Annotated in this window: 100 protein-coding genes, 1 tRNA gene, 10 pseudogenes and 1 riboswitch; of the genes and pseudogenes, 49 read left to right on the plus strand and 62 right to left on the minus strand. The window is 52.9% G+C overall.

All coding sequences use genetic code 11. The annotated features are described in order from the left end of the window. A pseudogene (gene yeaG, locus P3C52_RS10445) lies at positions 1-708 on the plus strand (protein kinase YeaG); the annotation flags it as partial. 95 nt (positions 709-803) lie between these two features. Next, positions 804-2,084: a YeaH/YhbH family protein gene (locus P3C52_RS10450; protein ID WP_275554940.1), complete on the plus strand. Its 1,281-nt coding sequence runs from the start codon at positions 804-806 to the stop codon at positions 2,082-2,084. Between the two features lie 166 nt (positions 2,085-2,250). Here the strand turns inward: P3C52_RS10450 and P3C52_RS10455 are convergent, their stop codons facing one another. Beyond that, positions 2,251-2,961, minus strand: a complete 711-nt coding sequence (locus P3C52_RS10455) for a phage antirepressor KilAC domain-containing protein (protein WP_275554941.1) — start codon at positions 2,959-2,961, stop codon at positions 2,251-2,253. Positions 2,962-3,208: 247 nt separating this feature from the next. On the opposite strand from P3C52_RS10455, the gene P3C52_RS10460 reads away from it, so the two are divergent. The 3 genes from P3C52_RS10460 (at position 3,209) to P3C52_RS10470 (ending at position 6,552) form a co-directional block, all read left to right on the plus strand. Next, a complete protein-coding gene (locus P3C52_RS10460) occupies positions 3,209-4,936 on the plus strand; it encodes a potassium/proton antiporter (RefSeq protein WP_275554942.1) in 1,728 nt (575 codons plus the stop codon). A gap of 78 nt (positions 4,937-5,014) precedes the next feature. Continuing rightward, positions 5,015-5,248, plus strand: coding sequence for a DUF1480 family protein (locus tag P3C52_RS10465; RefSeq protein ID WP_275554943.1), 234 nt, complete (start codon positions 5,015-5,017; stop codon positions 5,246-5,248). A gap of 113 nt (positions 5,249-5,361) precedes the next feature. Next, a complete protein-coding gene (locus tag P3C52_RS10470) occupies positions 5,362-6,552 on the plus strand; it encodes a multidrug effflux MFS transporter (protein WP_275554944.1) in 1,191 nt (396 codons plus the stop codon). A gap of 1 nt (position 6,553) precedes the next feature. Here P3C52_RS10470 and dadX read toward each other — a convergent pair whose 3' ends face one another. Beyond that, positions 6,554-7,624, minus strand: coding sequence for a catabolic alanine racemase DadX (gene dadX / locus P3C52_RS10475; RefSeq protein WP_275554945.1), 1,071 nt, complete (start codon positions 7,622-7,624; stop codon positions 6,554-6,556). Between the two features lie 19 nt (positions 7,625-7,643). After that, positions 7,644-8,948, minus strand: coding sequence for a D-amino acid dehydrogenase (locus P3C52_RS10480; RefSeq protein WP_275554946.1), 1,305 nt, complete (start codon positions 8,946-8,948; stop codon positions 7,644-7,646). 509 nt (positions 8,949-9,457) lie between these two features. Here P3C52_RS10480 and P3C52_RS10485 point away from each other — a divergent pair. Next, on the plus strand, positions 9,458-10,993 hold the full coding sequence (locus P3C52_RS10485; protein ID WP_275554947.1) for a SpoVR family protein: 1,536 nt from the start codon (positions 9,458-9,460) through the stop codon (positions 10,991-10,993). A gap of 128 nt (positions 10,994-11,121) precedes the next feature. Here P3C52_RS10485 and fadR read toward each other — a convergent pair whose 3' ends face one another. Beyond that, the gene (gene fadR / locus P3C52_RS10490) at positions 11,122-11,835 is read right to left on the minus strand and encodes a fatty acid metabolism transcriptional regulator FadR (RefSeq protein WP_275554948.1); all 714 of its coding nucleotides are present in this window, start codon (positions 11,833-11,835) and stop codon (positions 11,122-11,124) included. A 219-nt stretch (positions 11,836-12,054) separates the two neighbouring features. On the opposite strand from fadR, the gene nhaB reads away from it, so the two are divergent. Continuing rightward, positions 12,055-13,599, plus strand: coding sequence for a sodium/proton antiporter NhaB (gene nhaB / locus P3C52_RS10495; RefSeq protein WP_275554949.1), 1,545 nt, complete (start codon positions 12,055-12,057; stop codon positions 13,597-13,599). 119 nt (positions 13,600-13,718) lie between these two features. Further along, positions 13,719-14,249: a disulfide bond formation protein DsbB gene (gene dsbB / locus P3C52_RS10500; RefSeq protein WP_275554950.1), complete on the plus strand. Its 531-nt coding sequence runs from the start codon at positions 13,719-13,721 to the stop codon at positions 14,247-14,249. Positions 14,250-14,265: 16 nt separating this feature from the next. Here the strand turns inward: dsbB and P3C52_RS10505 are convergent, their stop codons facing one another. From P3C52_RS10505 to P3C52_RS10520, 4 genes are all read right to left on the minus strand, one after another. Beyond that, the gene (locus P3C52_RS10505; protein ID WP_275554951.1) at positions 14,266-14,712 is read right to left on the minus strand and encodes a YcgN family cysteine cluster protein; all 447 of its coding nucleotides are present in this window, start codon (positions 14,710-14,712) and stop codon (positions 14,266-14,268) included. Between the two features lie 60 nt (positions 14,713-14,772). Continuing rightward, positions 14,773-15,432 carry a fumarylacetoacetate hydrolase family protein gene (locus P3C52_RS10510; protein WP_275554952.1) on the minus strand — a complete coding sequence of 220 codons (660 nt, stop codon included), beginning with the start codon at positions 15,430-15,432 and terminating at the stop codon, positions 14,773-14,775. A 47-nt stretch (positions 15,433-15,479) separates the two neighbouring features. Beyond that, positions 15,480-16,568, minus strand: coding sequence for a lytic murein transglycosylase (locus P3C52_RS10515; protein ID WP_275554953.1), 1,089 nt, complete (start codon positions 16,566-16,568; stop codon positions 15,480-15,482). A gap of 85 nt (positions 16,569-16,653) precedes the next feature. Continuing rightward, positions 16,654-16,929 (minus strand): YcgL domain-containing protein, encoded by a 276-nt coding sequence (locus tag P3C52_RS10520; RefSeq protein WP_275554954.1) that lies wholly within the window; start codon positions 16,927-16,929, stop codon positions 16,654-16,656. Between the two features lie 160 nt (positions 16,930-17,089). Here P3C52_RS10520 and minC point away from each other — a divergent pair, with 160 nt between their 5' ends. From minC to minE, 3 genes are read left to right on the plus strand one after another with little or no spacing between them, the layout of a single operon-like run. Beyond that, positions 17,090-17,779: a septum site-determining protein MinC gene (gene minC, locus P3C52_RS10525; RefSeq protein WP_275554955.1), complete on the plus strand. Its 690-nt coding sequence runs from the start codon at positions 17,090-17,092 to the stop codon at positions 17,777-17,779. 31 nt (positions 17,780-17,810) lie between these two features. Then, positions 17,811-18,623, plus strand: a complete 813-nt coding sequence (gene minD, locus P3C52_RS10530; protein WP_275554956.1) for a septum site-determining protein MinD — start codon at positions 17,811-17,813, stop codon at positions 18,621-18,623. A 3-nt stretch (positions 18,624-18,626) separates the two neighbouring features. Beyond that, positions 18,627-18,896, plus strand: coding sequence for a cell division topological specificity factor MinE (gene minE / locus P3C52_RS10535; RefSeq protein ID WP_038625795.1), 270 nt, complete (start codon positions 18,627-18,629; stop codon positions 18,894-18,896). 57 nt (positions 18,897-18,953) lie between these two features. Here minE and rnd read toward each other — a convergent pair whose 3' ends face one another. From rnd to P3C52_RS10560, 5 genes and pseudogenes are all read right to left on the minus strand, one after another. Beyond that, positions 18,954-20,081: a ribonuclease D gene (gene rnd / locus P3C52_RS10540; RefSeq protein ID WP_275554957.1), complete on the minus strand. Its 1,128-nt coding sequence runs from the start codon at positions 20,079-20,081 to the stop codon at positions 18,954-18,956. A gap of 105 nt (positions 20,082-20,186) precedes the next feature. Beyond that, positions 20,187-21,864 (minus strand): annotated as a pseudogene (gene fadD, locus P3C52_RS10545) (long-chain-fatty-acid--CoA ligase FadD). A gap of 202 nt (positions 21,865-22,066) precedes the next feature. Next, the gene (locus tag P3C52_RS10550) at positions 22,067-22,657 is read right to left on the minus strand and encodes a Slp family lipoprotein (protein WP_275554958.1); all 591 of its coding nucleotides are present in this window, start codon (positions 22,655-22,657) and stop codon (positions 22,067-22,069) included. Between the two features lie 60 nt (positions 22,658-22,717). Beyond that, the gene (gene tsaB, locus P3C52_RS10555; protein ID WP_275554959.1) at positions 22,718-23,419 is read right to left on the minus strand and encodes a tRNA (adenosine(37)-N6)-threonylcarbamoyltransferase complex dimerization subunit type 1 TsaB; all 702 of its coding nucleotides are present in this window, start codon (positions 23,417-23,419) and stop codon (positions 22,718-22,720) included. A 56-nt stretch (positions 23,420-23,475) separates the two neighbouring features. Continuing rightward, positions 23,476-25,386: an ATP-dependent DNA helicase gene (locus P3C52_RS10560; RefSeq protein ID WP_275554960.1), complete on the minus strand. Its 1,911-nt coding sequence runs from the start codon at positions 25,384-25,386 to the stop codon at positions 23,476-23,478. 162 nt (positions 25,387-25,548) lie between these two features. Between P3C52_RS10560 and P3C52_RS10565 the strand changes: the two genes are divergently transcribed. Continuing rightward, entirely contained in the window at positions 25,549-25,902 is a 354-nt protein-coding gene (locus tag P3C52_RS10565) for a RidA family protein (protein ID WP_275554961.1), read from the plus strand. Here P3C52_RS10565 and P3C52_RS10570 read toward each other — a convergent pair whose 3' ends face one another. Then, entirely contained in the window at positions 25,903-26,091 is a 189-nt protein-coding gene (locus P3C52_RS10570) for a YoaH family protein (protein WP_275554962.1), read from the minus strand. It lies immediately after the preceding gene. 118 nt (positions 26,092-26,209) lie between these two features. Between P3C52_RS10570 and pabB the strand changes: the two genes are divergently transcribed. The 4 genes from pabB (at position 26,210) to P3C52_RS10590 (ending at position 31,681) form a co-directional block, all read left to right on the plus strand. Continuing rightward, positions 26,210-27,589 carry an aminodeoxychorismate synthase component 1 gene (pabB, locus tag P3C52_RS10575; protein ID WP_275555046.1) on the plus strand — a complete coding sequence of 460 codons (1,380 nt, stop codon included), beginning with the start codon at positions 26,210-26,212 and terminating at the stop codon, positions 27,587-27,589. Beyond that, positions 27,567-28,154 carry a CoA pyrophosphatase gene (locus tag P3C52_RS10580; protein ID WP_275554963.1) on the plus strand — a complete coding sequence of 196 codons (588 nt, stop codon included), beginning with the start codon at positions 27,567-27,569 and terminating at the stop codon, positions 28,152-28,154. Before pabB ends, P3C52_RS10580 begins: the two co-directional genes overlap by 23 nt. Before the next feature lie 332 nt (positions 28,155-28,486). Next, positions 28,487-29,851, plus strand: coding sequence for an L-serine ammonia-lyase (sdaA, locus tag P3C52_RS10585; RefSeq protein ID WP_275554964.1), 1,365 nt, complete (start codon positions 28,487-28,489; stop codon positions 29,849-29,851). A gap of 267 nt (positions 29,852-30,118) precedes the next feature. Then, on the plus strand, positions 30,119-31,681 hold the full coding sequence (locus P3C52_RS10590; RefSeq protein ID WP_275554965.1) for a cyclic diguanylate phosphodiesterase: 1,563 nt from the start codon (positions 30,119-30,121) through the stop codon (positions 31,679-31,681). 27 nt (positions 31,682-31,708) lie between these two features. Here P3C52_RS10590 and P3C52_RS10595 read toward each other — a convergent pair whose 3' ends face one another. Next, positions 31,709-33,274: a TerC family protein gene (locus P3C52_RS10595; protein ID WP_275554966.1), complete on the minus strand. Its 1,566-nt coding sequence runs from the start codon at positions 33,272-33,274 to the stop codon at positions 31,709-31,711. 523 nt (positions 33,275-33,797) lie between these two features. On the opposite strand from P3C52_RS10595, the gene manX reads away from it, so the two are divergent. The 5 genes and pseudogenes from manX to mntP all read left to right on the plus strand — a co-directional run bounded on the left by manX (position 33,798) and on the right by mntP (position 37,990). Next, entirely contained in the window at positions 33,798-34,760 is a 963-nt protein-coding gene (gene manX / locus P3C52_RS10600) for a PTS mannose transporter subunit IIAB (protein WP_275554967.1), read from the plus strand. Positions 34,761-34,831: 71 nt separating this feature from the next. Further along, entirely contained in the window at positions 34,832-35,638 is an 807-nt protein-coding gene (locus P3C52_RS10605; protein ID WP_275554968.1) for a PTS mannose/fructose/sorbose transporter subunit IIC, read from the plus strand. A gap of 11 nt (positions 35,639-35,649) precedes the next feature. Continuing rightward, positions 35,650-36,498, plus strand: a complete 849-nt coding sequence (locus tag P3C52_RS10610; RefSeq protein ID WP_275554969.1) for a PTS mannose transporter subunit IID — start codon at positions 35,650-35,652, stop codon at positions 36,496-36,498. A gap of 89 nt (positions 36,499-36,587) precedes the next feature. Continuing rightward, a pseudogene (locus P3C52_RS10615) lies at positions 36,588-37,045 on the plus strand (DUF986 family protein). A gap of 197 nt (positions 37,046-37,242) precedes the next feature. Beyond that, positions 37,243-37,413, plus strand: a riboswitch (yybP-ykoY riboswitch). Positions 37,414-37,423: 10 nt separating this feature from the next. Beyond that, positions 37,424-37,990 carry a manganese efflux pump MntP gene (gene mntP / locus P3C52_RS10620; protein WP_275554970.1) on the plus strand — a complete coding sequence of 189 codons (567 nt, stop codon included), beginning with the start codon at positions 37,424-37,426 and terminating at the stop codon, positions 37,988-37,990. 132 nt (positions 37,991-38,122) lie between these two features. On the opposite strand, the gene rlmA is transcribed toward mntP, so the two are convergent. The 5 genes from rlmA to P3C52_RS10645 all read right to left on the minus strand — a co-directional run bounded on the left by rlmA (position 38,123) and on the right by P3C52_RS10645 (position 41,272). Then, positions 38,123-38,929 carry a 23S rRNA (guanine(745)-N(1))-methyltransferase gene (gene rlmA / locus P3C52_RS10625; protein WP_275554971.1) on the minus strand — a complete coding sequence of 269 codons (807 nt, stop codon included), beginning with the start codon at positions 38,927-38,929 and terminating at the stop codon, positions 38,123-38,125. A 154-nt stretch (positions 38,930-39,083) separates the two neighbouring features. Beyond that, on the minus strand, positions 39,084-39,293 hold the full coding sequence (cspE, locus tag P3C52_RS10630) for a transcription antiterminator/RNA stability regulator CspE (protein ID WP_004386688.1): 210 nt from the start codon (positions 39,291-39,293) through the stop codon (positions 39,084-39,086). Between the two features lie 3 nt (positions 39,294-39,296). Next, entirely contained in the window at positions 39,297-39,446 is a 150-nt protein-coding gene (locus P3C52_RS10635) for a DUF2627 domain-containing protein (RefSeq protein WP_275554972.1), read from the minus strand. A 543-nt stretch (positions 39,447-39,989) separates the two neighbouring features. Continuing rightward, positions 39,990-40,988 carry an MBL fold metallo-hydrolase gene (locus P3C52_RS10640; RefSeq protein ID WP_275554973.1) on the minus strand — a complete coding sequence of 333 codons (999 nt, stop codon included), beginning with the start codon at positions 40,986-40,988 and terminating at the stop codon, positions 39,990-39,992. Positions 40,989-41,011: 23 nt separating this feature from the next. Next, a complete protein-coding gene (locus P3C52_RS10645; protein WP_275554974.1) occupies positions 41,012-41,272 on the minus strand; it encodes a YebO family protein in 261 nt (86 codons plus the stop codon). Between the two features lie 172 nt (positions 41,273-41,444). Between P3C52_RS10645 and P3C52_RS10650 the strand changes: the two genes are divergently transcribed. After that, positions 41,445-41,687 (plus strand): YobH family protein, encoded by a 243-nt coding sequence (locus P3C52_RS10650; protein WP_275554975.1) that lies wholly within the window; start codon positions 41,445-41,447, stop codon positions 41,685-41,687. A 39-nt stretch (positions 41,688-41,726) separates the two neighbouring features. On the opposite strand, the gene kdgR is transcribed toward P3C52_RS10650, so the two are convergent. Then, a complete protein-coding gene (gene kdgR, locus P3C52_RS10655) occupies positions 41,727-42,518 on the minus strand; it encodes a DNA-binding transcriptional regulator KdgR (RefSeq protein WP_275554976.1) in 792 nt (263 codons plus the stop codon). A 191-nt stretch (positions 42,519-42,709) separates the two neighbouring features. Here kdgR and P3C52_RS10660 point away from each other — a divergent pair, with 191 nt between their 5' ends. Then, positions 42,710-44,080, plus strand: coding sequence for an MFS transporter (locus P3C52_RS10660; protein ID WP_275554977.1), 1,371 nt, complete (start codon positions 42,710-42,712; stop codon positions 44,078-44,080). A 56-nt stretch (positions 44,081-44,136) separates the two neighbouring features. Here P3C52_RS10660 and htpX read toward each other — a convergent pair whose 3' ends face one another. The 4 genes from htpX to P3C52_RS10680 all read right to left on the minus strand — a co-directional run bounded on the left by htpX (position 44,137) and on the right by P3C52_RS10680 (position 48,612). Beyond that, a complete protein-coding gene (gene htpX / locus P3C52_RS10665; protein WP_275554978.1) occupies positions 44,137-45,018 on the minus strand; it encodes a protease HtpX in 882 nt (293 codons plus the stop codon). 236 nt (positions 45,019-45,254) lie between these two features. Then, complete coding sequence (gene prc, locus P3C52_RS10670; RefSeq protein WP_275554979.1) at positions 45,255-47,300, minus strand: carboxy terminal-processing peptidase; 2,046 nt, start codon at positions 47,298-47,300, stop codon at positions 45,255-45,257. A 19-nt stretch (positions 47,301-47,319) separates the two neighbouring features. Continuing rightward, positions 47,320-48,015, minus strand: a complete 696-nt coding sequence (gene proQ / locus P3C52_RS10675) for an RNA chaperone ProQ (RefSeq protein WP_275554980.1) — start codon at positions 48,013-48,015, stop codon at positions 47,320-47,322. Positions 48,016-48,111: 96 nt separating this feature from the next. Then, complete coding sequence (locus P3C52_RS10680; protein ID WP_275554981.1) at positions 48,112-48,612, minus strand: GAF domain-containing protein; 501 nt, start codon at positions 48,610-48,612, stop codon at positions 48,112-48,114. A 219-nt stretch (positions 48,613-48,831) separates the two neighbouring features. Here P3C52_RS10680 and yebS point away from each other — a divergent pair, with 219 nt between their 5' ends. The 3 genes and pseudogenes from yebS (at position 48,832) to rsmF (ending at position 54,213) form a co-directional block, all read left to right on the plus strand. Further along, the gene (gene yebS, locus P3C52_RS10685) at positions 48,832-50,073 is read left to right on the plus strand and encodes a membrane integrity lipid transport subunit YebS (protein WP_275554982.1); all 1,242 of its coding nucleotides are present in this window, start codon (positions 48,832-48,834) and stop codon (positions 50,071-50,073) included. Then, a pseudogene (locus P3C52_RS10690) lies at positions 50,039-52,673 on the plus strand (MlaD family protein). The gene yebS and the pseudogene P3C52_RS10690 overlap by 35 nt, the downstream one beginning before the upstream one ends. A gap of 79 nt (positions 52,674-52,752) precedes the next feature. Next, positions 52,753-54,213 (plus strand): 16S rRNA (cytosine(1407)-C(5))-methyltransferase RsmF, encoded by a 1,461-nt coding sequence (gene rsmF / locus P3C52_RS10695; protein ID WP_275554983.1) that lies wholly within the window; start codon positions 52,753-52,755, stop codon positions 54,211-54,213. A gap of 170 nt (positions 54,214-54,383) precedes the next feature. Here the strand turns inward: rsmF and P3C52_RS10700 are convergent, their stop codons facing one another. Next, on the minus strand, positions 54,384-55,031 hold the full coding sequence (locus P3C52_RS10700) for a metallophosphoesterase (protein ID WP_275554984.1): 648 nt from the start codon (positions 55,029-55,031) through the stop codon (positions 54,384-54,386). Between the two features lie 233 nt (positions 55,032-55,264). Continuing rightward, positions 55,265-56,161, minus strand: a complete 897-nt coding sequence (locus P3C52_RS10705; RefSeq protein WP_275554985.1) for an alpha/beta hydrolase — start codon at positions 56,159-56,161, stop codon at positions 55,265-55,267. A 144-nt stretch (positions 56,162-56,305) separates the two neighbouring features. Between P3C52_RS10705 and aroD the strand changes: the two genes are divergently transcribed. Beyond that, entirely contained in the window at positions 56,306-57,196 is an 891-nt protein-coding gene (gene aroD, locus P3C52_RS10710) for a type I 3-dehydroquinate dehydratase (protein ID WP_275554986.1), read from the plus strand. A gap of 68 nt (positions 57,197-57,264) precedes the next feature. On the opposite strand, the pseudogene P3C52_RS10715 reads toward aroD, so the two are convergent. The 4 genes and pseudogenes from P3C52_RS10715 to P3C52_RS10735 form a co-directional block, all read right to left on the minus strand. Further along, positions 57,265-58,373: pseudogene (locus tag P3C52_RS10715) on the minus strand (acyltransferase). Positions 58,374-59,051: 678 nt separating this feature from the next. After that, entirely contained in the window at positions 59,052-59,327 is a 276-nt protein-coding gene (locus tag P3C52_RS10725; RefSeq protein WP_275554989.1) for a hypothetical protein, read from the minus strand. 115 nt (positions 59,328-59,442) lie between these two features. Next, the gene (locus P3C52_RS10730; protein WP_275554990.1) at positions 59,443-59,694 is read right to left on the minus strand and encodes a hypothetical protein; all 252 of its coding nucleotides are present in this window, start codon (positions 59,692-59,694) and stop codon (positions 59,443-59,445) included. Positions 59,695-59,807: 113 nt separating this feature from the next. Next, positions 59,808-60,179 carry a hypothetical protein gene (locus P3C52_RS10735; protein WP_275554991.1) on the minus strand — a complete coding sequence of 124 codons (372 nt, stop codon included), beginning with the start codon at positions 60,177-60,179 and terminating at the stop codon, positions 59,808-59,810. 175 nt (positions 60,180-60,354) lie between these two features. Here P3C52_RS10735 and P3C52_RS10740 point away from each other — a divergent pair. Next, positions 60,355-60,573: pseudogene (locus P3C52_RS10740) on the plus strand (integrase); the annotation flags it as partial. Positions 60,574-60,586: 13 nt separating this feature from the next. On the opposite strand, the gene P3C52_RS10745 reads toward P3C52_RS10740, so the two are convergent. Next, positions 60,587-60,659, minus strand: a tRNA-Lys gene (locus P3C52_RS10745). Positions 60,660-61,044: 385 nt separating this feature from the next. On the opposite strand from P3C52_RS10745, the gene P3C52_RS10750 reads away from it, so the two are divergent. Further along, positions 61,045-61,842 (plus strand): glycosyltransferase family 25 protein, encoded by a 798-nt coding sequence (locus P3C52_RS10750; RefSeq protein ID WP_275554992.1) that lies wholly within the window; start codon positions 61,045-61,047, stop codon positions 61,840-61,842. A gap of 293 nt (positions 61,843-62,135) precedes the next feature. After that, the gene (locus P3C52_RS10755) at positions 62,136-62,384 is read left to right on the plus strand and encodes a CsbD family protein (protein ID WP_275554993.1); all 249 of its coding nucleotides are present in this window, start codon (positions 62,136-62,138) and stop codon (positions 62,382-62,384) included. Positions 62,385-62,581: 197 nt separating this feature from the next. On the opposite strand, the gene P3C52_RS10760 is transcribed toward P3C52_RS10755, so the two are convergent. Next, positions 62,582-62,764 (minus strand): DUF1869 domain-containing protein, encoded by a 183-nt coding sequence (locus tag P3C52_RS10760; RefSeq protein WP_275554994.1) that lies wholly within the window; start codon positions 62,762-62,764, stop codon positions 62,582-62,584. 10 nt (positions 62,765-62,774) lie between these two features. After that, positions 62,775-63,134 carry a DUF1971 domain-containing protein gene (locus P3C52_RS10765; RefSeq protein ID WP_275554995.1) on the minus strand — a complete coding sequence of 120 codons (360 nt, stop codon included), beginning with the start codon at positions 63,132-63,134 and terminating at the stop codon, positions 62,775-62,777. A 335-nt stretch (positions 63,135-63,469) separates the two neighbouring features. Here P3C52_RS10765 and P3C52_RS10770 point away from each other — a divergent pair, with 335 nt between their 5' ends. The 3 genes from P3C52_RS10770 (at position 63,470) to P3C52_RS10780 (ending at position 66,197) form a co-directional block, all read left to right on the plus strand. Beyond that, positions 63,470-64,678 (plus strand): diguanylate phosphodiesterase, encoded by a 1,209-nt coding sequence (locus P3C52_RS10770; protein ID WP_275554996.1) that lies wholly within the window; start codon positions 63,470-63,472, stop codon positions 64,676-64,678. Positions 64,679-65,022: 344 nt separating this feature from the next. After that, positions 65,023-65,790 carry an SDR family oxidoreductase gene (locus tag P3C52_RS10775; RefSeq protein ID WP_275554997.1) on the plus strand — a complete coding sequence of 256 codons (768 nt, stop codon included), beginning with the start codon at positions 65,023-65,025 and terminating at the stop codon, positions 65,788-65,790. Positions 65,791-66,008: 218 nt separating this feature from the next. Further along, a complete protein-coding gene (locus P3C52_RS10780) occupies positions 66,009-66,197 on the plus strand; it encodes a hypothetical protein (protein WP_275554998.1) in 189 nt (62 codons plus the stop codon). A gap of 487 nt (positions 66,198-66,684) precedes the next feature. Here P3C52_RS10780 and P3C52_RS10785 read toward each other — a convergent pair whose 3' ends face one another. Then, the gene (locus tag P3C52_RS10785) at positions 66,685-67,686 is read right to left on the minus strand and encodes a helix-turn-helix domain-containing protein (RefSeq protein ID WP_275554999.1); all 1,002 of its coding nucleotides are present in this window, start codon (positions 67,684-67,686) and stop codon (positions 66,685-66,687) included. Between P3C52_RS10785 and P3C52_RS10790 the strand changes: the two genes are divergently transcribed. Next, positions 67,606-68,303 (plus strand): IS1 family transposase gene (locus tag P3C52_RS10790; RefSeq protein WP_094106546.1). Its coding sequence is split into 2 segments (ribosomal slippage): positions 67,606-67,855 and positions 67,855-68,303, totalling 699 coding nucleotides; the frame shifts between segments, so codons are not numbered across the junction. The genes P3C52_RS10785 and P3C52_RS10790 overlap by 81 nt on opposite strands. A gap of 12 nt (positions 68,304-68,315) precedes the next feature. Here the strand turns inward: P3C52_RS10790 and P3C52_RS10795 are convergent. From P3C52_RS10795 to yobA, 5 genes and pseudogenes are all read right to left on the minus strand, one after another. Then, a pseudogene (locus tag P3C52_RS10795) lies at positions 68,316-68,411 on the minus strand (GlxA family transcriptional regulator); the annotation flags it as partial. A 25-nt stretch (positions 68,412-68,436) separates the two neighbouring features. Then, positions 68,437-69,213 (minus strand): MBL fold metallo-hydrolase, encoded by a 777-nt coding sequence (locus tag P3C52_RS10800; protein WP_275555000.1) that lies wholly within the window; start codon positions 69,211-69,213, stop codon positions 68,437-68,439. A gap of 727 nt (positions 69,214-69,940) precedes the next feature. Continuing rightward, positions 69,941-70,282: a YebY family protein gene (locus P3C52_RS10805; protein WP_275555001.1), complete on the minus strand. Its 342-nt coding sequence runs from the start codon at positions 70,280-70,282 to the stop codon at positions 69,941-69,943. A gap of 33 nt (positions 70,283-70,315) precedes the next feature. After that, entirely contained in the window at positions 70,316-71,191 is an 876-nt protein-coding gene (copD, locus tag P3C52_RS10810) for a copper homeostasis membrane protein CopD (protein ID WP_275555002.1), read from the minus strand. A gap of 2 nt (positions 71,192-71,193) precedes the next feature. Next, the gene (yobA, locus tag P3C52_RS10815) at positions 71,194-71,523 is read right to left on the minus strand and encodes a CopC domain-containing protein YobA (protein ID WP_275555003.1); all 330 of its coding nucleotides are present in this window, start codon (positions 71,521-71,523) and stop codon (positions 71,194-71,196) included. 174 nt (positions 71,524-71,697) lie between these two features. Between yobA and P3C52_RS10820 the strand changes: the two genes are divergently transcribed. Next, the gene (locus P3C52_RS10820; RefSeq protein ID WP_275555004.1) at positions 71,698-71,925 is read left to right on the plus strand and encodes a DNA polymerase III subunit theta; all 228 of its coding nucleotides are present in this window, start codon (positions 71,698-71,700) and stop codon (positions 71,923-71,925) included. A 27-nt stretch (positions 71,926-71,952) separates the two neighbouring features. Beyond that, a complete protein-coding gene (gene exoX, locus P3C52_RS10825) occupies positions 71,953-72,618 on the plus strand; it encodes an exodeoxyribonuclease X (RefSeq protein WP_275555005.1) in 666 nt (221 codons plus the stop codon). Here the strand turns inward: exoX and P3C52_RS10830 are convergent. The 3 genes and pseudogenes from P3C52_RS10830 to P3C52_RS10840 form a co-directional block, all read right to left on the minus strand. Further along, positions 72,615-74,678, minus strand: coding sequence for a prolyl oligopeptidase family serine peptidase (locus P3C52_RS10830; RefSeq protein WP_275555006.1), 2,064 nt, complete (start codon positions 74,676-74,678; stop codon positions 72,615-72,617). The two genes, exoX and P3C52_RS10830, sit on opposite strands and share 4 nt — an antisense overlap. A 152-nt stretch (positions 74,679-74,830) precedes the next feature. Then, positions 74,831-75,484 (minus strand): annotated as a pseudogene (locus tag P3C52_RS10835) (tellurite resistance TerB family protein); the annotation flags it as partial. A gap of 222 nt (positions 75,485-75,706) precedes the next feature. After that, positions 75,707-76,036, minus strand: a complete 330-nt coding sequence (locus P3C52_RS10840; protein WP_275555007.1) for a YebG family protein — start codon at positions 76,034-76,036, stop codon at positions 75,707-75,709. Between the two features lie 137 nt (positions 76,037-76,173). Between P3C52_RS10840 and purT the strand changes: the two genes are divergently transcribed. Then, positions 76,174-77,352, plus strand: a complete 1,179-nt coding sequence (purT, locus tag P3C52_RS10845) for a formate-dependent phosphoribosylglycinamide formyltransferase (protein WP_275555008.1) — start codon at positions 76,174-76,176, stop codon at positions 77,350-77,352. Between the two features lie 129 nt (positions 77,353-77,481). Here the strand turns inward: purT and P3C52_RS10850 are convergent, their stop codons facing one another. Together P3C52_RS10850 and zwf are read right to left on the minus strand one after the other, a co-directional pair. Then, on the minus strand, positions 77,482-78,120 hold the full coding sequence (locus tag P3C52_RS10850; protein ID WP_275555010.1) for a bifunctional 4-hydroxy-2-oxoglutarate aldolase/2-dehydro-3-deoxy-phosphogluconate aldolase: 639 nt from the start codon (positions 78,118-78,120) through the stop codon (positions 77,482-77,484). A gap of 210 nt (positions 78,121-78,330) precedes the next feature. Beyond that, positions 78,331-79,806, minus strand: a complete 1,476-nt coding sequence (zwf, locus tag P3C52_RS10855) for a glucose-6-phosphate dehydrogenase (protein ID WP_275555011.1) — start codon at positions 79,804-79,806, stop codon at positions 78,331-78,333. A gap of 358 nt (positions 79,807-80,164) precedes the next feature. On the opposite strand from zwf, the gene P3C52_RS10860 reads away from it, so the two are divergent. Further along, positions 80,165-81,037 (plus strand): MurR/RpiR family transcriptional regulator, encoded by an 873-nt coding sequence (locus tag P3C52_RS10860; protein WP_275555047.1) that lies wholly within the window; start codon positions 80,165-80,167, stop codon positions 81,035-81,037. A gap of 1,123 nt (positions 81,038-82,160) precedes the next feature. Continuing rightward, the gene (locus P3C52_RS10865; protein ID WP_275555012.1) at positions 82,161-83,714 is read left to right on the plus strand and encodes an RNA-directed DNA polymerase; all 1,554 of its coding nucleotides are present in this window, start codon (positions 82,161-82,163) and stop codon (positions 83,712-83,714) included. A 224-nt stretch (positions 83,715-83,938) separates the two neighbouring features. Here the strand turns inward: P3C52_RS10865 and P3C52_RS10870 are convergent, their stop codons facing one another. The 4 genes from P3C52_RS10870 to P3C52_RS10885 form a co-directional block, all read right to left on the minus strand. Further along, positions 83,939-84,604, minus strand: a complete 666-nt coding sequence (locus P3C52_RS10870; protein WP_275555013.1) for a BRO family protein — start codon at positions 84,602-84,604, stop codon at positions 83,939-83,941. A 907-nt stretch (positions 84,605-85,511) separates the two neighbouring features. Beyond that, positions 85,512-86,036, minus strand: a complete 525-nt coding sequence (locus P3C52_RS10875; protein WP_275555014.1) for a BRO family protein — start codon at positions 86,034-86,036, stop codon at positions 85,512-85,514. Between the two features lie 71 nt (positions 86,037-86,107). Beyond that, entirely contained in the window at positions 86,108-86,239 is a 132-nt protein-coding gene (locus P3C52_RS10880; RefSeq protein ID WP_275555015.1) for a hypothetical protein, read from the minus strand. Between the two features lie 7 nt (positions 86,240-86,246). After that, positions 86,247-87,602 carry a tyrosine-type recombinase/integrase gene (locus tag P3C52_RS10885; protein ID WP_275555016.1) on the minus strand — a complete coding sequence of 452 codons (1,356 nt, stop codon included), beginning with the start codon at positions 87,600-87,602 and terminating at the stop codon, positions 86,247-86,249. 333 nt (positions 87,603-87,935) lie between these two features. Here P3C52_RS10885 and pyk point away from each other — a divergent pair, with 333 nt between their 5' ends. From pyk to P3C52_RS10910, 5 genes are all read left to right on the plus strand, one after another. After that, a complete protein-coding gene (pyk, locus tag P3C52_RS10890; protein WP_275555017.1) occupies positions 87,936-89,378 on the plus strand; it encodes a pyruvate kinase in 1,443 nt (480 codons plus the stop codon). A 542-nt stretch (positions 89,379-89,920) separates the two neighbouring features. Continuing rightward, on the plus strand, positions 89,921-91,477 hold the full coding sequence (locus P3C52_RS10895; protein WP_275555018.1) for an aspartate aminotransferase family protein: 1,557 nt from the start codon (positions 89,921-89,923) through the stop codon (positions 91,475-91,477). A gap of 10 nt (positions 91,478-91,487) precedes the next feature. Continuing rightward, positions 91,488-92,780, plus strand: a complete 1,293-nt coding sequence (locus P3C52_RS10900; protein WP_275555019.1) for a lysine N(6)-hydroxylase/L-ornithine N(5)-oxygenase family protein — start codon at positions 91,488-91,490, stop codon at positions 92,778-92,780. Position 92,781: 1 nt separating this feature from the next. Continuing rightward, a complete protein-coding gene (locus P3C52_RS10905; protein WP_275555020.1) occupies positions 92,782-95,139 on the plus strand; it encodes a GNAT family N-acetyltransferase in 2,358 nt (785 codons plus the stop codon). Positions 95,140-95,221: 82 nt separating this feature from the next. After that, positions 95,222-96,454, plus strand: coding sequence for an MFS transporter (locus P3C52_RS10910; RefSeq protein WP_275555021.1), 1,233 nt, complete (start codon positions 95,222-95,224; stop codon positions 96,452-96,454). A gap of 208 nt (positions 96,455-96,662) precedes the next feature. On the opposite strand, the gene lpxM is transcribed toward P3C52_RS10910, so the two are convergent. The 3 genes from lpxM to znuA form a co-directional block, all read right to left on the minus strand. Further along, entirely contained in the window at positions 96,663-97,637 is a 975-nt protein-coding gene (gene lpxM, locus P3C52_RS10915) for a lauroyl-Kdo(2)-lipid IV(A) myristoyltransferase (RefSeq protein ID WP_275555022.1), read from the minus strand. A gap of 183 nt (positions 97,638-97,820) precedes the next feature. Then, positions 97,821-99,140: a murein DD-endopeptidase MepM gene (gene mepM / locus P3C52_RS10920; protein ID WP_275555023.1), complete on the minus strand. Its 1,320-nt coding sequence runs from the start codon at positions 99,138-99,140 to the stop codon at positions 97,821-97,823. 13 nt (positions 99,141-99,153) lie between these two features. Continuing rightward, positions 99,154-100,080: a zinc ABC transporter substrate-binding protein ZnuA gene (gene znuA, locus P3C52_RS10925; RefSeq protein WP_275555024.1), complete on the minus strand. Its 927-nt coding sequence runs from the start codon at positions 100,078-100,080 to the stop codon at positions 99,154-99,156. Between the two features lie 77 nt (positions 100,081-100,157). Here znuA and znuC point away from each other — a divergent pair, with 77 nt between their 5' ends. Together znuC and znuB are read left to right on the plus strand one after the other, a co-directional pair. Further along, entirely contained in the window at positions 100,158-100,910 is a 753-nt protein-coding gene (gene znuC / locus P3C52_RS10930; protein WP_275555025.1) for a zinc ABC transporter ATP-binding protein ZnuC, read from the plus strand. Next, positions 100,910-101,695, plus strand: coding sequence for a zinc ABC transporter permease subunit ZnuB (znuB, locus tag P3C52_RS10935; RefSeq protein WP_275555026.1), 786 nt, complete (start codon positions 100,910-100,912; stop codon positions 101,693-101,695). Before znuC ends, znuB begins: the two co-directional genes overlap by 1 nt. Before the next feature lie 300 nt (positions 101,696-101,995). Here the strand turns inward: znuB and ruvB are convergent, their stop codons facing one another. The 6 genes and pseudogenes from ruvB to aspS all read right to left on the minus strand — a co-directional run bounded on the left by ruvB (position 101,996) and on the right by aspS (position 107,405). Continuing rightward, positions 101,996-103,000, minus strand: a complete 1,005-nt coding sequence (gene ruvB, locus P3C52_RS10940) for a Holliday junction branch migration DNA helicase RuvB (protein WP_275555027.1) — start codon at positions 102,998-103,000, stop codon at positions 101,996-101,998. An 8-nt stretch (positions 103,001-103,008) separates the two neighbouring features. Next, positions 103,009-103,623 carry a Holliday junction branch migration protein RuvA gene (gene ruvA / locus P3C52_RS10945; protein ID WP_275555028.1) on the minus strand — a complete coding sequence of 205 codons (615 nt, stop codon included), beginning with the start codon at positions 103,621-103,623 and terminating at the stop codon, positions 103,009-103,011. Positions 103,624-103,708: 85 nt separating this feature from the next. After that, positions 103,709-104,226: pseudogene (ruvC, locus tag P3C52_RS10950) on the minus strand (crossover junction endodeoxyribonuclease RuvC). Positions 104,227-104,263: 37 nt separating this feature from the next. Beyond that, the gene (locus P3C52_RS10955; protein ID WP_275555029.1) at positions 104,264-105,007 is read right to left on the minus strand and encodes a YebC/PmpR family DNA-binding transcriptional regulator; all 744 of its coding nucleotides are present in this window, start codon (positions 105,005-105,007) and stop codon (positions 104,264-104,266) included. A gap of 183 nt (positions 105,008-105,190) precedes the next feature. Further along, entirely contained in the window at positions 105,191-105,625 is a 435-nt protein-coding gene (nudB, locus tag P3C52_RS10960) for a dihydroneopterin triphosphate diphosphatase (RefSeq protein WP_275555030.1), read from the minus strand. A gap of 1 nt (position 105,626) precedes the next feature. Continuing rightward, on the minus strand, positions 105,627-107,405 hold the full coding sequence (gene aspS, locus P3C52_RS10965) for an aspartate--tRNA ligase (protein WP_275555031.1): 1,779 nt from the start codon (positions 107,403-107,405) through the stop codon (positions 105,627-105,629). Between the two features lie 314 nt (positions 107,406-107,719). Between aspS and P3C52_RS10970 the strand changes: the two genes are divergently transcribed. The 3 genes and pseudogenes from P3C52_RS10970 to P3C52_RS10980 all read left to right on the plus strand — a co-directional run bounded on the left by P3C52_RS10970 (position 107,720) and on the right by P3C52_RS10980 (position 110,652). Continuing rightward, positions 107,720-108,283, plus strand: coding sequence for a hydrolase (locus P3C52_RS10970; RefSeq protein WP_275555032.1), 564 nt, complete (start codon positions 107,720-107,722; stop codon positions 108,281-108,283). A gap of 208 nt (positions 108,284-108,491) precedes the next feature. Beyond that, positions 108,492-108,977 (plus strand): annotated as a pseudogene (locus P3C52_RS10975) (DUF72 domain-containing protein); the annotation flags it as partial. Positions 108,978-109,032: 55 nt separating this feature from the next. Continuing rightward, positions 109,033-110,652, plus strand: coding sequence for a recombinase family protein (locus P3C52_RS10980; RefSeq protein ID WP_275555033.1), 1,620 nt, complete (start codon positions 109,033-109,035; stop codon positions 110,650-110,652). A 101-nt stretch (positions 110,653-110,753) separates the two neighbouring features. Here P3C52_RS10980 and P3C52_RS10985 read toward each other — a convergent pair whose 3' ends face one another. The 4 genes from P3C52_RS10985 to P3C52_RS11000 form a co-directional block, all read right to left on the minus strand. Beyond that, the gene (locus P3C52_RS10985; protein WP_275555034.1) at positions 110,754-111,332 is read right to left on the minus strand and encodes a GNAT family N-acetyltransferase; all 579 of its coding nucleotides are present in this window, start codon (positions 111,330-111,332) and stop codon (positions 110,754-110,756) included. 352 nt (positions 111,333-111,684) lie between these two features. Further along, complete coding sequence (locus P3C52_RS10990) at positions 111,685-113,904, minus strand: tape measure protein (protein WP_275555035.1); 2,220 nt, start codon at positions 113,902-113,904, stop codon at positions 111,685-111,687. A gap of 303 nt (positions 113,905-114,207) precedes the next feature. Then, on the minus strand, positions 114,208-115,053 hold the full coding sequence (locus tag P3C52_RS10995; RefSeq protein WP_275555036.1) for a hypothetical protein: 846 nt from the start codon (positions 115,051-115,053) through the stop codon (positions 114,208-114,210). Next, positions 115,053-115,337, minus strand: a complete 285-nt coding sequence (locus P3C52_RS11000; RefSeq protein ID WP_275555037.1) for a hypothetical protein — start codon at positions 115,335-115,337, stop codon at positions 115,053-115,055. Before P3C52_RS11000 ends, P3C52_RS10995 begins: the two co-directional genes overlap by 1 nt. Positions 115,338-115,343: the final 6 nt, after the last annotated feature.

A 115,343-nucleotide genomic window follows, 5' to 3' on the forward strand; every position in this document is an offset into this window, starting at 1 on the left:
GCCGGTGTGGATGAAGGGATGAACGGCCTGTCTACGCGTTTTGCGTTTAAGATCCTCTCCCGCGTCTTTAACTTCGATCACACTGAAGTGGCGGCAAACCCGGTGCATCTGTTCTATGTGCTGGAACAGCAAATCGAGCGCGAACAGTTCCCGCAGGAGCTGGCGGAAAAATATCTGGAGTTCCTCAAAGGCTATCTGATCCCTAAATATGCCGAGTTTATTGGTAAAGAGATTCAGACCGCCTATCTGGAATCCTACTCCGAATATGGTCAGAACATTTTCGACCGCTATGTGACCTACGCCGACTTCTGGATTCAGGATCAGGAGTATCGCGATCCCGATACCGGACAGCTGTTCGATCGCGAAGCGCTGAATGCGGAACTGGAGAAAATTGAAAAGCCGGCTGGCATCAGCAATCCCAAAGATTTCCGCAACGAAATCGTCAACTTTGTGCTGCGTGCCCGTGCGCAGAATAATGGACGCAATCCTAACTGGACCAGCTATGAGAAGCTGCGCACGGTCATTGAGAAGAAAATGTTCTCCAATACCGAAGAGCTGCTGCCGGTTATCTCCTTTAATGCGAAAACATCCACCGATGAGCAGAAGAAACACGATGATTTTGTCGATCGTATGATGGAAAAAGGCTATACCCGCAAGCAGGTGCGCCTGCTGTGCGAATGGTATTTGCGCGTTCGCAAATCATCCTGAGTTAAGTCATGTAAGCACATAAACGCGTAACGGAAGCGATAGTACAGAGGTCGGACAGCAGTCCGACCTTGCTTGCAACGTTGTTTGGGGGAGCTATGGCCTATTTCATCGATCGGCGACTGAACGGCAAAAACAAAAGCGCGGTTAATCGTCAGCGCTTTTTGCGCCGTTATAAGTCGCAAATTAAACAGTCGATCTCCGAGGCCATCAATAAACGTTCGGTAACCGACGTTGAGAGTGGTGAGTCCGTTTCTATTCCGGTAGATGACATTCATGAGCCCGTTTTCCATCAGGGGCGCGGCGGCACCCGTCATCGCGTCCATCCGGGCAACGACCATTTTGTGCAGAATGACCGCGTAGAACGTCCTCAGGGCGGCGGAGGCGGTGGCGGCAGCGGTCAGGGCAACGCCAGCCAGGATGGTGAAGGTCAGGATGAGTTCGTTTTCCAGATTTCTAAAGATGAATATCTCGATCTGCTGTTTGAAGATCTGGCGCTGCCGCATTTGCGTAAAACGCAGCAGCGGCAGATGAATGAATATAAAACGCATCGCGCTGGCTTTACCTCTAACGGCGTACCGGCCAATATCAGCGTTGTGCGTTCCCTGCAAAACTCACTGGCGCGGCGCACCGCAATGACAGCTGGCAAACGTCGTATGCTGCATGAGCTGGAGGAGACGCTCCAGACGGTTGAAAAAGCGGAGCCGGTACAGCTTCTCGAAGAGGAACGCCTGCGCAAAGAGATCGCTGAGCTGCGCGCACGCATTGAGCGTGTTCCCTTTATCGATACTTTCGATCTGCGCTATAAAAACTTTGAGAAACGACCGGAGCCTTCCAGCCAGGCGGTAATGTTCTGCCTGATGGACGTGTCAGGCTCGATGGATCAGGCCACCAAAGATATGGCAAAACGCTTCTATATTCTGCTCTATCTGTTCCTGAGCCGAACTTATAAAAATGTGGAAGTGGTTTATATTCGCCATCATACCCAGGCAAAAGAAGTGGACGAGCAGGAATTCTTCTACTCACAGGAAACCGGCGGCACCATTGTTTCCAGTGCCCTGAAGCTGATGGATGAGGTAGTGAAAGATCGTTACGATCCGGCGCAGTGGAATATCTATGCCGCGCAGGCATCCGATGGCGATAACTGGGCGGACGACTCACCGTTGTGCCATGAAATCCTCGCCAAAAATATTCTGCCGGTGGTGCGCTACTACAGCTATATCGAGATTACCCGCCGCGCTCACCAAACGCTGTGGCGTGAATATGAGCATCTCCAGGCGACGTTTGATAATTTTGCTATTCAGCATATCCGCGAGCCGGAAGACATTTATCCGGTCTTCCGCGAGCTGTTTCATAAGCAGGCCGCGGAAAATAGCTAGTCAGTACACCATACCTGACCTTCTGTAGGCCAAATGGCTATGCGGATGCCAGATATGGCCAGGCCAGCAGGTTATCTGGCCTGACAAAGCACAACAAAAAAGCCGGTGATTAGCCGGCTTTTTACTTTGCATCGCATCCATCCATTTTTTTCTTCCTGTTGCCCTGTCAGGCTGCGGCGCCTTTCGGCTGCGATGCGATATGTCCGGCCCAGAGGCTGGCCACCCATTTTACGCCTTTGGCCGTGAAGCGCGCCTGTGAAAAAGCGTGCTGGTTTTCACCCACGCCTGAACGCAGCGTAAAGCGTCCAGCGTTAATGTGCTGCTGGTGCGGCGTTAATGTCCCGTTCAGGCGGTACATGATGTTGCGCTCCAGCAAAAACTGGCGGAAATCGGGCTCTTTAACCTTCAGCATTTTACAAACCTGACGGAAGCCTAACGACTCCTCTTCTACCGTGACATAGCGATCGAAGAATTCAGCCTTGGGGGCGAAAAGCGCCAGCTGCTGTTCCGCTTTTTGACGCTGCTCGAACTGCTCAGCCCATGCGCGTGCCGCCTCTGCGGGATTGGTGAAATCAGGCAAATGCGCCATCTTTTCCCTTTCCTGCCAGCGATCGAGCGCTTCCGCCGTAAACGCCGGAGAAAGACGCGCTACGGCCAACACCGAGTCGCGTTTATTAAGCCGATATTCCTGGCGTACCGTATCGTCAGTTTCATAATCCCATACGGTTAACGGCTGCGATAAACGTTGGGCCGTTTCCAGACTTTTGATCAGACGTTTCACTTCACCGTGAGTATTACCGGTCATCTCGGCGATTTCGCGGCTACTCATGGTAACGGATTGATGAAGAGCGTTCAGGCTCTCAGTTGAAATCATCATAGCTTCACCATTCACTTGCCAACAGCAACAGCCCCGTGAGGGAGTACAAATAGTATACGGATTACTGGTTTAATATCCAGTGTTTTTTTTAATCAATTTAACTTTGCGAGACAGCGTGGAAAAAACAAAAATCCTCGCCGTCATGCTGTGACAAGCTATTGATAAAGCATTATCTTTTGAAAACGGCTATAGTATGACCACGCCTGAGGGCGACTTTTGTCACTTGTTTTGCGGGGGAGAAACAGCCTTGAATGCCAGCACGATTTACAGTCTTTTCATTATTGGTTCCGTGCTGGTTGCATCAAGCATCCTTCTCAGCGCCTTTTCATCACGTTTAGGGATTCCTATTCTGGTGATCTTCCTGGCGCTGGGGATGCTGACCGGCGTGGATGGAATCGGTGGTATCGCCTTTGATAACTATCCGCTGGCCTATATGGTCTCCAACCTTGCGCTGGCAGTAATTCTACTGGATGGCGGCATGCGAACGCGCGCCACCTCGCTGCGCGTAGCGCTTGGCCCTGCGCTGTCGCTGGCGACGGTCGGCGTGATGATCACCGCCGGGCTGACAGGCCTGGCTGCCGCCTGGCTGTTCCGGCTCGATATGATGCAGGGTTTTCTTATTGGGGCGATTATCGGCTCAACCGATGCCGCCGCTGTCTTTTCACTATTGGGCGATAAAGGCCTTAACGAACGCGTTAGCTCTACGCTGGAAATTGAATCCGGCAGCAACGATCCGATGGCCGTGTTTTTGACCATTACGCTTATCGAGATGATCCAGCAGGGAGAAACCGGCCTGAGCTGGATGTTTGTCGTCCACCTTGTTCAACAGTTTGGTTTAGGGATTGTGCTGGGGCTGGGCGGCGGCTGGGCGATCCAGCAGCTGATTAACCGTATCTCTCTGGCGAACGGGCTTTATCCACTGCTGGCCGTCAGCGGCGGCATTCTGGTCTTTGCCTTAACGACCGTACTGGAAGGCAGCGGCATTCTGGCGGTTTATCTGTGCGGGTTCCTGCTGGGTAATCGCCCAATCCGTAACCGGCACGGCATTCTGCAAACATTCGACGGCATGGCCTGGCTAAGTCAGATCGGGATGTTCCTGGTGCTGGGCCTGCTGGTGACGCCATCCGATCTTTGGCATATCGCCGTACCGGCGATGATCCTTTCGCTCTGGCTGATTCTGTTCGCGCGCCCGGTTTCGGTCTTTATCGGGCTGTTGCCCTTCCGCAGCTTCACCCTGCGCGAACGCGTGTTTATTAGCTGGGTAGGTTTGCGCGGCGCGGTGCCGATTATTCTGGCGGTATTCCCGATGATGGCCGGACTGGAAAACGCCTCGCTGTTCTTTAATATCGCCTTTTTCGTGGTGCTGGTATCGCTAATGCTCCAGGGCACCTCGCTGGGCTTCGCCGCGCGTAAAGCAAAAGTTATTGTGCCGCCGACCGCCTCGCCTATCAGCCGCGTCGGACTGGATATCCATCCAGAAAACCCCTGGGAACAGTTTGTTTATCAGCTCAGCGCCGATAAGTGGTGCGTGGGCGCAGCGCTGCGCGATCTGCATATGCCGCGTGAAACACGTATCGCCGCGCTGTTTCGCGAAAATGTATTGATGCATCCAACCGGTAATACGCGCCTGCGTGAAGGCGACGTACTGTGCGTTATCGGGCGCGAGCGCGATCTGCCCGCTCTTGGCAAACTGTTCAGCCAGTCACCGCCAGTCGCGCTCGATCAGCGCTTTTTCGGCGACTTTATTCTTGATGCTGATGCGCGACTGCGCGACGTGGCGCAAATTTACGGCCTTGAACTCAATGAAGAGACCAGCGATCAACAATCGCTGGGGCAGCTGATTTTAGGCATGCTGGGCGGCGCGCCGGTAGTGGGCGACCAGGTTGAATGGAATCACTTAATTTGGACCGTCGCGGAGAAAGAGGATAATCAGATCGTCAAAATCGGCGTGCGGGTGCCGGAAGAGAAGGAATAATCCTGGCCGGACCGCCTCGAAATTCTCACCAGAGCGACTAAGCTTAAAGTTCACGTCTTTCCTGGAGGGAAATAACCCATGGGTCATGTAGTCAAAATTGGTCGCTACGAGATTATTGATGCAGATCTGAATGCCGAACCGGGCGATACCATCAGCATTCCCTGTCAAACCAATCCCGGGCTCAGCTACCAGCTTGACGGCTGGGACGAGGAAACCAGCGTTCCCGCGTGGATTGACGGCCAGCCGGTCGATCTGGCGATCGGTCATTATGATAAACAGCAGGATCGTTGGTTTTTGAAAAAGCCAGCCTGATAGTCCAGCGAGCAGCTGCCCGGCTGCTCCTGATTTTGTGACTTTTCCCTTTTCTTTTGCATCACATCTCTCTACGCTGTGCAGCTCAAAAATAGCGGACGTAAAATTTTCTGATGCAAAAATTTACTTTTTTGTTGCTTAGCCTGGTGCTGCTGGCGCCTTTGGGCATTGATCTCTATTTACCTACGTTGCCTGATATCGCAACAGGCCTGGCGACTCCGGTCGCGACTGTACAAACCACCATCCCTCTTTTTCTGCTGGTAATGGGCCTCGGACAGATTATTGCCGGGCCGCTGGTGGATAATTTTGGTCGTAAACCCATCGCGATGATCGGTCTGTTGCTTTATATCTGTGGCAGCGCCCTTGCCGCCTGCGCGCTGAACTGGCCCATGTTTTTACTGGCACGTCTGATTCAGGGCTGCGCCGTCTGCTGTACCGCCGTGGTTGCGTTCAGCGGCGTGCGCGATCGGCTGGCGGGCGATGAAGCGGCGCGCGCCTACGGCTTCCTTAACGGCGCGTTGAATATTGTTCCGGCGCTGGCGCCGATGCTGGGCGGCTTTCTGGCGGAAGCATTTGGCTGGCGTGCGCCCTTCTGGTTCCTGGTTTGTTATGCGCTGTTTATCAGCGTGCTGATTGGTCTGCTGCTGCCGGAAACGCGACCGGCCGATACGCAGAAGGTAAAAGGATTGCCGCTGCGCCAGTATGGCGCGATTCTGCGCGAGCCGCGTTTTCTGGCGTTCGCCTTTGCCAATGCGGGCGCACTGGGAATGGTATTAACCTATGTTTCGCTGGCGCCGCATGTGCTGATGACTGAGGGCGGCCTGACCGCGTTACAGTTCTCCATCGCCTTCGGTGCCAATGGTTTCTGGATTATGTTGGTAAGCGTGCTGGTCAATAAAATGATCCGCAAGGCGGGCCGTCCGCTTTGCCTGGCGCTGGGTACGCTGGCGATGCTGCTCGGCGGCGCGCTGCTGTTTGCCGGAGAACAGCTCTTTCCGGCCACGCTACAAACGCACTGGGCGCTTTATATGTTACCGGTCGCCGTTTCCGTTGCCGGACTGGCTTTTACCGTCGGGCCTGCCACCAGCTATGCGCTGGAGCCTTATCAGCAACAGGCTGGCGTCGCCTCCGCGCTGGCTGGCTTTATTCAGATGGCTGGCGGATCCTCAGCCGGACTGTTAATGATGGCGTTACCGCTGAAAGAAAAAGATGCGCTGGCGCTGATGATGCTGGCAGGCGCAGCGCTCACGTTTCTGGCGTGGCGCTGCAGTAAGAAGATGCGCGGCTCGTTGACCGCGCTGTAAGCTATATCACCTCAACCGGTACCCGCGGCGCAACGGCGCACATTAGCTCATAGCCAACGGTACCGGCACTGCTGGCCACCTCGTCGATTTTCACTCGATCGCCCCAGAGTTCCGCTTTAGAGCCGATGCCCGCCTGCGGGCAGGGCGTCAGATCCACCACCAGCATATCCATAGAGACCGCCCCGATCGTCTGCGTTCGCACACCGTCAATCACCACTGGCGTGCCGCCAGGCGCGTGGCGCGGATAGCCATCCGCATAGCCACAGGCAACGATGCCGATGCGCTGCTCGGTCTGCGCGTGATAGCGGTAGCCGTAGCCTACGCCCGCGCCGGGCTTGAGCTGCTGAACAGCGATAACCTCACTGGTTAAAGACATCGCCGGCTGCAGTCCGGTTCCGGCAATATCCTGCCATTGTCCGCTTGGCGAAGCGCCATAAAGAACAATCCCCGGACGCACCCAGTCGAAGTGGGCTTCAGGATGCCAGAGCGTGGCCGCCGAGTTAGCCAGCGAACGCGGCGCGTTTAACCCTTCCGCCGCCCGCTCCACCTGCTTCATCGGTTCAATAATGCCATCTTCTTTTTCCGCCTCGGCAAAATGGGTCATTAGCGTCATTTCGCCCACGTTCTCCAGCGCGCGCAGCTTTTGCCAGACGTTATGCAGCTGCTCCGGCATAAAGCCCAGCCGGTTCATGCCGCTGTTCAGTTTGACATAGATATCCAGCGGCGCGCTCAGTTGCGCCTGGGCAAGCGCTTTGATTTGCCAGTTGCTGTGAACGCTGGTGGTTAGCCGATAGCGATCCAGCAGTTCAAGCTCATCGCTATGGAAAAAGCCTTCCAGCAGCAGGATCGGTTTTTTCCAGCCGCGCTCGCGCAGCTGGATAGCCTCTTCAAGATTCAGCAGCGCAAAGCCGTCGGTATCGCTCAGATGCTGCAAGATACGATCGATGCCATGACCATAGCCATTCGCTTTTACCACTGACCAGACACGGGAATTTGGCGCGGCGCGGCGCACAATCGTCAGGTTTTGTCGCAACGCAGCGCTATGAATGGTTGCGACAATCGGACGTGACATAACCTCTCCTTGTAACTCGTTAATGTGCAACGTTTGCGTTATGCAGTTGCGGGTGCGTTACCGGTGAATAACCAGGCAGATAACGCAGTACAGAAAGATCATCTGCAGCAATCGCCGGTTTTTTACCGGAGATAATATCAGAAAGCAGCTGGCCTGAACCGCATGCCATAGTCCAACCGAGCGTCCCGTGACCGGTATTAAGGTAAAGATTTTTTAACGGCGTGGCACCAACAATTGGCGTACCGTCTGGTGTCATCGGGCGCAGCCCGGTCCAGAAGCTGGCCTGCTCAATATAACCGCCTTCGGGATAGAGATCGCGCACCACCATTTCCAGCGTTTCCCGTCGGGCTGGCAGGAGACGCGTGTTAAAGCCGACAATCTCCGCCATCCCACCGACGCGAATACGCTGATCAAAGCGGGTAATGGCCACTTTATAGGTTTCATCCAGCACGGTAGAAACCGGCGCGCCTGCTTCATTGCGAATTGGAATAGTCAGCGAATAGCCTTTCAGCGGATAGACGGGAATGGAGACGATATCCGCCAGCAGCGCGGTGGAATAAGAGCCGAACGCAACCACATAGCTATCTGCCGTAATCACTTCATCGCCGCACTTCACGCCGACAATACGGTTACCCTCACGCAGCAGGCGATCCACCGGCGTATTAAAGCGAAAGACGACGCCCGCTTCCGCCGCCATGCGGGCAAGCTGCTGGGTAAACAGCTGACAGTCGCCGGTTTCGTCATTGGGCAGGCGCAGCCCGCCGGTTAACTTATGATGCGTCGCGGAAAGCGCTGGCTCAACGCTGGCCAGCTGATGCGCCTCCAGCAGTTGATAAGGCACGCCCGCTTCTTTCAGTACCGCAATATCCTTGCTGGCGCTCTCATACTGTTGCGCGGTACGAAACAGCTGTAACGTGCCGCCCTGCCGCCCCTCATAGCCGATTCCGGTTTGTTCACGCAGCGTTTTAATGCAGTCGCGGCTGTATTCGGCAATGCGCACCATACGGCCTTTATTTTGCTGATAGTGACGCATATCGCAGTTACGCAGCATCTGCCACATCCATTCCAGCTGGAAACGGCTGCCGTCAAGACGGATAGCCAGCGGCGCATGGCGTTGGAACATCCATTTAATCGCCTTTAACGGCACGCCTGGCGCAGCCCAGGGCGCCGCGTAGCCTGGTGAAATTTGTCCGGCGTTGCCTGCGCTGGTTTCCTGTGCAGGGCCAGGTTGTCGATCGATGACCGTAACTTCATGTCCCGCCTGTGCCAGATACCAGGCGCTGGCGACGCCGACTACTCCACTACCCAGAATGACAACGCGCATAACTCCCCCAGGGAAAAACAGTAAAGAACAATATACTGAACATCAGCCAACACCACGGATGATAATTTTGATGCATCCGAACCAACATAGCGGTGACATATTTCACATATTTTTTACCCTGGCGGTAATTAAAAACAAGATGCTGGCAATACTTCGGTGGAAAATAGGGCATTTTGCACAATAACAGCAGCAAGTCAGGTTACAACCACCTGAATCCGCCCAAAGCCGCAGTTTTAATCTTCTTCATAGGAAGAAGGTATAAACAGGATTTAATGCTAATAAACTACCAAATCTGCAGATTATTTATTATTTAAAATTTCCTTTTTTATTACGGCTTTATTTTGTATTGCAGATTGAGGTTGCATTCCGGTTTCAGATGGAAAACAGTGAACTATCATTAACAGTGTTCGCTCAGTTTTTTGGGCTGTCTTATTCAGGATGAGCCTTAAACAACAGGAACCCATACGGCAATGTACTGCCCAATCGGGTTCACCAACGAGGGGTGCGCTATGGCGACAATATTTGACGATCCGATTAAGGACAGCAAACGACTCAGTGACGGACCCGACTGGACTTTTGAATTACTGGATACCTACCTGGCGGAGATTGATCGCGTAGCGAAACAATACCGTCTGGATACCTACCCGCATCAGATAGAAGTGATCACCTCTGAGCAAATGATGGACGCTTATTCCAGCGTCGGTATGCCGATCAACTATGCGCACTGGTCTTTCGGTAAGAAATTTATTGAAACCGAGCAGCGTTATAAACATGGTCAGCAAGGTCTGGCGTACGAGATTGTTATTAACTCGAATCCCTGTATCGCCTATCTGATGGAGGAGAACACTATTACCATGCAGGCGCTGGTTATCGCCCATGCCTGTTATGGACATAACTCCTTCTTTAAAAATAACTATCTGTTCCGTAGCTGGACCGATGCCAGCTCCATCATCGACTACCTGCTGTTTGCGAAAAACTATATTGCGGAATGTGAAGAGCGCTACGGCGTTGAAGAGGTCGAGCGTTTGCTGGACTCTTGCCACGCGCTGATGAATTACGGCGTCGATCGCTATAAGCGTCCGCAAAAGATTTCGCTGCAGGAAGAGAAAGCGCGACAGAAGAGCCGTGAAGAATATCTGCAGAGCCAGGTTAATACGCTGTGGCGCACCCTGCCGCGCCGGGAAAAAGAGGAAGTGCATGCGGAAAAAGTGCGCTTCCCTTCTGAGCCGCAGGAGAATCTGCTCTATTTTATGGAGAAAAATGCACCGTTGCTGGAGCCGTGGCAGCGTGAAATCTTGCGTATCGTGCGCAAGGTGAGCCAGTATTTTTATCCGCAAAAACAGACGCAGGTGATGAACGAAGGTTGGGCGACTTTCTGGCATTACACCATTCTTAACCATCTGTACGATGAAGGGAAAGTCACCGAACGCTTTATGCTGGAATTTCTGCACAGCCATACCAACGTGGTGTTCCAGCCCGCCTATAACAGCCCCTGGTATAACGGAATTAATCCTTACGCGCTGGGCTTTGCTATGTTCCAGGATATTAAGCGTATCTGTCAGTCGCCGACCGAAGAGGATCGCTACTGGTTCCCGGATATGGCCGGTTCAGACTGGCTGGAAACGCTGCATTTCGCGATGCGTGAATTTAAGGATGAGAGCTTTATCAGCCAGTTCCTGTCGCCGAAAGTGATGCGCGATTTCCGTCTGTTTACCGTGCTGGATGACGATCGCAATAACTATCTGGAGATTGCCGCGATTCATGATGAGGCGGGTTATCGCGCTATCCGGCAGCAGCTTTCCGCTCAATATAATCTGAGCAATCTGGAGCCGAATATTCAGGTATACAATGTTGATCTGCGCGGCGATCGTTCTCTAACGCTGCGCTATGTGCCGCATCAACGTTCGCCGCTGGATAAAAGCCGACGCGAAGTGTTAAAGCATGTGCATCGGCTGTGGGGCTTTGAAGTTCATCTGGAGCAGCAGAATGAAGACGGTAGCGTGGAAATTCTCGACCGCTGTCCGCCCCGCACCAATTCGCTGTAACGAAAAACCTCCGCTACAGACGGCGGTTTAGCAGCCACAAATATCACCACCTCTACAGGAGGTGGTTTAAGCCCGACAATAAAATAAGGCCGGACAATTATCCGGCCTTATTTATGTGCGGCGGATAATTAACGCTGATGCAATTCATCCGGCATGGTTTTCTGCATGGCATGCCAGATTTCACCGCTGCGGCGGCCATAATCGCGCACTGCCATCACAATGTTTTCCGGCTCGGTACCATCGCAAAATGCGAGCAGCTGCTGATAAAAACGCAGCGCCAGAGCGCGAGCTTCCGGGTTGGAGAAATAGTGGCGTCCAACACGCGTGTAGAGCCCTTTCAGTCCGTTAAGAATCAGGCCGTAAATCGGATTGCCAGAGGCAAAAGCCAGCCCGCGAAAAATACGGTAATCCAGTTCGGTATACGCATCCGCCTGATCTTCGACATTATTCGCAAGGGCCAACACTTCACGCGCCTGCTCAGGAAAATGACGGATGGCGCGGCGGATAAATATTGAGGAGACGTTGGTACGCACGGAAAGAACGTTGTCCATCATCTGCGGTACGCTGTCATGATCGAGGCGAGCAAGCGTTTCAAGAATATTCAGGCCGGACGTTTCCCAGAAATCATTAACTCGCGTCGGCTTGCCGTGCTGAATCGTCAACCAGCCGTCGCGCGCCAGGCGTTGCAACACTTCACGCAGCGTGGTGCGCGTCACGCCAATTAGCTCGGAAAGCTCGCGTTCAGCGGGCAGGATTGAACCGGGAGGAAAACGACTGTTCCAGATACTTTCAATGATATACTCTTCGGCGAACCCGGCCGGGCTCTGCGCCTTTATAACCATAGCGTTATATTCTCGTTGCTTTATCATTAGGCAATATACGGCTCATCATACCAGAGGCCCCAGGCATCACCTAGCTTCGCTTCGTTTAAAACGCCCGCCTGGCGTGAAAAATGCTGCGCGATTAACAGCTTTCCCCCGAATGTCGATTGCCTCTGGTGCTGGCGACGTTTACCCTTTGCGTCTGACTATTTTGAGTCCTGTATGAGGATACGATTGCACATGGATATTTCCACCGGGCGCGCCTTTACGCGCAATTTTCTCGGACAGTCTCCCACCTGGTATAAGCTGACGCTGCTGGGCTTTTTAATTATAAATCCCCTGCTGTTTTTCTTCGTCAGCCCTTTTCTTGCCGGATGGCTGCTGGTGGCGGAGTTTATTTTTACGCTCGGCATGGCGCTAAAGTGTTATCCCTTAATGCCCGGCGGCCTGCTGGCGCTGGAAGCGATCGCTATCGGCATGGCCAGCGCCGAGCAGGTTAAGGAAGAGCTGGCGAACAACCTTGAAGTGCTGCTGCTGCTGATTTTCATGGTGGCAGGCATCCATTTTATGCGTCAGCTTCTGCTGTTCGTTTTTACCCGCCTGCTGCTCACCATTCGCTCCAAGGTGATACTGGGCCTGGCATTTTGCGTAGCCGCCGCCTTTCTTTCCGCTTTTCTGGATGCGCTGACGGTCGTGGCGGTCGTGCTGAGCGTTGCCGCCGGGTTTTATGATATTTATCATCGCGTACTGTCTGAAGGCGAAGAACACGCCGGAGATGAGATTTTTTCCGATGAAGATCATCGCCAGACGCTGGAAAAATTCCGCTCTTTCTTGCGCAGCCTGATGATGCAAGCTGGCGTGGGTACCGCGCTGGGCGGCGTAATGACGATGGTGGGCGAGCCGCAAAACCTGATTATCGCCAAGGCCGCCGGCTGGGATTTTGCCGGCTTTTTCCTGCGTATGGCGCCGGTTACCGTGCCGGTACTGCTCTGCGGCCTGTTTACCTGCGTGCTGCTGGAACGCTTCCGTCTGTTTGGCTATGGCGAACCGTTGCCGGAAAAAGTACGTCAGATTTTGATGGATTACGATCGCGATTCCCGCCAGAAACGTACACGTCAGGATCAGCTTAACCTCTGGATCCAGGGCCTTATCGCCGTCTGGTTGATTGCCGCCCTGGCGCTGCACCTCGCTGAAGTTGGCCTGATTGGTTTGTCGGTGATTATTCTCGCTACCTCGTTCTGCGGTATTACCGATGAACATGTTATCGGGCGCGCTTTTTCCGAAGCGTTGCCTTTTACCGCGCTACTGACGGTCTTTTTCGCCATTGTCGCGGTTATCGTGCAGCAGGACCTTTTCAGTCCGCTGATTCATTTTGTTTTGCAGGCGGAAGCCAGCATGCAGCTGACCTGGTTCTATGTCTTTAACGGGCTGCTCTCCTCCATTTCCGATAACGTTTTTGTCGGCACGGTTTACATTAACGAAGCGAAACATGCCTTTACCAGCGGTACGATTAGTCAGCAGCAGTTTGAACTACTGGCAGTAGCGACCAATACCGGCACCAACCTGCCTTCCGTTGCCACGCCTAACGGCCAGGCGGCATTTCTGTTTATGCTGACCTCCGCACTGGCGCCGTTAATCCGCCTCTCTTACGGTCGTATGGTCTGGATGGCGCTGCCCTATACGCTTGTGCTGTCGCTGGTGGGGCTGTTCTGCATTATGTTTACGCTTGAGCCGATGACGCAGTGGTTTATGCAGCACGGCTGGCTCACCCTGCCGTCTCTGTAACTTACTGAGGATAAGCTGCGCTTAAGTCATGTTTACGTCTGTTTTTTCGCTGCCTGGGCTGGCAGCGAAAACTTTTTGCTTTACACTGCCGATTCAACGCTAATGACATGGATAGATTTATGTTGCGATACCTGAACCAATGCTCAAGAGGACGCGGCGCCTGGTTGCTGATGGCGTTAACCGCATTTGCTCTTGAAATGGTCGCGCTATGGTTTCAGCACGTGATGCTGCTGAAGCCCTGCGTAATGTGTATTTATGAGCGCTGTGCGCTGTTTGGCGTTATGGGAGCAGGTCTGGTGGGCGCCATCGCGCCGAAGACGCCGCTGCGCTATGTTGCGCTGCTGATCTGGCTGTACAGCGCCTGGGAAGGATTACGTCTTTCTTATGAACATACGATGATTCAGCTGCACCCGAATCCTTTCGTGACCTGTGACTTCGCCGCCCGTTTTCCGGGCTGGCTGCCGCTGGACAAATGGCTGCCAGCGGTCTTTGTGGCGAGCGGCGACTGCGCGGAGCGCGTCTGGTCTTTTCTGACGCTGGGCATGCCGCAGTGGCTGATGGTGATTTTTGGCGCCTATTTGCTGGTCGCCGTGCTGGTGCTGATCGCCCAGCCTTTTAAACCTAAACGCCGCGATCTCTTTACCCGCTAAGGCTTAACCGGCCGGATTACGCTTTCCACTCTGGCCGGTTAATAATGTGATCTTCCCAGTCTCTGACCTCACTCTCCCGCACCGCGATATGACGAACGGAAATCCGCGCGGCGTGCATGGCTGCTTTTGAGCCGCTGCGCAACGGATGCCAGACCGGCAGAGGTTTTCCTTCCGCCAGCAGCCGGTAGGCGCAGCTGGGCGGCAGCCAGGAAAAGGTAGGCAGATTCTCACGCGTTAACTTAATGCAGTCTTCTTCATACTCGAAGCGACGCTCATAGTTACGACACTGGCAGGTTTTAATGTTCAGCTGGTTGCAGGCGACGTTAGTGAAATAGATTTCATCCGTATCGGCATCCTGCAACTTATTAAGGCAGCACTGTCCGCAACCATCGCACAAGGATTCCCATTCCTCATCGGTCATTTGTTCCAGGCTCTTGTCCTGCCAGAAAGGGGTATCAGTCATTGTGATGTCCGGTTAAGCAAAAGCGCACCTTATAAACAGTTCAGCCGTCAGATGCAAGCATCACAGCACGCGCGTGCTGATGCCGTGACCCGCCAGCGAGACTTCCAGCTTATCGCCAGCGTGCAGCGGACCGACGCCTTCCGGCGTACCGGTCAGAATCACATCGCCCGCACGCAGGGTAAAATATTTGCTCATATAAGCAATTAAAGGCAGGACCGGCGTGATCATATCGGCGGTGCTGCCCTGCTGACGCACTTCGCCGTTAACGGTCAGCTTCAGTTCGCACTGTTGCGGATCGCCTTCAAACTGATTTGCAGGAATAAAGCCGGAGAGCGGACAAGAATTATCAAATCCTTTCGCCTTTTCCCACGGCTGTCCCGCTTTTTTCAGACCGGCCTGAATATCGCGCAGCGTTAAATCCAGGGCAACACCGTAGCCGGCAATCGCCTGCGCGACGTGCGCTTCACTTGCCTGCTTTAACGTTGCGCTAATCAGGATCGCCATCTCCACTTCGTGATGCACCGCACCCATATCGCGAGGAATAGAAAGCGGCTGACGCAGATCGCAGAGCGCGGTTTCCGGCTTGATAAAGATCACCGGCTCCTGCGGCGTGGCGCTGCCCATCTCTTTGATATGCTTAGCGTAGTTACTGCCGACACAAACTACTTTGCTCGCTGGAAAATCTAACAGCGCGCCCTGCCAGTTACGATGTTGGTACATGCTTTTCCCCTTGCTGAGATTAACAGCGTCGCACCGACGCCAGGATCTTACTGTGCCACAGCATCCGCCATCTTGCCGATACTGATGGCAAAATAATAAGAACGGTTCCAGCGCATGATGGTGCGGAAGTTGTCATACACCAGGAAGGCGCGTCCGCCGATATCATCCGGCAAAATAATCCAGCCACGCTGATGGGTATCAGGCAAGGCGACGCCGTTGGTCAGCCGGACGCCCAGCTTTTCCCATTCGCCCACCGTTTTCGCCTGCTGCGTTTTCAGACCGGCCAGCTGCGCGTCAAAATCTACCGGCAACACCACTTCGCGTCCCCAGCCTTCGTCAGCATGCCAGCCCTCTTTCGCCAGATAGTTGGCCGTCGAGGCGAACACGTCACGCTGATTACGCCAGATGTCTATTTTGCCGTCGCCGTCGCCGTCGGCGCCATAGTTAAGGTAAGAGCTGGGCATAAACTGGTTTTGCCCCATTGCGCCCGCCCAGGAGCCTTTCATCTCCGGCGCGCTGATATGCCCCTGCTGGATCATCTTCAGCGCGGCAATCAGTTCGTTAGTAAAGAAGGTTTCACGCCGACCTTCGAACGCCAGCGTGGAGAGCGCCGAAATGATATCCTCGCGCCCCTGAATCTGACCGAAGTTGCTTTCCATTCCCCACAGCGCAACGATATATTGCGCCGGTACGCCATACTGCTGGCTTACCGTTGCCAGATCACGTTGATATTGCTGATAGCGGCTACGCCCCAGCTCAATCTTTTTCGGCGTCAGCACGCGTTCCAGATAATCATCGAGCGTGATTTTCTGCTCCGGCTGATTCCGATCCGATTTAATCACCCGATCGACAAAATGCACGTTAGCGAACGCGCTGTTCAGCGTCTGTTCGCTGATACCCTGCGTTCGCGCCCGCGCTTTTAGCTGCTCCACGTAAGCAGGAAACTCTGCCGGATCGCGCCCCTGCTGCGCCAGCGTCGTTTTACCGGATGGCGGCGTTAAAAAGCCGCCGCTTTGCGTTTTGGTCGCCGGAACGGTAGCCGCGCCGTTTTCAGGTGCAGAAGAGACGCTATTTTTACTGGCGCATCCAGTCAACATTATTGAGAGTAACGTCGCGCTCAGGACATTTAGCTTCATATCCGTTCCTTATTAATCAATTGGGATCTGCAGGAAATAAATTGCGGATTTATTCATCGGTCGATTATTTACAGATGAATCTGAATTAAACCGGATCGCTTTTTCCTAAATGTATTTTTAGTAGATTTTCCACCGGCGGAGGAAGCTGTAAATAATAACCCTGCTCTTGCAGCGCCAGCTTTACTTTTTCAATATCTGCGTTAGCCAGTTTCTTAGTACGGTCAAGGGTTAACACCATCGCCAGCTGCGGTTTTCCGAAACCGCGCAGCAGCTCTTCAGGCACGCGGGAAAAATCGTCTTTTTTTTCAACATAGAGATAAGTTTGGTCGCGTTGAGGACTTCTGTAGATCACACAAAACATATTTTTTACTCGAATTAAGCGGGGTGGTGGCTTGCCTGAATATAGCAGTAACTATAACATGCTTGCAGTAGTTAGGAATAATGTCCCGCCTTGATTACGCGCTGGCTAAATCAGGCATAATTTAGTCGGGTTTAGACATAACAGGACTGAGCCAGGACAGATGTCGCAAACGCCAATCGAGTTTAAAGGCAGTAGTTTTACTCTGTCTGTTGTTCATTTACACCACACGCATCCCGATGTGGTTCGTCAGGCGCTTCAGGACAAAATTGACCAGGCGCCTGCCTTTCTTAAAAATGCGCCCGTGGTTCTGAATGTAGCCTCTCTGGACGGTGACGTTAACTGGAAACAGATGCAGCAGGCTATTGCCTCTACAGGGTTACGCATTGTCGGCGTCAGCGGCTGTAAAGATGAGGCGCTAAAGCGCATGATCGCGCGCGCCGGGCTGCCGATTTTGTCTGAAGGCAAAGAACAAAAGAAAAGTCCTGAACCGGTCGCCGTCGCAGCGCCGGAAAATGTGGTGACTAAAACGCGCCTGGTGACAACGCCGGTGCGTTCCGGTCAGCAAATTTACGCGCGCAATACCGATTTGATTGTGACCAATAGCGTTAGCGCCGGCGCCGAGCTGGTTGCCGACGGCAATATCCATATTTACGGCATGATGCGCGGACGCGCGCTGGCAGGCGCCAGCGGCGATCGCGACTGCCAGATATTTTGCACCAGCTTATCTGCGGAGCTGGTTTCCATAGCGGGCGAGTACTGGATTATGGATCAGATTCCAGCGGAGTATTTTGCAAAAGCGGCACGCCTTAGCCTGAAAGATGGCGCGCTGACTATACAGACATTGAATTAGGCCCCTTTTTATTTATAAGGAATTCTTATATATGGCACGCATTATTGTAGTTACATCCGGCAAAGGGGGCGTTGGCAAGACCACGTCAAGCGCGGCCATCGCCACCGGTCTGGCACAGAAAGGGAAAAAAACCGTCGTGATCGATTTTGATATTGGTCTGCGTAATCTCGATCTGATTATGGGCTGCGAACGGCGCGTGGTTTATGACTTCGTCAACGTGATTCAGGGCGACGCCACGCTGAACCAGGCACTGATAAAAGACAAACGTACAGAAAACCTCTATATCCTGCCTGCTTCGCAAACCCGCGATAAAGATGCACTGACGCGTGAAGGCGTCGAAAAAGTGCTGAATGAATTAAATACCATGGGCTTTGATTTCGTGCTGTGTGACTCACCGGCAGGGATCGAGACCGGCGCGCTGATGGCGCTCTATTTCGCTGATGAAGCCATTATTACCACCAACCCGGAAGTCTCATCCGTACGCGACTCCGATCGTATTTTGGGTATTGTGGCTTCAAAATCCCGCCGCGCCGAAAACGGCGAAGAGCCGGTCAAAGAGCATCTGCTGCTGACGCGCTACAACCCAGGCCGCGTTAGCCGCGGCGACATGCTGAGCATGGAAGACGTACTGGAAATTCTGCGTATTCCGCTGGTGGGCGTTATCCCGGAAGATCAGTCGGTGCTGCGCGCGTCTAACCAGGGCGAACCCGTTATTCTGGATACCGAATCCGATGCGGGCAAAGCCTATGCCGATACCGTTGATCGGTTGCTCGGCGAAGAACGCCCCTTCCGCTTCATTGAAGAAGAGAAGAAGGGATTCCTGAAACGCCTGTTCGGGGGATAAACCATGGCCTTACTCGATTTCTTTTTATCCCGTAAAAAGAACACCGCCAATATCGCCAAGGAAAGGCTGCAAATCATCGTAGCAGAACGCAGGAGGGGCGACAGTGAGCCCCACTATCTTCCCCAGCTGAAGCGCGACATTCTGGAAGTGATTTGCAAGTATGTGAAAATCGATCCAGAAATGGTGACGGTGCAGCTGGATCAGCGCGGTGATGACATCTCAATACTGGAACTCAACGTGACGTTGCCGGAGATGGAAGAAGCCGCGAAATGATTCGTCTCCACCATTCCTGACCTTCCCCTGCCTTACGCAGGGGAAAGTTTATGCAGGCTATTGCGGATAGTCCGCCAGCACTCGCCTGATTTCCTGCTCCATCAGTTCGCCGCGCCATCCATCAATCAGCTCCGGCAAACGTTCACGCGGTTTAATCTGCCAGTGCCAGCTCAGCAGCTGATTAATCTGACGACGTGAAGCCAGCAGTTCGGTACTCAGTCCGCTGCGCTCGCTTACCTCCTGCACCAGCGCTTTCAGCGCTTTAAACGCCTTTTTATAGTGCGGGTGATCGTTGATATTCATCAGCATGGCCGGCAGGCTCTCTTCCGGCAGCGCATTGGCTTCGCTCACCATATCCAGCAGCGTTTTGCCGTGAAAACGAATTTCGTGTCCGCTCAGCCCTAAATGATCCAGCTCGCCCAGCGAGGTCGGTTGATAGCGCGCCACTTTCCAGAGGTTTTCTTCGCGCACCACGAAATTGACCGCCATGTTCTTTTCACGCGCCAGCTTCAGACGCCAGGCTGCCATACGTTGCAGCGCCGCCAGCTGACGCGGACGCAACAGTGAAGCATTGCTGATTTCGCGATACGCCTCTTCCGGCGCGAGGATGTCGGTACGGCGTTGACAAAGCAGCAAACATTCGCTGCGCGCCGCGTCCAGCTGCCCCGCTGCGGCGGTTTCATCCATCAGCGTATGGGCGATCGGCAACAGCCAGAAGACATCTGCCGCCGCGTATTCGCACTGGCGCGTCGACAGCGGACGCGCCAGCCAGTCAGTACGCGATTCGCTTTTATCCAGTACTTCGCCGGTGAATTGCTCCACCATCGCGGCAAAACCCATCGACAACGGACGTCCGCTAAAGGCGGCCAGGATCTGCGTATCGATCAGCGGCGTCGGCAGTACGCCGAAACTGTGCAGAAATACTTCCAGATCTTCACTGCCGGCATGGAGAAATTTTGTGATGCTGTTGTCGCTTAACAGCTCAATAAGCGGCTGCCACTGAGTGATGGTCAGCGGATCGACCAGCGTAATTTGCTCGCCATCATAGATCTGTAGCAGCCCCAGTTGCGGATAGTAGGTACGGGTGCGGACAAACTCGGTATCGAGCGCGATAGCACGATGTTGACGCGCCGCTTCGCAGCAGGCTTGCAGCGCCTCATTAGTAGTGATGTAGGTGTAATTCAAATCCTTGCTCTCTTGCCAGCGGTACGTTTGCGTTGCTGATGAAATAACAATGAAAACGCCGGGTTAACCGGCGTTTTCAGCAACAGCTTAACATATTACAGGCTGTCAGGCGGCAGGCGCTTTGCTTATCTCATCGCGTAACGCGCGTCGTAAAATTTTTCCGACATTGGTTTTTGGCAGGTCATCGCGAAACTCGACGATTTTTGGCACTTTATAGCCGGTCAGATGACGCCGACAGTGGGCGATCAGCTCATCTTTGGTCAGGGTAGGATCCTTTTAACGATGCAGATTTTTACCGCTTCGCCGGAAAGATCGCTCGGTACGCCAATCGCGGCGGCCTCACGCACTTTCGGATGCTGCATCACCACATCTTCAATTTCGTTCGGATAAACATTAAAGCCCGAGACCAGAATCATATCTTTTTACGATCGACAATACGTAAGAAGCCTTCATCGTCAGCAGTAACGATGTCGCCGCTGTAAAGCCAGCCCTCTTTCAATACTTCATCGGTCGCATCCGGGCGCTGCCAGTAGCCCATCATCACCTGCGGCCCTTTAATACAGAGTTCACCCGGCTGACCGTGCGCGACTTCATAGCCGTTATCATCCACCAGCTTAATATCGGTGGATGGCACCGGCAGGCCGATACTGCCGTTGTGACAGGTAATATCGTAGGGGTTAACCGAAACCAGCGGCGAACATTCCGTCAGGCCATAACCTTCCAGCAGATAATGGCCGGTCAGCTTCTCCCAGCGCTCCGCCACCGCTTTTTGCACCGACATCCCGCCACCAGCGGATAAGCGCAGCGTGGAAAAATCGAGCTGCTGGAAATTTTTGTCATTTAATAGCGCGTTAAACAGCGTATTCACGCCGGTAATGGCGGTAAAGGAATATTTGCCCAGCTCTTTCACAAAGCCCGGAATATCGCGCGGATTGGTGATCAGCAGGTTTTGCCCGCCCAGTTCAATAAACAGCAGGCAGTTCACGGTCAGGGCAAAAATGTGATAAAGCGGCAGCGCCGTAACGACCAGCTCTTTGCCGTCGCGCAGCAGCGAGCCGTAGGTGGCTTTAGTCTGCTCAAGATTGGCCTGCATATTGCGGTGCGTCAGCATCGCCCCTTTGGCGATCCCAGTGGTGCCGCCGGTGTACTGCAAAAAAGCCAGATCTTCATTGCGTATCTCAGGGCGGGAATAGTCCAGCTGTGCGCCCTGTTGCAGCACGCTACGAAAAGAGACTGCATCCGGCAGATTATATTTAGGCACCAGCCGCTTTACATACTTCACGACGAAGTTGACCAGTGTGGCTTTCGCAGGCGACAGCTGATCGCCCAGCCGCGTCAGAATAACGTGTTTAACCGGCGTTTTTGCCACCACTTTTTCCAGCGTATGGGCAAAGTTAGAGACGATGACAATGGCTTTCGCACCGCTGTCGTTCAGCTGATGCTCCAGTTCGCGCGGGGTATAGAGCGGATTAACGTTGACTACCACCATGCCAGCGCGCAACACGCCGAACAGTGCAACCGGATATTGCAGCAGGTTTGGCATCATGATAGCCACCCGATCACCCTTCTCTAATCCAAGCGTCTGCTGCAAATAAGCGGCAAAGGCGCGGCTACGCTGTTCCAGCTTACGGAAGCTCATCGCCTGCCCCATATTAATAAACGCGGGACGATCGGCGTAACGCTGAGCCGCCTGTTCAAACAGATCGATAAGCGATGTATAACGATCGGCATTGATCTCAGCCGGGACATCGGCGGGATAACGGTTCAGCCAGACCTTATTCAAGGGTTCACCTCGGAAATCATATTTGTTCGCCATCGCAGCCTCAGCACGCCCAACTGTTAACATTATATTAACTCATTGTACCAGTATGCCTAACACACGGCGTTCAGGCTGCGAGGCCCATCACTAAATTTTCTTTACTTATAACAATAAAATGGCCCGGTCACATATCATGCAACCGGGCCGCTAATAACTACCGTTATCGTTACTCAGTCAGGATAGTTTGCACCTGGACCGGGCCGGTATTGTAATAGCCCATCCAGGGATTCGGTCCCCAATAGCCGGGGTGATGACGCGTGGGCCCATACCAAATCCACGGGTCGATCGGCTGCATCGGCATAACGACCTGCTGCTGCACACGCCAGCGCTGGTAGCCCGTCACGCTCACCACCACAAAGTTGTAGCTGGCCTTGCCGATTTCGCCTTTTTCGCTGCCTTTAATGGTGCCGACCACCGTCACCATTTGATTCGTCACATCGACAGGATCGATAAAGCCGTTCACATCAGCCCAGATCCGGCCAACGGAAGCCGCGCCCAGGCGCGGTCTCGCGCTTTCATCCAGCAGCTGAGTCGCGATTTCCAGCCGTGTGCGGCCATCGAGGTTAGTCACCTTCACGACTTTACCGCCGAAGCGCGCTTCCTGCCCGACATAGAGCTGCGGCGCGTTCATTACCCGCAACAGATCCTGCTGCGGCATTGGCGACCGACCCTTCACGGAATCAGGAACAGATACGCATCCAGCCAACAGCAACGCCGTCGCCAGGAGTGCCGCTGCATGAATCAGATTTTTACGCATAGCTTTTCTCCAGAAACCTGTCTGATTAGACTATTGCGTATTAAATAAGTTGCTGCCAGCCTATTCGCGGCCCGGCAATTTTTTCCATGCCACTTCATTGCGTAAATAGGCAGGCTCAACCTGCTCCGGCGCCAGTGCGCCGCCCTGCTGCCAAAGCTGCTGCGCCAGCGGCAGCATCGCTTCGGCGGCTGGCAGCGTAATATCGCTGGCCTGCAGCGTCAGCGGGCTTTCAACGCTCAGCTGCGGCCATGCCGACCAGCCGGTGCCAACGGTCATCCACTCACCCGATAGCTGCTGCATTCGCGCCAGCGCTGCGTCCGGCTTCAGCACGGCTTCGCTCGCTTCACCCTGCCAAACTCCCGCTTCGCTACGCTGATACTCTGCCCAGTAAACTTCGCCCATACGCGCATCGATCGCCGCCAGCACACGGCTGGCACCGTGGCGTTTCCAGGCGGCTTCGGCCATGGTCATCAGCGTCGAGATGCCAAGCAGCGGCAAACCGGCGCCAAACGCAAGTCCCTGCGCGATGCCGATGCCGATACGCACGCCGGTAAAACTACCCGGCCCACGACCGAAGGCCAGCGCATCAAGCTGCGACAGCGTAATGTGATGACGCGCCAGCATCTCTTCAACCAGCGGCAAAATGCGCTGGGTATGCTCGCGGGCGCAAAGTTCAAAATGGGCGTCAACGACGCCATCCAGCGACAGCGCTACGGAACAGGCTTCAGTAGCCGTATCAAGGGCTAAAATTCGCGCGGACATAACAACCTCAGGCGAGAAAATTTTTCGGCGCGCATCTTAGCACAGCCCGACCAGAATTACTCATTATCGGGCCGATCGAGAAAATTAACTGCTTTTTGCAAATCACGCGTGCGCGGCGTTGGCGGCAGGCTGTTAAGAAATACCGCGCCATAAGGCCGCATCACCAGGCGGTTATCACAGATCACCAGCACACCGCGATCGTCCACGTCGCGAATCAGGCGACCAACGCCCTGCTTCAGCGTAATGACCGCATCGGGCAGTTGCACCTCATCAAACGGATCGCCGCCGCGCAGGCGGCAATCTTCCATGCGCGCTTTCAGTAAAGGATCGTCGGGCGAGGTAAACGGCAGTTTGTCGATGATCACCAGCGACAGCGCATCGCCAGGCACGTCCACGCCTTCCCAGAAGCTGCTGGTCGCCACCAGCAGCGCGTTGCCCGCCTCGATAAACTGCTTCAGCAGCTGCGCCTTGCCGGTTTCGCCCTGCAGCAAGACCGGCAGCGTCAGGCTGGCGCGAAACTCCTCGGCCAGCGCACGCATCATCTGATGCGATGTGCAAAGGAAAAAACAACGGCCATTATTGGCCTGAATCAGTGGCAGCAGACGACGCGCCAGCTGTTTCGCTCCACCCGGCTGATTGGGCGACGGCAAATCGCGCGGCACACAAAGCAGCGCCTGGCGCGCATAGTCGAACGGGCTGTTCAGGATCATGCTCTGCGCCTGATGCACGCCAAGGCGATCCATAAAGTGGGTCATCTGCTCATTAACCGCCAGCGTCGCCGAGGTAAAAACCCAGGCGGCCGGACGCTCATTAATCACTTCACGAAAACGTTCGGCGACGGAGAGCGGCGTCAGCGCCAGCACAAAGTGACGCGAGGTACATTCGTACCAATAGCTGAAGCCGGGTTCGCTGATATTTTTCAGGCGTTTCAGTCGATTGCGGTATTGCGAGGCGCGCTCAAAAGCGGCGTCCAGCAGCGCCGAACGGCCCAGCGACATTTTTGCCACGTCGTAACAAAGCTCCAGCGCATCATCCAGCAGAGTTAAGGCGCGCTGGACGTCGCGGTCGTTCAGGATCTCGCGCAGGTTGCCGCGAAAACCCGGCTCACCTAACGCCAGACGAAAATCCTGGGCGCTCTGCGCCAGGCGATCGGCGGACTTTTGCAGTTGCTGCACGTCGCGAATCTCGGTGCGGTAGGCGATGGTAATATCTTTCGCTAAATCCAACAGCTGACGGCTGGAGAGCTGCTGGCCAAAATACTGGCTGGCGATATCGGGCACCTGATGCGCTTCATCGAAGATCATCACATCCGCTTCCGGGATCAGCTCGGCAAAGCCGCTCTCTTTCACCACCATATCCGCCAGAAACAGATGATGGTTAACCACCACCACATCGGCATCCATCGCGCGCCGACGCGCCTTCACCACAAAGCACTCTTTATAGAGCGGACAGTCGTTGCCGAGGCAGTTGTCATTGGTGCTGGTGACCAGCGGCCAGATGGCGCTGTCCTCCGCCACGCCGCTGCAGCTGCTGATATCACCATCGGCGGTTTCGCTGGCCCAGCTGCGCAGATAAACCAGGTCGCTGAGGGTTTGCACAGTCAGTTCGCCGCCGGTCATGCTTTGCTGCTCCAGCCGCTCCAGACAGAGATAGTTGGATCGCCCTTTCAGCAAGGCGGTTTTCCCTTTATAGGCCAGCGCTTTGGTGATTTTCGGCAAATCGCGGCTGTAAAGCTGATCCTGCAGCGCTTTCGAACCGGTAGAAATAATCGCCTTTTTCCCGGCGCGTAATACCGGCACCAGATAGGCGTAGGTTTTTCCGGTGCCGGTGCCCGCTTCTACTACCAGCTCGCCGCGCTGTTCAATCGCCTGCGTAACTGCCGCCGCCATCTGCTGCTGCGCTTCGCGCGGGCGAAAGCCGGGGATCGCCTGCGCCAGGGCGCCATCGGCTGCAAAATCGTCTGCCACATATCCTCTCTGGTTGCGTTAAAACGGCCCGATTATGTCAGTATTCCCGTCCGGGCTCCAGACGCGGCTTAACGCATCCCCTTTGCTGAGCAAGAGGGATGACAGCGCCGGGTTAACTATGCCAGGCTAGCGGCGCGTAAAAATGGAATAAGGAAAGAATGTATGTCTGTTACCCGTATCGACCCTGAACATCGTATGTCTGAAGCAGTCATCCACAACGATACCGTCTATTACACCAGCGTGCCGGAAAACCTGGATGAGGACGCCGAAGCACAAACGGCGAATGCGCTGGCGGTCATCGATCGGCTGTTAACCCGCGTTGGCTCAGATAAAAGCCGTATCCTGGATGCCACCATTTTTCTGGTCGACAAAGCGGATTTCGCCGCCATGAATCGGGCCTGGGATGCCTGGGTCTCGCCAGGTAACGCGCCGGTGCGCTGCACCGTTCAGGCCGGTTTGATGAACCCGAAATATAAAGTCGAAATCAAAGTTATCGCTGCGCTGAATCCTGCCTGATCAGGCTTCATCATCTTCTTCATCTTCAAAGCGCGCCGCAATATGTCCGCCAGTATGCGTCTGGCGGATCTCCTGCGCGACGCGGGTAATCGCCTCGCCGCTGCTCATACCTTCAGCCATCAGCTGATGAATACGCTCTACCGCCTGCTGCTGCTGTTCATGGCTTAACGCCGGTAAACCTGTAAACATAATGGCTCCTGTTGGGTAATAATAAGGGCAGAAATTTTATCGCAAACAAACAGATGCCAGCACCGACAAAATATGCCAGGCTTGCCGTTTGTCCACGTTAAAAACGCTGCTGAGAGTGATGCCCGTAGTCTACCACGCTTTACCCTATACGCCTGATGCGCTTTCTGAACGCTTTGGTCGCATCGCCCATTTGCCTTGGGCGATGCTGCTCAGCTCCGGTTTTGCCGCTCATCCCGATAGCCGCTTCGATATTCTGGTCGCCGACCCTGTTGTGACGCTGGAAACACGTGGTCTCATTACGCGCATTGCAAAAGGTGACACTGTCACTGAATCAGCAGACGATCCGCTGGCGTTGCTGGAAGCGGAACTGGCCCGCGCGCTACCCGTGCTGTCGGCGAATGAGAATCTGCCGTTTCAGGGCGGCGCGCTCGGTCTGTTTGGCTACGATCTTGGTCGTCGTTTTGAACGTCTGCCACAGCAGGCGGTGGCGGATATTGCCACGCCGGATATGGCGGTCGGCATCTATAGCTGGGCGCTGATTGCCGACCACCAGCAGAAAACCCTGACGCTGGTGGATCATCTGGGCGGTGGCCTGCGCTGGCTGAACAGCCTGCCGCCGCGTCCGCCCGCCGTGCCGTTTCGCCTGACCTGCCGCTGGCAATCGAACATGACGCCGGAAAGCTATCGCCAACGCTTCGATCGCATCCAGGCGTGGCTGCAGGCGGGTGATTGCTATCAGGTCAATCTGGCCCAGCGTTTTCAGGCTGGCTATGAAGGCGCTGAGTGGCAGGCGTTTCAGCGACTCAATGCCAGTAACCGCGCGCCTTTCAGCGCGTTTGTGCGTCTGCCGGAGAGCGCCATTCTCAGCCTGTCACCGGAACGGTTCCTTTCCTTAAAAGAAGATGTGATCGAAACGCGCCCGATTAAAGGCACGTTGCCGCGTCTTGAAGATGCGGAGGCGGATCGTCTTCAGGCACGCAGGCTGGCGGAATCGGAGAAGGATCGGGCGGAGAACCTGATGATTGTCGATCTGCTGCGCAATGATATTGGCCGCGTCGCCCTGCCCGGCAGCGTGCAGGTGCCAGAGCTATTTGTGGTGGAGCCTTTCCCGGCGGTACATCACCTGGTCAGCACCATTCGTGCGCGTTTGAAACCTGACCTGAGCGCCTGCGATCTGCTGCGCGCCTGTTTTCCTGGCGGATCGATTACCGGCGCGCCCAAAGTACGGGCGATGGAAATCATCGAGGCGCTGGAGCCGCAGCGCCGCAATGCCTGGTGCGGCAGCATCGGTTATTTAAGCTGCTGCGGCAGAATGGACAGCAGTATTACCATTCGCACGCTTATCGCTGAAGGCGGACAGTTCTACTGTGCGGCGGGCGGCGGCATCGTTGCCGACAGCGAAGCCGAACTGGAATATCAGGAAACGCTGCACAAACTGGGCCGTATCTTGCCGCTGCTGGAGGACGAAGCAAACCATGAACCATCCTCTGACGCTTGATACTTTCCTTACGCGTTTTCAGCTACAGCCGCCGCCGTTGGCGCCTGCACTTTCGCCCGCTCGCCGTCAGGCGGCGGTGCTGGTGCCGATCGTCGCGCGCGAAGAGCCGGGTCTGTTGCTCACTCGCCGCGCGCCCTGGCTGCGTAAACACGCCGGACAGGTCGCCTTTCCCGGCGGTATGCAGGACGCCAGCGATCCCTCGCTGCAATTTACCGCCCTGCGCGAGGCGCAGGAAGAAATTGGCCTGCAGCCCCGGGATGTGCGTATTGTCGGCACGCTGCCTGCAGTCAGCAGCAGCACCGGCTTTAGAGTGACGCCGATCGTCGGCATTATCCCGCCCGATCTGCGCTGGCAGCCCAGCGTAGATGAAGTGGACGCCATCTTTGAAATGCCGTTACAGGAAGCGCTGCGCCTGTCGCGCTATGCGTCGCTGGATATTCACCGTAACGGTCTCAGCCATCGTGTCTGGCTCTCCTGGTATCAGCAATATTTTGTCTGGGGCATGACCGCAGGCATTCTGCGCGAGCTGAGCCTGCAGGTGATGCCAGAGTTGGCTGGCGTTTAACCAAATAAAAGTTGTGCAAAAAGCAGGCTTTCCGTGATATTTCACTAAATATTCTTCAGTAAGCGATCCAAATCACTTCCCTATTACTCCGGAATAGTTATATTTAGCGCGCCGATTACCCAAGAAATTTCTGAGGTATTTCGCATAACTCTGGTTCAGGACAAAAATCCGCGCGACTCACCGTTTTGCTTATTTTTTCTCCTGACCACAATAAGTTTTTCTCGCTGAGCTAATTAGTTTATTTCATGCGAAAAGATGAATTTTTAACCACCAGGATGATTACTATACGCAGTGTCTGTTTTGCTGCGCAGTTAATTTAAGGAGCGTGTAACGTGATTAGCGTTTTCGACATGTTTAAGATCGGCATTGGCCCGTCCAGTTCCCATACGCTGGGCCCGATGAAAGCCGGTAAACAGTTTGTCGATGATTTGATCCGGGATAACCGGCTGTTGGACGTTACGCGCATCGCCGTCGAGGTTTACGGCTCGCTTTCCCTGACCGGTAAAGGGCACCATACCGACATCGCCATTATTATGGGCCTGTCCGGTGCTGCGCCGGAAACCGTTGATATTGACACGATCCCAGCCTTTATCCGCGATGTGGAGCAGCGTGAACGCCTGCTGCTGGCGAACGGTCAGCATGAGGTCGATTTCCCGCGCGAAGGCGGCATGAATTTCCGCAGCGAAAACCTGTCGCTGCATGAAAACGGCATGCGCATTCACGCTTTCTCCGGCGAAACCTGCATCTACAGCAAAACCTATTACTCCATCGGCGGCGGTTTTATTGTCGATGAAGAGCATTTTGGCGAATCGGTGCTGGACGAAGTCGCGGTGCCGTATCCGTTTAACTCCGCCAAAGAGTTGCTGGCGCACTGTCGTGAAACCGGCCTTTCGCTCTCCGGCCTGGTGATGAAAAACGAACTGGCGCTGCACAGCCGCCAGGAGATCGAGAGCTATTTCGCCGCCGTCTGGCAAACCATGCGCGACTGCATCGATCGTGGTCTGAATACCGAAGGCGTGCTGCCTGGCCCGCTGCGCGTACCGCGTCGTGCCGCCGCGCTGCGTCGGATGCTGGTTTCATCCGGCAAGCATTCCAATGATCCGATGAATGTGATCGACTGGGTGAATATGTTCGCGCTGGCGGTTAACGAAGAGAACGCCGCTGGCGGTCGCGTGGTCACCGCGCCTACCAACGGCGCCTGCGGGATTGTACCTGCGGTACTGGCCTATTATGACCATTTTATCGAATCGGTCAGCCCCGATATTTTTATCCGCTACTTCCTGGCTGCAGGCGCGGTCGGCGTGCTGTATAAAATGAACGCCTCGATTTCCGGTGCCGAAGTGGGCTGTCAGGGCGAAGTGGGCGTCGCCTGTTCTATGGCGGCGGCAGGCCTGGCGGAGCTGCTGGGCGCCAGCCCGGAACAGGTCTGCGTGGCTGCCGAAATCGGTATGGAGCATAACCTCGGTCTGACCTGCGATCCGGTCGCCGGTCAGGTGCAGGTTCCCTGTATCGAACGTAACGCTATCGCCTCGGTAAAAGCGATTAACTCAGCGCGTATGGCGCTGCGTCGCACCAGCGAACCACGCGTGTCGCTCGATAAGGTAATCGAAACCATGTATGAAACCGGCAAAGATATGAACGCCAAATACCGTGAAACTTCACGCGGCGGCCTCGCCATCAAGGTGCAGTGCGATTAATGCACTAAAGACTGGTTAAACATAAAGCAGCGTCCCGTGACGCTGCTTTTTTTATGGAGAATTTGACGGCGCATCGCTTATAGTCAACGGCTGCCGCGCAGTGCAACAGCGGCCAGCTTGTTAACCTCGCCACTGGTCAGCCAACAAGCAGCTTATTGTTCTCGTCAGCAGCCGAAGCGCCTTTTTCATCAACGTCGCTAAACTTAACGGCAAGGTTGCCGATATGAAAATGTCGGATTTTTATTTTGGTTTTAAGGGTGGCGACGGATGCAGGTATCCCAGCAGATTATTGGGCAATTTCGGCGAAAACGCTTGTTAATCGCGTCGATAGTCGCTGTACTGGTGCTTATCCTTACATTAACCCTCCGTTTTTTCGAAGAAAAAAATCGTATCGAGCGGCAATCGCATCACTTCGCCAATAACGCGATCCAGCGTTTCGACCGGCTTTTCTCGCCGCTCGACATTGCGGCGAACAATACCGTCGGGCTGGTCGGCCTGAAATGTAATGACGTGCGTTTTCTGCTGAATGAAAAAATCTCAGCGCTGCAAACCGTGCGCGCGATTCTACTGGTCAACAATGACACCATTTACTGTTCCAGCGTCTATGGCGAACGGTCGATTACCTTTAGCGAAACCTATCCCGAACTGGCGGTCAATAATCAACGTATGGCGCTCAGCGTCGACGACTATCTATTGAAAGGTTCGCCCACTCTACTGCTCTGGACCGCCACCTCGCTGGACAACCGCTCTGGCATTCTGCAGGTCGTTAATATTGAGTTGATGAGCAATTATCTGCTGGAGCCGACGCTGCCCTGGGTTGAACGCGCGGTATTTAATGTCGGCGGCAAAAGCCTGGAGTACGGCAATCCGCTAATTGAAAACGTCGCGCCTGCGGAGGATGAGGTTAGCTATCAACAGGCTTCGCTGCGCTATCCCTTTACTATTACGCTGTTCGGCCCGGCGCCGAACCACCTGGCGCTGCTGGCGCTGCCCTCTCAGTTGCCGCTGGCGCTGCTGCTTAGCCTGCTGACCGGCTATATTGTCTGGCTGGCGACGGCTAACCGCATGAGCCTCTCCTGGCAGATCAGTTACGGGCTCTCCGCACGCGAATTTATGGTTTACTGTCAGCCGCTGATCGATAGCCGCACCGGCGGCTGCGACGGCATTGAACTGCTGCTGCGCTGGCACAATCCGCGTCAGGGCTGGATCCCGCCGGACGTTTTTATTCCGTTGGCCGAGCGTCATAACCTGATCGCGCCCCTGACCCGCTTTGTGATTAAGGAAGCCGTACGTCAACTGCCCCAGCTGCCCCACTGCGCCGGTTTTCATATCGCCATCAACGTAGCCGCCAGCCATTTTCATAATCGGGCCATTATTGAGGATTTGCAGAAGCTCTGGTGGCCAGCCAATCCCGCACCGCGGCTGGTAGTCGAGTTAACCGAGCGCGATGCGCTACCGCTGATGGATCAGGGCGTCGTCTCCCAGCTGCAAACGCTGGGAATTAAGGTGGCGATCGATGATTTCGGCACCGGCCACAGCTCCCTTTCCTATCTGAAAACCCTGAGTCCGGACGTGCTGAAGCTGGATAAGATCTTTACCGCCGCGATTGGTACCGATGCGATTAACGCCACGGTGACCGATATGGTGATTTCTCTGGCGCAGCGCCTGCATATCAGGCTGGTGGCGGAAGGCGTGGAAACCGCCGAGCAGGCCAGCTATTTATGCCAGCGCGGCGTGGATACGTTGCAGGGATATTATTATGCACGGCCGATGCCGCTGGAGGCGTTTCCCGCCTGGCTGGCCCAGCATCAGGCCAGCCTGAGCGCATAAAGCCGGGGCAGACGCCCCGGCTATTTATCAGGCATCTTCTTCCTGTTGCGGCCGCTCTTTGGTAACCCGCACCAGATCGATACGGTAATCGGTCGCTTCAACAATCTCAAAGTGCAGCGGTGGCATATCAATGGTTTCGCCCGGCTGTGGCAGCTGGCCTTTTTGCGCAATCAGCAGGCCGGCAAGCGAGGCGTAATCATCTCCCGGCTGCACCAGATTGTAGTAATCAAGCTGCTGCTGAAGCGAATGCAGATCGGTACCGCCTTTAACCAGCCAGCTTTCGCCATCGGTAATAATATCCGGCGTTTCGTCCTCATCAGGGAACTCACCCGCAATCGCTTCCAGCACGTCAAGCGGCGTCACCAGACCCTGCACCACGCCAAACTCATTGGTCACCAGTACAAAACCGCCTTTCGCCCGGCGCAGCACGCCCAGTAAGTTAATGGGATCCAGCGTTTCCGGCACGATAATCGGCGGCGACGAGGCGGCGAAGGCATGAATATCCATACCATGCTCCAGCGCCACCAGCAGATCTTTCGCGCGGACAATGCCAATTACCTCATCCAGTTCACCCTGACAGATCGGGAACAGGCTGTGCGGCGTGTCCAACAGCTGCATACGGATTTCATCCAGCGGCTTGGTGGCGTCCACCCAGGAAATTTCTCCGCGCGGCGTCATGATGCTGCGAATCGAGCGCGAAGCGAGCGTCAGCACGCCGTTAATCATATAGCGCTCTTCATCCTTAAAGGTTTCCTGCGGCAGAGTCTGACTTTCCACCGTGGCCTGCCCGCCTTCGACCGCCTGGATGCCACCGCGACGTCCACCCATCAGGCGTAAAATCGCTTCGGCGGTACGTTCACGCATCGGACGGTGCGACTGATGGCGGATAAAGTTACGGCGCGCAATCTGGTTAAACAGCTCAATCAGAATCGAGAAGCCGATCGCCGCGTACAGATAGCCTTTCGGGATATGGAAACCGAAGCCTTCTGCAACCAGGCTCAGGCCGATCATTAACAGGAAGCTCAGGCACAGCACCACAACCGTCGGATGCGCATTGACGAAGTTGGTCAGCGGTTTCGACGCCAGCAGCATGATACCCATAGCGATCACCACGGCAGTCATCATCACCGGCAGGTCATTCACCATACCCACGGCGGTAATCACGGCATCCAGCGAGAACACGGCGTCCAGCACCACAATCTGGATAACGACCGCCCAGAAACTGGCATAGCTTTTATTACCTTCGCTGCCATGCTGACGGTTTTCCAGCCTTTCGTGCAGCTCCATTGTGGCTTTAAACAGCAGGAAGATACCACCGAACAGCAGGATCAGATCGCGCCCCGAAAAGCTGAAGTCTGCAATGCTGAACAGCGGCCGCGTCAACGTCACGATCCAGGAAATTAACGACAGCAAGCCCAGACGCATCAGCAGCGCCAGCGACAGACCAATCAGGCGCGCTTTATCACGCTGCTTCGGCGGCAGCTTATCGGCCAGGATGGCGATAAAAACCAGGTTATCAATACCAAGCACGATCTCCAGAACAATCAACGTCAGCAGACCGGCCCAAATCGAAGGGTCTAAAAGAAATTCCATTACAGACTCCGAGAAAAGCAACGGGAAAGCCGAACGCAAAGTTCAGCGAACGTAGCGCGGCAAAGAGAGAAGGCAGAATAAAGCGTGACGCCCAGGGGCGTTGAGAAACAAGCCGGATGACCCGGTGGCATGGATAAGCAACTTCGGTGACAGTCCATAGGGAGGGCTGAGGCCCATTACTCCTGTAGTAAAAAAGAGAGGCTAATATTAGCAGTTGCCATATTGTCGTCAAAATATTTTCGTAAAGTTAACATAACTTTACGCATAAGAAACCCTCGATTTCTAATAATTTCATATCGCAGCGGTAAGCCTGTAAATAACTGAAGTTCGTCACATAATTTATTTTTTCACCCACTAAAATAAATCGCGAAGTTATCCAGATCGTCAGTTAAATAAAAAGAACCGCTCCGCTGACGGCTGACCGAGATAGTTCAACATCGTTGAATTTAGCTTAGTCGAGATAACAGGGTTGGCGAATCGGTAATGTGGCTGAGTCGCTCAATATTGAAAACGGAGGTAGCAAGTGACTATTGCTATTGTAATCGGCACACACGGTTGGGCGGCGGAGCAACTGCTCAAAACCGCCGAAATGCTATTAGGCGAACAGCAAAACGTGGGCTGGATTGATTTTGTACCAGGCGAAAATGCTGAAACCCTGATTGAGAAATACAATGCGCGACTCGCTGAACTGGACACCAGCAAGGGCGTACTTTTCCTGGTCGATACCTGGGGCGGCAGTCCGTTTAACGCCGCCAGTCGTATCGTCGTCGATAAAGAGCGTTATGAAGTCATCGCAGGCGTTAACATTCCGATGCTGGTGGAAACGCTGATGGCACGCGATGACGATCCCACCTTTGAGGAGCTGGTCGCTATTGCGGTAGAAACCGGTCGCGAAGGCGTCAAGGCGCTAAAAGCGAAGGAGCCAGAACCCGCCCCGGCAGCCGCCGCGCCTGCACGCACCGCCGCGCCACAGGCACCGCTCGGCCCTAACGATCATATGAAAATTGGGCTGGTGCGTATCGATGACCGTCTGATTCATGGCCAGGTCGCTACCCGCTGGACAAAGGAGACTAACGTATCGCGCATTATCGTCGTCAGTGATGAGGTTGCGGCGGATAACGTGCGTAAAACGCTGCTGACGCAGGTTGCGCCGCCGGGCGTCACCGCGCATGTGGTGGATGTCGATAAAATGGTGCGTGTCTGGAATAACCCGAAATATGCGCGCGATCGCGTCATGCTGCTGTTTACCAATCCGACCGACGTGGTACGCATTGTTGAACAGGGCGTCGAGGTGAAATCCGTCAATATCGGCGGCATGGCCTTCCGTCAGGGCAAAACGCAGGTTAACAACGCGGTTTCCGTGGATGAAAAGGATATTGAAGCCTTTAAAAAACTTAATGCGCGCGGCATTGAGCTGGAGGTCAGAAAAGTCTCTAACGATCCACGGCTGAAAATGATGGACCTGATTGCCAAAGTGAATCACTGATTCAGCCATCGTCATTCATGACCTGACGCGTCAGGTTTCACGCAGTTTTACTATGTCACAGGAGAAGTGCAATGGAAGTCACCACTCTACAAATTGCGCTGGTATTTATCGTCGCCTGTATTGCCGGTGTGGAATCAATTCTTGATGAATTTCAGTTTCACCGGCCACTGGTCGCCTGTACGTTGATTGGCGCCGTGCTGGGCGATATGAAAACCGGTATTATCATCGGCGGCACGCTGGAGATGATCGCGCTCGGCTGGATGAATATCGGCGCCGCCGTGGCGCCGGATGCCGCGCTGGCTTCGATTATCTCTACCATTCTGGTTATCGCCGGTGGACAGAGCATCGGTGCCGGTATCGCCCTGGCAATCCCGCTGGCCGCTGCTGGTCAGGTGTTGACCATTATCGTGCGTACCATCACCGTTGCTTTCCAGCACGCGGCAGATAAGGCAGCTGAGAAAGGCAACCTTACGGCGATTTCCTGGATTCATGTTACCGCGCTAATCCTTCAGGCGATGCGTATTGCAATTCCGGCCGTTATCGTCGCGGTTTCTGTCGGCACCGATGCCGTTCAAACCATGCTTAGCTCCATCCCGGAAGTGGTCACCAGCGGTCTTAACATCGCGGGCGGCATGATTGTGGTGGTCGGTTACGCCATGGTCATCAATATGATGCGTGCAGGCTATCTGATGCCGTTCTTCTACCTTGGCTTTGTCACCGCTGCCTTTACCGATTTCAACCTGGTTGCGCTGGGCGTGATTGGCGTGGTTATGGCTGCGCTCTATATCCAACTCAGTCCGAAATATAACCGTGCCGCCGGTGGCGCTGCGCCTGCCGCAGGCCCTGCCCAAAACGACCTGGATAACGAATTAGATTAAGGGGTGTGAAAATGGTAGATACAACAGCAGCAACGGCTAAAAAACTGACGCGCGGCGATGTGCGCAGCGTCTTCCTGCGCTCCAATCTGTTTCAGGGATCGTGGAACTTTGAACGTATGCAGGCGCTCGGCTTCTGCTTCTCGATGGTACCGGCCATTCGTCGCCTCTATCCGGAAAATAATGAGGAGCGTCGTCAGGCCATCAAGCGCCACCTGGAGTTCTTTAACACGCATCCCTATCCCGCCGCACCGATCCTCGGCGTTACGCTGGCAATGGAAGAGCAGCGTGCTAACGGCGCGCCTATTGATGATGCAGCGATAAACGGGATTAAAGTTGGTCTGATGGGGCCACTGGCTGGCGTTGGCGACCCGATTTTCTGGGGAACCATGCGTCCGGTTTTCGCCGCGCTGGGTGCCGGTATCGCCATGAGCGGCAGCCTGCTGGGGCCGTTGTTATTCTTTATCCTGTTTAACGCGGTACGCCTGCTGTTCCGTTACTATGGCGTCGCCTACGGCTACAAAAAAGGGGTGGATATTGTTAACGATATGGGCGGCGGCTTCCTGCAAAAACTGACGGAAGGAGCGTCAATTCTCGGCCTGTTTGTGATGGGGGCGCTGGTTAACAAGTGGACGCACGTTAATATTCCGCTGGTAGTGTCGCGTATTACCGATCAGACCGGTAAAACTACCGTGACCACGGTGCAGTCGATTCTTGATCAGCTGATGCCGGGGCTGGTGCCGCTGCTGCTTACCTTTGCCTGTATGTGGCTGCTGCGTCGCAAAGTGAACGCGCTGTGGATCATTATCGGCTTCTTCGTTATCGGTATTTTTGGTTACTGGATCGGCCTGCTCGGCCTGTAATCACCGCTCTGAACGGCCAGTCGCCCGGTGCGCGGCCGTTTTTTTATCCGTTCGCGCCCTGCCCGAGCCTGTTTATCTGAGGAACCGCCATGTCGTTAACCGACTTCGCCATCCTGCTGTTTATTGTTCTACTGCTGCTGTACGCCATTTATGACCAATGGGTTATGCCGCGTCGTCACGGCAAGACGCAGCTGCGCGTTGTGTTGCAGCGGCGCAGCAAAATCGACAGCCTTATTTTTATCGGCCTGATAATGATTCTTATTTATAATAATGTCACTCAACATGGCCCGGTAATAACCACCACCTTATTAATGGCATTAATTTGGTTGCAGTTTATCTGTTCTGGATTCGCTCGCCGCAATTAATACTTAAATCCGAAGGGTTATTTTTCGCCAATGCCTGGATTAATTATGACCGTATAAAGAGTATGAATTTATCTGAGGATGGCGTTCTGGTTATTGAACTGGAACAGCGCCGTCTGTTAATCAGGGTGAAAAAACTGGATGATTTAGAAAAAATCTACCATGTAATGGTTAAAAATCAATAAGATAAAATATAGCAAAAGGCATATTCCTTTTGCTATATTATTGCTCAGATATTGCCTGTTCTGTTTATTCCCACAGCATTCCCTTAACATTAACAGGATTATTATTCACTTCTGGTTAGCACTATTAGCGGCAATTTTCATTACTCCGCTGCGGGTTATATTTTTATTTTGACGCAAAAAGATAATGTGGTAAGGTGAGCGCCGTTATTGGGGAGTAGCCGATTTCTGTAATACAGAAATGCACCTGTCAACATACTCGTTGTAATAGCAACGTGGCATGTGCGACCCATCAGGGTAGGCGAGACCATTGACCGATGTGCCTGTCTGGTTGGGAAGGCGCGTCAGGTTATGGTATTCCCAGCCGAGGTTACGACTTCGATGAACTTTTCCGCTCTGCTTATTCTTTCTTTTGGCATGTCGATGGACGCGTTTGCCGTCGCTATCGGTAAAGGTGCCGCCCTGCAACGTCCGCAGCTACGTGAAGCCCTGCGCACCGGTTTAATTTTCGGGGCGATTGAAACGCTAACGCCGTTAGTCGGCTGGTCGCTTGGTCAGTTTGCCACCCATTTTGTTGCCCGCTGGGATCACTGGATCGCCTTCACCCTGCTCTGCTTTTTAGGCGGCCGTATGGTTATCGAAGGCTGCCGCCAGCATCAGCAGGTTGTGCCCTGCGAACCTGCGGCGCAACATGGGTTATGGCTGCTGGTCACCACCGCTATCGCAACCAGCCTTGATGCGATGGCGATTGGCGTCAGCCTCGCCTTTATGCAGGTCAATATCTTGTTGACCGCCATGCTGATTGGCCTTTCCACCTTTACTATGACGACAATTGGCATGCTGATTGGCCGGATGATTGGGCCGCTGCTGGGCAAACGCGCTGAAATTCTCGGTGGCGTGGTGCTGATTGCCATTGGCGGCCAGATCCTCTGGAGCCATTTCGCCTGACATCCACAGCGGCGGATCCATACGGGTTAATTCCAGCGATTGATTCGCCAGCATAACCCGCACTTACGCGTTTATCGTTACGCGCCGTTGCATTACAACCTCACGCGCAACAACGTCAGGCCTGATTATTCATTACTCACGCCGCCAGAGGCGCACGATAAAATCCGCTTCGCTGGCAAACTGCGCGCTGTCACGCAGCTGCTGCCAAACCTCAGGACCTGCCCGCCAGGCAAACGGCGTCATCTGCAACAGCGTTACCGCATCTGCCCCGGAGAGCGTGAGCGGATAAGCCAACTGCTGCTCCGCAGCCAGCGTAAATCCCGGCAGCTCTTCCGGCTGGGCATCGTGCAGTTTTACCTGCGAATAAATCAATCCTTTGAACTGCAACAGATGGCGCGGCCCTGGCGTTACGGTCAACAAGCAACCGCCGCTACGCACTACGCGCGCCAGCTCTTCTGCTTTACAGGGCGCATAAATGCGCAACACGCCATCCAGCGAAGCATCGGCAAACGGCAAGCGATGGCTGGATGCCACGCAAAAATCGATATGGCGATAGCGTTTGGCCGCCGCGCGAATCGCGACTTTTGCCACGTCCAGTCCGCAAACGCGCGCCTGCTCGCCCAGCCTGTCGGCAACCGCCGCGGTGTAATAACCTTCGCCACAGCCAATATCCAGGACACTGGCCGCCGCGGGCAGCTGTTGTGCAAACTGTGCAGCGACATGTTGCTGTAGCGGCTGATAATAACCGGCATCAAGAAACTGCCGACGCGCCTGCATCATTTCCGCGCTGTCGCCCGGCTCTTTAGAGCGTTTATGCTGCACTGGTAGCAGGTTGACGTAACCCTCTTTTGCCCGATCGAACTGATGCTGTTGCGCGCAGCGCCAGCTGTGATCAATCAGCGTCAACGGCTGGTGACAGAGGGGACAAAGATAATACATGGACTCTTTCTCTGGCTGGAACAGGGGCGCAGTTTACACGCTCGCGGCAACAGCGTCATCCGCCAAAAAGAAAGGCCCCGGCGATTAACCGGGGCCTTTGCATTATCTTTACGCTGTACACGCTCGGCACAGCGAAGAAGACGTTTTGATGCTATCAGATAGCGACAACGTTAACTGCTGCCGGACCTTTCTGACCATCCTGAATTTCGAACTCAACGTTCTGACCTTCAGCCAGCGTTTTGAAGCCATTACCCTGGATAGCAGAAAAGTGAACGAAAACATCTTTACTGCCGTCGGCCGGAGTAATGAAACCAAAACCTTTGGATTCGTTGAACCACTTCACCTGACCTTTAATCTTTGCCATTTTTTAATTCCTTTGGATGTTTATTTGCCCGAAGGCGACTGACAGAAAACCAGAGACAATACTGAATGAGGCACTAATATAAGGTTCGGCAAGGAAGCGGTATTCAACGTCAACGTCTTTACTCATTACTTCTTTACTGAATATGCCATACATAAACAGAGCTGTACCTCGTTTTGCTTAATAGCGTTATCACATATTCGATAATTTATGGCAAGTTATTTTTAAACGGTGATCGAGCTGTCGCACATTTATTGCAAATTCGTCGCATGCTTTGCACATTTAAGCATTATGCCGTCATAAAAAATTTCTTAACGCCAGACCTTTTTATTGACTTAGCGTGCGCCACATCCAGCAGCACATGGGCCTGAAGAGACGTGCGTCTCCGCAACGCTGTTAGTGGCTTCTCATTGTAACTGAACAATATTGCATATTTATTGCATCTTTAAACTGCTCTTTTTGACGCAACCTGTCGGCTTGCAGGGCCAGATAAAACCAGAAAAAAGCATAAATGAATTAGCAAATCCGATTCAGCTTTTATCTGTTGCACCAAAATCAGGAAAATATAAATTAATCTGCCCCAAATAAACGCAGCGATATTATTTCAGGCTACTTTATCTCTTTTGAATAAGGCGGCTCAGCTAACTTAATGACATCGCTGCGCTATTAAATTAACGGATCGCCAAAATCAGATTATTCTTAATCGATATTATTTAAGTTGGCCCTTTCGCCTATTCGCCAGGGCCGGAAACGCGAGGGATCCTGGTTCGCTGCCGACAACGCCTGCGCTAATGCCTGCGGCGGCTCATCCAGTGATTCATCGGCCAGTTCAAATACGCCCCAGTGAATAGGAATGGTGACCGGAGCCCCAATTGCCTGATGCAACGATACCGACTGTTGCGGATTCATATGCTGTCCGCTCATAAACCACTCTGGCGCATAAGCACCGACGGGCAAGGCGGCCAGATTAAACGGCCCCAGCCGCCGCGCAATATCCAGCAGGTTTTCTGAATAGCCGCTATCGCCGGAAAACCAGAAGTTCAGCGTGGCCGTTGTTACGGTCCAGCCGCACCACAGCGAGCGGTTGCGATCGTGCAGCGTGCGCATACTCCAGTGACGCGCGGGCACCGCATGAAAGGTCACACCGTGGCGCTGCGTTTGCTGCCACCAGTCGAGCTGAATAACCTGCCTGGCGCCCATGCGTCGAAACCAGGGTTCCAGCCCCAGCGGCACAATAAACTGTACCTCCGGGAAGCGGCGCAAAATGGCTTTAATCGTGGAGCGATCGAGATGGTCGTAGTGATTGTGAGAAATAAGCACCCAGTCGAGCGCGGGCAGATCGCGAATGGCAAGCGGAGCGGGCGTTTTGCGTTTCGGCCCAAGAAAGCGCAGCGGAGAAGCCCTGTCAGACAGTACCGGATCAATTAAACCGTAGCGCCCTTCAAGGCGCAGCATAATCGCGGCATGGCCCAGCCACCAAACGGCATCCTGCTCGCCACTCAGATCGGCTTTCAGGCACCATTGTTGTGCAAAGGCCTGATAACCCTGCTGCGGCGGAAAAGGTAATCCCTGTGCTTTCCGCTCTTTGCGCCAGCGTTGGAGATCGCCGGGCTGTCGCAGCTCGGGTTCAGGATTGCGAAAGCCTTCTGGCGTGTGGTGCGGTTTTGCCTCGTCGTACCAGGGATTTTGCCATTTCATCCTTTCGCTCCTTAGCTGTTTACTTATCGTTCCGGGATCAGGCGTGTAAAGTCCTGCTCCTGCAGAGTGTCCCCGCTACTTTCCTCATCGCCCGCCGCCTGCTCAGCCAGCCGAAGCAGTAGCGCGTTCTGTTTTTTCTGCTCATCGAGCAGCGCTTCCAGCAGACGAATCTGTTCGCTGGCGCGCACGCTGGCTCGATTCACGAAAAACCACGCAATCAGCCCAAAGAGTGCGAACAGGACTCCACTAATCAGCGGCATCAGGCCGCCGTTTAATTCATTCATAACAACCTCTGTTTATCTCTCGTTACACTGACGATTTTACCTGGACCTGTATCAATTGGTAGCCGCCGCGCCGCTTTAAGCATCCTCCGATCGATCTCATCTCATCGTCAGGTTAAGCTGCCTGAGTTTTGGCAGCGAAGCGGGAAGCTTGCCATTTTTACAGGGAGATAAAATGAAAATATTGCTTCGAATTGTGAGCGTGCTGGTGATTATCTGGCTGGGCCTGTTGTTTACCGGCTACGGCGTGCTGACCGGCAGCCACAAAAACGTCGCCGGTATCGGTTTGCAGTGTCAGTATCTGACGGCACGTGGCATGATTAAGGCGCAATATCTCCACAGCGACAGCGGCATTATCGGCGTAGCGGAATGCCCGATATTGCGGAAAACATCTGAAGTGGTGGACGATAACGAATGATGCCAGCGCGGCGCCCTTTGCGGCGCCGCGCTTTTATTATCAGAAAGGATAGTGGTGATAGCCCAGCTGCGAAGAGAGCGTGCGACCGGCACGATGCAGCATGGCGACATATTCATGTTTACGTTCTTCAGAAAAGCGAATCGTCGGGAATGAGATACTCATTCCGGCAATTACCACGCCGAAGCGGTCAAAAACCGGCACCGCAATACAACGCAGCCCCTCTTCCTGCTCTTCATTATCTTCGCCGAAGCCCTGTGCTTTCACCACCTCCAGCACCTCCAGCAGCGCCGCTTCGCTACCGATCGTGTGCGGCGTGCTGCGGCGGAACTCAACCTCACGCAAAATCTCATGCACTTCGGCGCGATCGCGCCAGGCGAGCAGCACTTTACCGATCGCGGTACTGTGCAGCGGATTACGCCGCCCGATGCGCGAATACATGCGCAGGTTATAGAGCGAGTCGATTTTGTGAATATAGACAATGCTGTCTTCTTCCAGCGCGCCGAGGTGAATGGTCTCTTTCGTCAGGCGCGACAGCTCGCGCATCTGAATATCCGCGCTGCGGATCAGATCGACATTCTGCAGAGCTTTAGCGCCCAGCTCGAACAGCTTCAGGGTAAGCGCATACTTTTCTGATTCGCCTTCCTGCGAGACATAGCCCAGCGATTTCATGGTTTGCAGAAAACGATAAACGGTACTTTTTGACATCATCACGCGCTGTGAGAGTTCAGTAATGCCGTTTTCCCGCTCCTCACCTAACGCCTGCAAAATGCCAAATACCTTTAATACTGAGGAGACCGAGTCCGGCTGTTTATCGCCATCTACATTCGCCATGATGAAAACCTTTTTAAAATTGTTTTATTAAAAATGGAACGCCATTTCCAGTATACGTGGCTACTCCGGCGCCAGGCAATATACCCGCGTGACCGCGGCCACATCTGTCAGCACTTTTTATCGGCTTTTAAGGTGCAACCCGCAAGAAAAATCATTAGCATGTTGATATTCACCCTCATTAGTTTCTTATCATGCCAGCAACTTCTCAAATGGATGGGCTACCGCTGCCGCGCCGCTACGGCGCGATAGCCGCTATTGCTTTAGGTATTATCGTCGCGGTGCTGGATGGTACCATCGCTAACGTCGCTCTGCCGACTATCGCTAATGAGCTGCAGGCCAGTCCGGCAGAATCAATCTGGATTATTAACGCCTACCAGCTGGCGATTATCGTTTCTCTGCTTTCTTTTTCCTTTCTCGGCGATCTGCTGGGCTACCGCCGTATTTATCAGGGCGGCCTGCTGCTGTTTAGCGCTACGTCATTGTTATGCGCTTTCTCTGATTCGCTCCCTATGCTGACTTTTGCGCGCATTATGCAGGGCTTCGGCGGCGCGGCGCTGATGAGCGTCAATACCGCGCTGATACGAATTATCTATCCGCAACGCCATCTGGGACGCGGCATGGCGATTAACGCGTTGATTGTGGCGGTGTCCAGCGCTGCCGGGCCGACGGTGGCTGCCGCAATTCTGGCAGTAGCCTCATGGAAATGGCTGTTTCTGATTAACGTGCCTGCCGGGCTGCTGGCGCTGCTGCTCGCCTGGCGTTTTCTGCCGGAGAATACGCAGAAGTCGCAGGCACAGCGTTTCGATGTCCTCAGCGCTATCATGAATGCACTCACTTTCGGGCTGCTGCTGTCTGCGCTAAGCGGCGCGGCTCAGGGGCAGGATTATCGGATTATTGTGGCCGAGCTGTTGGCATTGCTGGTAATTGGCACGCTATTTATCCGTCGTCAGCTTACGCTGCCGGTTCCGCTGCTGCCGGTCGATTTGCTGCGCATTCCAATTTTCTCGCTGTCAATTTGCACCTCTGTCTGTTCATTCCTGGCGCAAATGCTGGCGATGGTTTCTCTGCCCTTCTTTTTACAAAGCGTATTGGGCAGAAGCGAAGTCGAAACCGGTCTGCTACTGACGCCCTGGCCGCTGGCGACGATGATCATGTCGCCCATCGCCGGTCGGCTGCTGGAACGGTTTCATGCCGGTTTGCTGGGCGGTATCGGGTTGGCGATTTTTGCGGTCGGGCTGTTTGCGCTGGCGTGGCTTCCCGCCCTACCCAGCGATGGCGATATTATCTGGCGGATGATTTTATGCGGCGCCGGTTTTGGCCTGTTCCAGTCGCCCAATAACCACACCATTATTTCCGCCGCGCCGCGTCATCGCAGCGGTGGCGCCAGCGGAATGCTGGGCACGGCGCGCCTGCTGGGACAGACTAGCGGCGCGGCGCTGGTGGCACTGATGTTTAATCTGTTTGATACTCACGGGACGCACGCTTCGCTGCTGCTGGCTGGTCTGTTTTCCAGCGTTGCCGCGCTGTTCAGCCTGTCGCGTATGCGTCAACCGCCGCAGTAAACACACTGAAGGCATAAAAAAGGCGACCTGGAGGTCGCCTTTTTTCAGTTTGCCTGTTATTTCAGGTACTGGCCGCTGCGCAGCGCTTCAATACGTTTGTCCAACGGCGGGTGCGACATAAAAAATTCGCTCATCGATTTCCCTTTACCGTTAATGCAGAACGCCATCATGCTGCCCGGCTCCTGCGGCTCGTAGCTGGTTTTTAACCGCTGCAGCGCCGCAATCATCTTCTCACGGCCGACCAGACGAGCAGAACCGGCATCGGCATGGAACTCACGGTGACGCGAGAACCACATGGTGATCATGCTGGCCAGAATACCAAACACAATCTCCAGCACCATCGATACGGCAAAATAGACCAGCGGGTTGCCGTTGCTGCTCTCTTCATCATCCCGGTTACCGGACAGAAAGCCAGCGGCGAGCTGCGCGATAATACGTGAGATAAAGATAACAAAGGTGTTCACGATACCCTGAATCAGCGTCATGGTGACCATATCACCGTTGGCGATATGGCTGATTTCATGCGCCAGCACCGCCTCCGCTTCGTCACGGCTCATGTTCTGTAACAGGCCAGTAGATACTGCCACCAGCGACGCATCACGACGGGCGCCGGTAGCAAACGCGTTAATGTCAGGCGCGTGGTAAATGGCCACCTGCGGCATGGCGATGCCCGCCTGCTGCGCCTGACGCCCTACCGTTTCCATCAGCCAGCGTTCCGTTTCATTACGCGGCTGTTCAATCACTTCACCGCCAACGGAACGCAGTGCCATCCATTTCGACATCAGCAGTGAAACAAACGCACCGCCAAAGCCAAACAGACCTGCCATTATCATCAGGCCCTGCACACTGCTTGACTGAATTCCTGTCAGGCTAAGAATGAGCCCGAATACCAACATCACGGCAAGGTTGGTCAGCAGGAAAAGAGCAATACGCATCATAAACTTTAATCTTCCTCAGTTAACTAAGCGCCCATGCGCGGATATACATCGTAGGGTCATCGCAGCGCTTTTCAAGCAACCTTAACGTTTAAGTGCCTAAAAAGACATAACTTTACATTTTGTCGCAACCTTTTTGACCTGGCGCTCAGCAGGTCATTAGGGCGGCTGAACAATCGCGCAAAAAAGAAAGGGCACCGCTTGCGCAGTGCCTTATTTGATTGCCGTAAATGGCCGATTTATTTTGCCGCTGTGGCTTTTTCGGTCGGCTGTTCCGGCTGCTGATGGGCAAGATCGTTAGCGATATTTACCGTCTCATCCAGATAAGGATCGGGCTCCTTGTAATCCTTCGGCAGATCTTCAAGTTTAGCCAGCGGTTTTTTCCCTTCCGCTTTATAACGTGCGTTAATCCGCTCCAGACGCAGCGCATCATCTTCCTGATTCTCTTTCTCGCGCTGGGCAAGGTTGAGCGAGACGATATTGCGCTTATCCTTCATGGCGTTATAACGCTGAATATCCTTGATGATGTACTGGAACTCCGCATCTTTAGCGATACGCTCATCGTGCGCTTTTTTCAGCTGCGGCACCAGGCTGCTTAAGTCACCCGATTTGGTATAGCTCGCCGCTTCAATGCTGTCCCACGGTAAGGCGTTATCTTCGAACTTCTCGCCCGTTTCCGCCGCTTCGATACCGGTCGGCATCAGCAGATCGGGCGTCACGCCCTTACGCTGGGTGCTGCCGCCGTTGATACGGTAGAATTTCTGAATGGTGTACTGAACCGAGCCCAGCGCAGGCCATTCAGGACGCAGCATCTGATCGTAGATACGATTCAGCGAGCGATACTGCTGAACGGTGCCTTTACCAAAGGTTGGCTCGCCGACAATCAGCGCGCGGCCATAATCCTGCATGGCTGCCGCAAAGATCTCCGACGCTGAGGCGCTGAAGCGATCGACCAGCACCACCAGCGGGCCTTTGTAATAGACTACGCCGTCATTATCGCTGTCTTCACGCACCTTGCCGTTATTATCGCGCACCTGAACCACCGGGCCGCTCGGAATAAACAGGCCAGAAAGCGAGACTGCTTCGGTCAGGGCACCGCCGCCGTTGGTGCGCAGATCGATCACCACGCTGTCTACGTGCTGCTTCTGCAGTTTCTGTAGCTGCACCTTCACGTCATCGGTCAGACCTACATAGAAGCCTGGAATATCCAGCACGCCAACCTTATCTTTGCCGACGTTATGCACGCTCATTTTCACCGCGCGATCTTCCAGACGGATTTTTTCGCGCGTCAGCGTGATGGTTCGGGTTTTGGTGCCCTTTCCGGCCGGCAGGATCTCCAGGCGCACTTTGCTGCCCTTCGGCCCTTTGATTTTCGCGACGACATCATCCAGACGCAGGCCGATCACATCTTCAATCGGCTTGCCCGGCTGACCGACGCCGACAATGCGATCGCCGACGTTCAGCGCTTTGCTTTTCGCTGCCGGGCCGCCCGCGACCATCGAGTTAATCACCGTGTAGTCTTCATCCATTTGCAGCACGGCGCCGATCCCTTCCAGCGACAGGCTCATTTCGGTATTAAACTGCTCGGTATTGCGCGGCGACAGATAGTTGGTATGCGGATCGATCTCATGCGCGAAGGCATTCATCGCCAGCTGGAACACATCTTCACTGTTGCTCTGCGCCAGGCGACGAATGGCAGAATTGTAACGCTTGGTGAGGATCTCTTTGATTTCGGCATCTTTCTTGCCGGTCAGCTTCAGGCTGAGCTGATCGTATTTAACTTTGGCGTCCCACAGCGCATTCAGCTCGGCGACGTTTTTCGGCCACGGCGCCTTGCTGCGATCGGTATCGATCGTGTCGTTACCGGTGAAATTCATAGGCCGGTTCAGTACCGACAACGCATACTGATAACGCTCAAACCGACGCTTTTGCGCCAGATTGAATAAATCGTAGAATACCGTCAGCTTGCCGCTGCGTAGCTCATCGCCCAGCGTGGTTTTCTTATCGGCAAACTGCGCCACATCCGTTGCCAGCAGCACGTTATGGCTGTAGTCCAGCATATTCAGATAGCGGTCGAAGATTTTTGCTGAGAACTGTTGATCGAGATCGAACTGGCGGTAGTGAGAGCGGGTAAAACGTGAGGTAACGCGTTCGCTAACGGTAGCGTGCTGCGGTTCTTCATGCAGCTGCGGAATTTGATCCGCACGGGTAATGCTGTCAGCGGCAATGGCCTGACCTGCCAGCAGCAGGCCCGCCATTACGCTCATCTTAAAAAATGTGTTCATGCCCAGGTTGGCCTCCGTTTCAGAACTGTAAATGTTCTGCGCGTACGATCATTGCCAGACCGGAAGCCAGCTGTACCCGGACGCCATCCTTAGAGATTTCCAGAACGGTTGCATCCATCGCGCTTTTGCCGGCTTTCACTTTGATATTTTGACCGGGCTGTAGCGCTGAGGTATCGGTAACGGGCTGCGGACGCGGCTGTTGAGCCTGACGCGGCGCAGCGGTAGCGCGCTCCTGAGCAGGACGCGCATCGTTAGCACGCGGTTTGCGCGCAGGCTGACGCTCGCCTTCAGCAGGTTTGCGGCTGACGGCTTTGCGCGGACGACGGGCAGGCGTTTCCTCGCCGGCTTCACGCTTTTTCGCCTGTTGCTGCTGGCGCTGCTGCTGAATACGGGCTTTTGCTTCTTCAAGCTGTTTGCGCGCATGTTCAACATGCTGCTCTTCCAGCTCACCGCAGGGATTGCCGTCCAGATCGACGCGGGTTGCGCCTGCTTTGACGCCGTACAGGTAGCGCCAGCTGGAGGTATAAAGACGCAGAGCGGAACGTAATTGCGTTTTGCTCAGGCTCATTTCACCCTGAACACGTTCGACGAGGTCCTGAAAGATACCGATTTTAAGCGGACGCGCTTCACCTTCGGCACTAAAGCAGTGCGGGAAACGCTCCGCAAGCCAGGCGATGACTTCTTTACTGCTATTCAACTTAGGTTGATTTTCCATGAAATTTCCTGATTACAACGGGTTTGCCAACCAGCGCGGGCATGAACAGGCGACATTATAATGACCCCATCGGCAATTGCCACGAAATCCAGCGCTTTAGCAACGATTCAGATAAATAAATTTTTTAACATCGCTGTTGGCCAACACCTCGCACAGCCCATCAGTGAAGGTTTGCAGTCCGGCCTCATCTTCGCTGTCAAAACGATTGAACACCGTGCTGTCAATATCCAGGACGCCGATCACTTCACCATCCACCACCAGCGGTAGCACGATTTCGGCATTGCTGGCGGCATCGCAGGCGATATGACCGGGGAAGGCGTGAACATCGTCAACGCGCTGCACTTTTTTCTTTGCAACTGCCGTGCCACAAACGCCGCGACCGACCGGAATACGCACGCAGGCGATTTTCCCCTGGAACGGCCCCAGCACCAGCATCTTCTCTTCGGTTAGCAGATAGAAGCCCGCCCAGTTAACCCCTTCCAGCCGCTCGAACAGTAGTGCGCTGCTGTTGCTTAGCGCCGCCAGAAAGCTGGTTTCACCGGCGATAAGCGCGCGCAAATCGCGATTTAGATCGTGATAAAATTCTTGTTTGTTCATTTCCTGACCATCTCAAAAACAAGCGGACGGCAACAATCGTGCCGTCCGGTAAAATAAGCATTAAATATCCATTGCCACAAGGTGAAGGATCGCAATAGTTAATATAACCTTAGGATCTTGCGGATCGGATTATCAAAACGGGCTATGCCCCTCAGCGTCCGTTTTGCGACTTTTTAAGGACCGTGCATTTCTGCACGTTGAGGGTCACTGCTTTAATATATGAAAATACATACTATCAGTCACGTTCTGCCCCATGAACGTTATCAGCGTTGTCCGCAATGCGATACCCTTTTTTCCTTACCGGATGTTAAATCTTTTCAGTCAGCGCATTGCCCGCGCTGCAACGCGAAAATCCTTAACGGCCGCGACTGGTCGATGACGCGTTTGACGGCGATGGCCATCACCATGCTTTTGCTGATGCCCTTTGCCTTTACCGAGCCGCTGATTGAGATCCGCCTGCTGGGAACGCCTATTCGCGCCAACCTGCTGACCGGCATTATGCAGATGACGATGCAGGGCGATGTGCTGACCGCCGCGATGGTCGCCTTTTGCACTATCGGCGCGCCGGTTACGCTGGTAGCGGCCATCGCCTTTCTGTTTTTCGGCGATCGGCTGGGGATGAACCTGCGCCCGGTCCTGCTGATGCTTGAACGCCTGAAAGAGTGGGTGATGCTGGATATTTATCTGGTCGGTGTGGCTGTGGCGTCGATTAAGGTGAAAGATTACGCCGACATTGAGATCGGCTACGGGCTAGTGGCCTTTGTCTCGCTGATGATATTGAGTCTGCTGACTATGATTCATCTGAATCTGGAACAGTTGTGGCATCGCTTCTATCCACAGCCGGAACCGGATGTCGAGCCGGAAAAGCTGCGCATCTGCCTGAACTGTCATCATACCGGGATGGCCGATATGCGCGGCCGCTGTCCGCGCTGCCATACGCGTCTCGCCCTGCGCCGCCCCTATAGCCTGCAAAAATCCTGGGCGGCGCTGATCTCCGCCACCATTTTGCTCATCCCGGCAAACCTGCTGCCGATTTCGGTTATTTATCTGAACGGCGGACGCCAGGAAGATACGATTTTCTCCGGCATTCTGTCGCTCGCTTCCGGCAATATTCCGGTGGCGGCGATTGTGTTTATCGCCAGTATTCTGGTGCCCTTTACCAAAGTCATCGTGCTGCTGGTTTTACTGCTCAGCATTCATTTCCGCTGTCAGCACGGGTTGAAAACCCGTATTCGCTTGCTGCGGCTGGTGACCTGGGTCGGACGCTGGTCGATGCTCGATCTGTTTGTGATTTCATTAACCATGTCGCTGGTAAACCGTGACCAGCTGCTGGCTTTTACTATGGGACCGGCCGCCTTCTATTTTGGCGCCGCAGTAATCTTAACTATCCTTGCCGTGCAATGGCTGGATAGCCGTCTTATTTGGGATGCTCATGCAACAAACGCCGACTACACCGACTAAAGCGCGGATAACCAACAAGCGTAAAATTTCGCCGTTCTGGCTGCTGCCTTTTATCGCCCTGATGATTGCCGGCTGGCTGCTGTGGACCAACTATCAGGAACGCGGCACCACGGTCACCATCGATTTCGCCCAGGCCGACGGAATTGTGCCGGGCCGCACGCCGGTGCGTTATCAGGGCGTGGAAGTCGGCACCGTGCAAGGCATCGCGCTCAGCGACGATTTGCGCACCATTAAAGTGCGCGTCAGTATTAAAAGCGATATGCGCGAGGCGCTACGCGAAGATGCGCAATTCTGGCTGGTGACGCCGAAAGCGTCGCTGGCGGGGGTATCCGGGCTGGATGCGCTGGTGGGCGGCAACTATATCGGCATGATGCCGGGCAAATCGGGGCAGCCGCGCGAAAACTTCGTCGCGCTCGATACTCAGCCTAAATATCGCGTTAATACCGGTGAGATGCTGCTGCATTTGCAGGCGCCCGATCTCGGTTCGCTGAATACCGGATCGCTGGTTTATTACCGCAAAATTCCGGTTGGCCGGGTCTATGACTACACCATTAATTCCGATAATAAAGGTGTGACGATTGATGTGCTGATTGAGCGGCGCTTTACTAACCTGGTGAAAAAAGACAGCCGTTTCTGGAATGTCTCCGGCGTTAAGGCGGACGTCAGCCTGAGCGGCGCGAAGGTGGAGCTGGAAAGCCTGTCGGCGCTGGTCAACGGTGCAATCGCCTTTGACTCCCCGCCCGCCTCGCAGCAGGCTGCCAGCGAAAGCAACTATCACCTTTATCCCGACCTGGCGCACAGTCAGCGCGGCGTTATCGTCACGCTCGATCTGCCCAACGGTAAAGGATTAAAAGAAGGCAGCACGCCGCTAACCTATCAGGGGCTGGAAGTGGGCACCCTGACAAAAATGACGCTTCAGTCCGGCGGCAAAGTGACCGGCGAACTGACGCTGGATCCTTCCGTGGTGGGCTTAATGCGCAGCGGTACGCGCATCGAAATGCGCAGCCCGCGCGTCAGCCTGAATAATCCCAACCTGAGCAACCTGTTGACCGGCACCACGCTGGAACTGATTCCCGGCGAAGGCGAGCATCAGGATCATTTCCAGGTGCGTCAAAGCAATGAAGCACTGTTGCAGCAGCCGGATGTCCTGACCGTGCGGCTTAGCGCGCCGGAAAGCTACGGCATCGACGCTGGTCAGCCGGTAATGCTGCGCGGCATTCAAATTGGTCAGGTTATCCGCCGCACGCTGACCACTAAAGGCGTGGAGTTTGAGGCGGCGATCGCCCCTGAACATCGCCAGCTGGTGCATGGCGACAGCAAATTTATTATCAACAGCCGACTCGACGTGAAATTTGGTCTGGACGGCATGAAAGTGTTGGGTGCCAGTGCCAGCGAATGGGTGGACGGCGGCATCCGCCTTGAGCCGGGCGGCAAAGGCGCGCCGCTGGCTCGCTATCCGCTCTATGCTAATGCGGAAAAAGCGGAGGAAGGCATTACCGGCGAACGCCCCTCGACCACACTGACGCTGCGCGCCGAAAGCCTGCCCGATATTCAGCCGGGATCGGTAGTGCTGTACCGCAAGTTCCGTGGGCGAAATTGTTGATGTCACGCCGAAAACCAATGAATTCCTGGTGGCGGTACATATCAAGCCGGAATACCGCAAGCTGCTGACGGCCGATAGCGTATTCTGGGCCGAAGGCGGCGCCAAAGTGCAGCTGAACGGTGCCGGACTGACGGTGCAGGCCTCACCGCTGAACCGCGCCTTACGCGGCGCCATCAGCTTTGACAACCTGGCCGGCGCCAGCAGCAGCAAAAATGAAACGCGCGTGCTTTACAGCTCGGAAACCGCTGCGCGCGCCGTCGGCAGCCAGATCTTGCTGCATACCTATGACGGCAGCAAACTCTCTGCTGGTATGCCGATTCGCTATCTGGGCATCGATATTGGTCAGGTTGAGTCGCTGGCGCTGAGCCGCGATCACAACCAGGTGATCGCCAAAGCGGTGCTTTACCCGGAATATGTGCAAAGCTTTGCCCGTACCGGCAGCCGCTTCTCGGTAGTCTCGCCGGAAATCTCGGCGACCGGCGTAAACCATCTGGAGACGTTGCTCCAGCCGTACGTCAACGTCGATCCGGGTAAAGGCGCCCTCAATCGCCGCTTTGAGCTTCAGGAAACCACCATTACCGACTCGCGCTATCTGGACGGGCTGAGCATTGTAGTGGATGCGCCGGAAGCGGGCTCGCTGGGCATCGGTACGCCGGTGCTGTTCCGCGGCGTCGAGGTGGGTACGGTAACCGGCACGTCGCTGGGCAGTATGGCGGATCGCGTGCAGGTTCAGCTGCGTATCAGCCGAAAATATCAGCATCTGGTGCGCAATAACTCTATCTTCTGGCTCGCCTCCGGCTACAACCTGGAATTTGGCCTGATTGGCGGCGTCGTGAAAACCGGCACCTTCCAGCAGTTTATTCGCGGCGGCATTCAGTTTGCCACGCCGCCGACGGTGCCGCTGGCGCCGCAGGCCTCCTCCGGCAAGCATTTCCTGTTGCAGGATGAGGAGCCGAAAGAGTGGCGTAAATGGGGAACGGCGATCCCCTCCTCCTGATACTGGCGGGAGCCTGTCTGACAGGCTCCCGCTTCATCGGCTTTTAACGCAGCTGTGATACACTTCCCGCCTGATTTTTTTGCAACTACCGGAACTCTGTCGTGGCCCAACCCTCCCAGCCCGCTTCCCTGAAGCTTTTCTTGATCTGATGCAGCAAACACTGCCCGATGAGGCCAGCCTGCAAGCCTTTCTCGCCATCAGTCAACAGCCGCTGCGCCGCAGCCTGCGCGTAAATACCCTGAAAATCAGCGTGGCGGACTTTTTACGCCAGACGGCTGATTACGGCTGGCAGCTCACACCGATTCCCTGGTGTGCCGAGGGCTTCTGGATTACGCGGCGCACAGAAGATGACGCGTTGCCGCTGGGCAGCGTCGCCGAGCATCTGAGCGGACTGTTTTATATTCAGGAAGCCAGTTCCATGCTGCCGGTCACTGCGCTGTTTAACGCACAACCGCAGCCTGAACGCGTGCTGGATGTCGCCGCCGCGCCGGGCTCAAAGACCACGCAAATGGCGGCGCTGATGAATAATGAAGGGATGATTCTCGCTAACGAATATGCCGCCAGCCGGGTAAAAGTATTGCATGCCAATATCAGCCGCTGCGGTATCAGCAATACGGCAATAACCCATTTCGACGGGCGCGTATTCGGCGCCGCGCTGCCGGAAACGTTCGATGCGATCCTGCTTGATGCGCCCTGCTCCGGCGAAGGCGTCATTCGTAAAGATCCCGATGCGCTGCGCAACTGGACGCTGGAAAGTACGCAGGAAATTGCCGCCACTCAGCGCGATCTGATCGACAGCGCATTTCATGCATTAAAGCCCGGCGGCACGCTGATCTACTCAACCTGTACGCTTAATATGCTGGAAAATCAGCAGGTGGTGATGTGGCTTTGCCAGCGTTATCCCGACGCGCTGGAGATTGAGCCGCTGGCCGATCTTTTCCCCGGCGCGGAACAGGCCGTGACGCCGGAAGGCTTCCTGCATGTATTCCCGCAGCTGTTCGACAGCGAAGGTTTCTTTGTCGCGCGGCTACGGAAAACCGCAGGCGTCGCGCCGCTTCCCACGCCAGGTTATAAAGTCGGCAAGTTTCCCTTTAGCCCACTGTCGCGTAAAGATGCCCAGACGGTGATCCATGCAGCAGCCAAATCTGGCCTGCACTGGCAGGATAACCTCACGCTGTGGCAGCGCGATAAAGAGATCTGGCTATTTCCTGCCGCCGTTGAGCCGCTTATTGGTCAGGTACGCTTTTCACGCATCGGTCTTAAGCTGGCGGAAACCTTTAATAAAGGTTATCGCTGGCAGCACGAAGCGGTGATCGCCCTTGCCCGGCCCGATAGCGCAAACAGCGTTGAGCTAAGCGAGAGCGAAGCCGAAGAGTGGTATCGCGGTCGCGATATTTGGCCACAGGCCCCGCTGCCGCGCGATGAAGTGCTGGTGACCTGGCAGCAACAGCCGATCGGCCTGGCGAAAAAGGTGGGCGCGCGGATCAAAAACAGCTATCCACGCGAACTGGTGCGCGACGGCAAACTGTTTCGCAGTTAACCAGCGGCTATACGACGGCCACCTGTTTGCAGTCAATAAATAGCGCAAGAACGAAGGCGGACGGTTTCATTGAGAACAAGCGGCTAAAGCACCAAAGCAAGCTGCTTACGGTGAATAAGCCGCTAAAGCATCGAAACAAAATAAGGTGCCATCAACCAGCAGCTGGCGCGCTACTGAATTTTCACCAGCGTCAGCCGGTTGCCGAATACGGCGCCGGTATCAATATAGTGCTGGTTCCAGCCGCTGAGCGGCTGGTCAAGCGGCGTATGACCGAAATAGAACGCGTCGGCGCCGCTAATCGTCTCACCCCGCCCATACTGTAAACGATGGATACGATCGCGCCCCCAAACCACCTGATACTCATCAACAGGCTGTTCGAAAGCGTAACGCGATGCCGGATAATCAGCGTGGGCGATAACGGTCAGGCGTTCGTCCTGCGCCAGATGTATAATCAGCGGCAGCTCCTGACAGTGCTGGAGATAGTCCTGCGCCTCGGCGCGCTGCTGTGCTGTAAGCTGCCAGAACCAGTCGCCACCGTTCATTTTCCATAACAGCTCCTCGCCCTCGCAGAGCGCCGCCAGCGCCATCTCCTCATGATTGCCGCGCACGCTGCGAAACCAGGGCTCGTCCAGCAGCCGCAGACAGCCGAGACTGTCCGGCCCACGATCGATAAGGTCGCCCACTGAAATCAGTAAATCCTGCTGCGTATCAAAGCGCGCGGCCAGCAGTTGCCGATCCAGCAAAGCGCGACAGCCATGTAAATCACCAACGAGATAAATGTGCCGCCAGTTATCGCCGTTAAGGTATTGATACAACATGATCGTTTTCCTTACAGCTGTAACGTGGATATTGATGTGCGGTTAAGGCTGTTGACAGTAAAGTGTAGCAGCAGAGAAACCCTCACAGGAGCAGCGAGAATGGAGAGTCGGAAGAAGTTTATTATGATGCTGATCTGTCTTTTTAGCGGGAGCCTGCTGCTGCTGGAGATCCTGGCCCGGCTGGTGCATAAATTTATTGTCGGCTGACGCGCGGCTGTTGCCGCGCGTCATGTTTAATTCGGCTGGGTAGCGCTGGCCGCTGGCTGGTCATCAAGAAAGTGAATGACCGCATCGGTAAACTCTTTAGGCGCCTGCAAAAAAGCAAAGTGGCTGACGGTCGGCAGAATAAGCAGCCCGGCATCAGGAATGGTCGCCGCGATATATTCCAGATGTCCTCTCTCTATAGCCTCATCGTGATCGCCATCGGCAATCACTACCTGAGCGCTGATTTTGCGCAAATCTTCATCGCGCCATTCCGGCTGCGACTGCCACATCTGGCCGATCTGTTTAACGAAAGCCTGATAGTCACCCGGCGTTTTCGACAGCTTTTTATACTCTTCCCCGGCACGGGCGATATAGGCGGCAAACAGCGGGTTGTTTTCCACACCTGCTTTGACGCCGCGCGTGGTGGTATTCGGTGCAAAAGCGAAGACTTTTTTGACGCGCTGCGGATAGCGCATTGCCATATCCAGCCCGATTATGGCGCCGTCGCTCCAGCCCACAATGTCTGTCGTCGGTAACTGCAGACGATCCATTAACGCAATAATATCGTCGGTCATCAAATCGTAACCGTATGGCTGCCGATCGCGCGTACTGCGGCCATGTCCGCGGCTGTCCACCACAATTACCTGATGGTGTTTCGCCAGCTCCGGGATCTGCAGGCCCCAGTAATCGCTGTTCGCCAGCCCGCCGTGCAGCAGAATTACCGGCGAGCCCTGGCCCAGCGTGGCGTAATAAAGCTGGATGCCGTTAACCTCGGCATAGCCGGTCTGCATGCCAACAACCGGTGCGGGCGTGGCGGGAAGACGCTGCCAGCGCGTTCCCCAATGACTGTGTTGCGTTTCCGCCTGCGCTAAGACGGGCGCCAGCGCCAGTACGCCTGCCAGAAGAATTGCCGGTTTGCTCTGCATGTACGGATTCCCGTGATAATAATTCAGATTGGTGTGCCGGACGGCGAACGATCGCACTGGGTTCGGTCTGAGAGACCATGGCGACAACATCCTTTACTACGCTTAAATCTGTGCCCTTTATCGCATACTTCCAGGAGGACCGCTATGCAGCGCAGAGATTTTATCGGAGCCGGCAGCGCCATGATCGCGCTGGCGTTAATATCGCATTCCGCTTCGGCTCAAGCCGACAACTCTTTTTCCCCTTCCCCGCCATCGCCTGGCGATCCACTGATAATTAAGAATATCGCCATTGGACAGGGACAGCCCAAAGTCATCGTCTCCACTACCGCCGCGGACAGCGAGACGGTAAAGACCTTTGTGCAGGCGCAGGCCAAAACTACGGATTCATCCGTTATCGAGCTACGTCTGGATCTGCTGAAGAACGGCAAAGATGCGGCGGCGATGGTTCGTCTTACGCAGGAACTGTACGCCATGCTGCCGAATAAAATTCTGCTGGTGACCTTCCGTACCCAGGCTGAAGGCGGCAAACAGGCGATCGATGACGAGCGCTACGCGGCGCTTTATCGTCAGTTGCTGTCTGAGGGTAAGCTGGATCTGCTTGATATCGAAATGTACCGGCCCGCGCCGCAGGTAGAGCAGCTGATTGCGCTGGCGCATCGCCAGGGCGTACGGGTCATTCTCTCCAGCCATGATTTCAAGAAAACGCCTTCGCAGGCGGAGATTGTTTCACGTCTGCGTCAGCAGCAGGCGATGGGTGCCGATATTCTTAAAATGGCGGCGATGCCCAACGATCCGGGTGATGTGATTCGCATGATGTCGGCAACCCTGGAGATGGTTCAGCGTTATGCCAAACGGCCATTGTTAACCATGTCTATGGGCGGAATGGGCGCGCTGAGTCGGCTTTCCGGCGAGCTGACCGGCTCGGCCTTAACTTTTGGTATGGCGGGAAGCGCTTCGGCGCCGGGTCAGCTGGAAGCACGCGATCTGAATCAGGCGCTGGCGCTGCTGCATCACGCGCTTGCTGAGAGCAGTTGATATACCGCCTGGACTAAGTCATTTGCGAAAGGAAACAAGGGGAGTTTCCGCTCCCCCTGCTTTACCAGTCAGGCGTTGCCTTTTGGCTGGAAGCGCCTCACAACCGGTGATAAAACCAGTCGATGGAAAGTGTTAACCGGTAGCTCAATGGTATAGCTGAAAAAGGCTTTCCACAGATTGCTCATTCGTTTCTCTACCAGCTGATGAATCAGCCAGGCCAGCAGCATCACGAAACCGATCACCAGGAAATAGACTAACAGTTTATTCTGCTCGGTCGCGAATTTATCAATCAGCATGTAGCCAATATGCGCATGAACCAGATAGAGCGGATAAGTAATCGCGCCCGCGAATTTTGAGCCAGGCAAGCTGACCTGCCCTAAACGGGTATAGTCGGCGGCAATAAAAGCAAGGAAAAACAGCGATACAAAGGAGAGGATGATCGTTGGCGGATAGTCTACGCTGCGAATCAACGCCGACTTTTGCGCATTATCCAGCGATACCAGGCAGCACACCACAAACATGGCTATCGTCAGCGCAATCACCGGCCCTTTCATTTTGGGCGACGCCTCTTTTATCACGGCAAACAGCGCGCCGGCAATAAAATAGCTGTAGTAACCATGGAAAACAGGCAACGCTTCGCTTTGAGCCAGTACAGAAATAATAATCGCGCCCGCCCAGAGAATAATCACCTTTTCCAGGTGACCTTTTAGGCCCAGTAATAAACAAAGGGAAATAAAGAAGTAAAAGGTTAATTCATAGGAGAGCGTCCAGTAAACGCCATCAATATTATATATCCCGACAAAAGATTGCAGCATGGTCAGGTTTGCCAGAAAAGCCTTAAGCGAAATCGGCATATGATGGCCACCCACCATCAGAATGAAAAGCGAGGTGATGACCAGCCCCGCCCAATAAGCAGGATAAAGACGCATAGCGCGGCTGGAAACGAAGCGGGAAAAGCTTTTTTTTTAGCGGAGAAAAAGATAACGTAACCGCTAATCATAAAAAAGAGTTCAACGCCCAGATAGCCAAATTTAGTAAACTGCGTGAGCGCCGGTATCTGGCTAATGGATGATATTTTACCATTATCAATTCCGTTGAAAGTATAATGGAATAAAATAACGCCCAGCGCCGCAATCAGGCGCAGATAATCAATCAGTTCGACACGATTAGTTTTCATGATGGCTGACCCATTGTGTTAGCTGATACGCATTAGTCATAGGTAAAATTCGCTCGGATAATTCATATGTGTAAAATCTGTCACAGCATCGTAATTAAGCTGTCAGAGATTACATTTTGAGTAACGGAATGTAACGTTTAGCGATATTACTTAACCCAAATGCAAATAGGTAGCCTGCCCGTCAGGTTTAGGAAAAGGATTAGTTGGCTGCATTATTATTAATAAAAATAAACAGGACATTTCCGATAAAATTTATTTATTTTGCCCTGTTAGCGTAACGGTAAATTCCACTGTTCGAACGGATCGAACAGGATAGAATCTGAGGAGTAGTGTCAGTTGGCTTCGTCAGGATTAACGTTTTCTGGGAAACCTCGGCGGTGCGAGGTTTATTTTATGGATATCGCTATGTTCGGGAGTTATTGAACCCGGTCAGGTCAAATTTAAACTGCTGCGCACCTTCCTGAAAAAACTGCGCTTCTAAAATCAGTTTCTTATGCGAATTTACCCTGTTAATAAAGGGCGCTGAGTTAATAAAAAAGATAATATCAGCGCTGCCGTCAGCAGCTTCTGCCATGGCATATTGTTGTATTCTTTCGTTATCCAATTTGACGGAAATATGACAATCCTCATAAGCGCTGCATATGAACTGCCCTTTGCTGATAAACAGAAGCGCTTCCGTTAGCGGCAGATCTTCTGCCTGTTGTCCTTTTTTAACTCGCTCTTTTTAGAACGCAGAACGAGTGTCATCTTTGAACCGCCATCGTAGGGAAAATCAAACTCAACTGCGTTATCCGACTCGTTCTGAATAAACTTTTGTGCAGTGCCGCACATCTCATCCTGATCATAAGACCAACCCAGTCTGCGGCCGAAACGGCGCCGGAGACTAATAAACCCAAAGCAATAACCGCAAATTTTTTCATATCCTGCTCCATTGATAAACCCTTTGCGAATCATATCGATGATGCAATATGACGTCATGTGACAGATCAACATGAAATAATGTGCGGCAGAAGAAAATTGCCAGCAAACCTGTACGCCATGAAAAAGCCCGCTGACGCGGGCTATGGGATTAGTAATACCATTTCATTGGCTTACGATCCGGCATCCAGGCGATGCCATCAGGATGGATTCCGTACATGATGCGCTTAATATTAGCGCCATCATTAGCCCGGCGTATTTTGGTGGTGTAGATGCGGTTCCACCAGGCCGGGTTTTTATTATAAAAAACGCTTCTGTCAGGATAACGCTCCCACCGTTTAAGATTGTGGGGCTTCGCCTTACCGTTCGGCAGACGATCTTTACGGGTATTAAAGTTGCTCATTTTTCACCTTCAGGACGTTGATTTCCTACAAGGTGTCGAGACTCCAGAGATAACGTTTTCCGTTTATGATTTATCTCCTTTCAATCGGTATAGCGCAGACGGGTGCGACGCTTTCAGGCACCGCTGAATTTGCTGGTGCCTATGCCCAGGAAGCGTCCCATACTTTGGCTGGCGCTTTCAACAGCCAGCTGATTTGTCGCTTCCAGATAAAAGCGGTTCCCCGTTTCATGCGGGGCTTTATCTGCCGGGTAAACATGATATTGCACAACACGTTTCCCTTTTTCATAGCTGCACGCCATGCTCCAGCCAGCCTTCTTATCCGGCTTAGCGACACATTTTCCAGGACCATAGGTATATTGAAGAAAATTGTTGGTTTCGGCTTCCGCAGCGACGACAAATTCAGGTCTGCTATCTTCGGATGAATAAATGTAATAAGCAGTAGCAAGTATAACGGCTATCCCAGTAGTAGTTAGTACCTTTTTCATTGTTCAAAATCCCTTTCAACACTACAGTAGGTAATATTATAGGTAATAACTTAAATTACACTCAATAAATAATTGGATCTGATTGATGAGCCAATTAAGCATGATGATGACTGCGCCTAACTCTTCAGGCTTCGACGACAAAAAGCTCAGAAAGGCTGTAAGCAAAGATTGAAATCATACCCTGTGGGCAAGCTGGCAAATACAGCTTGGTGTGCCGCTTTCTGTTTTACAGGAGAGGGGGAGATGGGAATCAATAGAAATGGTGCGCAGGTATGCTCACCTGGCACCTAATCATTTAACGGAACACGCTAAGCAAATCGATGTGATATTTGAGGACCATGTCCCAAATATGTCCCACTCGGCAGAAGGGAGTTTTATAATTAACGCCAAGTGATTGATTTAGTTAGTGGGTCGTATAGGGTTCGAACCTATGACCAATTGATTAAGAGTCAACTGCTCTACCAGCTGAGCTAACGACCCACAGCAGGACGCTATTCTAATCCTCACCATTAATGTTCGCAATAATATAATTAGCGTAAAATGCGTTTTTTCTGAGAAAAAACTGGCGTTATTTAAAATATTACATTATTAGCTCAACAACAGAACAAACAGCGAAAATAAAACAAACAATTGTGAGACATTGTTGAAACAAACTGTCAATTTCAGTTCAAACAGAAGCAACACAGCACCTGCTTCATCTTTTTAAATAAAAAAATCAAATGATAAATAACTTATTTTATTTAGTGATATTGCCAAAAGAACTCAATATAAATATATATTACACTAAATCGACGCCTGTTTTATAAACACTATTTATAAAGCAGTTTTTTTGGCAATCCGATAGATCATCTACCTTCAAAAGATTATGAAAACCTATGTCATCAATTTAGCAAGCGCTATCAACAGAAGGCAGCAAATTATCAAACAATGTGAAAATCATCAACTGAACTATCAAATAATAAATGCAATTAATGGAAAAGAAATCGGGAATGAGGTTATTTCAACGGTAACGGCCGATTATCCCACCTGTGCTTTAACGCCCGGTGAAATAGGTTGTGCCTTAAGCCACTTAAGTATTTATGCAGATTTAATACAAAACCAGCTAGATTATGCGCTTATACTGGAAGATGACGCTGTACTTTATCACTCTTTAAAAGAGACGCTAGCCGCTATCAAGCCGTGCATAAGTAAGAAAAAACCTGAGATCTACATCCTTTCCGGCATTGATAACTATAATCCTTTAATAGCAAAGAAAGCAGGAGAAACAGTAAACTTTTATGGCATGGCCTACGGGAGTCGCAGCCATGGCTACATTATCAACAATAGTGCGACACAGTTTATTGTTAATCATAACCTGCCAGTAAAGTTTGAAGCGGATCGCTGGACTCTGTACCGGGATATTTTTGGCCTGAAAATCTGGTGCCTCGATCGGGAAATCATTGGCTCTTCCGATCTCACCTCCACGACATCAGCGTTACATAAAGAAAGAATATGTAACAGCCAGAATCGGGGATATTTAAAAGCGCTGAAAAAAACATATAAATGGTACCAATTTAAAAGAATAAAAAATGTTTTAATTAATAAAATAAGTAAAAAGAGGCCACAAAAACAAAACCTGATACAAATGGTAACGGCCATTAATCTGTTATCAACACCGAATTAAGAGGTAACCACACGATAACTCCACAGATTTTTTTTAATTTTTAAGGGCAATGAAAGTCTGATTTATTAGCCGCGCGTTTCGACTTTAAGTATAACAATACAGGTTCATTACGCTGTATCTTCAGGGCTGGCATGACATTTGATACATGAACTCCTGCTTCACTTTGTAAAGAAATTCGCCTTGCTGCGCTGCTTTAAAGGTTCTTTTTATCTGGAATGCGCCCTCCCGCTCCAGAGCGCTTGTTTTTATTTCTGCTAGACTGAAATGACTCAACACGTTTAAAGGAGAAAAATATGTTTAATAAAGTTGAAGACAAAGTGCGTGAAGGTGCAGGAAAGGCTCAGGAAACGTACGGTCGCGTGACCAACAGCTATGACGATGAAGCGCAGGGCGCGGCTCGCAAATATGCCAACCAGGCAAGCTATGCCGTTAAAGATGCGGCAGATACTGTCAGGAGCCAGGTTTCTTCCAATCCGTTTGGCGGCCTGGCCATTGCAGCGGCGGCAGGTATTGTATTAGGTTATTTGTTAGGTCGTAAATAATCGCTCTCAGAACTGGCAGGTTTCCTGCCAGTTTGTTTTTTCAACCAGCCTTAAAAAATGACAAAAATTAACCTGCCCCATCAAGATCATTCAGGGATAGCTTAACCAGCGGCATATCTTATTGTTCTCTGGTCCAGCGCGTAATGACGGTAGTGGTTATATCGGTTACAAAGGCTATGCCCATTAACTTCTTAAAATTACCAGCCACAGACTTCGGATTCATCCTCGGTATCATATCCTCTAACAATGTTAACCAGATTTTTTAATACATCAGCCGCAACGTCTGGCATAAGCAAACTAAGAGGAATTTCTGTTTCAAAGTCAGCTGAAACGCCATTGCTGTTATTTGTAACCGTTACGGTGTAGGTCGCTTTCTGCATGATATTTACCTTACTTCTGCAAAGTGGCGTGCGGGTCTGTGTCCTTGCTTCTTAACAACACTTCAGGCGCCACAAAGAATTCGATATTAAAACAGGTCTCATCGGTCACCAGTTCGATGTAATGCCATTTCTCGGGTGGAAACACGCCAAACTGCCCCGCCTCGATAAGTAATTCACTGTCTGGTTCAGAACATTCCGCATCGGCAAAGCCATAATATTTGACCGCGCCCTGCATCACTGACAAACGCGGATAGACGCCAGGTTGCGTATTATGATCTAAATGACGTTTAAATAATCCGGCAGGCGTATCATCTTTGTTCCAGCACGGTGTAGAGCGCGTATGTATACAATTTTGCGGAATCCGCAGCATAAACCCCTCCACTTCAGACCAAAAAACAAACACAGATGCTATTTCATCACTTAAAAATATGTGTCACTTTCCCAAAAGTGCATTTTTTCATCTTTTTCTCTCTATCAGCGCTATCATCCGCTGTGATTTAAGAAATTACTAAATAAAATACAATCATTTAATTAAGCAGGCATGGTAGCTAACCTCTTTTTTAAACCTGTATTCATGCCTAAAGCGATCGGGTTTTACTTAGCTGAGAGGGAGAAGTTTGTGACAAATCTGCAATAGCGCTGGACAATACCGCAACGGCTTCTGTTAAGGTGTGCAACATAAACGCAAAAACCATGGAACACAGAATGCTGTCGACAATTATCTACCGCAGCCATCTTTCCGATGACGTACCGGTAAAATCGCTGGAAGAGCTGGCAGTAAAAGCTAATAAAAACAATGAAATGTACGAAGTCACTGGCATTTTATTGTTTAATGGCACACATTTCTTTCAGGTACTTGAAGGCCCTGAAAAGGATGTGCTTTCTATTTATGAAGGCATTTGCCAGGATCCGCGCCATCATAATCTCGTTGAGCTGTTACGAGATTACGCCCCTGCCCGCCGCTTTGGTAATGCCGGCATGGAGCTTTTCGATCTCAGGGAACATGAGAAATCGACTGTACTTCAGGCCGTACTGGATAAAGGCACGTCAAAGTATCAGCTCACCTATGATGACAGAGCGTTACAGTTTCTTCGTACCTTTGTCGAAGCGACCGAAAAGGAGAACTATTTTGAAATTCCCTCGGCCGATTACTGGGATTTCATAACGACTGAGACTGCTCAGGATGATATAAGCGCAGATTCTTCTGATACGGCAGCTGGTTTTACTTTTCAGCCCATAGTTGATCCCTTCGCTTGTCAGGTTGTCTCACTGGAAGCGTTAATGGTGAATTCCCCGACCGATGCAGTTATTGAATCTTTATCTCAACAGTCGCACGATGAGATTTATGAAGCAGATCTTAAATCTAAAAAGCACGCCTTTGCGCTGGCAAGAAAACTGGAAATAGAGGGCCAGTCATTATCAATAAACCTGTTGCCGATGACGCTGGTCATGGTGCCAAATGCCGTCGATTTTCTGCTCAGCGAAATAAAGGCACAGGGTTTGATACCAGAACAAATTGTGGTTGAAGTCACTGAAAAAGAAGTGGTTTCGCGCCCGGAAGAAGTAGAAAAGGCAATCAGACAACTTAAAGCGGCAGGCATTAGCCTGGCGATAAATAACTTCGGCGCAGGTTTCGCTGGCCTTTTATTACTGGCACGTTTTCAGCCCGATAAAATTAAAATCGATCGCAGCATTATTCAGGATGTACATAAAAGCGGACCTAAACAGGCGATTGTGCAGGCAATAATAAAATGCTGTTCTTCGCTGGAAATTACCGTGATTGCGGCAGGCGTAGAGAAGCCGGAAGAGTGGATGTGGCTGGAGGCGGCGGGGGTTTGCAATTTCCAGGGCAATCTGTTTGCTAAACCTAAACTAAACGCTATTCCTGCCGTGGCCTGGCCGGAGAAAAGCTAACGGCGACAGCTTCATTCTTCACTTCCTTCTGCCAGCCCTGCTCTGGCGCTTCAGCTTGCGGGCGTGGTGACGAAAGTCCCCCGCCCATCCTCTTAATGAGCTTCTACCTACCGCCGCATTGCAGAAACTTACCCACAGAAAATGGGGATAGCCTGTGAACAATTACGTATAAAAGTCATTTTTGCGGCTGCTGATGCTGGCGATAAGGCGCTTGCCATCAGGATCGGGCGATTGCCTGTTAACCGACCAGTAGGGCAGAAAGCTTGATCGCTGGCGGTATAACCTGGCAAATAATGGCTGCATAATTGACAGCCTGTGCCTGTAACTGTCTGGAAAAAACGCTGATGAATTATCAACATAACGTTCAATATCATTCGCTTAAAAATAAAATCGTCGCGATTACCGGCGGAGCAAGCGGGATTGGTGAAGAACTGGTACGCGCCTATGTTAACCAGGGCGCACGGGTAGCATTTGTCGATTTGAATCGCGAGGCGGGTGAAAAACTGGCGCAGGAGCTGAACTGCCTTTTCCTGTTGTGCGATGTAACAAATATTGAGCAACTTAAGTCCGCTTTTGCCCAGATAGCCTCGCAGCTTGGGGATGTGGATATATTAATTAACAATGCAGGCAGCGATGAGCATCATCAGCTTAAGGATCTGACCGAGGATTATTTTAACCACAGCATTAACGTGAATCTGCGGCATCAACTTTTTGCGATTCAGGCCGTCGTACCAGGTATGACCAAAAAAGGCGGCGGCAGCATCATCAATATGGGATCGATTATCTGGATGCGCGGAAGGCCAGGGCGCGTTTGTTACTCTCTTTCTAAAGCGGCTATTCACGGTTTTACCCGTTCCTTATCCCAGGAGCTGGGCGTTCATGGCATTCGCGTAAACAGCCTGGTGCCGGGCGCTATCCGCACCGCTAAACAGGATGCGATGTGGGCAAAACTTAATCCGGCAGCCGTAAGCCAGTTTATCGAGCTACAGGCCTTAAAAATCCGGCTGGATGCAACGCACTGCGCGCGTCTGGCGCTTTTTCTGGGTTCCGAAGAGTCCTGCGGCTGCACGGGACAGGATTTTATCGTTGATGCCGGATTGTCCGTTAACTGATCGGCTGACTGCATGCCCTGCCCGCTTGTGGCTTGTGGCTTGTGGCTTAATAAACGTTAAGCCAGCTATATCTGACAATGAGTCAGATAACTGAATGCGCTGGCTTCTCATCAGCAGTCCTTTATGATGGAAAAACCCCGAACTGATTAAAGTTTCGGCCACAACTGCCGATTAAACAGACACGGGAGCGGCCCGTATTAACTTCAGGAGGGCAAAGAGTGAGTACAGTACAAAAGAGTTGGTTTGTTAAATTCATTATTAAAAAAGGCGGACAAGCTAAAGAATTGTCTTTGTCGATCCAGGGTGAAAGCGCCGCACGTGCGTTAAACCACTTCTTTGATGAACAATCCGAAAAACACGGTATTTTACGTTCTGATATTAACGTTACAGCGTTAAATATTGTTTGATGATGGGTTGAATGCTATCAGGGCCACAAAAGTGGCCCTTTTATTGTTTCTGTTTTTAATTTCCTTCTTGTTCATTGAAACACTATTTACCTTATCCCTTTCATTTGCTCTATATCTGTGAAAAATGAGGCATCAGTATTGACACTATGTACAAAACGCCTCCACCAGCCAGCCATACTGATTGATGCATGGCAATTCAACAGCCAGATATTGCTTACCGTTAAAACTGGCGTGCTGGTTGCTTCAAGAAGTGTGTCTGACAGCTATCATATCCAATTATTTTCTGGAAATGGCAAAGCAGGCTAATTAGGTCATTATCTGTATAAATGGGTTGGCAGGAGAGCTAGCTCATTAATAAATTAGCAGGCAGCGGAACTGTATGATTTACGCGCTTGGCTGAAAACGCCAGATGGTGAAATTCGAGTAATTTCTATTTATCGCGCTTTAAAATAAGGCACCTTCTGGATGGCGAAAAAGGATGGTTGTATCACTTATTACGGAATGTTTTACGCCATTCACGAGGGCTAACGCCAAATTTTTCCCGGAACTGTTGCCTGAAAGTTGCCGCTGATTGAAATCCTACTTGTTCTGCAATTTGCTCAATAGGTATATCCATACTTTCAAGAAACTCCTGACTTCGATGCAACCTTGCAGCTGTAATCCACTCAACGACGGACATACCTGTCGCTTTATAAAAATGTCTTGTAAGCGTTCTGCGGCTCATTGATACATATTCAGCCAACGTATCAATACTGTGTGTGTTTTTCAGGTTCATCTGCAAATAATCCAGCAGCATATTTATCCTGCTATCGGCCGTCTTTTGAGGTACAGGACGCTCAATGTATTGCGCTTGACCGCCCTCACGGTAGGGCGGTGTAACCATTCTTCTGGCAATCTGATTGGCAGTGACGCTGCCAAAATATTTACGAACAATATATAAACAACAGTCCAGCGCTGCTGCTGTACCGGCCGAAGTAATCAGACCATCATCCTCAACATAGAGTTGATTAAGATTTAACTGAACGGTGGGAAACAGTGAGCGGAAATCATTTTCATATTCCCAATGCGTTGCTGCCTTGCGCCCGTCCAGTAACCCTGCATAAGCAAGTACGAAAGTGCCCAGGCATAGTCCCACAATCTGAACACCTTCTTTTCGTGCTTTAACTAAAGCATCCAGCAGGTACTGGGATGGGCGTTCTTGTACATCACCCCAGAAAGGAACAATTACGGTATCAACTTGTGTCAGAACCTCCAGACCATATTCCGCCTGTATTGCAGTTCCTTCCTGTGACCAGACGAGTCCTGGGGTTTCAGCGCATAACAGACGTGTAAACAGTTTCTGATCTGAAGTCGGGTAATGCTGCCAACTTACTGATTTAGTGTATGATGGTGATTTTAAGGTGCTTGCGTGGCTTCCATTTCCATCAGATGTCCTTCCTGCTCCGCTACTGAAGGCGTGGTGCGTAACGGCAAAAGCACTGCCGGACATCAGCGCTATCTCTGCTCTCATTGCCGTAAAACATGGCAACTACAGTTCACTTACACCGCCTCTCAGCCCGGTACGCACCAGAAAATCATTGATATGGCCATGAATGGCGTCGGATGTCGCGCCAGTGCACGCATTATGGGCGTTGGCCTCAACACGGTTTTACGTCACTTAAAAAACTCAGGCCGCAGTCGGTAACCTCGCGCATACAACCGGGCAGTGATGTGATTGTCTGCGCTGAAATGGACGAACAGTGGGGCTACGTCGGTGCTAAATCACGTCAGCGCTGGCTGTTTTACGCGTATGACAGGATACGGAGGACGGTTGTGGCGCACGTCTTCGGTGAACGCACTCTGGCCACACTGGAGCGTCTTCTGAGCCTGCTGTCGGCCTTTGAGGTCGTGGTATGGATGACGGATGGCTGGCCGCTGTACGAATCACGCCTGAAGGGAAAGCTGCACGTTATCAGCAAGCGTTACACTCAGCGCATTGAGCGACATAACCTGAATCTGAGACAACATCTGGCAAGGCTGGGACGGAAGTCACTGTCGTTCTCAAAATCGGTGGAGCTGCATGACAAGGTCATCGGGCATTATCTGAACATAAAACACTATCAGTAAGTTGGAGTCATTACCTGAAGTCGTGTCCCCGAAAAGAATCAGCGGAACTGAAACGTGAAAAGTACTGAAACCTTCAGTGACTATAATGGCAACCGAAACCGTGGTCATTGCTCCCCCTGGATCATACCGGCCGTTAAAATGTGACAGATTCCCCATCTTCAGGTGCTAAGACAAAATCCTGGATATGATTAATCTGAGCATATTCACGTATTTCCTGCCGTGTCACTAAACAGTGGTTAACGGCTTCCATATGGGTAGCAATAATCCGGGCTTCTGGTAAGACGAGATGTGCCCTTATAAGGTCTTCTTTACCAAAGATGATTGCGCCATAACCCAGGACATGCGCCCAGCCAGTGTTCATAATCACCACGCCCGGCAAATATTTACGCATGTTATCTTCAACAGCTTTGATCCAGATGGTATCACCCACGAGGTATAATGTTTTTTCCTGATGATGGCGGAAAATAACGCCGCTGGCATCTCCCAGGAGTTCAGCTAACTGAGGATTAGAATAGGCTTCATCTGAGCCATGCTGACATTCAGTTTTGATCAACTCAACATCGCCTAACCTGCTGTTTTTATTCATTACCACCAGATTTTTAAAGCTCTGAGAGCGAAGCAGTGCCTCATCGTTCTCATTCTGTACATAGATCAGTTTATCTTTAGGAATAGTATCTACTGCGGCCTGATCCCAGTGATCCGGATGCGTATGAGTAATAATAATTGCATCAACCTCAAGCAGTGAGCTTATTTCCAGCGGCAAATCCACCATAGGGTTGCGAATTTCCGAACGGGCCGTTCCCTCGAATCCAGGCCATGTATTTTTGGCAGAAAGCATAGGATCAATCAAAAATTTCTTACCACCAAACTCAATAATTTGGGTCGCATTTCGAATCTGTGTAATTTTCATGTTAAATTCTCCCGAATGTTGATTTTGAAGGTAAGAAGCCATAAGCATTATGGCCTGATAAAGCATTATTATAACGATCGGGCTAATCAGCCACACATCAATAAGGCCAAGTTTCACGCCTATCGGGCCAATATTTTAACAGCGGGTTCAGCGTGTTTTCATTTTCTTCTTCCCGGACTTAATTAATCAGTTCCTCTGCAAAGTCGCCAAAATTCTCATCACTAAGCCCGGCCTGTTTAGCCAGCCCCGCCGCTCATTTATTTTGCAGGCCCTTCTCGTGACTGAGCGGGCCAGGCAGCACCGAGACGGAATGCGGGAACGGTGTCTGAGATGGCGACAGAAGGCTCAGACGAAGGAATATCTGGCTTCACGCAGTCAGGAATGTGGTGGTTTAAAGCGGATACACACTTTCGGAAAAATTTCGGGATAACCCCAAAAAATCACTTATAAAACAATAGAATAAAAAAAGACCGAATACGATTCCTATATTCGGTCCAGGGAAATGGCTCTTGTGAGAGCCGTGCGCTAAAAGTTGGCATTAATGCAGGCGATGTCGCCTTGCCCTTTATAGCGTAGAACAGACGTGCGGATTTTCCAGCCGCATGCAATTAGCCTGCAAAGAAGAGTCTCAGAGTGTGAGTTCAGCGACAGAACCGCGCTAAGGCCCTGTCTTTTAGCGCCAGAGTTAGCTACAGCGAACGAGCGCGGCGATGCCGCGCTACAGGGCTCAATGACACAATTTCTCAGCGCGATCGATAATCGGCTGCAGGCTGGCTTTTTGACCGGGGCGTTGCGGATCGTCACTCTGAATCACGCTAATTGGCTGCGCCGTCGCCTGGCCTGATGCCACTTTTTGCGCCGCTTTGTCGTTCAGCGGATACTGCATTAAGGTGCTGGGATTAATCGCGAACAGCGCATGCTCTTTCGTACAGGTCAGCATCACCTCTTCCCGATTAAACGGCCATTTATCCTTACCAATTTCAAAGCGGCTGATAGTGATAATTTCCGATGCCGCCAGCGCGCTGGTGCAGCATCCCATCGCCAGTAATAATCCAATGATTTTTTTCATGAGGTTACCTTATTGTCCTACTCAACTTATCTTTTATGGCTGTAAGGTGGCAAACAGGCTGACAATAGCGACCACCAGAACGGCGATCAGCAACTCCAGCTGCGTTGTCCGTACAAACCATAATTGCGCCCTGCTGTCCGTGGTACCAAAACGCGGAACCAGCCAGTAACGATTAAACAGTGCGATGAATACCATTAGCGCCACCAGCCCTACTTTTAAGGCCAGCCACTGTCGATACGCATTGTCGGCAGGCCATGGCCAGCCAGTAATAAAAGCGGTATTAACTATGCCGCTCAGCAAGGTAAACGCCACGGCCCCGTGTCCATAGCGTGAAAAACGCATCATGGTGCGAATAGCATCGCTGCGGCAGGCGGGCTGCCGCGCATCACGCATTAACCACAGCAGCGGCAACAGGCCGCCCGCCCAAAACGCCGCGCCAGTAAGATGAATGGCATGATTAATACGCTGTAGCGTGCCGAGCCAGCCGTCGAGCATTGCCGCATGACCAACCATTGCCAGTCCGCAAAGCTGAAGCAGACCGCACAGCAACAGCAAACGCTGCTGCATTGTATGTCGCCAGATCACTATCAGGCAGGCCAGCGCCGCTACCAGCAGTTGTCCGCACCAGGCCTGACCAAAACCGGTGCCCAGCACCGCCAGCCAGATTGCCGACTGGGCAATATTGCGCCAGTCGCCGCTCATCAGGCCAGTCTGCACCGCCAGCATCGACAGCGCGCTAAGCAGCGTCAATACAGCCGCGCCGGTCAGCAACGGCATAAGTCTTCGGCTCAATACAGGTTGATAGCATGACGGCGCCAGCAGCGCGCTATAAAAAGCGCTGCCGGTAAATAATATGAGCGAACTGAAGTGAATCCAGCGACAGAAGATATAGAGCGTCTCCAGCGTCATAACTATTTCACGCTGAAAGTGTAGCTTCCTTTGGTTTTATGACCGTCGACAGAGAGAACATGCCAGTCCACCTGATAGCTTCCGCTGGTAAGCGGCTTCTCAAGCGGCACAATCAGCTGGTTATGCTGTTTTGGCGCACGCTCAACTTCTGCGGTCGGCATCTTTTGCTGGCCAGCACCGATAATTTCCACGCCGCTGAAAGCCGGTTCAATATCTTCGGAGAAGGTCAGCGTTAGCGCCTGTGGCGACGCCTCAACATGGGCATTAGCTGCGGGATATTGTGATTTCAGGTGGGCATGGGCCAGTGCTGCTGGCGAAAAGGCGACTGCCATTACCGGGCAACTACGCCAGGTAAAGCAGAGAAGCGGGTTTTCAACATGATTTCATCCTGTAAACTATCGTAGTTGTCACCAACGAGGCCGCAGCATACCTCCCACGCCGGAGCCTGTCGAGGCAATAACGAGGATTCAAACAGCGAATGCGACGCTTATACAGAGGAGCAAAAAGTGAGTAACAACCTGGCAACAATATCGCAGGAAGAGAAAGATAAAGTGAACGTCGATCTGGCGGCGGCTGGCGTCGCCTTTAAAGAGCGTTACAATATGCCGGTGGTGGCAGAAATTGTCGAACGCGAACAGCCGGAAGCGCTGCGCGACTGGTTTCGTCAGCGCCTGATGCATCATCGTCAAACCTCGCTTAATCTGTCCCGCCTGCCCTGGGAACCGAAGAAATAACCGAGCGCGCCTGCGCTAAGAGGCTTTATGCTACGCGTGATTGATACCGAAACCTGCGGTTTACAGGGCGGTATCGTTGAAATTGCTTCCGTTGACGTGATTGACGGAAAAATCGTTAACCCCATGAGCGATCTGGTACGCCCGGACCGGCCGATTAGCCGTCAGGCAATGGCAGTACACCGTATCAGCGAAGCGATGGTGGCCGACAAGCCGCCAATAGAGGCGTTAATCCACCGTTATCACGGCAGCCCTTACTACGTGGCGCATAATGCCAGCTTCGATCGCCGGATGCTGCCCGAAATGCACGGCGAATGGATTTGCACCATGAAGCTGGCGCGCCAGCTGTGGCCGGGATTGACCTACGGCAATCAGGCGCTACGCCAGCATTTACAGCTGGAGGTGACGCCGCCTTCCGACCTTTATGCGCACCGGGCGTTGTACGACTGCTATGTTACCGCCGCGCTGCTGATCCGCATTATGGAAACGTCCGGCTGGGATGCGCCGCGCATGGCGGGCCGCATGCAGCAAACCGCGGCAGACGTGATGCCGTTTGGTAAATATCGCGGACGTGCGATTGCTGATGTTGCTAAACGCGATCCCGGTTACCTGCGCTGGATGCTGAATTCGATTCCCGATCTGAAACCTGCCCTGCGTGACGCGTTGCAGAAGCAGGTTAATCAGACCGAAGATTAATAGCTGCTGGCGCCGTGCAGCGTGCCCTGTGCCAGGCCAATAATGAAAGCGTACTCAAGCGACACGCCTTCATAAGATTTAAAGCGGCCCGATTTCCCGCCGTGCCCCGAATCCATATCGGTACAGAGCAGCAGCAGATTTTCATCGGTTTTTTGATCGCGCAGTTTCGCAACCCATTTGGCCGGTTCCCAGTATTGCACCTGAGAATCGTGCAGTCCGGTAGTCACCAGCATATGCGGATAGGGCTGCGCGGTGACGTTATCGTAAGGACTGTACTGCTTCATATAGTGATAATACTGTTCATCAGCAGGATTGCCCCACTCGTCATATTCACCAGTCGTCAGCGGAATCGACTCATCGAGCATGGTGGTCACCACGTCAACAAAGGGCACCTGCGCCACGACGCCGTGAAAGCGTTCCGGCTGCAAGTTGATTATCGTCCCCATTAGCAGGCCGCCTGCGCTGCCGCCCATCGCATAAAGCCGTTGCGCATCGCCATAGCCCTGCTGCACCAGCGTATCGGTGACGTCGAGGAAGTCGTTAAAGGTATTCATCTTATTCAGCAAACGACCATCGTCATACCACTGTTGCCCCAGCTCGCCGCCGCCGCGCACGTGAACTAACGCATAGATAAAGCCACGATCGAGCAGGCTAAGACGGCTGGAACTGAAATCGGCATCCATAATGGTGCCGTAAGATCCGTAGCCGTAAACCAGCATCGGATTTTTCCCCGGCTGGTAATGCTTGCGGTGATAAACCAGCGACACCGGCACCTCTACGCCATCGCGCACCTTAATCCACAAATGCTCGCTTTTATAGTTAGCCGAATCGAAGCCGTTGATCTGCGTTTGTTTCAGCACGCGCCGTTCGCCAGTATCCATATCAAGCTCAAACAGCGTGGTCGGCGTGGTCATTGAAGAGTAGCCATAGCGCAGCTTGCTGGTTTCCGGCGAAGGATTGTAGGCCAGCCAGGTGACATAAGCTGGATCGTCAAAGGCGATGCCGAAGGTTTCCCCGGTACGCCAGCAGATCTGTCGCAGGCTGGAAAGGCCACGCTGTCGTTCCTCAACCACCAGCCAGTCACGAAACAGCTGGAAGTCCTCCATAACGACATGATCGCGCGGCGCGATGATGGTCTCCCAGCGCGACTCATCCAGATAACTGGTGCTGTAGAGGCCAAAGTTTTTGCCTTCACGGTTAGAGCGCAGCCAGAAACGATGATCGTAGTGATCGAGCGTGTATTCATGGCCTTTGCGACGCGGCACGAAAACGCGCGGGCGCGCATCGGCATATTCTGCATCCAGCAGGTGGATTTCTGTCGTGGTGGTGCTGTGCAGCGCAATCAGAACAAAATGTTCCGAGGTGGTTTTATGGACGCTCAGGTAAAACGTGTCATCATTTTCTTCATAAACCAGCTCATCATCCCGCTGCGGCGTACCGACGTTATGCCGCCAGACCTGATAAGGCAGCAGCGTCTGCCTGTCCTTACGCACGTAATAAAGGGTTTTAGAGTCGTTTACCCAGGCAAAGCTGGAGGAGACATTTTCCAGCACTTCAGGGTACCAGTTACCGGTTTCCAGATTACGGAAGCGGATGCCGTACTGACGTCGTGACAGGAAATCTTCCGCCAGCGCCATAATACGGTTATCAGGGCTCACATCGAGCGCGCCCATAGTATAAAACTCGCTGTGGGCGGCGCGCTGATTGGCATCAAGCAACACTTCCCACTCATCGGGCGTTTCGGTTGCTGCAGGTTGCCGGAGATAGATGGCGTATTCGTTACCGGCCTCATAGCGGCTTTGATAGCGATAGCCGTTTTTCACATAGGGTACGGAGTAATCCTGCGGCGAAATGCGCCCCACCATCTCTTTCAACAGACGATCCTGTAATGCTTTTTGCGACAGCATGACCTTATGACCATAACTGTTTTCAGCGTGCAGATAGTCCAGCACGTCGGGATCTTCTCGCTGGTCATCGCGCAACCAGTAATAGTTATCGACGCGGGTATCGTCGTGAAGCGTCATTTCATGAGGTATTTTCTTTGCTTTCGGTGGCATCATAGCAATTACTGTTTTCAGACATACGTGCTTTAAGGTTGGCAGCTAAGGCCATGATTGCCAAGCGGCAACGGTAAAAAGCAGGTGTTGGAAGGCGTACAGCCCGCCATCAGGACGTGGCAGGCCGTAATCAGAGGGATCAGGAAGGCAACTTCTTTTTCTGCGCGAATATCTTTTTCAATATCTTCCCGCACGTCAACCGGGATTTTCAGCGCATCGCCCAGCTCTTTCAGATAGCTACGCTCCATAAAGTGATCGATATCGATAGCTGCACAGCTCAGGAAGTAAAGCTCCAGCGCTTCTTCCTCATTTTTGACGCCCTGCGCCAGCCAGTGCGGATCGAGCGGGCGATTGATCGCCTGTTGAATCAGCGCTTCAGCCTGCTCGCCAAAGCCGGCCTGATGAATATTTTGCTCAATCGCCTGGCGCTCCTGACCGTCGATATGACCGTCACTTTTAGCAGCAAACACCAGCGCGGTAATCAGCCGTTCCGCCCGTTGATCGACCGGCGTGGCCTGCTGGCCAAACTGCGGCTCATCCTTATGCGCTTCCAGTACGCGCTGTTTGTATTTATTCCACAACAGTACGCCTGCCGCCGCGCTGCCGCCAATAACCAGCGCGTTTTTGCCATATTTGCTGAGCAGATTACGTGAGGATTTGTTAGAGATAAGCATGCCTGCCAGCCCGCCAAGCGCGCCCGGCGCCAGCATTTTACTGAGTCCTTCGCTGCCGCCCTGCGCTTTTGCGCCCGCGTTGCCAAGGGCCGTATTACTCAACATTTTTTGCACTTGCTGCAGCCAGTTACTCATAGTCTCTCCTTTAATGATATGCGCTTTAGTCTGAAGCAATGGACGTCAAGAAGCGTAAGAGAGAGCAAATAGAAGAAAACGCCGCGCCAGAAATGCTGGCGCGGCGGCTACGGGCGCGTTACGGCTGTGCCGCTAACGGCTCGATCCCTTCCTGCTGCTCAACGTCTTTATCACAAAGTGTGGCTGATATTCGCTGAGCTGCAATGTCACACCGGACAGCAATCAGGCCGCTTTGACCGCGCGGACTTTTTTAGTGACGTTCTCGTCAGCTTTGCCATCATTTTCTGCTGCGACGGTTTTCGCTGCCGGCTGCGCGTCAGGCAGTTTGCTGGTGCGCAAAATATGCTGTACGGCATCTTTTTGTTCCGCCAGGAACAGACCCAGATTTTCAACCTGCGCTTCATCAAACGGCAGATCGTGTTGTAACAGCCAGTCAGTAAAGGCTTCAGCCATATCAAGCATTTTGTCGTATGCGTCGGCTTCTTTTTTACTGGCAAATGTCATTTTTTCTTCACCTTTTCTGACCACAACAAATTTCGTTTCAACAGCCATGACTCACCTCGATATACTGTATTTTTATACAGTATATCAGCCAAAATTTTGAGATCAAGTTTTGCCGATGGCTGCCAGCGCAAACGTTTTCGTATATACTGCGCGCGTTTTTATCGTTCACTTTTCAGGTAGGTACTATGACGATTCTTGGAACGGCACTGCGTCCCGGCGCGACGCGTGTGATGCTGCTGGGCTCAGGGGAACTGGGCAAAGAGGTTGCTATCGAATGCCAGCGTTTAGGCGTGGAAGTTATTGCGGTCGATCGCTATGCCGATGCGCCTGCCATGCATGTTGCCCATCGCAGCCACGTCATTAATATGCTGGATGGCGCGGCGCTGAAAGCGTTGATCGCCCAGGAACGTCCCGACTATGTGGTGCCGGAAATCGAAGCGATCGCGACCGATACATTGATTGAGCTGGAGCAGCAGGGGCAGCGCGTGGTGCCAGCCGCGCGCGCGGCGCGTCTTACCATGAATCGTGAAGGTATTCGCCGTCTGGCGGCTGAAACGCTGGCGCTGCCGACTTCCAGCTATCGCTTCGCCGACAGCCAGCGTGATTTTATCGCGGCGGCACAAGAGATCGGTTTCCCCTGTATCGTAAAGCCGGTAATGAGTTCTTCGGGTAAAGGTCAGAGCTTCGTGCGCGATGCCTCGCAGCTGGAGCTGGCCTGGCAGTATGCGCAACAGGGCGGACGCGCCGGCGCTGGCAAGGTGATTGTCGAAGGCGTGGTGAAATTTGATTTTGAAATTACGTTGCTGACCATCAGCGCGGTAGACGGCATTCACTTCTGCGCACCAATTGGCCATCGTCAGGAAGATGGCGACTACCGTGAATCCTGGCAGCCACAGCAGATGAGCCCGCTGGCGCTGCAGCGCGCTCAGCAAATTGCGGAAAAAGTGGTGACGGCGCTGGGCGGCTATGGTCTTTTTGGCGTCGAGCTGTTTGTTTGCGGCGATGAAGTGGTGTTTAGCGAAGTCTCGCCGCGTCCGCATGATACCGGCATGGTAACGTTAATTTCGCAGGATCTGTCGGAGTTTGCGCTGCATGTGCGCGCTTTTCTCGGTCTGCCGATTGGCACGGTGCGTCAGTATGGCCCGGCGGCCTCGGCAGTGATCCTGCCGGAACTGGCGAGCAGCAACGTCAGCTTTGGCAACGTAGAAAACGCGCTGGGCGCCGGATTGCAGCTGCGGCTGTTTGCCAAGCCTGAAATTCAGGGAAAACGGCGGTTGGGCGTCGCGCTGGCAACGGGTGATACCGTGGAAGATGCGGTGAATCGTGCCGTAGCGGTAGCGGCGGCGGTGGAAGTTAGCGGCTGACACTCTGATAAGCGCCGCTCATCGCCTTTCAGGCTGTGCATGAGTCGTAAAGAAGCCTGAAAATAAGCGTCGCGCGGGACGCGCGACGCAGAAACAATAACGCTCTCCGCAACGGGAGAGCCAAATCCCTTAGCGAGCGCCTGCAACCGCTGCGCGCGCCAGTTCGGTAATCCGCTGGTAATCGCCCGCTTCCAGCGCATCGTTCGGCACCAGCCAGGAGCCACCGATACACAGCACGCTTTTCAGCGCCAGATAGTCACGGTAGTTTTGCGGCGAAATGCCGCCGGTCGGACAGAAGCGCACCTGCGGGAAAGGCCCGCCGATCGCCTGCAGCGCTTTCACGCCGCCGTTGGCTTCCGCCGGGAAAAATTTGAATTCGCGCAGACCGTACTGCATCCCGGTCATCAGTTCAGAAACGGTGCTGATGCCTGGAATTAACGGCACGGTGCCTTCCACTGCCGCCTGTAACAGCGGCTCGGTGATGCCTGGGCTGATCACAAACTGCGCGCCTGCCGCCGTCACTTCCGCCAACTGCTGAGTATTGATTACCGTACCGGCGCCGACGATAGCGTCCGGCACTTCCTGAATAATCGCCTTCAGCGCATCCATGGCAACGGGCGTGCGCAGCGTCACTTCCAGTACGCGTACGCCACCCGCTACCAGCGCTTTCGCCATCGGCACCGCATGTTCCAGTTTATTGACCACAATCACCGGCACAACCGGCCCCGTTGTCAGGATCGCTTCAGCACTTGTTTTCCAGTTTTTCATCGCACTTCTCCTGTCAGGCCAGCGAGCTTTCCGGCCCCTGGCAATAATGGCGCGCACAGGCGCAGCAAAAGAAACGGTCACTACCATACCTGATTTTTGCTGCCAGCGTCCATGCACTTTAGCCTGTTTTGAAACTACGGTTCATTTTTTATTTGAATAGGGATCCGACAAAAAAAAGTCCGCTTTACGCGGACTTAACATTTTTCTTATTTATTCGAACTCGTTCCAGGAGCGGCCATCGCGCGTAATCATCGCAACAGAAGCAACCGGCCCCCAGGTGCCTGCCTGATAAGGCTTCGGCGCGTCGTTATCCGCCGCCCAGGCATCGATAATGGAATCAACCCATTTCCATGCGGCTTCCACTTCATCGCGACGCACAAACAGCGCCTGAATACCGCGCATGCTCTCCAGCAGCAGACGTTCATAGGCATCGGCCAGGTGCGACTGGTTAAAGGTTTCAGAATAGCTCAGGTCAAGCTTGGTGGTCTGCAGATTATGTTTATGATCCAGGCCCGGCACCTTATTGAGGATTTCAATATCCACCCCTTCGTCCGGCTGCAGGCGAATCGTCAGCTTGTTCTGCGGCAGTTCCTGCCAGGAGTCTTTAAACAGGTTCATTTCCGGGTTTTTGAAATAGACCACCACTTCTGAACATTTGGTCGGCAGGCGTTTACCGGTACGCAGATAGAAAGGCACGCCGGCCCAGCGCCAGTTATCGATATCAACGCGAATAGAAACGAAGGTTTCGGTATTGCTGGATTTGTTGGCGCCCTCTTCTTCCAGGTAGCCCGGCACTTTCTTGCCCTGCACAAAACCGGCGGTGTACTGACCGCGCACGGTTTTCTCACGCACGTTGGTGTTATCGATACGACGCAGCGAACGCAGCACTTTCACTTTTTCATCGCGGATACTGTCGGCGCTGAGATCGGACGGCGGCGACATAGCGATCATGGACAGCACCTGCAGCAGGTGGTTCTGGATCATATCGCGCATCTGGCCGGCTTTATCAAAATAGCCCCAGCGGCCTTCAATCCCGACCTCTTCCGCCACGGTGATCTGTACGTGATCGATGGTGCGGTTATCCCAGTTATTGGCAAACAGGGAGTTGGCAAAACGCAGCGCCAGCAGGTTAAGTACCGTTTCTTTGCCCAGGTAGTGGTCAATACGAAACACCTGGCACTCTTCGAAATATTCACCAACCTGATCGTTGATCTCCTGCGAAGTTTCCAGCGAGGTGCCGAGCGGCTTTTCCATCACGACGCGCGCCGGTTTGGCGTTCAGCTTCGCCTGTCCGAGGCCCTTGCAGATCGCGCCGAAGGTGCTGGGCGGCATCGCGAAATAGTTAATGGTGACACGGTTCTTCTGATCGAGCATTTTGCCCAGACGCGCAAAGTGCGAAGTGTCGTTAACGTCGAGGTTGCAAAAATCGAGGCGATTGCTCAGGCGATCCCATAACGCTTCATCGATTTTTTCCTTCATAAAGGTTTCCAGTGCTTCGCGTACTACCTTGGTATACGCCGCCTTGTCCCACTCTGCGCGTCCGACACCGATGATTCGGCTGTCTTCATGAATCTGCCCTGCCTTTTCCAGCTGATACAGGGAAGGCAGCAGTTTACGGCGCGCCAGATCGCCTTTAGCACCGAAAATAACCAGATCGCATGCCTGGGCTGTTTGTATTACCGCCATTCTTATCTCCTCGTTGCAGGATGAGCCGGGCCGTAATGCTCCTGACAGGCCCCTCTCTTATTGTAATTTTATTTCAGCACAATGTACTGTGTTTGCGCGATGCGGGTAAACCAACTCCGCTTCTGTTGCCCTAAACGGTTACTTTAGCAACGCTTTCCGCCTGGTTGCACCGCATTTTCCCGAACTTTTGTTACGCTTTCGCACGACGAAAATCGGACACAGCTCATATTCTGACAAAAAACGCCGGGATGCGTTTTACCTGCGCTGCCATGTTATTGCTTTAGCGCGGTATATTCGCAATAAATCGTCATAGGATGCAGCTGTGAATGAAATTGTCAGAAGTGATGAGCGTTATCCCATGAACAATATGCTGGACAGAATTCAGGCGCAGCTCCCGCTCCTGAGCAAATCAGAGCGTAAAGTCGCGGAGGTGGTACTGGACGCGCCTGAAGCCGCAATCCATTCCAGTATCGCGCAACTGGCGGATACCGCTGGCGTGAGCGATCCCACGGTAAACCGCTTTTGCCATCGAATGCGCACCAAAGGTTTCCCCGATTTTAAACTACAGCTGGCGCAAAGCCTGGCGACCGGCACGCCCTGGGTAAGCCATAATATCGACGAGCATGACGCCGTCGACGTCTACAGCGATAAAATTTTCCATTCGGCGCTGGCCGGTCTGGAACGGGTTCGCCAGCGTCTCGATAAAAATGCGATCCAGCGTGCGGTAGAGCTACTGGCTGGCGCGCAAAAGATCAGCTTTTTCGGGCTGGGCGCCTCCGCCGTGGTCGCGCACGACGCGATGAATAAATTTTTCCGCTTTAACGTGCCGGTATTTTATTCCGACGACGTGGTGATGCAGCGCATGAGCTGTATTAACAGCGGCGCGGGCGATGTGGTGGTGTTGATCTCCCATACCGGGCATACAAAATCGCTGCCGGAACTGGCGCAGCTGGCGCGCGAGAACGGCGCGGTTGTGCTGGCGTTGACCGCCTCCGGCTCGCCGCTGGCGCGGGAAGCCTCGCTGCTGCTGGCGCTCGACGTGGCGGAAGATACGGATATTTATATGCCGATGGTGTCGCGCATGGCGCAGTTGATGCTGGTGGATGTGCTGGCCACCGGTTTTACCCTGCATCACGGCGCCGGCTTTCGCGATAACCTCAAACGGGTTAAAGAGGCATTAAAAACCTCGCGGCTGGATAAGGAAGCCAACGCTCCTTCGATACCGCGTTAAGTCGCCGCAGCCTGCCGTAACAGGCTACGCTAATAACGTTTTTTACCGCCGGAATTCTCCTCTTATTGCCCGCTTTTTTACGCCATTACGTGCCGGAAATTGTCGTTTATCAACGAAGTTTTTCTCTAATGACGGTGAAGGGTGACTTTCGCAGCGGGTGTCAGTATTGTATTCGACGGGCACATTATTCAGGCTTAACGCTCACGATAAGAGCAACAGAAAGGAAATCAACCCGCTGTACCTGATCAATAATCAAAACAAAACGTTAATGCTTTCTCTACGCATCACTCAGGTCTCTACACCTTAAGGAAAACCCATGACTCGACGTCTCAGAAGAACCCAGCGATGGTAGTGCGGCATTAAGATTGCCTGAAGTGGCTTGTAGTCTGGCCTGAGCGTGGGGTTGGCGTCAAGCCTTTGTGTCACCTGTTGTATCACTTCGTGGCGTTCTTGTGTCACTTGAAGGGCTTCCCTTCGTTACCAATGACCAAACCTAACGCACATTGAACGGGTCTCCTTTGTTACTCGCTGAAAAGCCTATGGGGGTTTTATGGGTAAAGTTCTTCTATTACATACCCCCTCTAAAATTTTTGTAGGATTTTCATTAAGGCCAATCCTCAGTCTCAAGCCAGTGGGTTAACAAAAGGTTTATAACCAATAGCCCCACATGGTAATCGTGAAGAAGAATCTGCGTATTCATTGGTCATACTCCCATTAATTTAATTATCTATCGTTGAATCCTATCAATGGCAGAACTAAGGGCATCCTTGAGGGGTACCCTTTGTCTAATCATGCTTTGGCTCTTTCCAAGCTAACTGAGTGATGAGCGGTAGGCTCACATCGATACCATCGGCATCCTTAGCGGTCTCTGATGCAATCCGGTACATACAGCCACAAATTTTTAATAATCCATGCCTTAGCTGATTGGCTATTTAGTATCAAAAGTGGACATGATGGTCCTTCTTCGTGTTAATTTGTTTGTGGCAGGATACGTACTTAATGCTGTGTGGCTAGATTCATTTTTTCTACATATTCAAACATTGTCACGTTCAGTAATGCAAAACATATAATAGACAACATGGCTTCATATTTTCACTAAACTATTGATCTTGGAGGTTAAATTATGTCCATAATTACTCAAATGACGGCAGATGATGCCAGACGTTTTTTCTTAAAACATAAAAGCTATTGCAGTTTTCCGTTACCAGCTTACTTCGATTTTGAGCCTCTACTTCAAGCTGTAAGTGATGCTCTTAATCAAAAGCAAAACGGCATCGGCGACATCGGATATAAGCATGCATGCAATTTTGAAAACGCAAACTACATATTGCAAACTAATAAAGACGGCCATTATTCATGGCGACCACTTGAATTGATTCATCCAGCTATTTATGTTCATCTCGTCCATAAGATAACTGAAGAAGCTGAATGGAAACTTTTGTTGGAAAGGTTTGATGAGTTTCAAGCTAATGAGAAGATAGTTTGTGCGAGCTTACCGAGAATGTCAGAAGATGATAACATTTCTGATACTGCTGAGACTGTGACGGGCTGGTGGAGTGATGTAGAACAAGAATCTATAAATAAGTCACTTGATTTTAAATATCTTTTTATTACTGACATAGCAAATTTTTATCCATCAATTTACACTCATTCGATTCCTTGGGCAATCCACACAAAAGAAAAATCTAAAGATGCAAGAGGTATTAATGATAACCTTGGAAATCGAATAGACCATGCTTTACGTCAAATGCGCTGGGGTCAAACTAATGGTATTCCGCAAGGTTCTGCGCCTATGGATTTTATCGCGGAGATTATCTTAGGTTATGCTGACGAATTACTAGGGAAGAAGTTAGAAGAAGAAAAAATAGATGATTACCATATTATTCGATATCGTGATGATTATCGCATTTTTACCAATAGTAAGGAAGATGCAGAGGCAGTAGCTAGATATCTCACAGTTATTCTTCAGGGATTAGGTCTACATCTAAATGCTTCTAAAACATCTCTTTCTGAGGACATAATTTTTAACTCGATGAAGCCTGACAAACAAGAAGCCTTGATGCTATTTGGAAAAACTGTCAGTGCTACCACTATTCAAAAAACACTTTTGAAGCTAGCTATTTTTTCTAGAAGGCATAAGAATTCAGGTCAACTTGAAAGTTATCTTGCAAAGATTAACAAACGTTTATGCCGGATAACTGACCTTAAAGAAGATGTTCAACCAATTGTTAGCATCATTACAGACATAATGATTAACAACCCAAGAACTTTTGCTTCTTGTGCATTAGTTTTGAGTAATACACTCAAGTTCGTCAAAGACGATAAAGAAAAAATAAAATTACTGGAAAAGATTAAGTCAAAGTTTGAGCCGATATTAGGCACTGGCATCTTAGACATTTGGCTACAAAGAATCTCGTACCACATCAAAAAAGAGATTGAGTATAAAGAAACGCTTTGCTCAATCGTTCTGGGTAACCTTAACCCCCCACACGAGCATGTGTGGAATTCAAATTGGATTCAAGACAATAACTTTAAAAGTAAAGTCATGGCCACATCTTTTGTTGATAGCAGCAAGCTTGCGCAGTGTAAGCCCGTAATACCTGAAGATGAAGTAGTATTATTCCCTTACAACAGTGACGTTAATGAAAGCGACCTCAGTGATGACGAAGACGATTAACTTTTTTGCACGATAAAAGGAGCTATAGAGCTAATATCCTGGCAGGCATTGGATAAAGTGCCCACTCGTTTTAGCTCTATTAATGCTCAATACTATTGATTCGTGGTTTCGGCCTCACATCCTTCCGAATTAATACCCAGCAGGTCAAAAGTTTCCAGTCAAAAGCGTGAAGCCCAGCGCCTTGTGGCCCTCGTGAGTCCGTGAATCAATCATCCGGGGTTCACTCATGCGGCCACCAGATTCACACCAAGGAATACTAGTTGCTTATCACGCCATTGACGGTTAGCAATCATCGCTCCCCGGACCACAGCTTTTCTGCAATGGTGAATGAGTCCTTCTTGGTAGAGGACATTGACCACACGAGCCAGCGTATCGCAGGGCGTTTCCTCAGCCAGCACAGAGGACATACAAGCGCCAGTGATGAAATTATGTAGCGTCTTTTCGTCAGTCTTAGAGCGCTTCGTAGAGAGCAACAGAGCCATCTTAACGGGTACTGAGCGGGCCATTGCCTCGGTGGTTTGCTTGATGAGAAGCTGGTCTTCAATGCTCAATGTTTCCTGCCCTTGGATATAACCGCCATGCTTACGGATGCTCGGTAAGACCTGCTCTACGACCCACTCCTCAAACCGCTCAGCAGACTCAAGGGTTGAACGGAAGATAAGACGGTAAACGTCAGACTCAGGGATAACCTTCAGGCGACTATCCAAACTACCCTCCATTTTAGGAGGTAGATTTCCAGCTTTCTTGCAATGGTCGTAGACTGCCTTATCTGGTCGGGCATATCCCAGAGACTCAGCGACGTCCTTAGCGATAAACCAAGGGTCCCCATCCTTCATAACAATGCGGACGGCGTGGTTGTTAAACATCTGATTAATAATTGAATTATTCATAGTGCCGATATTCCTTATGGTCGTGCCCTCATGTTCGCACCCACTACCAGCCAACCAGCCCCTCGACAAAGGGAACCGGCAGCGGCATGAAGACACGTTCATAAAGACTGGTTTAAGTAGATGTATGTGTTGATAACAGTTGGTCGGCCTGCGATGGCCTTTTTAAATGCTGAGGGTAAAGCTAAAGGGACAACTTCAATATGGAAATGAGTGATGCTTGAGCGCATCCACCCTACGAGCTTATCGGGACCATAGTCCAATGGACATGATTACGGATAAACAAGAAGTAGAGGGTAAATCAGTAAGGCTTGCCATCATCCCCTTTTGTGAGTCGCATGGATTCTGAAGAGAAATACTGAAGGTCACAGGCTGCAACAGGACAAACTGAAGGTAGTCATCAAGACCCTTTAATTAACAAGAATTCTCCTTGATGATTATCTTCAGGTCCTAAAGCTGTCCTTTAGGATGGAGATTATTTATTAACAATAATATCTCCTAACTCAAGGTCATCTACGGGCCCTCAGAGCCCTAATTGATAACATTAAGGTACTACTCTGAGTTTCCGCCCTGTGAGCTTACGCCTTTAAACGCACGTACTCGTAATCAATTCACTCACCCAGCACTGTTATCGCTATTTCTAGCGCCACTAAAGAAGGACATCATTAATCAGCTTGCTGCACTGAAAGCCCGTGTGGTGTCTACTGTTACCCGCCCTGAAGGGTACGGTGAGTTACGTTGAAGGATGTTCATATATTTACCATCTGAACTAGCTCGACGCTTGTTGAAGGAGGTTTCCAATCGCCCTTCGGTGGTCTTGGTAAGTGATGAACGTGAAATTAGTTACTGGTGAACGGATGACCTTAATAATTTATTTTATGTAGTCTCCCTATAGTGAGTCGTATCAGATTTAACTTGACAAAGCCTCAGCAGCCGCAGCGGGACCTTGGGCTTTGAGTTCCTCAATGAGAGTCTTAAGGGATTTCACCTCAGCGGTCAGCCCATCCAGTGCAGCACGCATCGCGGCGAAATCATCGGCTACCTGTTTGGCTTCCGGCGTGTCGGACTTTGCGAGGTCGTAGGAGCCAGTCTTGCGGATTGACGGCAGGACTTCCTCAGTGACCCACTTACGGAACGGCTCGGATTGCGGTGCGCGGCCTGAGAGTAGGAGGGTATACGCGCTGGACTCGCTGATTAACCAAGAGCGGCCCTGAATGCGCGGGTAATCGATAAGTGTCTGTGTTACTGACACAGGCATTTCTGAGACACGCATGAGGCCCTCATTGCTTTTAGCAAACATCATGATGCGGTTGCTACCTTCCTTCAGGCCAGCTGCGTCTGCCACCTGCTTAGCGACAAACAGCAGCTCATGCTCAGGATGGCCTATCACTGCATCCAGTTCGGTGCCCGCAAAGTTAATCTTTTCGTGTTTCATTTGGTTACTTCCTCAGTATTGTGATTTAACAGTTGGTGCCACTCGGTCCTGAATGACACCTCAGCTACATCTCACCCATTCAGGAACTGCGCGTCTAACTCATCGTCCAGCCCATTAATGCGCTTGACCACGCTGGCATCAACCACAGGCTCCTTGTGGGCCATCAGCAGTTCATCACGTACCCGCTCAAGGCGGTTCGTCAAAGGCTCATTAGGGTCCCCGATGCATTGCCTCATGTTGAAGGCCAGCCGGTTCAGGTAAAGCCTTCTTCAAGGCTTCAGCCATTAAGATCACACTCTTGGTCTTTCCGTAAAGATTAAACGTAATCGACTGATTAGTATGGCCTAAGACATCCTGAGCGGTACTCTCAGCGACCCCAGCATGTTTCAGCAAAGTAGCCATCGTGTGTCGTAAAGAATGAAGCACAAGGTCACCTGAGCGGTTCTCTATGGCCTTCGGCAGAATGACCTCATTGAACCATTTGGATGCAACATCACGGGACATCCTGAAGACCGATGAGTTTTCTTCATCGGGGAGCGAAGCGACATACTCACGGAATTCCTCAGAGCGGAACCCAAAGGCTCCATCAATCAAAGGAACCACGCGGGCACTCGCTTTATTCTTCAGGGCCTTCCCATTGTTAGCGTTAATGTCGATACATAGCAGGCCATTAACACCATCCTCATAAATATCAGCCTTGGTAAGCTGAGTGAGTTCCCCACAGCGAGCGCCTGTGATGACCGCCAGTAGACCAAAGAATCTTTTAGCCGCATTGGTTTCCTCGTGGATAGTGGTAACCACCTTACTCAGTTCATCTTCTGAGAAGGCTCTGCGTGTACTTTCAATGTTCTTCAGCTTCAGGCCCTTCGTGTAATCATCCTGAATGTGACCATTACGGCAGGCCCAAGCGATAACCGTAGACAACCGTGTCAGCAATTTGTTGACTGTAGAGGGCGCAAGGTTGGCTGCTATCATTGCATCCCTTACAGCGCTAACCTCTGGTCGCGTATAGGCCCTGAAGTTTATCCCTGTTGCAAACCGACCGACTGCCTTATGGGTCGAGAGTAAATCCTTCTGATTGCGTTCAGTCTGATTTACTTTGTGTTCTTCTCTGTAGGCTGATGATAATTCATCCCAACTCAAGCCCGCTTCTTGATGCTCTCTCGTGAATTCTGACGGGCTACCACCCTGCTTTCCTTCCAGAATCGACACACCGTGACCATCATGATTGTCGCCGTGTTCACCTTGAGGTCCAAGGATGTCTAGCAGTGGTCCAGTGTCGCCTCCATTGACCCGTTGCTGTGCCGCAGAGATTAACTTAATGGCTTCCCTGATATGCTTCTGCTGGTCAACAGATAGTGCCTGAGTAGCTGCTATCTCTCGTAAGTTAGCCTTGGCATCATGAAGGTGCGCTATTTCGACCCCATCCCAGTAATCGTTAGTGGCATCAGTAAGGAAACATTCAGCCATCCATTTAAGATGCTTTCGCAGCTCCTCAGCGGTGGCCTCAGGATTATCCAGCAAAAAGGCTTTAGCGGTGGCTGAGAGTTCATTTAAACGGGACATAGCGAGACTCCTGACTGTGGTCTTCAGACCGATACTGATGATAGGCGCGGTACTTCCTACTTTACGAAGGCGCATAGTGTAACGCCCGGATGCTTTGCGTCGAATCAAATTAGGTTTCGCTAAAGTAGTCAGTAAGGTGACTTTGGGCGCTTGTGTCAGTATTGTATCAATCAAGAGTGTCATTAACGGCCCCCTTGAAGGCTGATACAGATAGGGGCTGGCACATAACAATGAATAAATAAGCAGAACATCTTAGCATTAACGAGCATTTGTGACCCTCAAAGTGAATACCTATGCTTCACTTCAGGTCCTCATACCACACAAGGAAAACCCATGACTCGACGTCTCAGAAGAACCAAGATCGTTACCACTTTAGGCCCGGCTACCGATCGCGATAATAATCTGGAAAAGATCATTGCCGCCGGGGCTAACGTTGTACGACTGAACTTCTCCCACGGCACGCCAGAAGATCACCAGCTGCGTGCGGATAAAGTACGTGAAATTGCCGCGAAGCTGGGGCGGCACGTCGCAATCCTTGGCGATCTGCAAGGGCCAAAAATTCGTGTATCTACCTTTAAAGAAGGGAAAATTTTCCTCAGCGTGGGCGATCGTTTCCTGCTTGACGCCAGTCTGGGCAAAGGTGAAGGCGATAAGGAAAAAGTCGGCATCGACTATAAAGGCCTGCCGGAAGATGTGGTGCCGGGTGATGTGCTGTTGCTGGATGACGGACGCGTACAGCTGAAGGTGCTGGAAGTGCGCGACAGCCAGGTCTTTACCGAAGTGACCGTTGGTGGCCCGCTCTCCAATAATAAAGGTATTAACAAGCTGGGCGGCGGCCTGTCCGCCGAAGCGCTGACCGAAAAAGATAAAGCGGACATTATTACCGCCGCCAAAATCGGCGTTGATTATCTGGCGGTCTCCTTTCCGCGCTGCGGCGAAGATCTTAATACTGCGCGCCGTCTGGCGCAGGAAGCGGGTAGCAATGCGAAAATCGTCGCCAAGGTTGAGCGCGCTGAAGCAGTCTCCAGCCAGGATGCGATGGACGATATTATTCTGGCTTCTGACGTCGTTATGGTTGCCCGCGGCGACTTAGGCGTGGAAATCGGCGATCCAGAACTGGTCGGCATTCAGAAAGCGCTTATCCGTCGCGCCCGCCAGCTGAACCGTGCGGTCATTACCGCTACGCAGATGATGGAATCAATGATCACCAACCCAATGCCGACGCGCGCGGAAGTGATGGACGTGGCTAACGCCGTGCTGGACGGCACCGATGCGGTCATGCTTTCCGCCGAAACCGCCGCCGGTCAGTATCCTGCTGAAACCGTCAGCGCGATGGCGAAAGTTTGCCTTGGTGCCGAAAAAGTGCCCAGCATCAACGTATCGAAACATCGCCTGGAAGTGCAGTTTGATAATGTTGAAGAAGCGATCGCCATGTCGGCGATGTATGCAGCCAATCATCTGCAGGGCGTGACGGCGATTATCACTATGACGGAATCGGGCCGCACCGCACTGATGACTTCGCGCATCACCTCAGGGCTGCCGATTTTTGCTATGTCCCGCCACGAAGGAACGCTTAATCTGACCGCGCTCTATCGCGGCGTTACGCCGGTTTACTTCGACAGTAATAACGACGGCGTCGCAGCGGCGCATGATGCGATCAATCTGCTGCGTGACAAAGGCTTTCTGGTCTCCGGCGATCTGGTCATCGTGACGCAGGGTGATGTGATGGGCACCACCGGCACCACCAATACCAGCCGCGTACTGCGCGTCGAATAATAGCTCAGGCTACCGTAGCGCCGCTACGGTAGCCTGCTTCTCTTATACACCCCGCTTCCCTTTTTGCTCCCTTCCCTTTTACCTTTACCTCAGTCGATCGCGCTTTACTCTGCGCTGGTCTTTTTCTGTCTTCTTACGCCTCGCTTGCCAGGGTCGAAACAGCTAAGCCGTAGCCTGTTTTTCCCGCTTTTCATCCTGTTAACTTTCCATAAAATGTGATCAATGTCACACTTTAAACATTAATGAATCTTATGCCAATTTTGTCATCAAAATCTTATTGAATGATAATGATTACTATTTATAATCACATTTTCGTTCTCAATCGTAGCATTCACATAACATAATGGCATTATAACCGCATAAAATGGGAGGCTTTCCTGCTATCTGAGGTTATCAGCCTGCGTTTCATTTTTGGCGGCTAACTAAGCCGTCGTGTTACACATTAAATAATTTTAACTGATGCCGTCAGGTATCGGACGTACAGGGCCGCCATTTTTTTAATGTCGGTACGGGTTTCTTACGCTCAAAAAAAGGGTCAGGAAATGGCTTTAGTTTCCGCAACAACGCAAAACACCGCTTCAGCCGATCGCAACTATTCATCTGCCAGCGGTAGCGAATTTTTCTTTAACGACGCTCAGCTGGAGCAATATGCGCAACAAACCCTGAGCGCGCTGGCGCTAATTCGCCAGCAGCTGCAACAAACGGAGAAGCCGTTCAGCGGAATTCTGCCGCATGAACTGGCTCCGGCGCTGCGCGCCATTGATTTAGAGCAGCCGCTGGGCGATTCCCAGGCGGCGCTGGAGGAGCTGGCGGAGGTTTATCTGCGCGATGCCGTCTGGTTCCATCATCCCAAATATGTGGCACACCTGAATTGCCCTATCGTTCTGCCCTCGCTGCTGGCGGAGCAGATTATGGCGGCGGTCAACAGCTCGGTGGATACCTGGGATCAGAGCGCAGGCGGCACCCTGATCGAACAGAAGGTGATCGACTGGACGCTGCAGCGTATCGGCCTGCCTGCCGGTTCGGACGGTATTTTTACCAGCGGCGGCACCCAGTCCAACCTGATGGCGATGCTGCTGGCGCGGGACAGCTGGTGCGCACGTCGCCATTCAGGCCATTTGATTAAACAGCGCGGCCTGCCCGCAGAGGCGGGCAAGTGGCGCATCTTCACTTCGAAAATGAGCCATTTCAGTATTCAAAAATCGACCGCTATTTTGGGACTTGGCTATGATGCGGTGATCGCCATCGATCATGATGAGCATTACCGGATGGACGCCGCCAAACTGGAACAGGCGATCCAGCAATGCCATCAGGACGGCCTGATCCCGATTGCCGTCGTCGCCACCGCGGGCACTACCGACTTCGGCAGTATCGATCCGCTGCACGCCATCGGCGATATCTGCCGTCACTATCAGCTGTGGATGCACGTGGATGCCGCCTACGGTTGCGGCCTGCTGGTTTCGCCGCAGCATCGTCAGCGCTTACAGGGCATTGAGCGGGCCGATTCCGTGACCGTGGATTACCACAAATCCTTCTTCCAGAGCGTCAGCTGCGGCGCGTTTTTCGTGCGTGAGAGCCAGCATCTCAGCCACGTAACCGTCCATGCCGATTACCTCAATCCGCTCAGCGCCCAGCAGGAAGGCACACCGAATCTGGTAAATAAAAGTATCCAGACCACGCGCCGTTTTGACGCACTGAAAATGTGGCTGACGCTGCGCATTATGGGCGCCGAACAGCTGGGTGCCGCCTTCGACAGCGTGCTGACGCTTGCGCAGCAGACGCACCGCCTGTTAAAGGCGCATCCGGCCATTGAGGTGCTGCACGCGCCTGAACTCACCACCCAGGTTTTCCGCTTTATTCCGCGTCCGGGCCTGAGCGATGAAACGGTAGATGACGTGAACGCCCAGATCCGTAAAGCGCTGTTCCGCTCCGGTAACGCGGTGGTAGCAGGGACAAAAGTCAATGGACGCCAGTACCTGAAATTTACGCTGCTCAATCCCACTACCACCGTCGCCGATATGGAAGACGTGATCGCCCTCATCACCCATTACGGGCGCGAGCTGTCCCGTAATCAACCGTTAACCGCCGCAAATCAGTAAGGACATAATGATGAACGACACCATTTATGACTTTATCGGCATCGGTATCGGGCCGTTCAATCTGAGTCTGGCCTGCCTGACCTCACCGCTGGAGGAGGTCAACGGCCTGTTTCTCGATCAGAATCCTGGCTTTGACTGGCACACCGGCATGATGCTGGAAAGTGCGCATCTGCAAACGCCCTTTATGGCCGATCTGGTGACGCTGGCCGATCCCACCAGCCCGTTTAGCCTGCTCAATTACATGAAGCAGAAAAGCAAGCTTTACAGCTTTTATATCCGCGAAAGCTTCTTTCTGATGCGCAAAGAGTACAACCAGTATTGCCAGTGGGCCTGTTCGCAGCTGAACAATCTGCGCTGGAATACGCGCGTCGACTATGTCAGCTACGATGAAGGGCGCGACTGCTATCAGCTGCAGACCGTCGATACCCGCAGCGGCGAACGGCACAGCTGGCTTACACGCAAGCTGGTGTTGGGCACCGGGCCGGTCGCCTGGCTACCGGAATGCAGTCGTCCGCTGCGCGATCGCGTGGTGCATTCCAGCGATTATCTGGTGAATAAAAAACAGTTGCAGGCGCAACGCTCCGTTACCGTGCTGGGCAGCGGCCAGAGCGCGGCGGAGATCTTCTACGACCTGCTGAGTGAGATTGACAGTCACGATTACCAGCTCAACTGGATTACGCGCGCGCCGCGTTTTTACCCGCTGGAATATACCAAGCTGACGCTGGAGATGACCTCACCGGAATGGATCGACTATTTCCATGCGTTGCCGCCGGGCAAGCGTGACCAGCTGAACGCCGGACATAAAAACCTGTTTAAGGGCATTAACAGCAGCCTGATTAACGACATTTACGACCTGATGTATATCAAGCAGCTGGATGGCGATCTGAAGGTACGCCTGTTTACCAACTCGGCCCTGACCGGCCTGCGCCGCCTGCCGACCAACGAGCTGGAGCTGTCGCTGCATCAGCGCGAGCAGGATGAACTTTTTCCCCGCCGCACCGAAGGTCTGGTGATGGCCACCGGCTATCACTATCAGCCGCCGCAGTTTATCGAAGGCATTACGCACCGCCTGCGCTGGGATGAGCAAGGACGCTACGACGTACAGCGCAACTACAGCATCGATCGGCAGAACTCGGTGTTTGTGCAAAATGCGGAGCTGCACACGCACGGTTTTGTTACGCCCGATCTTGGCATGGCCTGCTATCGCAACTCGGTGTTGATCCGTGAAATCGCCGGACGGGAGATCTATACGGTAGAGCAGCGCATCGCCTTCCAGACTTTCCCGGCGGAATCGGAGCAATAAGATGAGTTTTCTATACCAGTGCCGCCGCGAAGCGGGCGAATTTAGCCTGCGTCCCATGACGGCGGAAGACGCCCCGCTCATTCATCGCTGGGTTACCCAGGACTACGCGCGCTTCTGGGGGATGCAACAGGATACGCTGGCGCAGGTCGCCCAATTTTATCAGCAGCTGACCGCCAGCGATCCCAACGCGGCGATTATCGGCCTTTGCAACGACGAGCCGGTATTTCTGATGGAGTTTTATCGCGCAGAGCAGGATGAGGTGGGCAAACATTATCCGGCGCGCCCCGATGATTACGGCATGCACATTCTGATCGCGCCAGCCGACAAGCCGCTGCCGCAGTTTAGCTGGCAGGTTTTCAGCACCGTGATGGATTACATGTTCAGCCTGCCACAGGTAAAACGCGTGGTGGTCGAGCCGGACGTGCGCAATGAAAAAATTCATCGCCTGAATAAACGTGCCGGTTTCCGCTATCAGCACACCATCGATATGGGACACAAAACCGCCTGGCTCGCCTTTTGCCAGCGTGAAGATTATCAGCAAGCAAAATTGCAGGAACAATTAACCATGACAACAGCTTCTCCCCTTTCCAACGGCCAACATCTCACCGGCGACAACTGGGCGTTGGCTAACCGCCTGCTGGTGCGCAAAGCAATTGCTGAATTCGCCCATGAAAAACTGATCGCCCCGGAAGCGGTAGGCCCTCACGATTATCAGCTGGCGGTGCCGGGTGGCGAAGCGGTTTACCAGTTCCGCGCCCGCCGTCTGGCGCTCGATCACTGGCAGATCGAGGCGGATTCGCTAAGCAAAAGCGAAAACGGCGAACCGCGCGCGCTGGATGCGCTGCAGTTTATCATCGAGTTTAAGCAGCAGATCGGCATTCCCGCCGCGATGCTGGCGATTTATATGGAAGAGATTACCAGCACGCTCTGCAGCAGCGTCTATAAGCTGCAAAAGGGCAACCCGGACAGCGCGGCGCTGGTGAAAGCGGATTTCCAGACGGTGGAAGCCTCCATGACCGAAGGTCATCCCTGCTTTGTAGCAAACAATGGCCGTATCGGCTTTGATGCCCGTGATTATCTGGCCTACGCACCGGAAGCGGCAACGCCGATTCGTCTGGTATGGGTAGCGGTGCATACGCGCAACGCGCACTTTTCCAGCCTGGATTCGCTCAGCTATCAGCAGCTGATGCAGGAGGAGCTGGGCGAGGCGACGCTGGCGCGCTTTAACCAGCAGCTGGCGGCGCTGGGCGTTAATCCGCAGGACTATCTGTTTATGCCGGTTCATCCCTGGCAGTGGCAAAATAAGCTGCTGACGGTGTTCGCCCCGGACATCGCCGCCCGCGATATCGTCTGGCTGAGCGAAGGTGAAGATAGCTATCAGGCGCAGCAGTCCATCCGTACCTTCTTTAACCGTAGCCAGCCGAGCAAACGCTATGTGAAAACCGCGCTTTCCGTCCTGAATATGGGCTTTATGCGCGGCCTTTCGCCTTACTATATGGCCACCACGCCAGCAGTTAATCAGTGGCTGGAAAGCGTGGTTAACCAGGATCCGTGGCTGCAACAATGCGATTTCCGCCTGCTGCGCGAAGTGGCGGCGATTGGCTACCACAACCGCTACTATGAGCGCGCCATTGAAGGCGATTCCGCCTGGAAAAAGATGTTCGCCGCGCTGTGGCGTGATAATCCGGTGGCGCGCCTGGAACCAAATCAGCGTCTGATGACCATGGCGTCGCTGCTACATATCGACCAGCATCAAAAGGCGCTGTTGCCTGCGCTGATCGCCGACTCTGGCCTGGCGGCGGAAGCCTGGATTTCACGCTATCTGTCCTGCTACCTGAGCCCGCTGCTGCACTGCTTCTATCAGCACGATATCGTGTTTATGCCGCACGGCGAAAACCTGATCCTGCTGCTGGAAAACAACGTGCCGGTTAGCGCGTATATGAAAGATATCGGCGAGGAAATCGCGGTGCTGAACCCGGATGCGGTGCTGCCGGAGAAGGCGCAGCGGCTGGCGGTGGACGTGCCGGAAAACCTGAAGGTGCTGTCGATCTTTACCGATGTCTTCGACTGCATCTTCCGTTTCGTGTCCGCCATTCTGGACGACAGCGGGACACTGCCGGAAGCGCGTTTCTGGCAGTGCGTGGCGCAGTGCGTACATGAATATCAGCAGGCGCATCCGCAGCTGGCGCCTAAGTTCGCCCGCTACAACCTGTTTGCCCCCAGCTTCCCGCTTTCCTGTCTGAACCGGCTGCAGTTGGCGAATAATCAGCAGATGATTAATTTGTCCGATCCGGCGGAAAACCTGAAGTTTGCGGGCGAGCTGATTAACCCGATTGCCGCTTTCGCGCATCAAGAATAATTCACATGTAGTACTATTTTGATCGCTATACTGACGCGGCCGCATTTGCGGTCGCGTTTTTACATTTCTGGAGCATACCTGCATGGCCGCATATACCCCGGTTTCCCGCCTGACCTTAAGGCATTTACTGTTTCCCCTTTCGCTGGTGCTGTTTGAGTTCGCCACCTATATTGCGCACGACATGATCCAGCCCGGCATGCTGCTGGTCACCAGCGAGTTTAACGTCGGGGCCGAATGGGTTTCGACCTCATTGACCGCCTATCTGATCGGCGGCATTGTGCTGCAATGGCTGCTGGGGCCGCTGTCCGATAAATATGGCCGACGCCCGGTGATGCTGTCGGGCGTGCTGTTTTTCATTATCTGCTGTGTATTAACGCACTGGATTTCATCTATTGAACAGTTTGTCGCGCTGCGCTTTTTTCAGGGCGTCAGCCTCTGTTTTATTGGTGCGGTAGGCTACGCTGCCATTCAGGAAGCTTTTGATGAAGCGCGCAGCGTGCGCATTATGGCGCTAATGGCTAACGTCGCCCTGCTGGCACCGCTGGCTGGCCCACTGGCAGGCGCCGCCTTTCTGACCGTTGGCGAATGGCGCACCATGTTCTGGCTGTTTGCCATCCTCGCCGCGCTGGCGCTGGCCGGTCTGTGGCGCGCGATGCCGGAAACCGCCGGAGATCGCAATGTTTCCGTCAGCCTGAGCAATCTGGGACGCAGCTATCTGGCGCTGGCGCGCGACCGCCAGGTTATGCGCGGTTCGCTGGCGATCGGGCTGGTATTTATTCCTATCCTGGCCTGGGTGGCGCTGTCGCCAGTGATCCTGATTCAGGATGAAGGTTTATCACGCATGGATTACGCCCTGCTACAGCTGCCGGTTTTCCTGGCGATGATTGCCGGTAATTTGACGTTGGGCAAGCTGGCTAACCGCGTGCCGATTGAAGGCCCGCTGCGCTTTGGCGCCTGGCCGATTCTCGCCGGTCTGGGGCTGGCGGCCTTAACCAGTCTGCTCGATCATCATAGCTATTTATGGCTAACTGCCGGACTGAGTCTTTACGCCTACGGCGCCGGTATGGTCAACGCCGGGCTTTACCGGCTTACGCTCTTTTCCAGCACGGCGGGGAAAGGCAGCGTTGCCGCGATGCTCGGCATGGTCAGCATTATCGCTTTTGCTCTGGGCATCGAACTGACCAAGTATGGCTATTTTCACGGCGGCAGCGCCTGGTTCAGCCTGATTAATCTGGCGAGCGGCCTGCTGTGGCTGGTGCTGGTGACTGCTTTTCTGCGCGAGCGCCAGCGACGCAGCACGGTCGCCTCAATGTGAAAAAGCCGTAGCGCCTGCTGCGGCATAGTCTGCAGCAGGCGACAGCTGAAGCGAGAAAGGTCCTGGTAAGGAGTAAAGCGTCCCGCGCCAGAGGTGGCGCGGGACGAGCCTGTCATGGACCTTTGCGTCTTTACGGAAGGCCCGGGGCCTTTCGCGCAGATATCTCAGCCGTAGCAAAACTACGGCTTTTTAATATCAATTCCGATCGCTATTTGCGGGGAAACAGCTCTTTACGCTTGTAGGGTTCGATCTCTCCTTCTCGCCGCGTCTTCAGCAGCTTCAGGATCCAGGTATACTGTTCCGGGTGCGGGCGGACAAAAATCTCCACCTCTTCATTCATACGGCGCGCTAGCGTGCGATCGTCGGCATCCAGCAAATCATCCATCGGCGGACGAATATAAATATCCAGCTGGTGCGTCTGCGCATTGTAGACCGGAAACAACGGTACCACGCGCGCGCGGCACACCTTCATTAGTCGCCCCACCGCTGGCAGCGTAGCTTTATAGGTCGCGAAGAAATCAACAAACTCGCTATGCTCCGCGCCGTGATCCTGATCGGGAAGATAGTACCCCCAATAACCCTGACGCACCGAGCTGATAAAAGGCTTGATGCCATCGTTGCGCGCATGCATACGACCACCGAAGCGGCGGCGCACATGGTTCCAGATATAATCGATCAGCTGATTGCTTTGATTATGGAACATCGCCGCCATCATCTGCCCTTCCGAAGCCAGCAGCATCGCGGGAATATCCACCGCCCAGCCGTGCGGCACCAGAAAAATGACATTCTGCTTTTCCGCCTGCATAGCATCGATAATTTCCCGGCCATGCCAGCGTACGCGCTGACGCACATGCTCCGGCTTGCGCAGCGCCAGCTCGGCCATCATCACCATCGACTGCGGCGCGGTAGCGAACATTTCATCAATGATGGTTTCGCGCTCCGCCTCCGACAGTTCCGGCAGGCAATAAAACAGATTGATTTGCGCACGACGCCGCGCGCTTTTGGCAAAACGTCCAGCAAGACGACCCGCCGCCCCAAGAAGGGGATCGCGTATTGCCGCAGGCAACATCGCCATGCCAGCAAACGCGCCGATACCCAGCCAGGCACCCCAGTATTTTGGCAACAGGAAGGATTTCTGAAAGACGGGAATAAATTCTGTGGTGTTTTTCTTGCTGGTTTCCATGCACTCGCCTCAATCAATAACCGGCTAATGATAGTGCGGGCAGGTAAATTTGCAATGGTTACCGCTGACTGGGCCTAAACCGGGGATAAATAGCGGAGAAATTGTGCGATACGCGCCTGAAGAGCAGACAAAAAAGCGGAGACGCCCTGCTTAAGGACGCCTCCGCTTCGCAAAAAACGGCGCTTAGTTCAGCTTCAGCTGCGGCAGCACTTCTCTTACCTGCGCCAGGAACTCTGAACGATCTTTACCGGTCAGCCCCTCAGTGCGCGGCAGCTTCGCCGTCAGCGGATTCACCGCCTGGTTGTTGATCCAGATTTCATAGTGCAGATGCGGGCCAGTTGAGCGTCCGGTACTGCCGGAAAGGCCGATACGATCGCCGCGTTTCACTTTATCGCCCGGTTTAACCAGCAGCTTTTTCATGTGCATATAGCGTGTCATGTACTGCCGGCCATGGCGAATAGCCACGTAGTTACCGGCGCCCGCGCTGTGTTTCGCCTGCACCACTTCGCCATCGCCAACCGCCAGAATCGGCGTTCCCGTCGGTACGGCAAAATCGACGCCTTTGTGCGGCGCGATGCGGCCGGTTACCGGGTTCAGACGACGCGGATTAAAGTTGGAGGAGACGCGATACTGCTTCACCGTCGGGAAGCGCATAAAGCCGCGCGCCAGGCCGGAGCCGGTGCGATCGTAAAACTTGCCGTCTTCGGCGCGGATAGCATAGTAATCTTTTCCGCCGGTGCGCAGACGCACGCCTAACAGCTGGCTCTGCTCATTCTTACCGTCCAGTACCTCACGCGACATCAGCACGCTGAATTTATCGCCAGCGCGCAGTTTGCGGAAATCCATCTGCCACTGCAGCGCCTTAATCACGCTATTGATTTCTCCGCTGTTCAGGCCGGCGCGCTGAGCGCTGCTGACGAAGCTGCCATTCACGACGCCGGATAACACCCGGTTAGTCCACTCGCCTTTTTGCAGCTCGCTGGACATTTTAAAGCCGTTATCAAGGCGATCGTAGGTGCGGGTTTCGCGGCGGGAGATTTCCCAGGTCAACCGCTGGAGCTGGCCGTCGTCGGTCAGCGTCCAGGATAGCTGTTGCCCTACCTTAAGATTGCGCAGATCGGTATCCGTCTTCACCAGCTGACTAATTTCGCCCATATCGATGCCGTACTGATTCAGCACGCTGCTCAGCGTATCGCCGTTGGAAACCACATAGTCATGCGTGCCGGCTTCCGCCGTCACATCCTGATCGATTTCATCGGTTGGCAGGTCATCTTCAGGCGCGGGCTGATCGAGCGGCTCGCTGGCCTCAGGCAACAGCGTGCGCAGCTCGTTTTTATCGATTTCAATGGTTTTGACGATGGGCGTCGTTTCGCCCGGATGGTAAACAAAAGGCCGCCAAACAGCGACGGCCAAAGTAACAACGGTCAGCGACCCAAGCATAACGCGGTGGGGTCGCGGCAGATTATTAAACGCCAGGGCGACAGAGCGGGCTATCTGTTGCACTTTTAGGGATTCCTCATGCTCCTTTCAGGCAGCTTTCATACTGGCTCGACAGCTGTGAGAGGAATTTCACATAACTGTCTTTTCCTAAGCTGATACCCATTCCCAGCGGATCGAGCGTACCTTTACGCACCTGAGTTCCTCTGGCAACGGCATCGATTACGGCCGGCCTGAATTGTGGCTCAGCAAAAACGCAGGTCGCTTTTTGCTCAACCAACTGTGTTCGAATTTGATGTAAACGCTGCGCACCCGGTTGGATTTCAGGATTAACGGTAAAATGGCCAAGCGGCGTGAGACCGTAGTGCTTTTCAAAGTAGCTATAAGCATCATGAAAAACGAAATATCCTTTTCCTTTCACCGGAGCCAGCTGACGCGCGATTTGAGCATCACTGGTAGCCAATTCTGACTCAAATTGCTCCAGGTTCGCGTCCAGTTTGTCTTTGCTCTGCGGCATAAGTTCCAATAATTTCTGATGGATTGCAACCGCAGATTGGCGCGCTATTTCCGGCGACATCCACAGGTGCATATTATATTGTCCATGATGGTGATGTTCATGCGCTTCATCATGATGCTCATCTTCCTCTTCGGCACCGGTAATGAGTAGCGGTTTCACCGCTGGCAAACTGGCCAGTTCGAGATTTTTTTGTGCAGGAAATGCGCTGGCGGTTTTACTGATAAAGGCTTCCATTTCAGGGCCAACCCATACCACCAGATCCGCGCCCTGCAAGCGTTTGACGTCGGAAGGACGCAGCGCGTAATCGTGTTCGGAAGCGCCATCCGGCAGCAAAACTTCTACCGGCGTAACGCCATCGGCGATGGCGGCAGCAATAAAGCCCAACGGCTTGATCGATGCAACAACCGCAGCGCTGGCAGGAGCGCTAAGCGAAGCGGCAAAACCAAGGGAGAATAACAGGGGGAATAACGCTTTTTTATTCTGTAACATAATGCTTCAATCCATCGTGGGCGGGTGATGGATTGTGATATTATAACATCCGATAACTTCTGCAAGCATTAATAACTATGACCTCACTGATTAGTCTGGAAAATATCTCCGTCAGTTTTGGCCAGCGTCAGGTATTGTCGAATATCTCTTTATCGCTGGAACCAGGACGGATTCTGACGTTGCTTGGCCCCAACGGCGCCGGAAAATCGACTTTAGTTCGCGTGGTGCTGGGGCTGATCGAACCTGACAGCGGCCAACTTAAGCGCGATAACCCGCTGCGCATCGGCTACGTGCCACAAAAACTCCATCTTGATCCTACATTGCCGCTTACCGTCGAACGCTTTTTGCGGCTGCGTCCCGGCACGCGTAAGTCGGACGTTTTACCGGCGCTGAAACGCGTGCAGGCAGGCCATCTTCAACATGCCGCGCTGCAAAAACTGTCGGGCGGCGAAACGCAGCGCGTACTGCTGGCACGTGCCCTGCTTAACCAGCCGCGTCTGCTGGTGCTGGACGAACCTACGCAAGGCGTGGACGTTAACGGCCAGGTGGCGCTGTACGATCTGATTAATCAGCTGCGTCTTGAGCTGAACTGCGCGGTATTAATGGTTTCGCACGATCTGCATCTGGTGATGGCGAAAACCGATGAAGTGCTGTGTCTGAATCACCATATCTGCTGCTCCGGTACGCCGGAAGTGGTCTCTCGTCACCCCGAATTTATTGCCATGTTCGGCCCGCGCGGCGCGGAACAGCTGGCAATTTACCGTCATCATCATAACCATCGTCACGATTTGCAGGGACGAATAGTATTGCGTAAGGGACAAGAACGATAATGATTGAGCTGTTACTTCCCGGCTGGCTGGGCGGCGTTATGCTGGCGCTGGCGGCTGGCCCGTTGGGTTCCTTTGTGGTCTGGCGCCGCATGTCCTATTTCGGCGATACCCTGGCGCACGCTTCGCTGCTGGGCGTGGCGTTCGGCCTGCTGCTGAATGTGAATCCGTTTTATGCGGTGATTGCGGTAACGCTGCTGCTGGCGCTGGGCCTGGTCTGGCTGGAACGCCGCCCTCATTTGGGCATTGATACGCTGTTGGGGATTATGGCGCACAGCGCATTGTCGCTGGGGCTGGTCGTCGTCAGCCTGATGTCCAACGTGCGCGTCGATCTGATGGCTTATCTGTTTGGCGATCTGCTGGCGGTGACGCCGGAAGATCTCGTGATTATCGGCGGCGGCGTAGCGCTGGTGCTGGCAACGCTGGCCTGGCAATGGCGTCCGTTGTTATCGATGACGATCAGCCCGGAGCTGGCGCAGGTAGACGGCGTAAACATTGCGCGTACGCGAATGCTGTTGATGCTGATTACCGCGCTGACTATCGGTGTGGCGATGAAGTTTGTCGGCGCGCTGATTATTACGTCCCTGCTGGTGATCCCTGCCGCTGCCGCGCGCCGCTTTGCCCGTTCGCCGGAGCAGATGGCATTAACCGCGGTTGGCGTCGGCATTATCGCCGTGACCGGCGGCCTGAGCTTTTCGGCAGTTTACGACACGCCAGCTGGCCCCTCGGTGGTGCTGTGCGCGGCGCTGCTGTTTATTTTCAGCCTGATGAAAAAAGCGCCGGTGTAAGCCTCACTTCTGTATCATTAAAAACGCCAGCAGATGCTGGCGTGAGATTGTTAACAAGGTGTCTGCGAGAGAGGTCCCGGCCTTCCGTAAAGACGCAAAGGCCGACATCCATGGCAGGCTCGGCCCGCGCCCTCCATGGCGCGTGACGCTTTACTCCTTGCCGGGACCTCTCTCACCTTAGCTTCAGATGTCGCCTGTTTACTTTTACCGCAGGCTTTGTCATCTGTTTAACATCAACGCTGCTGGTGTTTATACGTCACGGCAATGGCCTTTTCAGGTTCCAGGGTTGGAAGCTGTTATTTAAACGTCGCGGGTAATACCGAAATGCTTATAGGCGTGCTGCGTCGCGATACGTCCGCGCGGCGTGCGCTGGATAAAGCCTTGCTGAATCAGATAGGGTTCCAGCACATCTTCAATTGTTTCGCGCTCTTCGCCAATCGCCGCCGCCAGGTTATCCAGCCCTACCGGCCCGCCGGTAAACTTATCGATAATCGCCAGCAACAGCTTACGGTCCATATAGTCGAAGCCTTCATGATCGACATTCAGCATATCGAGCGCCTTCGCCGCCACTTCGCCATCCATTACGCCTTCGGCGCGTACTTCGGCAAAATCGCGCACGCGGCGTAGCAGGCGGTTAGCGATACGCGGCGTACCGCGCGCGCGGCGCGCCACTTCCAGCGCCCCTTCCGCACTCAGGTCAAGGCCGAGACAGGCGGCGCTGCGGCCAACGATATGCTGCAAATCCTTAACCTGATAGAACTCCAGGCGCTGCACAATGCCGAAACGGTCGCGCAGCGGCGAAGTGAGCGAGCCCGCGCGCGTGGTGGCGCCAATCAGAGTAAACGGCGGCAGATCGAGCTTAATCGAGCGCGCCGCCGGGCCTTCGCCGATCATAATATCCAGCTGATAATCTTCCATCGCCGGATACAGCACCTCTTCCACCACCGGCGACAGGCGATGGATTTCATCAATAAACAGCACGTCGTGCGGCTCAAGATTGGTCAGCATCGCCGCCAGGTCGCCCGCTTTTTCCAGCACCGGGCCGGAAGTGGTGCGCAGATTAACGCCCATCTCATTGGCGACGATATTCGCCAGCGTGGTTTTACCCAGCCCCGGCGGGCCGAAAATTAGCAGGTGATCCAGCGCGTCGCCGCGCATTTTGGCCGCCTTGATAAAGATTTCCATCTGTTCGCGCACCTGAGGCTGGCCGACATATTCTTCCAGCAGACGCGGACGAATCGCGCGATCGATAATTTCTTCTTCGCTGACATTGCCGGCTGACACCAGGCGATCGGCTTCAATCATGGTTTACCTCAGAGCGCAGCACGCAGCGCTTCACGGATCAGGGTTTCACAATCAGCATCCGGGCGGCCCACTTTGCTGACCATCCGGCTGGCTTCCTGCGGTTTATACCCCAACGCCACCAGCGCGGCAACCGCTTCGGCTTCGGCATCGTTGCTGTCAACCGGCGCATTTTCGCTGGTCAACGTAAAGGTGGCGTCGCCGCCGAACAGGTCGCCATGCATGCCTTTAAAGCGGTCTTTCATTTCCACCACCAGACGCTCGGCGGTTTTCTTGCCGACGCCAGGCAGCTTCACCAGCGTCGCGACTTCTTCGCGCTCGACGGCGGTCACGAACTGCTGCGCCGACATACCGGAGAGGATCGCCAGCGCCAGCTTTGGCCCAACGCCATTAACTTTAATCAGCTCGCGAAACAGCGCCCGCTCCTGCTTGCTGGTAAAGCCATACAGCAGCTGCGCATCTTCACGCACGATAAACTGGGTAAAAATGATGGCTTCCTGATTGAGTTCGGGCAGCTCATAGAAGCAGGTCATAGGCATGTGGACGTCGTAGCCCACGCCGTTCGCTTCGATTAATACCAGCGGCGGCTGTTTTTCCAGAATAATGCCTCGCAGACGACCTATCACAGTAGCTTCCTTTGATTCAGGGGGAGAGAAAGTGTCAGAGTTATAACATAAAAAAGGCTGGATGAATATCCAGCCTGATAATGACTTACGAACGCAACCTGCCGCGCGTCAGAGTCAGACGCGTATCGCTCAGGCGGTTGGCATTCTGACTCACATGACAGTGGGTAATGGCGATAGCCAGCGCATCGGCGGCGTCAGCCTGCGGATTGGCCGCCAGCTTCAGCAGCGTGCGCACCATATGCTGCACGGCTTTTTTCCGCGCTGCCGATGCCAACCACGGTCTGCTTCACCTGGCGCGCCGCGTACTCAAATACCGGCAGATCCTGATTCACCGCCGCGACAATCGCCGCGCCGCTGGCCCAGCTTCAGCGCCGAGTCGGCGTTTTTCGCCATAAAAACCTGTTCAATGGCGAAATAGTCGGGCTGGAACTGGGTAATGATTTCCGTGACGCCCGCGTAAATCAGCTTCAGGCGGGACGGTAGATCGTCAACGCCGGTACGAATACAGCCGCTGCCCAAATAGGTTAACTGCCTTCCCACCTGACGGATCACGCCATAGCCGGTAATACGTGAACCAGGGTCAATGCCCAGAATAATCGCCATCAGGCCGCTCCGTCAGGTTTTAGAGGGAGAACGACCATTACAGGGTCGCCGCCACCTCATCGGACATCTCACCGTTATGGTAGACTTCCTGCACGTCGTCGCAGTCTTCCAGCATATCGATAAGACGCATCAGTTTCGGCGCCGTTTCCATGTCCATATCCGCTTTGGTAGACGGGATCATGGTCACTTCAGCGTTTTCCGCTTTCAATCCGGCCGCATCCAGCGCATCTTTCACCGCGCCGAAGGTTTCCCACGGCGTAAAGACGTCAATCGCGCCGTCGTCGTAAGTCACCACGTCGTCCGCGCCTGCTTCCAGCGCCGCGTCCATCACCGTATCTTCATCCAGGCCCGGCGCATAGGAAATAACGCCTTTTTTGGTGAACAGATAGGCGACGGAACCGTCGGTGCCGAGGTTGCCGCCGCATTTGGTAAAGGCGTGACGCACTTCGGAAACGGTACGGTTACGGTTGTCGCTCAGGCATTCCACCATTACCGCGGTGCCGCCAGGACCGTAACCTTCATAAATGATGGTTTCCATGTTGCTGTTATCGTCGCCGCCGACGCCGCGTGCAATAGCGCGATCCATGGTGTCACGTGTCATGTTATTGGACAGCGCTTTATCCATGGCCGCACGCAGGCGCGGGTTGGACGCGGGATCGCCGCCGCCCAGCTTCGCCGCCGTGACCAGCTCGCGAATAATTTTGGTAAAAATCTTACCGCGCTTGGCATCCTGTGCCGCTTTGCGGTGTTTGGTGTTGGCCCATTTACTATGACCTGCCATAACTCTGCTCTCTCCAGTTTGACACCGGTCAGACGCCATCAGGCCCGCTTCCCCGCAGGGAGATCACGCACCTGATGTCTGACGCTGTTGATTTGGTATCAGTCCACACTGACTGACGGCTTCAGCGCGCTCGCTATAAACAGCAATGCACCTTACAGTGCGCTGCGCTGCTGTCGGCAGCGGTTAGCCGACGAATTCTTCAATTGCCTGGCGATTACTCCAGGACTTGGTGAGGCGGGCAGCCTCGGCGACATCCAGCCATTGCCAGGCCAGATGTTCGCTTAACATAATGCTGCGTTCGCCGGGCAGCGCCAGCCGGAACCAGTGTTCCCTATTGTGCGTGACGTGCGGCGCATAGCGATGACGAAAGTGCGGGAAGATTTCGAACTCAATCTGCCGCCGGCAATCGTCAAGCATCAGCCCTTCGGCCGTCACATCGATCGCCAGCTCTTCCCACACTTCGCGCCGCGCCGCATCAAAGGGCGTCTCTCCCGCCTCCAGGCTGCCGGTGACCGACTGCCAGAACTCGGGATCATCGCGGCGCTGTAACATCAGCACCCGTCCGGTATCCTGTGCATAAATTACTACCAGTACCGAAACGGGCTGCTTAAAGGTCATCTTACAGGCTCTCTGGCTTTTCCTTTTTTACCACCTGGATGCCCAGCTCTTCCAGCGATGCCGGATTGGCGAAGCTTGGCGCTTCGGTCATCAGACAGGCGGCGGCGGTAGTTTTCGGGAACGCGATAACATCACGAATGTTATCGGTGCCGGTCAGCAGCATCACCAGACGGTCCAGACCAAAGGCCAGGCCTGCGTGCGGCGGCGTACCGAACTTCAGCGCATCCAGCAGGAAGCCGAACTTCTCGCGCTGCTCGGTTTCATTGATGCCCAGAATGCCGAACACCGTTTGCTGCATCTGGCCGTTGTGAATACGCACCGATCCGCCGCCCACTTCGTAGCCATTGATCACCATATCGTAGGCGTTCGCAATAGCGGTTTCCGGCGCGTTTTTCAGCTGTTCCGGCGTCATATCGCGTGGCGCGGTGAACGGATGGTGCATTGCGCTCAGGCCGCCTTCACCGTTGTCTTCAAACATCGGGAAGTCGATCACCCATAGCGGTTTCCAGGCGCTCGTATCGGTAATGTTCAGATCGCGGCCCAGCTTCAGACGCAGCGCGCCCATCGCATCGGCTACCACGCCCGCTTTATCGGCGCCGAAGAACACCATATCGCCATCCTGTGCGCCGGTACGTTCCAGAATCGCTTCCACAATTTCCGCATTAAGGAACTTGGCCACCGGGCTTTGAATGCCTTCCAGGCCCTGCGCGCGCTGGTTAACTTTGATGTAAGCCAGCCCTTTCGCGCCGTAAATCTCAATAAATTTACCGTATTCGTCGATCTGTTTACGGCTGAGCTGCGCCCCGCCCGGTACGCGCAGCGCCGCCACGCGGCCTTTGGCATCGTTGGCCGGGCCAGAGAAGACTTTAAACTCGACCTCTTTCACCAGATCGGCGACATCCACCAGCTCCATCGGGTTACGCAGATCCGGCTTATCGGAACCAAAACGGCGCATCGCTTCGGCAAAGGTCATCTGCGGGAACTCGCCGAGATCGACGCCTTTCACTTCCTGCCACAGCTGACGCACCATGCGCTCCATCACTTCCCGCACCTGCGGCGCGGTCATAAAGGAGGTTTCCACATCGATCTGGGTAAATTCAGGCTGGCGATCGGCGCGCAGGTCTTCGTCACGGAAGCATTTTACGATCTGGTAGTAGCGATCGAAGCCAGACATCATCAGCAGCTGTTTGAACAGCTGCGGCGACTGCGGCAGCGCGTAAAACTTGCCTTTATGTACGCGGCTCGGCACCAGATAATCGCGCGCGCCTTCCGGCGTCGCCTTGGTCAGCATCGGCGTTTCGATATCGAGGAAGCCGTTATCATCCATAAAGCGGCGCACGAAGCTGGTAATTTTGGCGCGCGCTTTCAGGCGCTGCGCCATTTCCGGGCGACGCAGGTCAAGATAGCGGTATTTCAGACGCGCTTCTTCGGTGTTGACCTGGTTGAAATCCAGCGGCAGCGGTTCAGCGCGGTTGATAATGGTCAGTTCGGTAGCGAACACTTCCACTTCACCGGTGGCCATATCGGGGTTTTTGTTGCGTTCGTCACGGGCGCGCACCACGCCGGTAATCTGAATGCAGAACTCGTTACGCAGCTCGGAGGCCAGCTTGAACGCTTCCTGACGGTCTGGATCGAAAAAGACCTGCACAATGCCTTCACGGTCGCGCATATCGATAAAGATCAGGCTACCGAGATCGCGGCGGCGGTTAACCCAACCGCAGAGAGTCACTTGCTGACCAACATGAGACAGATTGATCTGTCCGCAATATTCTGTACGCATAACGCTATCCTTTTAACTTCGCCGCTGCGCATGGGCAGCGCTGGTGTGTCGTCTTGGAGTCAGGTCATCCGGCGGATAACCGTCAGGCAGACGCTGCCGCAAAAAGGCAGGCATTATAATGTAAAAAGCGAGGCACGATAAGGGGGAACGGCGCGCAGAGGGCAAAGCGCGCGCATTTGTTACCCGGTTCGCACTAATGTTAGCGCCATGCACATATAAATTCACAAAATTCATGGATTAACGACATTTTTCCGCTCGCCCGCTGGCGGGTGACTCACGTAGTCTAACGGTTTTATTAATTTGCGGAGAAGAAGATGAAACTCAATCCCACAGCAACCGCTCTGGTTTTAATCGATTTGCAGGAAGGTATTCTTCCTTTTGCCGGCGGGCCGCACAGCGCTCAGCAGGTGGTCGAGGGCGCCGCAAAGCTGGCTGCCAAATTCCGCGCCGCGAACGCGCCGGTGGTGCTGGTGCGCGTAGGCTGGGCGCCCGATTTTGGCGATGCGCCTAAGCAGGAAGTGGATGCGCCGCTGGGGCATGGCGCGCTGCCAGATAACTGGTGGGATTATCCCACCGCGCTGGGCGTCGAGGCGAACGATATTGAGGTGGTGAAGCATCAGTGGGGCGCCTTTTACGGCACCGATCTGGAGTTGCAACTGCGCCGTCGCGGCATTGATACCATTGTGCTGGGCGGTATTTCCACCAATATTGGCGTAGAATCTACCGCGCGTAACGCCTGGGAGCTGGGCTTCAATCTGGTGATTGCCGAGGATATTTGCAGCGCGGGCAGTACCGAGCAGCACAACAGCAGTCTGCAGTGGATTTTCCCGCGCATTGCGAAAGTTCGTCGTACCGATGAGATTATCGCCGCGCTCTAACCGGAGGGCCATCGCAGCGGTTAAGGCGCCACTCGGCCTTAATGACGTGGCGATTAACCGCGTATAAGGCTGCTTATCAAATGGTGGCTCGATGCGGACGGCGGAAATCATTTCCGTTCCGCGCGTATGCCATCTAAACGCTCAGCGCCAGCCTCATCGGCCAGCGCTGAGCCGGATTGATTAACCCGGCCTTGTCCGCTACGGGAGTATCATGACATTTCGTCTCGGTTTGCCGCAGTGGCAACATCCGCACTGGAAACGCTATGGCCTGGAAACGCTGGCCGATTATGCACGCTACTTTAACTGCGTGGAAGGCAATACCACGCTGTATGCGCTGCCCAGAGCTGAAGTGGTGCTGCGCTGGCAGGCGATGACCAGCGACGATTTTCGCTTCTGCTTTAAATTTCCCGCCAGCATCAGCCATCAGGCGGCGCTGCGTGACTGCGACGATCTGGTCGATGAATTTTTCCGCACGCTGGATCCGCTCAGCGCGCGCATCGGGCAATACTGGCTGCAGCTGCCCGCCGCCTTCGGCCCCGATTCCCTGACGACGCTGTGGGCGTTTCTTGATCGTCTGCCCGGCGTATTTCGCTACGGCGTTGAGGTGCGTCATCCGGCGTTCTTCGCCAAAGGCGAGGCAGAGCGCGCGCTCAATCGTGGTCTACATCAACGCGGCGTAAACCGCGTGATCCTGATAAGACCTGCCTTATGATACACTCCTTTTCAGTTGAGTGTTCAGAGGTGGTCACATGCCTAAAGCAATATCCTATGTGAGATTTTCTACAAAGGGTCAGTCAGTTGGTGACAGTACAAGACGCCAGTCTAAGTACATCAGTGATTGGCTCAAAAGAAATCCAGAGTATGAACTTGACCAGACTATGAGGTTCCAGGACCTGGGGATCAGTGGTTACTCTGGTGCTAATGCCAGGTCTGGTGCTTTCGGTGAGTTCCTTGCTGCTGTTGAGTCGGGGTATATCGAAGCTGGGACTGTGCTGCTGGTGGAAAGCTTAGACCGTGTGTCGAGACAAGACATCGATGCAGCAGGTGAACAACTCAGAAAGATACTCAGAGCAGGTGTAGAAGTGGTCACGCTGGTGGATAACGAATGGTATACCAGAGACAGCCTTAAAGACTCACTATCTATGATCAAAGCGCTGTTGGTAATGGAAAGAGCGCACGAAGAATCACGTATAAAGGCTGAGCGTGTCAGGGCTGCATGGGCTTCTAAAAGGTCACAGGCTGCATCGACAGGGAAGATTATGTCGAGACGCTGCGTAGCATGGCTCAGGGTCTCTGAAGATGGTCAGAGCTTTGAACAGATACCTGAGAACATCAAAGCGGTTCAGCGTGTGTTTCAGCTTCGTCTTGAAGGTCTGTCACACGTTAAGATAGCCAGACAGATGAACAGTGAAGGTTTCGCTACCCTGAATCAATACAAACCCATCAAAGGTGGCTGGTCACAATCGGCAGTAACCGAACTCCTTAGCAACAGAGCGGTGATAGGCTATAAGGTGCCTTCAAGGTCGATGGTCGTAAAAGGCGTTGAAGAGATACCGAACTATTACCCAAAAGTTATCACGGAAGAGCAGTTCTACGCTGTCCAGCAACTTAAAGCTGGTGGTACTGGACGTAAACCTTCGTCTGATAAGCCCTTGCTGACGAATCTGTTCAAGGGCGTTATGCGCTGTGCTAAGTGTGGCTTTGTCATGATAGTTAGCGGAGTTACTGAAAAGAGACCAGGTAACTATCGCTGTTCGATGAGACAGGAGGGACGTTGTAATGCAAGAGGTATATCACGTTTACAGACCGACAGAGCATTGGTTCAGGGACTGCTGTATAACACACACAGACTCACTCTGAGCGGTGATAACGCTGGTGTAATAGGTCAGCTTCAGTCTGAGCTTGAAACGCTTCAGAAGCAGCGGGAGAGGCTTATACGGCTGGCTATGATGACCGACGATACAGATCTGATAGCTAACGAGGTGCGTGGACTGAACAGACAGATTAAGGAAGCTGAAAAGAAGATCTCTGATCAACATCAACGAGAACAATCAAGCAAGATGGAGACAATAAGCCATCTGAATCTGTCTGTGAAAAAGGATCGTATCGAAGCCCAGATAATCATAAAGCGTTTGGTAAAAAGCATCTTTGTGGATACTGGGAAAAAGGTATGCAGGATAGATCTTCACAATGGTCTGTGTTTTGATAACTATCCGTTAGACAAAGTTGTTGATGGTGCAATGTGGATGGAGATACTCCCTGTGATTGGTGATTATGGCTTTGATTTCGAGGGATATGATATAAAACCGCGTCACGTGATGCTGGAAGAGGCTCCCGATTGGGTAAGAGAGTCGGACAACAGCTATTAATTAGGGAAAGCGTTATGCCTTGGATTTGGCCACATTGTGGTTTCATCGTACCGAGAAATGAACTGTAGACCTTAAAACCGTTGGAGCAGTCCAACGAGCAATTAATCTGAAAGCAGGGTAAAAAGGTCTATAAACATAATAGGATGTTCAGCCTGTTGATTTTCTTCTGTATCAAGCAGTTCCATACCCTGCTTTTGATAGAAGCCTATAGCGTTTCTTTTGGCATCAGTTATCAAGAAACGACAACCTACCATAGGACGGACATCATCCAAGGACATTGATAGCGCAAAGCCAAAAAGCATAGAGCCAATTTTTAATCCACGGCTATTTGCATCAACAGCTAAACGTGCAATCTTGACGGCTGGAAGAAACTCATATCTTTCTGCACGCGCACAGTCGCCCAAGTCATATTCTTTCAGGTTAACTTGGCTACAGGTAAGTGTGATATAACCTTTTATTTTATAAGCAAAGGATTCGGAGTTGGCTTCCTTGTCTGCACGCTCATTATCATCTATGACAACGTACGTTTGTGCAATGCATCCATCTTGGAACAAAAGAGCATCTTGCTGAAGAAACGTCTTCAACGGCTGAAATTGTATATCACCGCTTTTAAAACGCTTATGATTATGGAATTGGTTTAAAGGCATTATTCGAAGGTCAGGTTGTACTGCATTATCCATTTTGCTAACAACCTGCCCTTTAATGATTATCCGCGTTTAGACATCTTAGAACGTAAAGCACGAGCTTCCTGTAACGAGCGTTTAGCGTTCTCGTTAGGTTTAGAATTGCTCATCTGCTTGAGCATCTGTTCGGCGTCTTTACCTGTCAGGATAGTACGGCCAAACATACTGCTTGTAATCGCCACATGTACCTCCTCAGTTTTGGTTCGTGTGCATTCGATATTAGCTTGGCGTAATATTACTCTATTACTGACGATCTCGTCAATCGATTGCCGCACCGGAACATTAGTAGTTAGCCGCTAACTTACGTTATCCGATACGATAAGTTACGCGGCCTTTAGATACGATCAAATTAGTTTGATCTCATCAGTGAGCTTGGAGTGAATCCAGCATTATTACCAGGACTCTGCCAGCCCCCCTGAAGACCCTGAGCAGACATCATCTGGAACTCATGCTGTTGCTGGATGGCATCGACAGCGATACGCTGGACTGATCCGTCAGGCATCCGTAGCTCAACTGGGCCAAATTCAACCTTAGAGTCGGGAATATTGACATTCACCTGAATTGGCTTCTGAAGGTAAGCTGCTGTTGGTGATGAGAACTGCGGTAACAGAGGCGCATTCTTTGTCTGATGCCAGTTCTTAGCGATCTCTGAAGCCTCGGATCTGAGCCAGTTCAGAGCTTTGTCAATCGGGCTGTCTTTGATAACGTTACCATTGTAAGTGGTCTCTGTTCCATCTTTACCGCCCCATCCCCACTGTTTATGTGCGAATTGTTGAAACGCTGGAAGCCATTGGTCAAAAACCAAGTTGCCAAGTTCAACGCCCATCACAATGGCAGCAGCAATACCGAACGTTCTACCGGCAGCAGACATCACAGTTGAACCACCAGCAGCAGAACCAGCAGCAGCAGAACCATCACGGGTGATACCAGCGATCCTACCGAGCTTAGAGGCTCCACCAACAGCCAGTTTCACAGCAGCGATAGCAATCAACCAGTCGAACCAGGTGTTAAAGATGTCACCAAGACCTTTTAACGCTTTCTGTGTATCTGGAGAGAGCTTGTTAACGAAACTGCTCCACTTTTCCCCAAATAGCCCAAGGTAACCGTCGATGTTCATGCTGACTGTATCAAGCGTCTCTACAATGTCTGTCAGTCTGTCGATGAACCAGCCAACAGCTACACCGCCACGTTCGATAAGACCGCCACTGTTATTGATGGATTCGCCAAGAGTATCGTAGAAGCGTGATAACGGTTTCTCAAATCCCTTGAAGAACTTTTCCATAGCCCCTTTCTGACTGTTACTCAGACGCCCCTGAGCAGCAAGGATATTATGCTGAGCCATCTTGACCTGTTCAGGTGTCGGTTCAAGGGCTTTCAGCATTACTGTAACGATGTCTGAACCTGCCATAGTCTTCATCTTGTCTTTCAGGGCTTTGGCGTCTTTCACGTTAAACGCTGCTACCATTTTGTTAACAAGTGCAGGTGCAGCGTTAACAACCTGTAGCCAGTCCTGACCATTCAGCTTAGGGCTTGCTGCGATCTGTTGCATAGCATAGTTAAGACGTCCGACAGCATCAGCGTTCATACCTGTTGTATGGGCAAAAACAGACTCGTTTTCGAACAACTTAGCGATCTGATCGTTGCTGAAAGACTTAGGCATGGTCATACGCATCTGAGCCATCTGCTGTCGTGTGGTCACAGTGTCCAGGCCGTAGTTATTCGAGACCTCGTCTGCTTTAAGGGTCATCCGTGTAGCTTCTGCCTGTGTGCCATAGGCTACTGTTGCCATCGTTGCAGCCTGTTGACGTTTAGCGCCCTCTTCGATGCTATCACGAAAGAATTCCATTGCTTTAGAGAGTGCAAAGAACCCCCCTATAAGCCCTGTGAGCGGTGTGGAGAGGTTGTCTATACCAGAGACCATGTTACGCTGAGAAATAGCGTTAAGACGCTGCTGAGCGCGTTGCTGTGAGGCTGCTCGTGATAGTTGGCTGAACTCGTAGTTAAGATGTCTCAGAGATGTCCTGAAGCCTGCGAGGTCATTAGACGCTGTGTGCTGCATCTGTAGAATCTGTAAGCGGGAGTTATAGCGCTGTGCTGCTGCCTGGTCACGTAGCTGGAGGTTTCCATACATAGCGCTTGTTCTCTGGCGATCAGCAAGGTCACTGATACGCTGTCGGGCATTAGCACCACGTGGACGGGGAACAGGGAGAGGTGAGACTAAACGAGGATCGATCCGATATGCGTTGCGGATCATTTCCCTGACACGATCGGTGGCACGTCTACCTTCTGATTCATAGCGGTTGAACAGTCCAGAGCCAGCGTTACCGATAGCGAAAGCACGTGAGAGTGACCTGTGGATATTGCGCGATGTCTCATTTGCTCTACGTTCGATATTCTTGAATGTAGAGTTCATCATCTTTGATCGGTCTTTTGAGAACACACGATCAAGACGTTTCTCTATACGGTTAGCTGCTGGAAGGATTTGACGTTCAAGCTTCTGAAGGCTCTTGGTGACATTTTCTGTTAGAGTAAGCTGGATGATAAATTCATCAATTGTTACTTGGCTCATTCATGTGTTTCGCCTCTGAGATGTAGGTAACCAGCAGCGATAAGCTTTACCGGTTCTGAGATTTGTTTATGTGGAATGCCATAGAACTTGAGTAGTTTTCGGTCACTCTGTGCAATTGCCTTCAGTGCCCCGTCTGGAATATCAGAACAATCACCAGATTCAATAGCTTTGATATATGTATGCTTCGGTGGCCTACCGTGACCAACAGCATATTTGTTGCCAGGTTTGAAGAGATGAACCATTAGAGATTTTTTCCTCATATATAAAAAAAGCCCACGTGGGATACGTGAGCCTTCTGGAGAATTATTTTCGGGTAGAACGTTTAACAACATCACTAATTAATTGTTCGAATGTTGGGATAGCCTGTAACTGCTCTCTTGCTCGTTTCTTGGCGTCTGTAAGTCGTCGGGCGATTTCTTTACGCTTCTCGATAAGACGCTGTAGCTGGCGATCGTACTCCGCTTTGGAGTATTCCAAGGCAAGATCGCTATTAGCGTAGGAGAGCAGATTAGGTACATCATTAGGAATGTATACCAGGGTGAAGCTACCCTGTGCTGGTGCAATTTCATCACCGATAATCCTAATACCACCACCATTTGAACGACGCTCAACCAATTTATAACCTTCAACTACAAGATGACCATTCTTCAGCATTTCGTTGAAGTGGTAGTCACCACGACAGATTTTCTTGAGAATGTCGGGGTGTTTGAGTTGGTAAACGTATTCAGCCTGTAGCTTAGCGCGGAAAGTTGTTTCTTGCTCTTCGAATTCGGTCACACGGTCACATGCTTCAGCGTGTTCCTTGTCAAGTTTGAGGATAATTGGCGTCCAGTACTCCTCGATTCGCTTTCTTTTTTCAGAAGGAAACAGAGCATCAAAGTCTAACTGCGCGGATAAAGAGGCCTTCTCCTCATTAACCTGAATACGGGCAGATTCCTGTTGAGCTTCCAGATCTATACGCTGCATATATTCTTCGTCTACATCATTGGATGTAACTGGGACGAGCTTATAACGCCCTGTGGCTGGGTCAAAATCGGATCGGAAAGCGTTGGTGCCGACTGGCGTGGGCTTATGTGCAAGCTGTGCAAGGAGTTTCTGTCTTTCGGCTTCTTGCAGGGACTCTTCATAGGTCATTTTACGAACGTTCATTATTGAATCTCTCTCATGGTGTGGTGGACGCTGCTGCTGGACGGGATCGGCATCTTTCTGTAACGGTCAATAATCTTGTCGAGTGTGTTTCGGACTTGGAGGTATAAGCGATCAGCTTCTTTCTGTGATTCTTCTAAGCTGAAGCCAGCAGAATGAATAGTGTCAACAAAAGAAGAGAGGATAAGTTCAGGGTTGCCATAGAAATAATGCATGACAGTAGCGAACTGAATTGTTTCAAAGTCGATAACGAAGCCACTGGGCGTGAATTGAATAATCTGATCCATTATTTA

It is taken from the genome of Mixta sp. Marseille-Q2659, assembly GCF_940807255.1.
Lineage (GTDB): Bacteria > Pseudomonadota > Gammaproteobacteria > Enterobacterales > Enterobacteriaceae > Mixta.

Excerpts from the sequence above, each read along its gene's own strand:
- P3C52_RS10765 (WP_275554995.1), bottom strand. The coding sequence starts at position 63,134 with ATGCTGCGGATTCCGCAAAATTGTATACATACGCGCTCTACACCGTGC.
- P3C52_RS10480 (WP_275554946.1), bottom strand. The coding sequence starts at position 8,948 with ATGCGCGTTGTCATTCTGGGTAGTGGAGTAGTCGGCGTCGCCAGCGCC.
- P3C52_RS10485 (WP_275554947.1), top strand. The coding sequence starts at position 9,458 with ATGGCGACAATATTTGACGATCCGATTAAGGACAGCAAACGACTCAGT.
- tsaB (WP_275554959.1), bottom strand. The coding sequence starts at position 23,419 with ATGTCCGCGCGAATTTTAGCCCTTGATACGGCTACTGAAGCCTGTTCC.
- nhaB (WP_275554949.1), top strand. The coding sequence starts at position 12,055 with ATGGATATTTCCACCGGGCGCGCCTTTACGCGCAATTTTCTCGGACAG.
- P3C52_RS10680 (WP_275554981.1), bottom strand. The coding sequence starts at position 48,612 with ATGAACAAACAAGAATTTTATCACGATCTAAATCGCGATTTGCGCGCG.
- P3C52_RS10770 (WP_275554996.1), top strand. The coding sequence starts at position 63,470 with ATGCTGTCGACAATTATCTACCGCAGCCATCTTTCCGATGACGTACCG.
- P3C52_RS10550 (WP_275554958.1), bottom strand. The coding sequence starts at position 22,657 with ATGCGTAAAAATCTGATTCATGCAGCGGCACTCCTGGCGACGGCGTTG.
- P3C52_RS10755 (WP_275554993.1), top strand. The coding sequence starts at position 62,136 with ATGTTTAATAAAGTTGAAGACAAAGTGCGTGAAGGTGCAGGAAAGGCT.
- P3C52_RS11000 (WP_275555037.1), bottom strand. The coding sequence starts at position 115,337 with ATGGATCAGATTATTCAATTCACGCCCAGTGGCTTCGTTATCGACTTT.
- P3C52_RS10840 (WP_275555007.1), bottom strand. The coding sequence starts at position 76,036 with ATGGCTGTTGAAACGAAATTTGTTGTGGTCAGAAAAGGTGAAGAAAAA.
- P3C52_RS10635 (WP_275554972.1), bottom strand. The coding sequence starts at position 39,446 with ATGTATGGCATATTCAGTAAAGAAGTAATGAGTAAAGACGTTGACGTT.
- P3C52_RS10505 (WP_275554951.1), bottom strand. The coding sequence starts at position 14,712 with ATGACTGATACCCCTTTCTGGCAGGACAAGAGCCTGGAACAAATGACC.
- pabB (WP_275555046.1), top strand. The coding sequence starts at position 26,210 with ATGCCCGTAGTCTACCACGCTTTACCCTATACGCCTGATGCGCTTTCT.
- P3C52_RS10610 (WP_275554969.1), top strand. The coding sequence starts at position 35,650 with ATGGTAGATACAACAGCAGCAACGGCTAAAAAACTGACGCGCGGCGAT.
- P3C52_RS10985 (WP_275555034.1), bottom strand. The coding sequence starts at position 111,332 with ATGGATAATGCAGTACAACCTGACCTTCGAATAATGCCTTTAAACCAA.
- kdgR (WP_275554976.1), bottom strand. The coding sequence starts at position 42,518 with ATGGCGAATGTAGATGGCGATAAACAGCCGGACTCGGTCTCCTCAGTA.
- P3C52_RS10515 (WP_275554953.1), bottom strand. The coding sequence starts at position 16,568 with ATGAAGCTAAATGTCCTGAGCGCGACGTTACTCTCAATAATGTTGACT.
- mntP (WP_275554970.1), top strand. The coding sequence starts at position 37,424 with ATGAACTTTTCCGCTCTGCTTATTCTTTCTTTTGGCATGTCGATGGAC.
- rlmA (WP_275554971.1), bottom strand. The coding sequence starts at position 38,929 with ATGTATTATCTTTGTCCCCTCTGTCACCAGCCGTTGACGCTGATTGAT.
- minE (WP_038625795.1), top strand. The coding sequence starts at position 18,627 with ATGGCCTTACTCGATTTCTTTTTATCCCGTAAAAAGAACACCGCCAAT.
- dsbB (WP_275554950.1), top strand. The coding sequence starts at position 13,719 with ATGTTGCGATACCTGAACCAATGCTCAAGAGGACGCGGCGCCTGGTTG.
- P3C52_RS10910 (WP_275555021.1), top strand. The coding sequence starts at position 95,222 with ATGGCCGCATATACCCCGGTTTCCCGCCTGACCTTAAGGCATTTACTG.
- P3C52_RS10580 (WP_275554963.1), top strand. The coding sequence starts at position 27,567 with ATGAACCATCCTCTGACGCTTGATACTTTCCTTACGCGTTTTCAGCTA.
- P3C52_RS10900 (WP_275555019.1), top strand. The coding sequence starts at position 91,488 with ATGAACGACACCATTTATGACTTTATCGGCATCGGTATCGGGCCGTTC.
- proQ (WP_275554980.1), bottom strand. The coding sequence starts at position 48,015 with ATGGAAAATCAACCTAAGTTGAATAGCAGTAAAGAAGTCATCGCCTGG.
- pyk (WP_275555017.1), top strand. The coding sequence starts at position 87,936 with ATGACTCGACGTCTCAGAAGAACCAAGATCGTTACCACTTTAGGCCCG.
- znuC (WP_275555025.1), top strand. The coding sequence starts at position 100,158 with ATGACCTCACTGATTAGTCTGGAAAATATCTCCGTCAGTTTTGGCCAG.
- yebS (WP_275554982.1), top strand. The coding sequence starts at position 48,832 with ATGAAAATACATACTATCAGTCACGTTCTGCCCCATGAACGTTATCAG.
- minC (WP_275554955.1), top strand. The coding sequence starts at position 17,090 with ATGTCGCAAACGCCAATCGAGTTTAAAGGCAGTAGTTTTACTCTGTCT.
- P3C52_RS10700 (WP_275554984.1), bottom strand. The coding sequence starts at position 55,031 with ATGTTGTATCAATACCTTAACGGCGATAACTGGCGGCACATTTATCTC.
- P3C52_RS10735 (WP_275554991.1), bottom strand. The coding sequence starts at position 60,179 with ATGAAAAAGGTACTAACTACTACTGGGATAGCCGTTATACTTGCTACT.
- P3C52_RS10785 (WP_275554999.1), bottom strand. The coding sequence starts at position 67,686 with ATGTCCGGCAGTGCTTTTGCCGTTACGCACCACGCCTTCAGTAGCGGA.
- P3C52_RS10470 (WP_275554944.1), top strand. The coding sequence starts at position 5,362 with ATGCAAAAATTTACTTTTTTGTTGCTTAGCCTGGTGCTGCTGGCGCCT.
- dadX (WP_275554945.1), bottom strand. The coding sequence starts at position 7,624 with ATGTCACGTCCGATTGTCGCAACCATTCATAGCGCTGCGTTGCGACAA.
- P3C52_RS10865 (WP_275555012.1), top strand. The coding sequence starts at position 82,161 with ATGTCCATAATTACTCAAATGACGGCAGATGATGCCAGACGTTTTTTC.
- P3C52_RS10645 (WP_275554974.1), bottom strand. The coding sequence starts at position 41,272 with ATGAATGAATTAAACGGCGGCCTGATGCCGCTGATTAGTGGAGTCCTG.
- cspE (WP_004386688.1), bottom strand. The coding sequence starts at position 39,293 with ATGGCAAAGATTAAAGGTCAGGTGAAGTGGTTCAACGAATCCAAAGGT.
- P3C52_RS10805 (WP_275555001.1), bottom strand. The coding sequence starts at position 70,282 with ATGAAAAAAATCATTGGATTATTACTGGCGATGGGATGCTGCACCAGC.
- P3C52_RS10725 (WP_275554989.1), bottom strand. The coding sequence starts at position 59,327 with ATGATTCGCAAAGGGTTTATCAATGGAGCAGGATATGAAAAAATTTGC.
- P3C52_RS10455 (WP_275554941.1), bottom strand. The coding sequence starts at position 2,961 with ATGATGATTTCAACTGAGAGCCTGAACGCTCTTCATCAATCCGTTACC.
- P3C52_RS10875 (WP_275555014.1), bottom strand. The coding sequence starts at position 86,036 with ATGAAACACGAAAAGATTAACTTTGCGGGCACCGAACTGGATGCAGTG.
- P3C52_RS10520 (WP_275554954.1), bottom strand. The coding sequence starts at position 16,929 with ATGTTTTGTGTGATCTACAGAAGTCCTCAACGCGACCAAACTTATCTC.
- P3C52_RS10860 (WP_275555047.1), top strand. The coding sequence starts at position 80,165 with ATGAACAATATGCTGGACAGAATTCAGGCGCAGCTCCCGCTCCTGAGC.
- P3C52_RS10730 (WP_275554990.1), bottom strand. The coding sequence starts at position 59,694 with ATGAGCAACTTTAATACCCGTAAAGATCGTCTGCCGAACGGTAAGGCG.
- purT (WP_275555008.1), top strand. The coding sequence starts at position 76,174 with ATGACGATTCTTGGAACGGCACTGCGTCCCGGCGCGACGCGTGTGATG.
- P3C52_RS10565 (WP_275554961.1), top strand. The coding sequence starts at position 25,549 with ATGTCTGTTACCCGTATCGACCCTGAACATCGTATGTCTGAAGCAGTC.
- copD (WP_275555002.1), bottom strand. The coding sequence starts at position 71,191 with ATGACGCTGGAGACGCTCTATATCTTCTGTCGCTGGATTCACTTCAGT.
- nudB (WP_275555030.1), bottom strand. The coding sequence starts at position 105,625 with ATGACCTTTAAGCAGCCCGTTTCGGTACTGGTAGTAATTTATGCACAG.
- ruvB (WP_275555027.1), bottom strand. The coding sequence starts at position 103,000 with ATGATTGAAGCCGATCGCCTGGTGTCAGCCGGCAATGTCAGCGAAGAA.
- P3C52_RS10510 (WP_275554952.1), bottom strand. The coding sequence starts at position 15,432 with ATGTACCAACATCGTAACTGGCAGGGCGCGCTGTTAGATTTTCCAGCG.
- P3C52_RS10830 (WP_275555006.1), bottom strand. The coding sequence starts at position 74,678 with ATGATGCCACCGAAAGCAAAGAAAATACCTCATGAAATGACGCTTCAC.
- P3C52_RS10450 (WP_275554940.1), top strand. The coding sequence starts at position 804 with ATGGCCTATTTCATCGATCGGCGACTGAACGGCAAAAACAAAAGCGCG.
- P3C52_RS10590 (WP_275554965.1), top strand. The coding sequence starts at position 30,119 with ATGCAGGTATCCCAGCAGATTATTGGGCAATTTCGGCGAAAACGCTTG.
- P3C52_RS10800 (WP_275555000.1), bottom strand. The coding sequence starts at position 69,213 with ATGAAAATTACACAGATTCGAAATGCGACCCAAATTATTGAGTTTGGT.
- P3C52_RS10990 (WP_275555035.1), bottom strand. The coding sequence starts at position 113,904 with ATGAGCCAAGTAACAATTGATGAATTTATCATCCAGCTTACTCTAACA.
- P3C52_RS10885 (WP_275555016.1), bottom strand. The coding sequence starts at position 87,602 with ATGTCCCGTTTAAATGAACTCTCAGCCACCGCTAAAGCCTTTTTGCTG.
- lpxM (WP_275555022.1), bottom strand. The coding sequence starts at position 97,637 with ATGGAAACCAGCAAGAAAAACACCACAGAATTTATTCCCGTCTTTCAG.
- P3C52_RS10895 (WP_275555018.1), top strand. The coding sequence starts at position 89,921 with ATGGCTTTAGTTTCCGCAACAACGCAAAACACCGCTTCAGCCGATCGC.
- aspS (WP_275555031.1), bottom strand. The coding sequence starts at position 107,405 with ATGCGTACAGAATATTGCGGACAGATCAATCTGTCTCATGTTGGTCAG.
- P3C52_RS10465 (WP_275554943.1), top strand. The coding sequence starts at position 5,015 with ATGGGTCATGTAGTCAAAATTGGTCGCTACGAGATTATTGATGCAGAT.
- P3C52_RS10870 (WP_275555013.1), bottom strand. The coding sequence starts at position 84,604 with ATGAATAATTCAATTATTAATCAGATGTTTAACAACCACGCCGTCCGC.
- minD (WP_275554956.1), top strand. The coding sequence starts at position 17,811 with ATGGCACGCATTATTGTAGTTACATCCGGCAAAGGGGGCGTTGGCAAG.
- yobA (WP_275555003.1), bottom strand. The coding sequence starts at position 71,523 with ATGGCAGTCGCCTTTTCGCCAGCAGCACTGGCCCATGCCCACCTGAAA.
- P3C52_RS10750 (WP_275554992.1), top strand. The coding sequence starts at position 61,045 with ATGAAAACCTATGTCATCAATTTAGCAAGCGCTATCAACAGAAGGCAG.
- P3C52_RS10605 (WP_275554968.1), top strand. The coding sequence starts at position 34,832 with ATGGAAGTCACCACTCTACAAATTGCGCTGGTATTTATCGTCGCCTGT.
- znuA (WP_275555024.1), bottom strand. The coding sequence starts at position 100,080 with ATGTTACAGAATAAAAAAGCGTTATTCCCCCTGTTATTCTCCCTTGGT.
- P3C52_RS10970 (WP_275555032.1), top strand. The coding sequence starts at position 107,720 with ATGAAACTCAATCCCACAGCAACCGCTCTGGTTTTAATCGATTTGCAG.
- prc (WP_275554979.1), bottom strand. The coding sequence starts at position 47,300 with ATGAACACATTTTTTAAGATGAGCGTAATGGCGGGCCTGCTGCTGGCA.
- zwf (WP_275555011.1), bottom strand. The coding sequence starts at position 79,806 with ATGGCGGTAATACAAACAGCCCAGGCATGCGATCTGGTTATTTTCGGT.
- fadR (WP_275554948.1), bottom strand. The coding sequence starts at position 11,835 with ATGGTTATAAAGGCGCAGAGCCCGGCCGGGTTCGCCGAAGAGTATATC.
- P3C52_RS10850 (WP_275555010.1), bottom strand. The coding sequence starts at position 78,120 with ATGAAAAACTGGAAAACAAGTGCTGAAGCGATCCTGACAACGGGGCCG.
- P3C52_RS10705 (WP_275554985.1), bottom strand. The coding sequence starts at position 56,161 with ATGCAGAGCAAACCGGCAATTCTTCTGGCAGGCGTACTGGCGCTGGCG.
- P3C52_RS10760 (WP_275554994.1), bottom strand. The coding sequence starts at position 62,764 with ATGCAGAAAGCGACCTACACCGTAACGGTTACAAATAACAGCAATGGC.
- P3C52_RS10650 (WP_275554975.1), top strand. The coding sequence starts at position 41,445 with ATGAAAATATTGCTTCGAATTGTGAGCGTGCTGGTGATTATCTGGCTG.
- znuB (WP_275555026.1), top strand. The coding sequence starts at position 100,910 with ATGATTGAGCTGTTACTTCCCGGCTGGCTGGGCGGCGTTATGCTGGCG.
- P3C52_RS10640 (WP_275554973.1), bottom strand. The coding sequence starts at position 40,988 with ATGAAATGGCAAAATCCCTGGTACGACGAGGCAAAACCGCACCACACG.
- aroD (WP_275554986.1), top strand. The coding sequence starts at position 56,306 with ATGCAGCGCAGAGATTTTATCGGAGCCGGCAGCGCCATGATCGCGCTG.
- P3C52_RS10955 (WP_275555029.1), bottom strand. The coding sequence starts at position 105,007 with ATGGCAGGTCATAGTAAATGGGCCAACACCAAACACCGCAAAGCGGCA.
- P3C52_RS10980 (WP_275555033.1), top strand. The coding sequence starts at position 109,033 with ATGCCTAAAGCAATATCCTATGTGAGATTTTCTACAAAGGGTCAGTCA.
- P3C52_RS10905 (WP_275555020.1), top strand. The coding sequence starts at position 92,782 with ATGAGTTTTCTATACCAGTGCCGCCGCGAAGCGGGCGAATTTAGCCTG.
- P3C52_RS10595 (WP_275554966.1), bottom strand. The coding sequence starts at position 33,274 with ATGGAATTTCTTTTAGACCCTTCGATTTGGGCCGGTCTGCTGACGTTG.
- P3C52_RS10995 (WP_275555036.1), bottom strand. The coding sequence starts at position 115,053 with ATGAACGTTCGTAAAATGACCTATGAAGAGTCCCTGCAAGAAGCCGAA.
- P3C52_RS10775 (WP_275554997.1), top strand. The coding sequence starts at position 65,023 with ATGAATTATCAACATAACGTTCAATATCATTCGCTTAAAAATAAAATC.
- htpX (WP_275554978.1), bottom strand. The coding sequence starts at position 45,018 with ATGATGCGTATTGCTCTTTTCCTGCTGACCAACCTTGCCGTGATGTTG.
- P3C52_RS10660 (WP_275554977.1), top strand. The coding sequence starts at position 42,710 with ATGCCAGCAACTTCTCAAATGGATGGGCTACCGCTGCCGCGCCGCTAC.
- P3C52_RS10570 (WP_275554962.1), bottom strand. The coding sequence starts at position 26,091 with ATGTTTACAGGTTTACCGGCGTTAAGCCATGAACAGCAGCAGCAGGCG.
- exoX (WP_275555005.1), top strand. The coding sequence starts at position 71,953 with ATGCTACGCGTGATTGATACCGAAACCTGCGGTTTACAGGGCGGTATC.